We start from the raw sequence: 95441 nt of genomic DNA, 5'->3' as shown, positions 1-95441 counted from the left end.
TCATCGGGAGCATACTCCCACTTACAGCCCACGGACACCGCGTCCGTGGGCTATTTTCATGTGTAGCGAGCGGCCACACCACCACACCCGACCGCTGATAGCTGTCGGTCAGTTCCTGAAAATCTCAATGTTGAGTCGTTCGCCCATACGTTTATGCAGGCTGTTATCGAACCGAATATATCGATGTCCGTTCCGGTACACACCGATCGCGATCTGGCGGTTCGGGTATCGGCCGACCGTCGACCGTCGGTTCGCGACGGGGCGGCTCCGGAGCGGGTGGTGTCCGTCCTGTTCGGGACGGGGATCGAGGAGTGGCGGTGCGGGTGGCAGCGAACGACCGGCGAGCTACCGACCCGAGAGGTGGTCGTTTCCGTGAGCGATCTCACCCGCGGTGCGGCCGCGGTCGCACAGGTGGTACCGGGCCGACGACTCGCGTACACCGCGTTGGGACCGTCCACCGGGATCGACCGGATACTCGACGCCGTTTCGAGGTATTTCGACGAGCGTGAGGACTCGGACCTCCGCGTGCTCGTCGACGACATCGAACCGCTGTTGACGGAGCGCGGGCGCGGCGACGCCGCCGCGCTGGTCGAGGGGCTTCGGGGTCTGACGGGGGACGTCGTGATAGGGTGTTCCTTCACCGACGACACGGGGGCGTCGCTCGCGTCGCTGTTCGATCCGGCCACGGAGGTCGGTATCGTCGAGCATCCGATCCTCGGGGCGGTCGACGGGCTTCGTCAGGAGGACCCGACGACGTTCGGGTACGTGCGCCGGCATTGGGTCGAGGCGCGCGGCGGGATCGAGCGCTGCGAGCGCAACTATCCGCAGTCGAAGCAGATCCACGAGGCGATCGTGGACCCGGAGACGACGCCGCGGACGCTCGGCGCGGCGCTGTCGGGACTGGTCACGCTCGGCGTGCTGGATACGTGGGGCGAGACGGTCGGATCGACCCGGTACGACCTCACCGCGTACAGTCCGACGTGTATGTGGTTGGTCGGTGCAGCCCTCGCGACGGGCGTCGACGGGTCTGGGAGCGGCGACTCGGCGGTCGAGTGACGCCGGTCCCGCCGGTCACTCGTCGCGATCGGGGACGTCGAGCTCGTGGGTGATCACGGTGCCGTCGGGATCGAGGGTCACCGTTCCGAGCGTGGCGGTCTTTCCGGTCTCGAAGCGCTCGGCGATCGAAGCGAGGACGGCTCGTCGGTCGAGTCGCTCCCAGACGGCTTCGGCGACGAGCGACTGGAACTCCTCGGGGTCCGTCCACCCGGCGTCGATGTCTGATGGCACGCCGACGACGAACTCGAACTCCTCTTCGGTGAGTCGGACGCCGACGCCGAACGTGTCTGCGCACATGGTCGCAGTTCGGACCGGAGTTTCAAAGCCTCGTCGGGACGCGGGGCCGTCCCGAAACCGCTAACCGAGAGCGTCCGGAACCGATGCCCGAACCGATGGCTGAGAACCCGAGGTTTCCGCCGATGCTCGGTCTCGCGGTTGCGGTGGGCGGCGTGAGCGCCGGCGCAGTCCTCGTTCGGCTCAGCGACGCCCCGAGTTCGGTCGCCGCCTTCTACCGGGTGCTGTTCACCACGGTACCGCTCCTCCCCGTCGCGGGGTGGCGCTATCGAGCGCAGATAGCCCGCGTCACTCGCCGCGATCTCGGCTTCGCGGCGCTGTCCGGGATCGCGTTGGCGCTCCATTTCGCGGCGTGGTTCGAGAGCCTCGCTTGGACGAGCGTCGCCGCGAGCGTCACGCTCGTTCAGGCGCAGCCGGTGTTCGTCGCCTTGGGGGCGTGGCTCCTGTTGCGCGAACGCGTGACGCGTCGGATGGCCGTCGGAATCGCCGTCGCGGTCGCCGGCATGGCGGCGATGTCGTTCGGCGATCTCCTCGGCGGGGTGTTCGTCGGACGGAGACCGATCTACGGCAACGGGTTGGCGCTGGTCGGCGCCGTGACGGCGGCCGGGTACGTACTCGCCGGGCGGTCGCTCCGTCAGCGGGTCGCGCTCGTCCCCTACGTGGTGATCGTGTACGGCGTCTGTACCGTCTCGCTCCTCGCCATCGTCCTCGCGGAGGGACACGCCCTGACGGGGTATCCGCCCGTCGAGTGGGGAATATTCGTCGGTCTCGCGGTCGGGCCGGGGCTGTTGGGCCACACCGTGATCAACTGGGCGCTCGCGCACCTCGAATCGAGCGTCGTCTCCGTGTCGCTGCTCGGCGAGCCGGTCGGAGCGACGCTCCTCGCGTTCGTCGTCCTCGCGGAGGTTCCCACGCCGTACACGCTCGTCGGCGGGGCCGTCGTTCTCGGCGGGATCGTCCTCACCGCGACGGAGGCCGGAACGTGACCCCCGGGACGACGTTCTCGAACCCGATATTTTCGGATTAACCTTCAAATGCGATCGATGCGATTTCGGCGTATGCATCGGCGTTCCGTCGTGGCGTACGTCGGAGACGGCCCGGACGTGCGGGCGCGCGTGTCACGAGCGGTCGAGACGGCGTGGGCCGGCCCGCGGGCTCCAGAGTGTCGAGCGACCGCTCCGGACGCGCTGCTTGAGGCGAGCGAGGACGCCGATCTGCAGCCGCTGGCTGACGCCTGCGGTATCGTCACGACCACCGAGGCGGCAACGGATGCGTCGGTCGCCGACCGACTCGCGGCGACGCCGGACAGCGTCCCCGTCGTCGTCGTTCTCGAAGCGTCGACCGCCGAGGAGTTTCGCGTCGCGCTTCGAACCGACGCCGACGGCGTCGTTTCCGCTCCGCCGCCGGAGGCGACCGGGGCCAACTCCGACGTCGACCCCCTCGTCGAGCGACTGATCGACGCGGTGGACCCGGGACGGGTCCGGTTCGGATCGGACGACGCCGACCGGCTGCGTGAGGTTCTGCTGGACTCGGGGTCGACGCTGATGAGCACGCGGTCCGACGAGGTCGACACGAAGATCAGTTGGACCATGGAGAACGTCGGCGAACACGCCGAGCTCGATCGGATCGTCTGTTATCTCCGAGACGGGGAGACGTTCGAGCCGACGTACGCTTGGTGTCCCGAGACGTGTGACACCGCACCGCGCCAGATCGACGAATTCCCGGGAGAAGCGCGGCTCTCGACGTTCGAAAACGTGGTTCACTCGTCGGAACCGCCCGAGTCCGCGGACCCCTCTGCGGACGAGAGCGACGCGCCGACCGAGGAGGGCGCCGATCGGCCGGCGACCGTCCACGTTCCGCTCGTCGCCGACTGGAACTTGATCGGCGTGTTGGCCTTCGAAACCGACGCGTGGCGCACGTGGACCGACGAGGAGGTGGCCCTCTACCGAACGTTCGGCGATCTGATCGCGTACACCATCGCGCGAAACGATCGACGGTTGGAGCTCCGCCGACGGACGGAACAGCTCGAACAGTTCGGCTCGGTCGTCTCACACGACCTCAGAAATCCGCTCAACGTGCTCTCCGGGTACCTGGATCTGGTCGAGAACGAGGTCTCGCAGTCGACGTACGAGCCGATGGATCGGGCGGTGACGCGGATGGAGTCGCTCATCGACAACCTCCTCATGTTGGCGAAACGCGGGGACGCGATCGGGGAGACCGAACCGATATCGGTGGCCGGCGTCGCCGAGGAGGCTTGGCAGACGGTTCGCGCGCCCGACGCGACGCTGACGATCGCCGACGACGTCGGTCGGATACGTGCGGACCCGCTCCGGCTTCGGCAGGTGTTCGAGAACCTCTTTCGGAACGCCGTCGACCACGCCGGTCCGAGCGTCGCCATCGAGATCGGGTCCCGGACGGACGAGGCCGGCGACGGGATGTACATCGCCGACGACGGACCGGGAGTCCCGCCGGACGTGTGCGGTTCCCTCTTCGATCCCGGGTTTACGACCGCTGACAGTTCGGGTATCGGACTCGCGATCGTCGACCGGATCGTCGACGCCCACGGCTGGGAAGTCGACGTCCACAACGACGACGGTGCAGTGTTCGAGGTCTCCTTCGAGGCCGAAACGACGGCGACACCGGCCTGAACCCGCCGACTCCGTCAACGTCGCCCCGCGCGCCGAAGCTACGGATCGAACCGGGTCACCGTCCGCCGGTGACGGTCCCGGAACATTCCTTCGAACCCGACTTTCGCGAACGGGCCGGCGGCGTCTCCGAGCGGACCGAACGGGAGCCGATACGCGACGGTGTCGACCAGAAGCGTCTCCTCGCCGTCGGCGTAGAACGCGTGCGTGTGCTCCCACGTCCGGAACGGTCCGCCGACCATCTCGTCGACGAAGCGGGCGTGATCGCCGGGTGCGGCCTCGGCGGCCGGTTCCCGGTGGGTGATCCGGGAGGTCCATCGCTGCCGCGGGCCGACGCCGAACGGCCGTATCGACATCCGTATCTCGGACCCTTCGACGAGCACGTCCGGGTCCGGTTTCCCGTTCGGTCCTTCGACGCCGCCGATCCGAAGGTGCATCCACCGGGGCGTGAGCTCCCGGAGCCCGTCGGTCGTGGAGTGGAACGCCCACACCTCGTCGATGGGGGCCGGCACGCGGGTCGTTCGTCGGTACGTCGGCATACGTCTTTTAGGGGATCAACGGGCAAAAACCCGTCTCCGGCGGCGGTTCGCGGGATCGGTGAGTCCGCGTCCGGGCGACCGAAACCCGCATACGGTCGCGGTGCCATCGGATCGGTAATGGAGCGAGGCGCGATCGACATTGCCGATCTGGCCGGCCCGTTCGACCTCCAAGCGACGGTCGAGAGCGGACAGAGCTACCTCTGGAACCGCGCCGACGGGGGTACCTACGAGGACCTCCACGCCCACGGCGGCGACGCGTGGTACGAGACGGTCGTCGACCCGATACCCGGAGTGAGCGACGAGCGGGTCCCCGTGCGGGTGCGACAGGAAGGGGGCGTCCGCGACGGGACCCTCCGCTGGGAGTCGTCGGGTGACGCCGTTCCCCTCTTGGAACACCTGTTCCGGCTCGACGACGACCTCGACGCGATCCTCGACGCGACCCCGGACCTCCCGCTCCTCGAACGCGCGTACGACGCCTACGAGGGAATGCGGCTCACGCGCGACCCGGTCTTCCCGTGTCTGATCTCCTTCATCTGCTCGGCGCAGATGCGCGTCGCGCGGATTCACGGGATGCAGCGGCGGCTCCGGGAGACGTACGGCGACGCCGTCACGCTCGGCGGCGAGGAGTACCGCGCGTTCCCGACACCGGACCGGCTCGCGTCGCGGACCGAGGCGGAGCTCCGCGACCTCTCCTTGGGATACCGCGCCCCCTACGTCCGGCGGACCGCGGAGATGATCGCGACCGGCGAGGCCCATCCCCGGGAGGCGGCGGACCTCCTCTACGAGGAGGCGCGCGAGTCGCTGACGCGGTTCGTCGGCGTCGGCGACAAGGTCGCGGACTGCGTGCTGTTGTTCTCGCTCGGCTTCCTCGAGGCGGTCCCGCTCGACACATGGATTCGGACGACGATCGAGGAGTACTATCCGGACTGCGAGCGCGGGAACTACACCGACACGTCGCGCGCGATCCGAGAGCGGTTCGGCGGGGAGTTCGCCGGCTACGCCCAGACGTACGTCTTCTACCACCTCCGGGCGGGCGGCGAGTAGCCCGCTGCGAGCCCGTCCGATCCGCCGCCGTCGTTTCGACGACGCGACCTGTCGGCCGAAGTTTCATGCCGGTTCGCGTGGTACGCCCACACGTGATGGACTGCCGAGTCGTCGTCGAGGCCGCGGTTCCGGTGTACGACGTGGAGACCGCCGACGAAGCGGTTCGGATCGCCATCTCGAAGACCGGAGAGATGCTGAATCCGGACCTCAACTACGTCGAGATCGACACCGGAACCCGCACGTCGCCCGGCGGCGAGGACCTCCTGCCGGCGTTCGTCGCGGCCGACGAGGCCCTCGTCGCGCTCGAACTCCAGATCGACGTGTTCAACGTCGACCGCGGGGAGCACGCGAGCCGCGTCGCCCGCAAGGAGATCGGTCAGCGGCTCCGGAACATCCCGTTGGAGGTGTTACACGTCGAGGAGATCGAGGACGACTCCGCGGAGCGGTCGTCGACGGCCCGATCGGAGGGCGGCGACTCGGCGGCCGAGGACGCGCCCGACGACGCCGACGAGCAGAGCGACGCCCGCGACTGACTCCTCGGCCCGACCTCTGCCGGTTCGGCGGCGTCCCCTCGACCGCTCGGTATCGATGTTCCCGTCGGAACGTCTCCCCAAAGGCGGCGTCGGAACGCCTTCCCGAAGGCGGCGTGGCTACTGGGTGGGTAACGATCCGTCGGCAGGCGGCGTCGAAGTTTCAGTCGGCGGTCGGGGCCAGCGGCTCCGACTCGGACTCGTCCATCGGCTCGGTGATTCCTTCGGTCAGCTTAAAAACAGCGGCTTTGTGGTCGGTCTTCGACTTGTGAATCGATGTCGGTTTGACGCCGAGTTCCTCGTAGGCGTCGAGGTCGATGTTCTCGTCCCAGAATTCGCACTGCTTTCGTACTTCCGCGAGGAGGCCGTGAAGGTGGATGAGTTCCTGCTTCTTCATGAGTACCAGTCCTTTGCTACCGGAGGTTTATATTATTATCCTGAGTCACGTTACCATGGGTAGTCCAGCGTCGCCCGTATCCGCCCCGGAGACGGGTCTTTTCGCGTTATCGTTCGGGACAGTTTCGCGGGCTCGCGGCGGACGACCGACCGGTGATCCCGAGCGATCGCGCGCCGATACGCTGCGGGTCGCGCCGCTCCTCACGCGCATTCGGATTAGGCGGGAGCGGCGGCCGGGCTACTGGAACTGTTTGACGGCTTCGAGGTCGCGTTCGGTCCGCATGAACTCGGCCAGTCGCCGCGTCGCGTGACAGTCGGGACAGCTGAAGTTCGAACGGAGGCGCTGCAGGTCGGCGGGGTTGTCCTGCCACTCCTTGTCGCACTCCGGACAGACGAGTCTGACGAACGCATCCACCATGAGACGACGTACGCGCGGCCGGGTTAAAAACGTACGTGGCGGGTGGGCGTCTCGGATGTGGCGGGGTTCGGACCCGGCGCGGGGACGCGGCTCGGACCGGAACGCGGGATCAGGCGGCCAGCCCCTCGCTCGCGTCGAGGAGCTCCTTGTACCGGTTCCGGATGGTGACCTCGGAGATGTCGGCGACCTCCGACACCTGGCTCTGAGTCACCTTCTCGTTCGAGAGGAGCGCGGCCGCGTACACGGCCGAGGCGGCGAGGCCGACGGGGGACTTCCCGCTGGTGATCCCGGCCTCCTTCGCCCCGTTGAGCAGCTCGCGGGCGAGCCGCTGTGTCTCCTCCGAGAGGTCGAGCCGCGAGACGAACCGGGGGACGTAGCTCTCGGGGTCGGCGGGCTGGATCTCCAGTTTGAGCTCGCGGATCACGTATCGGTACGTCCGTGTGAGCTCCATCTTGTCGACCCGCGAGACGGCAGTGAACTCGTCGAGGCTCCGGGGGTTCCCCGCCTGCCGGGCGGCGGCGTACAGCGCCGCCGTCGCGACGCCCTCGATGGAGCGCCCCGGCAGGAGGTCCTCGCTCAGCGCGCGGCGGTAGATGACGGAGGCGGTCTCGCGGACGTTGTCCGGGAGACCGAGGGCGCTGGCCATCCGGTCGATCTCGCCGAGCGCCTGTTTCAGGTTGCGCTCCTTCGAGTCGCGGGTGCGGAACCGCTCGTTCCAGGTGCGCAGCCGCTGCATCCGCTGGCGCTGGCGGCTGGACAGCGACTTGCCGTAGGCGTCCTTGTTCTGCCAGCCGATGTTCGTCGACAGCCCCTTGTCGTGCATCATGTTCGTCGTCGGGGCGCCCACGCGGGACTTGCTGTCGCGCTCGCTGGAGTCGAACGCGCGCCACTCCGGCCCGCGGTCGACCGAGTCCTGTTCGACGACGAGCCCGCAGTCGGTACAGACCGTCTCGCCGTGCTCCGTGTCGCTCACGAGGTTCCCCTCGCACTCCGGACAGGTCGTGGTCCGATCTCCCACCGACTCCGTCCCGTCGGCCGTCGATTCGGTCGACTCCGTGGTTCGGTCTCGCTCCGTTTCGCCGTCGTAGCCGCGTATGTGTGTCTCGGTCATGGTGTTCTCACCGATCGAACTCCCGACAGAAATACTGGCGCCGGGATCGCCGATTCGTTAACCAATAGTAAGTCGCAAGCACATATAAATCTTTGCCTTATCTCACACATGCTGATATTCGAAACCGCCGCTACCGTTCTCGTGTGAGGGTGTGACGGACTCGGTGGTGTTTCGTTCCGATACCGGATCGCCGCGAGAGAATAATCAGAGGCATATAAAGAATGGTGTTCGCTCCGGCGTCGAATCGTTGACGCCGGCGGCCGATTTCGGGGGCGGTGTTCAGGGGTGGCGACGCGCGACGAGCGCGACCGCGATCAGCGCGACGAGCGCGACGGCGGCGCCGAAGCCGGGCGCCTCGTCGCCGCTCTCTCCGTCGCCGCTCGCATCCTCGTCGTTCATTTCGCCGTCGTCGGAGCCGTCCGACATGTCGTCACCGGCGTCCTCGCCGTTCTCGCCGTTCTCGCCGTCCTCGCCGTCCATGTCGGCTCCCGTCTCCTCGCCGCCCTCGACCGTCAGGTCTGCGGCGGACATCACCGGCGCACCCGCGGCCGCGTACGGGCCGTCGTCGGCGCCGTCGCTGCCGGGGAAGTCGTACGCCTCGTTGTCGTTCGTGTCCCGGTGCGCCATCGCGAGCACCGTATCGTCCTCGGTCAGCGGGTCGTCGAGCGCGATCTCCACGTCGGTGTGCGTGCCCGGCGCGAGGTACGCGCTGGTGCCGCGGATCGAGTCGAAGACGGCGCCGTCGGCGAGCGACGAGTCGTGGACCGTCACGAACCCGCCGTCGTGGAGCGTCACTTCGTCGACGACGACGCTCTCGCCGTCGGTATCCTGCGCGCTCGCGTCGGCGAACGCGGTCACCTGCGCGCTCGCGCCTGCCGTCACCGGAGCGTCGTCGCCGGTCAGGAAGGGCGCGTCGACCTCTCCCTCGCTGTCGACGAAGCCGTACGTCTCGTCGCCGTCGGTGTCGCGGTGCGGCATCGCGACCAGCCGTTCCGTGTCCTGTAGCGGCTCGTCGAGCTCGATCGTCACGTTCTCGTGGACGCCGGCCTCTAGGTACGCGCTGGTGCCGCGGACGGAATCGAAGACGGCGCCGCCGCCGATCGAGGCGTCGTGGAGCGTCACGAACCCGTTCTCGCTCAGGTCCACTCGGTCGACCGTGACCGTGGCGCCGTCGGAGTCGCCCGTCTCGAACGCCACGCCGGCGGAGACGGTGACGTTCCCGTCGTCCATCACGATGTCGGACGAGTCGGTCGTGTACGGACCGTCCTCGCTGCCGTCGCTGCCGGGGAAGTCGTACGCCTCGTTGTCGTTCGTGTCCCGGTGGGCCATCGCGAACAGCGCGTCGTCCTCGGCCAGCGGGTCGTCGAGCCGGACGACGACGTCGCGGTGGATCCCCGGTTCGAGGTACGCGCTCGTCCCGCGGATCGAGTCGAAGGTCGCGCCGTCGGCGAGCGACGAGTCGTGCATCGTCACGAACCCGCCCTCCGGCAGGTGGACCTCCTCGACGACGACCGCGCTGCCGCCGGACGACTGCGCGCCGAAGCTCGACCGCGCGTCGTCGTCGAGCTCCACGTCGATGCCGGCCATCACGATCTCGTCGGTTCCGTCGAGGTACGGACCGTCCTCGCTGCCCTCGCTGTCGGGGAAGTCGTACGCCTCGTTGCCGTTCGTGTCCCGGTGCGCCATCGCGAAGACCGTGTCGTCGTTCTGGAGCGGCTCGTCGAGCCGAACGCGAACGTCCTCGTGGACGCCGGCCTCCAGGTACGCGCTGGTGCCGCGGATCGAGTCGAAAACGGCGCCGTCGGCGAGCGACGAGTCGTGGACCGTCACGAACCCGCCGTCGCTCAGTTCGACGCGGTCGACGATCACGTACTCGCCCTCGCCGGGCTGGTCGGTCCCGCTCACGCTCGCGGAGACCGTCAGGTTCGCGTCGTCCATCGCCACCTCGCCGTCGACCGTGTACGGACCGTCGGCCTCGCCGTTCGAGGAGACGAACGCGTACGCGCGGTCGCCGTCGGTGTCGCGGTGCGCCATCGCGTGGAACGTGCCCGTCTCCACCGCGTCGGTGAGTTCGACGGTCACGTTCTCGTGCGTCCCCGGATCGAGGTACGCGCTCGTGCCGACGACGCTCCCGAGGGTGTTCCCGTCGGTCAGCGAGTCGTCGTGGATCGTCACGAACCCGCCGTCGGGAACGCGAACCTCGTCGACGACGACCGTGCTTCCGCCGGACGCGCCGTCGGCGAAGCTCACGCTCGCCGCGTCGGTACCGCTCTGTGCCGCGACCGCGCCAGTCGCGCCGGCCACCGCCGACACGACTACCACGACCGTCATCGCCAATGTGAATGCGCTGTTGCGCATGAGAGAGTCGACCGGCGACATATAAAAAGAGATTTGCCGAACTCCCGCCGGCTTCTCACCCAAATCCGTTCAGAAAGCCGCCCAAAACGGACACTCAAGCGCTCAGATGACAGTTCATGGAACACCAGTGGTACAGTTCGGGAGTGGATATTGCAGATCGGAGGCAGCGATTCAGTATTTAAATAGACGTGAGTGACAGCGACGATCGCGTATAAATGACGAGTGCGGTGGCGCGTGCCTTCGAGCGCCCACCGGGCGCGAGAAGCGCGCGCGAGGGAGTCGCTGGCGGCGACAGCCGCCAGTGACGAGGCTGGGGAGGCGTGAGGTGCTGTGCGGTCGCGGTCGGGTGGGGCTCAAAGGGGCAGCCGCGACGGCTCGCGTGACTCGCTGCGCTCCTCGTCACTCGCGTTGCTCGTTCCTGCGGTGCTTGCGTCGTCAAGCGTCGCCCTCGCGGCTGGGGCTTTGGCGGTGTTCACCGCGTCGTCGACGACGTATAAACAGCCGACAGCAACACCACTCGTTCACTTATAAACAACCACTCTGCCAACTCGATACACGTATTCCCGCTATCGATCACGTCGCACCGATAACGCTCTCGTTCACGGGCATCGCGAGAACCACTCCCACCCCCGCTACGACAGCGGTCTCGATCGAGTCAATCCCAGGTGACCCAGACGAGAAACAGGAGGCCAACGGTCTGGAGGACGTGGAGCGCCATCATCCCGCGCCACGCGATCGGCGGCACCGCCTCGGACGCGAACCACGCGGACAGCGTCGGGTCGAGCAGGTAGATGTACAGCGCGAACGCGTTCTCCCCGAGCAGAAACACGCCGAACATCGCCAGCCCGAGGGCGTGCTTCGAGCGGAACTGTACGTAGTTCCGCCCCCACACCCAGACGAGCGCGAGAAGCAGGGCGACGTTCGCCCCCGCCGAGACTCGCGCCACGTCGAACCAGAGACTCATCGTACACCTGCTATCGGCGGGGTGGGTATAACCGCTTTCCCAAATTCGTTCCGAATACGACCCGCAACGCGGCGGCTGCGGCTCCGACGCTCCGCTCCGTCAGTCGTCATCTGTCTGCTCCATGATCGTTTCGATAGTGTCCCAGTGCTGGCGTGCCCGCGAGGTCGGCAGGTAGACGGCGCCGTACTCGTCGCCGCTGCGCTGGACGACGTCGTTGTCCATCAGTACGTCGAGGTGGTGTCGAACGGTTTTGTAGTCCAGATCGAGATCCTCGGCGAGCTGGTTCGCGTTCCGCGGGCGGTCGTCGAGCGCCCGCAACAGCCGGACGCGGTTCGCTCCGCCCCGCGTTCCGGTTAGCACGTACCAGAGTGCCGCTTCCATCGTACTCAGATCGTCGGCGCGCCACCTAACTCCACCGCTCCCGGAGGGGCTCCCGGGGACTCTCGTTCGCCACGATCGCCCTGTCCCCGCGTCCGGCTACCGGTTCCGGCTCACCGGGAACGCCACCCGGTCCGGGTGCTCGTTGAACCGAGCGAGGACTCGCTCGTACAGCTGGTTTTTGACGCGCTGGCCGCGCCGGCGGCGACGCCGAGGACGATGGCGCCCAGCCCAAGCGGTCGTCTCACGGTCGTCGGTCGCGGCCGATCGGCAAAACGGTTGTGACGCCTACTCGGTCGCGGCTCGCGCCACCGCACCCGCCAGCACCGCGGTCGCCGCGGCGCAGTCCGCCCAGTCGGTCCACTCGCGCGGACTGTGCGAGATCCCGTCGCGCGACGGGGCGAACAGCAGCGAGGAGTCGGTGACGGCCGCCACTCGCATCGCGTCGTGGGCGGCGCCGGAGTGGAGGTCGATCGCGGTCAGGCCCGCAGTCTCGGCCGCGGCGTGTGCCGCGTCGCGGATCCGATCGCTCATCGGGGCCGGCGCCACGTCGAAGGGACGCTCGAAGCGCGTCTCGACGCCGCGCTCGCGTCCGATCCGGGCGAGCGAGTCGCGCGCGGCGTCGACGATCGTCTCCATCGATTCCGTGTTCACGTCCCGCACGTCAACGCCAGCGTCGACGCGACCGGGGACGACGTTGGTCGCGTTCGGCGAGACGGACAGCGAGCCCACCGTGCCGACCGCGGAGTCGCTCGATTTGTCCACGACCTCGTTCGCGGCCGCCTCCACGTCGAGCACGAACTCGCTGGCGGCCGCGAGCGCGTCGGTCCGCTCGCCCATCGCCGTCGCGCCCGCGTGGTTCGCCTCCCCCTCGATCGTCGCCTCGCAGTGGGTGATCCCGGTGATCGTCGTCACGACGCCCGCGTCGGCGCCCGCCTCCTCCAGGACCGTGTCCTGCTCGACGTGGAGCTCGTAGAACGCTTCCCACGACGCCGGATCGATCGCCTCGCCGCCGCGGTAGCCGATCCGCTCTAAGGCCTCGTCGAGCGTCTCACCCGCGTCGTTTTCGAGCGCGAGCGCCTCGTCGGGTTCGGTCACTCCGGTCGCGACGCTCGACCCGAGCAGCCCGTTCCCGAACGTCGCGCCCTCCTCCTCGGTGAAGCTCGCGACGGCGACCGGTCGCGCCGGCTCGACGCCCGCGTCCCGCATCGCGCGCACCGCCTCCAGCGCCGCGTACACGCCGAGCGGGCCGTCGAAGATTCCGCCATTCGGGACGCTGTCGAGGTGGCTCCCGCTCGCGACGGGTGCCGCGTCGGGGTCGGCGGAGTCGGGGACCCACGTCCCGACGAGGTTGCCCACCGCGTCGACGGCGACCTCGAGGCCGGCGTCCTCGAACCGCTCGACCAGTCGGTCCCGCGCCGCCCGGTTCGCCTCGGTCCCGGTCAGGTTCGTCCGCCCGCACTTCTCGGGGTCGTCGTCCGCGATCCGCCCGAACGCCGCGTTCGCCTCCAAGTCCGCGCGAAGGCGGTCGGCGTCGACTGAGAGGTCCATGCCGTGATCGGGGACCGGCGGCTCAAAACGGTTCGTGGTCGGTTCGTGGTCGTGTGAGGCCGCATGGTAACCAAAGACACTTATTTTTCGCCCGAGTCGTCGGAGACGATGTCCCCGATACTGCTACAGGGAGGCGCCGGCGTGCTCTTCCTCCTGTTCGGCCTCCTCATGCTCCTCGTACAGCTCGGCATTATCGTCTGGATCTACTCCGACGCGCAACGCCGGAGCGACCAGCCCGCGTTCCTGTGGGCGCTCGTCGCGTTCCTCGCGCCGCTTTTGGGGCTCGTCCTGTATCTGATCATCGGCCGCAACCAGTACTGAAGTCGGTGCGTCGACGCCGGCGACCGGCGACGACCCTCTTAAACCCCTCTGAGGACCGTCGTCGCCCCGACCGTCTCCGCGACGACCCACGCGACGAACAGGAGGTACGCGATCAGCAGGACGGACGACTCCCGTTCGGTGAGCGACAGGTCCGTCCGGAGCGTGGCGAACAGTAACACGGTCGCCACGGTGAGCACGCCGAGCATCGGGACGGTGGTCGAGAAGTTCACGTCGACGCTCCCGACGATCAACACGCCGACCGGAATGGCGACGAGCAGGTCGAACGTGTTCGACCCCAGCACGTTCCCGAGGCTCGTCCCGCCGCGCCCCTCGCGCGCCGTCCGAACGCTCACGAGAGCGTCCGGGAGGCTCGTCGCCGCCGCGACGATCGTGATCCCGGCGAGGAACTCCGGGACGCCGAGCGCCGCCCCGAGCGACTCGACCGACCCGACCAGCCGCTCGACGGCGACGCCGATGAGGAGCAGGCCGGCGGCGAGCTTCCCCCACTCGCGGCGCGCGTCGACCCCGTCGCGAACCCGGTCGATCGCCGCGTCGTCGACGTCCTGGTACTGGATGAACAGGTAGAGCCCGTACAGCAACAGGGGGATCGCCGCGACGGGGCGGGTCAGCTCCCCCACGATCGGGTCTGTCGAGACGGGGAAGTAGATGACCGCGAGCGAGAAGGTGACGACCAGCGCCGACACCGCGATCATGTAGAACTGCGCCTCCTTGTACACGATCGCGCGGCTGGCCTCGAGGTCGCCGTCGGCGCTGAACCCGGAGAGCCCGGGGATAACGAGGATATTGAAGATCGCGGAGCCGACGAGCGCACCCACGCCCATGTCGAAGACGCCGGTGGCGGCGGTGACGACGACGCTCGCGAACTCCGGGAAGCTCGACCCGACGGCGACGACGATCGACCCCTGCACCACCGCCGGCAGGCCGTAGTACCCCGAGAGCGTCTCCGCGGCCTCCTCCAGCCAGCCGCTCCCGATCCAGATGGCGCCGGTGGCGGCGGCGATCACGACGACGTGGAGGACCGATCCGTCCGCGAAGCTCCAACCAAGCATCGGGCTACCTCACGTGTTTTCCGCCGAGTTCCCACAGTCGGTCGTCGAGCGCGTCGTCGAGCGCGTCGCGCCGGACGCGCCACTCCCAGTTGCCGCCGAGGGTGCCCGGCTCGTTGAACCGCGCCTCGCTCCCGAGGCCGAACAGGTCCTGCACCGTCGTCATCGCCAGCACCGCCTCCGAGGCCCACACCTCGTCGATGATCTCCCACTCGGTCGGGCGGTCGCCGTCGGCGCCGACGTTGTACCGGAAGCACTCGCGCTGGCGCTCCGGGAGGTCCTCGAAGTAGCCGACCCACGTGTCCGTGTCGTGGGTCGACGTGTAGCCGACGACCCCCTCGGGGTAGTGCATCGGCTGGTACTCGTTGCCCTCCGCACACCAGTCGGCGTACTGCGGGACGCGCATCCCGGGGAAGCCGAACTCCGCCATCAGCTCGTCCATCGCCGGCTCCTCGAACCCGAGGTCCTCGGCGATGAAGGGCGCCTGTCCCAGCTCGCGCTCGACGGTCTCGAACAGGTCGCGTCCCGGCCCCTCGCGCCACTCGCCGGCCGCCGGGTCGTCGCGGTCGGCCGGGATCGCCCAGTACTTCACGAACCCGAGGAAGTGGTCGAGCCGCGCCACGTCGGCGAGTTCGAACAGCCGCCGGAACCGGGCGATCCACCAGTCGTAGTCGCGCTCCGCGAGCCGGTCCCAGTCGTAGACGGGGTTTCCCCAGCGCTGGCCGTCATCGCCGGCGTTCGGCGGCACTCCCGCGACCGCCGCGGGACGGTTCCCGTCGTCGAGCCGGAACGCCTCCGGGTTCGCCCACACGTCAGCGGAATCGAGAGCGACGTAGATGGGCACGTCGCCGACGATCGACACGCCCTCCTCGTCGGCGATCGCCCGGAGGTCGCGCCACTGCCGGTCGAACGTCCACTGGAGGAACTCCCGGAACCGGACCTCGGTCGCGTGGCGCTCGCGGGCGTCGGCGAGCGCCTCGGGGTCCCGCGTCCGGAGCGGGTCCGGCCACTCGACCCACGTGTCCTCGCCCCTCGCGTCCGAGAGCGCACGGAACAGCGCGTAGTCATCGAGCCACGGCTCGCGCTCGCGGAAGGCGTCGAACCCGGGGGGCACCTCGCCCGCCTCCACGCTGTCTGCTCCCTCGCCCGTCACCGCCTCGTCGAACCGCTCGAACGCGGCCCGCAACAGCGGCTCCTTGTACTCGCGGACCGCCTCGTAGTCGACCCGGTCTTTCGGGAAGTCGGGGACCGGTTCGAGGTCCGACTCGTCGAGCCAGCCGTCGTCGACGAGCCCGTCGAGGTCGATCAGGAGGGGATTGCCGGCGAACGCGGAGGGCGACTGGTACGGAGACTCCCCGGCGGCGTCCATCGTCGGCCCGAGCGGGCACACCTGCCAGTGGCGCACGTCGGCGTCGCCGAGAAAGGAGAGGAACGCTTCCGCCCCGTCGCCGAGGTCGCCGATGCCGTGTCTCCCCGGGAGCGAGGTGACGTGACAGAACACGCCGCCGGAGCGGTCGAGTCGCATGCGTTTCCCTGTGACCCCCACCAACTCAAGCGTTGCGTCCACGAGGTCTCGGCGGACGGGTCACCGCGCCGCCCGCCTCGCAGACCGACTCACCGCCCGGTCTCATGGACGACCGCCGCGTCGTCGACGCGTATCCGCTCGGTCCCCTCGCCGTCGACGACCACGCAGGGGTCCCCGGTCACGAGGTTCCGGTCGCCGTGGTCGACGCCGACCGCGACGCTCGCCGACTCGGGGGCGAAGTTGAGGACGACGACCAGCGACTCCTCGTCGTCGCTCCGGCGGAACGCCACCACGTCGTCGGGATGTACGTCGCCGCTGGCGACGATCGGTCGCTCCGAGAGGTCGCCGCTGGCGACGTGGTACCCCACCCGGTCGAGGTCGGCGTCGGGTCCGAGCGCGGAGTGCTCGGCGCGGACCGCGAGCAGCCGCTCGTGGCGGTCGCGGACCCCCTCGCGGGCGTGCTCCCACGCGATCGCGTCACGGTGCCCGCGCTGACCGATCTCTTGGCCCGCGTAGATCATCGGGACGCCCGGCAGGGTGACGGTCGCCGCCCCCGCCGCGGCCGCGGCGGCGTCGCCGCACTCCACCCGGTAGCGCGTCTCGTCGTGGTTCTCGATGTACTGGAGGAACTCGGCGTGGTCCGGGAAGCCGATCTCGGCGCGCTGGTCGACCGCGTCCAAGACCGACGCGGCGGGGTCGACTCCCCGGCCGATCTGGCGGAGCTGGAAGTACAGGGTCGCGTCGAAGTGCACGTCGAACATCCCCTCGTGGAAGCCGGGGATGTACGGGATCGTCTCGTCCATCAGCAGGAACTCCCGGTCGATGTCCTTCACCCGGTCGCGGAGCTCCCGCCAGAAGGAGTCGGGGACCGCCCACGCCATGTCGCATCGGAAGCCGTCGACGAGGGGCGCCCACTCGTCGATCACGTCGAGGAGCAACCGCCGGACGTCGAGGTTCGCGTGGTTCAGGTTCGCGATCAGCTCCCAGTCGAAGTACGTGCCCGGCTCGCCCGACTCCTGCCACTCGTAGCGGTCGCGGTACGGGGAGTCCGGGTTCTTGTAGGCGTCTTGGAACCACTCGTGGTCGCGCGCGGTGTGGTTGGCGACGAAGTCGAAGAGCACGCGCATCCCGTGGTCGTGGGCCGTCTCGACGAGCGCCTCGTAGTCGTCGCGGTCGCCGAGGTCGTCGGCCACGTCGAAGAAGTCGGTGATGTTGTAGCCGTGCGGCTTCCCGTCGTGCTGGAGGACCGGCGTGAGCCACAGCGTGTCGACGCCCATCTCGGCGATCGTCGGAATCCGATCCGCGATCGCGTCGAACGTCTCTCCCCGCTCACCGCCGCCGCCGTCGTCGGTTCCGCCACCGTTCCCGTCGGCGAACGTCCGGACGTACACCTCGTAGACGGTCGCGTCGCGCGTCCACGCCGGGGGATCGTTGAGCCGTACCGTCTCGAAGGCGGGACCGGTCGGGCCGCCGACGCGCCCGCCCTTGCCGTCTCTTTGGCCCCCGCTCTCGCCGGTCCGCTCGACCGCGACCGCGTCGGCGACGCTGACGCGCGGCTCCCGCCCGGGCTCCGCGGCGACGGCGACCCCGTGGACGCGCAGGCGGTCCGCGACCGCGGCCGCGGGCACCCGGAGCTCCCGCCCGTCGTCGCTCGTCCGGAGCGCGTCGCGCGGGTTCGTCCGCCCCTCCGCGACCGCGCTCGCGACGTCGCGGTCGTCGACGACGAACGTCACCCGCAGGCCGTCCGCGCCGAGCGAGGAGTGGGGGTTCGGTTTCGGGGTCGCGCGGACGACGATTTCGGGGCCGCCGTCCGCTCCGTCATCACGCTTCACGCTCGCGTCCAGCCGCACGCGCGGCCGCCCCACGCCCTCGTCAGCGCGCGGCTCGGCGTAGTCGATCGGGGCGTCGCCGGCGGTGCGGTCGCGGATCGCCGTCCCGCTTCCCCCCGCGACGTCGACGCCCTCGTAGCTCGACGGGAACGCGCGGACCGTCAGCAGGTGGTCGCCGTCCGGTGCGTCGAGCCCGATCCGGTAGCGGCCGGGAACGTCGGGGGTGAACTCGGTCACCGGGTCGGTCCCGACCGTCGCCTCGCTGTCCGGCGGCGCGTCGACGACGCGCCACGCGTAGGACTCGCTCGGGTCCGGATCTCGCGGCGCGAGCTCCGTGGCCTCGCCCGTTGCGAGGAATCGCGGGGGTCCGGGATGGTGCATGTCACACCCATCGGCGCCCGGGGTCTTCGTTGTTGCTCCTCTGCCGGTCGCCCTCGACCGCGGCGGGGTCGCCACGCTGCCCGTTCCGCGGCGGGGAGCCTCGCAGCGCCGGCTCGAGACGCCCGCGTTCGTCAAGGCTTTCACGACGGGAATCGCAGGGCACCCATGCGACTGCGAACCGCTCTCACAGAACACGAACGTCGGCGCGGCGAGCGCTACCCGGCGGAGCGTCCCACCACGGCCGGCGCGTTCACGGGCGACGACGGTCGACTGGTCCACGTCGGACCGAACGGGACCGTCCACGACTGTTCGTACTCCCTCTCCGGAGTCGGCGGCGCCGACCGGCTCCGCATGGGGATCACGGCCGGGCGGGGCGTCCGCTGGTTCGACGACCTGACCGCGACTCGCCAGCACTACGACGGCGACACGCCGCTCGTCGAGACGGAGTACGACGCCGGGCGGTACACCATCCACCAGTTCGACCTGGTCGTGAGCGACACCCACCTCACCCACGTCGAGCTGCGCGGCGCCCCGCCGGCGGGCGCGGAGCTGGTCGCGGCCTGCGCGTTCTCGCCGGACATGGTCGAGGGGCGCGTCGGCAACCTCGTCCACGAGGGGGCCGGTCCCGAGTCCGGGAGCGTCGTCGAGGTGTACCACCGCACCGAACACGACTTCCTCACCGCCTCCACGGGGCTGTCGGCCGCGCACGGCCAGCGGCTCCGCACCGTCTCCGAACTGCTCGGCGAGAACGGCGAGGGGTTCCCGCACCGCGGCGAGATCGACCAGCGCGAGGACTCCCGGCTCACCCCCGACGTGGTCGTCCGCGCGCCGTTCGAGCGCGCCGGCCGGATCGAACGCGTCACGCTCGCGAGCCGCGCCGTCCTCGACAGGCGGGAGACCCGCGAGACGGTCGACGACGCCAAGGACGCGGTCACGGACGGTCCCGACCGCCAGCGCCGCATCGAGGAGCTGTCGCGGATCGCGACCGCGTACCCCGACGCCGACGACCTCCGCGAGGCCGCCCAGGGCCGCGGTCCGACCATCCCCGACGACGTGCCGCGCCGGTCGGTGGTCGCGAGCGACCTCCGCGCGCTCGACCTGCTCACCGCCGAGTCCGGCGCGCGGATCGCCGCCCCGGAGTTCGACCCCTTCTACTCCACCTCGGGCGGCTACGGCTACACGTGGTTCCGCGACGAGGCGGAGACGTCGCTGGCCCTGCTCGGCGCGAGCGACGAGCTCGGCTTGGACGCCGACGAGGAGCTGCTCGCCACGGCGTCCTTCTTCTGTCGCACGCAGGACGCCGACGGCTCGTGGCCCCACCGCGTGTGGGCCGACTCCGGCAAGGTCGCGCCCGGCTGGGCGAACGCCCGGATCGGGGGCGCGAACGGCACCGCCGGACCGAACGACCAGCTCGACCAGCCGGCGTCGGTCGTCGCCTTCCTCGCGCGGCTCCGCCGGACCGCAGACCTCCCCGCCGAGTGGCGCGACCGCGTCGACGACACCATCACGGACGCGCTCGCGTTTCTCCGCGAGACGACCGAGGACGACGGGCTCCCCCGGCGGTGCCAGAACTGCTGGGAGAACGCGCTCGGCCGGTTCACCCACACCGGCGCGACGTACCTCCGCGCGTTCGCCGCCGCGGCGCGCGCGCCCCTCCCCGCCGACGTGCGGGGCGACGCGGCCGAGGCGGCCGACGCCGCCCTCGCCGGTCTGCACGACCGGTGGAACCCGGGCACGGAGCGGTTCCCGCAGCGCGCGAGCGCGGAGAGCCGCGACGACCGGCCGGACGCCAGCACGTTCGCGCTCGCGAGCGCGGCGACCGAGTACGCGGCGCTGCGCGAGGAACGCGGAGCGACCGGTACCGACGGCGGGTCGGCTCCAGGTGCCGCCTCGGCCGCCGAGGTCGACTTCGACGCCTTCCTCGACCGCCTGACGACGCACGTGTTAACGACGATCGGCGAGCTCCGCCGCGAGACGGCCGACGTGGATGGGCTCGTTCGGTTCACGGGCGACGACTGGCGCACCGCCGAGCAGGGCACCGCGAAGGTGTGGTCGATCGCGACGCTGTGGGGGTCGACGGCGGCGGCCGAGCTGGGCGGGCTCGTCCGCGAGCGCGGCGGTGACGCGAACGAGCTGTTCGGCGCCGCGCGCGACCTCTACGCGCTGTGCGAGCCCGACGGCCCGTTCGTCAACGACGCCGGGCTCATCGCCGAGCAGGCGTTCGACGACGGCGACCTCGACGGCGCGACCCCGATCGCGTGGTCGCACGCCCTCCGGATCGACGCGACGGTGACGCTCGCGAGACACGGGGCGCTCCCGATCCCGCACGACGAGCCGCGGGGGCCGGACGAGGCGCCCCACTGGACGACCGGCCGGAAGTTCGGCGTCGGCACTCCGGCCGACCACGAGGCCGACGACCCGGTGCCGGTCTGGTTCACGCTGACCGAGGGCGCGCTCACCGAGGCGCGGTTCCCCCGGATCGACGTGATGAACGTCCGAACGTTCGACTTCCTCGTCGCCGACCCGGAGACGGGGTACACGGTCCGGACCTTCGACGAGACGAGCCACGTGTCGGTGACGGAGACGGTCAAGCGAACCACGGAGCCGACCGCCGACGACGCGCTCGCGTACACCCAGACGATCCGCGAGACCGGCGACGGCCACGGGCACCGCTGGACGCTCACCGTCGAGTACGCCGTCGACACCGACGGCGACGCGATCCTCGCCGACGTGTCGTTCGAGGGGAGCCGCGAGTACGACGTGTACGCCCTCGTCGACACCACGATCACGAACGTCGGGACGAACGACCGGGGGGACCGCGTCGGCGGCTCCGACGCCCGCGGCGGCTCGGAGGGGTACCACCTGCTCGCGCGCAACGACGACGCCGCCGAGCGCGACCCCGGGAAGCTCGTCGACGACGGGAGCGACTCCTTCGAGGTCGCGCTCGCGCTCGACAGCGCCGACGGCTTCGACTGGGCGAGCGTGCTCGCGGCAGGGAGCGATGCGGCGGACGCGCTGTTCGCCGACGGCGACCGCGGCGAGGGGGCCGAGTCGGCCACCGGTAACGTCGTGCTCGCGGGGCTCGTCGGGAGCGGCACCGAGGTGTCGGACGCGGTCGCGCTCGGGTTCGCCGAGAACGCCGACACCGCGGCCGCCCTCGGCGAGGCGCGCGGTGCCGTCTCCCGCGGCTTCCCGGTCGTTTCAGAGTCGTACGCCGAGACGTGGCGCGAGTGGCTCGCGGGCCGGAAGCTCCCCGCCTCCGTGACCGGCGACGCGGACGTAGAGACGCAGTACCGGTTCGCGCTGATGACGCTGGCGGCCGTCGAGGACAAGCGGCACGACGGCGCCGGGATCGCCAGCCCGTCGGTGCCGTGGGGCGAGACGGAGTACGCGGCCGAGGACCGCGGCTACGGCTACAACTTCGTCTGGTCGCGCGACCTCTATCAGGTGTTCACCGCGCTGATCGAGATCGGCGAGATCGAGCGCGGCGCGGACGCGCTCGCGTACCTCTACAACACCCAGCAGGACGACGACGGGTTCCTCCCGCAGAACACCTACATCGACGGGCGCACGCGGTGGGGCGGCGAACAGATGGACAACATCGCGTTCCCGTCCGTGATGGCGTGGCAGCTGTACGAACGCGGGGTCGGGCCGGCCGACGCGGAGTACACCTACGATCAGGTCCGCCGCTCGCTCGGCTACATCGCCGCCAACGGCCCGGAGACGGCTCAGGAGCGCTGGGAGGAGGAGGCCGGGTTCTCGCCGTCCAGCATCGCGGCCGAGATCGCCGGGCTCGTCTGCGGCGCCGCGCTCGCGGTCGCCGAGGCCGACCGGATCGAGGCGAGCGGGGGCGACGCGACCGCCGGCGAGGCCGGACCGGACGCCGACCCCGACTCGCTCCGCGCCGACGCCCTCGCGTGGCTCGCGCTCGCGGACGACTGGGCGGCCCGCGTCGAGGAGTGGTGCGCGACCTCGACGGGCATCGAGCGGCACGGCGAGACGCCGTACTACGTGCGGGTCACGGCCGACGGCGACCCGGAGGCCGGCCGCCCCCGGACGATCGCCAACGACGGCCCCACCTACGACGAGCGGGAGATCGTCGACGGCGGCTTCCTCGAACTCGTCCGGCTCGGCGTGAAGCCCGCCGACGACACCGTCGTCCGCAACTCCGTCTCCGTGGTCGACGACTCGATCCGCGTCGACACCCCGTACGGTCCGGCGTGGTACCGGTACGTCGGCGACGCGTACGGCGAGATCGCGCGCGGCGACCCTGGCGGCCCCTGGGCCGGGACCGGCGACGGCCGCGGGCGGCTCTGGCCGATCTTCACCGGCGAGCGCGGCGAGTACGAGCTGCGCGCCCGCGCCGACGGTCCAGACGGCTTCGGCGGCACCGACGAGGACGCCCTCGAACCCGACGCCCTCTTGGAGACGATGGCCGGGTTCGGCAACTCCGGGCGGATGCTCCCCGAACAGGTGTGGGACCGCGAGCACCCGACCGGCTACGGCTGGGAGTTCGGTGAGGGTACCGGGGGAGCGACCCCGCTCGCGTGGTCGATGGCCGGGTTCATCCGGCTCGCACACGGGATCGACGCCGGCGAGCCGGTCGAGACGCCGACCGTCGTCCGCGACCGCTACGTCGACCGCGCCCGGTCGGCGGTGCCGGAGCTGACGGCGACCGACGAGTACGTCGACGACGCCCTCGTCGTCAACGGCGAGACCACCGCCGACACCGTCGCGGTGTACACGTCGAACGGCTCCACGCTCGTGACGCCGAAGAACGGCGAGTTCGAACTCCACCTCGACCCGGCGCTCGACGCGAAGACGATCGTCGTCGCCGCCGCGAACACCGGCGAGGCGAAAACCGGCGGCGCGGACGCCGACTCCGACCCGGACGCCGACTCCGACCCGGACGCCGCGCCGACCGCCGCCGACGCTATCCTCGAAGAGTTTGCGGGCGCCGGCACCGCGGTCGAGCGACTTCGAGTGTAGCTGAGGGCGGTGTCTTCGAGGACCGGCGAGCGCTCACCCGAGTGCGGACACGTCGACCTCGACGGTCTTTTCCTCCCCGTTATCCCCGCCGGCGGCGAGTTCGACGCGGTCGACCACGGATTCCCGAACCGCCTCCCGCCACGACTCGACGGCCTCGGTGTGTTGCTTCCGGCGGGTCTCCAAGTCGGTCTCCGGCGCCTCCGCCGCCGTCTCGTCCACTTCCGGGTACGGGGGCACGTCCGAGACGAGGTCGCGGGGATCGACGTGTATCGGGGAGGGGTCGTCGTCTGAGCCCTTCCCCTTCTCAGCGTCTGCTTCCCCCTCGCCCGCCCCGAGGCTGTGCAGACGCGCGCGCATCCGGCCCGAGAAGGGCGGGGTCACGCGGAGCACGACCTCGCGGTCGCTTCGGAGGGTCGCCTCCAGCGCGGTTCCCACGTCGTCCCGGTGGACCGCGATCGACCGGATTCGGTCTGGCCCGCCGGTTCCGGACGGCTCGCCGTCAGTCATCGCCCTTCGACCACTCCGCGTCCGAGAGGGTGCGCTGGACCGCCTCCTCGCCGACCGCGCCGGCGAGGTGCTCGAACCCGGCGCGGACGCCGCGGTCGCCGGCGTTCGCCACCAGCCGAGAGACGATGAACTCCGGCGTCGACTTCCCGACCGTGCCGAACCGCGGCTGGTAGTCGACCCGGAGGTCGAGGTCGTTCGTGAGCCCCTCGGCGAAGATGCCGTCGATCCGGGCTGGCTCCGGAAGCGGGCTCAGGTCGTCCGCGAGGTGGGTGACGTACACGCCGAGCGCGCCGCGGTCGACCGTGAGCGTCACGAGCCCGTTCAGCAGGTCGGCGGCCCGCCCCGGCTCTGTGATCGCCTCGAACTCGTCGACGAGCATCAGGGTCCGACCGTCCGCGACCAGCGGCGGCACGACCGACTTCAGCGTCGACTCCAGCACGCCGGCGTTGAAGGAGGCGTGCCGCCGGTGGAACACGAGCCGGTCGAACGCGCCGATCTCCGCCTCGTCGGCCGGCACCGGAAGCCCCATCGACGCCAGGAGCGCCACCGCGCACAGCGTCTCCAGCAGGGTCGTCTTCCCGCCCGAGTTCGCCCCCGTGAGGACGCTCACGCGGTCGCCGGTCGGCGGGGCGTCGACGCTCGCGACGCCGGGATCGCCCGCGAGCGAGTGGGAGCCGATCGCGTACGACACCGGCTGGACCTCGCCGTCGATGAAGAGGTTGCGGGCGTCCCGCACGGCCACGCCGTCGTCGACGAAGGTCGGCCGAATCAGGTCGAACGCGACCGCGAACCGCGCGAGCGACAGCAGGAACGCGGCGTCGGCGACGGCGGAGATCGCGCGGGCGACGGTGCCGGTCTCGTCTCCTTCCGTGGCGTCGTCTCCATCGCCGTCTCCGTCGCCCTCGCCGCCTCCCTCGCCGTCTCCGTCGCCCTCGCCGCCTCCCTCGCCGTCTCCGTCTCCCTCGCCCTCTCCGTTCTCGCCCCGCATCCCGCCGATCCGCTCGCGGATGTCGGCGGCGACGGTCTCCTCGCGCTCCGCGACCGATTCCTCCAGTTCCGCCACCAGATCGCGGAGCGTGGCGGAGACGAAGTCGGCCGCGTCGAGCGCGTCGTCCGGCGCGACCGATCGCACGGTCGCCGGGTCGACGCCGGTCTCGCGCGCGACGTGATCGATCGTCGCCGCCTCCAGCGCCTCGAAGTCGCGCAGGGAGCCGTCCCGGACGGCGTCGAGCACGTCGAACGCGGAGTTCGCGAGGTCGCGGGCCGCGTCGAGCTGGTCGCGCCGGCGGTCCAGCTCGTCGTCTGCGCCGCTCGCGACCTCGATCTCGCCGTCGCCGCCGGCGCCCGTCGGGTCGATCGCGCCCCGCACGTCGGCGAGGGCGCCGGCGGCGTCGCGCAGGGCCTCCCCGTCCAGCGCTCCGATATCCTCGAAGGGGGCGTCCGTGAGACCGACCTCGCGAAGCGCGACGGCGGTCTCGACGGCCGCCAGATCCGAGCCGTCGGCGCCGTCGTACTCGTCGAACGCCTCGGTCACCCGGTCGCGCTCGCCGTCGTTGAGCGCAGCCCACGCGTCGCGCGCGGCGACCACGTCGTCGAGCCGGGACTCGACCGCGTCCCGGTCGGTAAGGGGCGTCAGCACGCGGATCCGGTCGGCGGCGTGGGCGGTCAGCGCGTGGCTCGCCGCCAGCGCGAGGAGGTCGTCGTACACCGAGCGGGTGTCACCGGTCGCGAGGGCATCCATGCCGGCCTCGCCGTTAGCCCGGCGGAGGATCCGGGTGGCTCGCCCGCGGTGGAGCCCGGCGTCGACGAGCGCTCGGACATCGGCCGCCTCGATCGCCTCGATCGCCCGCTCGGTCCCGAGCGACTCCGTGAGGCGCTCGCTCGTCTTCGGGCCGATCCCCCAGTAGTCCTCCAGTCGCATACGCGGTACTGTCCCCCCGGCGTCTTGGCGTTTTCGTCGGGGCGTCCCGCCCGCAGGGGGACCCCGTCAGCTCACCGCGACTGCCGGTAGATCAGGTTGCGCTGGATGTCGTTGGCGCCCTCGTAGATCACCGGGATGCGCACGTCGCGGTAGACGCGGGCGATCCGGCGGTCGGTGAGGATCGAGCGCCCGCCGTGGAGCTTCATCCCCTTCTCGGCGCAGTCGGTGGCGACCTCGGTCGATTTGGTCTTCGCCAGCGCGGCCCAGTAGCCGGCGTCCTCGTCGTCCGCGACCTTCTCGCAGGCGCGCCAGTTGAGCGCGCGAGCCGACTCGAAGCCGATCCGCATGTCCGAGAGGGTGTGTTGGACCGCCTGAAACTCGTTGACGGTGCGGCCGAAGGCGTTGCGCCCGTGGACGAACTCCTCGGCCTCCTCGATGGCGGCGGCGGCGAGCCCGAGCCCGTGGCCGCCGACGACGACGCGGCCGTGGTTGAAGAAGTCCGCGAGCACGTAGAAGCCGCCGCCCTCGCTGCCGACGACGTTCTCCTCGGGGACGAAGCAGTCCTCGAAGACGATGTGGCCCTGCTTCGAGGCGCGCATCCCCATCTTCTCCGGGATGTGCTCCGCCTCGTAGCCGTCCGAGTCGGTCTCGACGATGAACAGCGTGTAGTTCGAGTAGCGGTCCTCGCCGTCGCCCGTCTTCGCGTAGACGGTGAGCCAGTCGGCCTCGACCGCGTTGCCGACCCAGTACTTCTCGCCGGTGAGCTCGTAGCCGCCCTCGACCTTCTCGGCCGTCGTCGTCATCCCCGCGAGGTCGGAGCCCGTCTCCGGTTCGGAGACGGCGAGTCCCGATATCTGGTCGTTCTCCGCGACCGGCCGGAGGTACTCCTCCGTCTGTTCGTCGGTGCCGTACTGCTCGACCATCTCGCAGCCGAAGCTCGCGAGCTGGAGCGTGAGCGCGATGCCGGCGTCGGCGCGGTAGAACTCCTCCGCGATCGCGAGCACCTGCGCGAGGTCGTACCCCTTCCCGCCGTGCTCCTCGCCGATGTCCTGCGCGACGAGCCCGGCGTCCATCCCCGCCTCCAGCACCTCCCACGGGTACTCGCCCGAGTCGTAGTACGCCTCGGCGTTCGGGGCGATGTACTCGTCGGCGAACTCGCGGGCCTCGGCCTTCACGTCGCGCGCGTGCTCCGGAACGATACCGTCGTCAAGTAGATCCATGCGTCGCGTGCGGACCCCGTAGTCAAAACGTTCGTGGAACAACGGAAAACACCGGGACAGTTTATCTGTCGTCGGGATCTCTCTCTGTCTCGTCGGCGTCCTCACCGCTAGTCGTCGCGTCATCGCCGCTCTCACCGTCAGCCGTCGCTACGTCGCTTTCGCCACCCTCCTCACCGCTGGCGTCGCTATCGTTGTCGCCGTCGGCGCCGCCGTCGACGGGCTCCCCGCCTCCGTTTTCGGCGTGGTCGTTCGACGGTGTCGCTGTCGTCGACTCTGGCGATTCACTCGCCTCGTCTGACTCGGCCGATTCGGTCGAGTCGGCCGTCTCAGTCGGTTCGTCCGGATCAGTTGGCTCTGCCGGCTCGAACCCGGCGGTCTCCAGGTCGGCGTCGCTCCGCGGATCGTGTCCGCGCTCGCGGAGGATCTGCCGCACGGCTTCTCGGTCGATCGTTCCCGACACGGTCCGGGGGAGCTCGTCGACGTACGCGACGGTCTTCGGGATCTTGAACCCCGCAAGCCGCTCGCGCGCGAACGAGACGAGCCGCTCCTCGTCTACGAGCGAGGACACGTCGCTCTCGATCGGTTCGGTATCGTCCGCGGGCTCGCCGTCCGTCTCCTCGTCGTCAGCGTCTCGGTCTCCCGTCTCCTCGTCGGCCGCTTCTCCGTCGCCCGTCTCCTCGTCGGCGGCTTCCCGGTCGTTCGCCCCCTCGTCGGTGCTCTCCCCCTCGTCTGCACCCTCTGTGACCGCAGCGTCGTCTCGCATCCGGTCGCCGACCGCGAGCAGCGCGGAGACGCGCTCGCCCCACACGTCGTCGTCGAGGCCGACCACGGCGGCGTCCTCGACCGGCGGGAACTCCCGAAGCACGTCGACCACCTCGCCGGGCTCGACGTTCTCGCCCCCGGTGACGATCCGGTCGTCGAGCCGGTTGAGCACGTAGAGGAACCCCTCGTCGTCGAAGCGACCCACGTCGCCGGTGTGGAGTCCGTGCGGGCCGAACGACGACCGGTCGAGCGCGGCGGCGGTCGGTCCGTCTCCCCCGCCTTTGCCCTCTCCGTCGTTTCCATCCTCCCCGTCGATGTACCCGGGGGACACCGTCGGGCCGACGACGACGATCTCGCCGGCCGCTCCGGGGTCGACCGGCGTCCCGTCCTCGTCGACGACCGTCACGTCGGTGCCGAACAGCGGTCGACCGACCGTGCCGAGTCGGTCCCTCGTCTGTCGCGGGGTCGCGGTCGCGATCTGGGAGGCCGACTCGGTCATCCCGTAGGTCGGGTACACCGGGATCGAGTAGTCGCGGCAGCGCTCGATCACCTCGTCCGGGGCGGGAGCGCCGCCGAGCAACACCACGCGCAGCGTGTCCGAGAGGGTCCCGCGCCTGTCGAGCATCCGCTGGAGCATCGTCGGGACCAGCGAGATCCCGGTCACGTCGTAGGTGTCGATGTCGTCGGCGGTGCCGCCCGGGTCGAACCCCTCCCGAAGCACGAGCGTCGTCCCGTACAGGGCGGAGCGGTACACCGGGGCGAGCCCGCCCATGTGGTGCAGCGACAGCGAGACGAGCCACCGGTCCCCTTGGTCGACGCCGAGCCGGAACGCGGAGGCGATCGCCGAGTTGTAGACGTTGCCCGCGGTGAGCGGGACTGGCTTGGGTTCGCCCGTCGTCCCGGAGGTGAACAGGACACAGAGGTAATCCGACTCCGCCCACTCCGGGGGATCGACCGGCTCCGGATCGACGCCGTGGACCGCCGTGACGCCCTCGGCGGTCGGGTCGTCGACGGAGAACACCGGGACCTCGCCGTCCACCTCACACTCCCCGACGGCGCCGAGCGCGGCGCCCTCCGTCGGCTCCGCGCACACCACCGCGTCGAGGTCGGCGCGCTCGACGCGCTCGGCGAGCTCTCGCTCCGTGAGCTCCTGTCCCAGCGGGACGAAGGTCGCCCCGATCCGCATCGCCGCGTGGACGAGCCCGACGGTGCCGACGTACGGCGGCGTGAGCACGCCCAGCCGGTCGTCCGCCTCGATCCCGTGCGCGACGAGCCGGCCGGCGGTCTCGGAGACGAGCCGGTCGAGGTCGGTGTAGGTCCACGCCTCGCCGTCTTCGGCCCGGATCAGCGCGGTGTGGTCCGGCGAGGAGACGACGCGGTGTGACAGCCAGTCCCGCATCGTCGTCACCGTGAGCGCGTGCGTCTACTCATCGGTGGGCTGGCGGACCGTCAGCACCGGCACGTCGGAGGTCCGGACGACCCGCTCCGTGACGCTGCCGAGCAGGTAGCGGTCGAGCCCCTTCCGGCCGTGGGTTCCCATCACGATCACGTCGATGGCGTTCTCGTCGACGTAGTCCCGGATCGACTGGTACGCGGTGCCCGTGGCGACCGTCGTCTCGCAGTCGACCCCGGCGTCCGCGGCGGCGTTGGCGACGCGTCGTGTGGCCTCCTTCCCCTCGGATTCGAGCGCCTCGACGACGACGTTGGCGCCCGCTTCGAGCGTCGAATACGCCGCCCCGTCGACGACGTAGAGGGCGTGCAGGCGGGCGTTGTAGTGTTGCGCGAGGTCGATCGCGTGCTCGATCGCGGCGTCCGACGCCGGACTGCCGTCGGTCGGTACGAGGATCTGAGTGTACATCTCGTCGCACGCTACGCTCGGTGTCGATTAAAAACCCGATCACGGCGGCGCGTCAGACGCGCCGACGCGCCGACGCGTCAATCCCCCGATGAGGCTCGCTGATCCCGGTCCTACCGGAACCCCATCGCCTCGATCTGCTCTTGGTATCGGTTGCGGATGGTGACCTCGGTCACCTGCGCGACGTCGGCGACCTCGCGCTGGGTCTTCTTCTCGTTACAGAGGAGCGACGCGGCGTAGATGGCGGCGGCGGCGAATCCGGTGGGGGACTTCCCGGAGAGGAGTCCCTGCTCCGCGGAGACATCGATGATCTCCGTCGCCTTCGACTGGACCTCCTCGCTGAGTTCGAGCGAGGACGCGAACCGCGGAACGAACTGCTTCGGGTCGACCGGCTTTAGCTCCAGTCCGAGCTCCTGGGAGATGTAGCGGTACGTCCGTCCGATCTCCTTTTGCGGGACGCGCGACACGTCGGCGACCTCGTCGAGCGAGCGCGGAATCCCCTCCTGCCGGCAGGCGGCGTAGAGGGCGGCGGTGGAGACGCCCTCGATCGATCGCCCGCGGATCAGGTCCTCGTTGAGCGCGCGGCGGTAGATGACGGAGGCGACCTCGCGTACCGACCGCGGGACGCCCAGCGCGCTGGCCATGCGGTCGATCTCCGAGAGCGCGAACTGGAGGTTGCGTTCGCCCGCGTCCTTGGTCCGAATCCGCTCCTGCCACTTGCGCAGGCGGTGCATCTGCGACCGCTTTTCCGAGGAGAGCGACCGGCCGTAGGCGTCCTTGTCCTTCCAGTCGATCGTCGTCGTCAGCCCTTTGTCGTGCATCGTTTCGGTGATGGGGGCGCCGACGCGCGACTTCGACTGCCGCTCCGAGTGGTTGAACGCGCGCCACTCCGGCCCGCGGTCGATGTTCCGTTCGTCCAGCACCAGGCCACAGTCCTCACAGACGAGTTCTTGGTCGGCGTCGGTGACGATCTCGGTCGAATCGCACTCCGGACAGGAGACCGTTTCTTCGTCCGACTCTCGCTCGGTGTTCCGCTCCTGTTGACGCTGGCGGCTCGGACGTTCCATTATAAGGTTTCTGGTTACTCCCGCATTTAAACCTTTGTCCGAACGCGGAGATCGCTCCCGACAGGGTGATCTGTGGAACTGCGATTAAACGGGCTTACGGGCCCTGTACGGCGCACCCGTGATTTGTCCGTCCTTCCGCTGCAGCGCGGAAGTCGCCTCGGTATACCCCCGGAACGAACACGAACCGCGACCGCCCGTATATTACTATCGGACATTCAACAAAGCTTTTGTATTACCAATGCATATAGCGAAACATGAGCACGACGCAGTCCGACGGGATCGAAGCGACGCTCGACGGCTGTCGCCCGGCCGAGATCGACCCCATCGTCGTCGACGCCGCCGACCTCGAAAGCACCGCGCCCGAACACCTCCGCGACCTCAAAGCCGAGTTCTCCGCCCGCGGCTACCAGCCTGCGACCCTCTCCGTCGCGGCCTGCTTCGACTGCGGCGACGCCCTCTCCACCCAGCGCGAGGCGGACCGACTCCGCGAGTTCGTCCGCGCCGCGTCGTTCCTCGGCGCCGGCCGAATCGAGGTCCACCTCGGCGAGGTCGCCGACCGGGACGCGACCGAGCCGGCGCTGTCGGCGCTCGCCGAGCGCGCGCGCCGCGAGGGCGTCGAACTCGTCCGCGTCGACGACGGCTCGGCCGCCGCCTGATCGGATGGCCTCGAAGCGCTCGCTCGCGACCAAGCTCGGTGTCGTCGCCGGCTTCGACGCCCCTAGCGCCGCGCTCGAACAGTACCCGACGCCCCCCGATCTGGCGGCGCACGTCGTCCACCTCGCCGACCTCCACGGCGATGTCGACGGCCGGACCGTCCTCGATCTGGGCACCGGGACCGGGATGCTCGCGCTGGCGGCCGCCCTCCGCGGCCCCGCGCGGGTGCTCGGGATCGAACTCGACCGCGGCGCGCTCTCGACGGCGACCGAAAACGAGCGCCGGATCGCCGCGAGCGCGCCCGTCCACTGGCTCCAAGGCGACGCGACGCGGCTCCCGCTCGACGTGCCCGACCCCGTGACCGTCGTGATGAACCCGCCGTTCGGCGCGCAGGACGGGAACCGGAACGCCGACCGCGGGTTCCTCGCGGCCGCGAGCCGCGTCGCCGCCGTCTCCTACTCGGTCCACAACGCCGGCAGTCACGAGTTCGTCGAGGCGTTCGCGGCCGACAACGGCGGCGAGGTCACCCACGCGTTCGCCGCCGACTTCGCGATCGAGGCGCAGTTCGACCACCACACCGACGCCGCCCGTGAGATCGACACCGAAGTGTACCGGATCGAGTGGGCCTGACGGTCCGGTCTCGCAGTCGCGGCTGCGCTTCTCGCTCGGGTGATTTTAACTAAATACTCGGTACGTGACTCGTCTCGGCCCGATTCCGGTCAATACAGCAGAAGAAATAATAGTGTAGGATTTCTACCATATTATATGGATGGACGCGGTTCTGATGAAAAAGGGACGTTTGCCCCAATTTATCCAAGTGAGATACCGTATCTCCCAGATAACGCACGACGATGGGTTGCTATCTTCCTGTTGGTGGCATTTATTAGTGGGTTTACCGTCTCATCCTTGATCTGGATTATTGGCCTCTTCTGAATCACTCGGGCCATTCAGTTCGCACTCTTCATCGACCAGCTGTTTCAGACAAGAATATGTCTGAAGAAGAGTATTTCAACGCAGGCGGCAGAGCAAAAAATATCAGCACTATATTTATACCGCTTCACAGACTTCCTTCTAGTATGAGTCTTGAAGAGACAGTTGACTACCTCGCTGAAGAACTTGACCTTGAGCGGAGTGAACACGTCCGTGAAGTCGGTCAGTCGGTCGCCGAGCTTCGCGACTGATCAAAACATTTCTCTGAAGTCTCGTTCGACAAGTCCTTCGTCCAGATACGTGATGAACTCTTGTCTCGTTGGTCCTTGGCGATCGAGCAGATCGTCCCGTTCTGCACGTTGGAGGACTGCCTGAGCGAAGTCGGTACAGTGGGACTCGTGCTGCCCAGCGTACTCTGAGAGGGCTTCTCGCCAGTGCATATCCAGCTCGAACTCGAAGAAGGGGATCCAAACAGCACCGCGTCGCCTTACTGCCGCCCCTCGTACGTCTCCCGCTCCGCGATCCGCACCCGCGTCTTCCCCCGCACCGCGAACACGGCGTCGCTCTTCCGGACGAACGTGACTCCCCGCAGCGTCACCGACTCGTTCGCCGCCGGAAGGGAGCCGACTTCGCTCTCCCCGTCGCCCTCGACGCGCAGTTCGAACCCGTCCTCGACGGCGGCGACCGTGACGTTCCGGCCGTCGATCCGCGGCTCGGCCCGCGCCGGCTCGCTCGTGAACAGCGTCGAGCGCGTCTCGTTCCGCACCGCGTCGACCCGGTAGGTCGGGCCGCCGTTCGTCGCAACCCAGCCGGTGCGCTGGACCCAGACGGTCTCGCGCCAGCCCGTCCCGCCCACGTCGACCGCGCGGTACCCCCAGAAGGCGAGGTTCCCCTTCGAGACCGCGGTGGTCCAGATCTCCCGGTCGGCGTTCGCCACGATCACCCCGGAGGTGTTGACGCTCGTCGACCGCCCGAACGCCTCCACGTCGACGACGCTCACCGCCCGATTCTCGACGTTCTCGGCGTACGTCACCCGATACCCGTCGACCTCGATCGGGTCGCCCGGGAGCTCGTCGTCGTCGACCGCGACGAGGTTCGGGGCGATCCCCGGCCCGGCCACGACCGCCAGCGCCGAGACGAGCAGCAGCAGGCCGACCGCCGCGGGCGTCGCGGACCGAACGCCCTCCCTGACCGTCTCCGGTTCCGGGACGGCTAGCTCCGGCCTAATCGGCTGGTCGCGCCCGGCGACCGCGAGCGCGACGATCGCCGCGAGGACCGCGAGGAGGCCGAGGCCGACCGCGCGGTACAGCTCGTACCGTTCGTTTCCGAGGTGCCAGTAGACGGCCCAGAGCCGGCGGGACGCCCCGAACAGCAGGACCGCGCCGAACGCGGCCAGCGCGGCCGTCCGCGAGTCCGGATCGATCCACTCGATCGGCTTCCCTCGGTGTCTCTGTCGGCGTCTCCGCCGGACCAACCACACCGCGGCGAGGACCCCCCCGATCAGCCCGACCGCGTGTCCCTGTATCGCGATGTTCGCCCAGCTCGGCGTCCCGTACGAGCCGCTCGCCTCGGAGACGACGACCGGGTTCCGGAGCGTCTCGTAGGCCACGTTCACCAGCGTCGCTCCGGTGAGCGCGGCGATCGTTTTGACCGGGTAAAAGACGAGCGCGAACCCCCACAGCGCGAACACCACGCCCGAGAAGCCGATCACCGGCCCGAGCGCGAACAGCGACGAGAGGACGCCGAACGACAGCATCGCCCCCGGAACGACGACGAACGCCCGGAGGAAGGGGTTCGCGGCGAGCGAGTCGCGGGAGAGCGACTCGATCGACGGCAGCGACCCGACGGACGGCAACGCGGACCGCACCGTTCCGGTCTCCTCGTCGACGTCGCGGCCGCCCGGGAAGTGCCCGTAGGCGTACTCGGCGAGCGTGCCGGCGACGAGCGTCGACAGGAGGTTCCCCGTGATGTGGCCCCGTCCGGAGTGTGCGAGTCCGGACCAGAGCATTCCCTCGGGGTAGAAGTACGACCACGACCGGAACGGGATCACGACGGGTCGGTCCGGATTCTCCAGCCCGCTCTGTACGAACAGGTACACCGCGACGACCGCGGCGATCGCGACGAGCGTCCCCCACGGGACGCCGAGGAGAAAGCGGGAGCGAAGCGCCCGCGTCCACGCTCCTCCCGGGCGGTCGGCTCGATACACGACGGCGAGAGCGCCGGCGACGAGAACGCCGCCGGCGGCGAGGTGGGCGGCGTCGGACGAAAGCGCCTCCGCGACCATGTGGGTGAGGGAGCGGCCGAGCGCTTAAGAGTTCGCGGGTCGGTCCCGATCTGAGACTGTGCCGATCGCGGTCGCGTCGGTCGCGAGGAGGTCCGGAATCCGGCGGTGTCGCCGGCTCAGATCTTGCTTTCGGCGTCGTCGGCCAGCTCCTTCATCCGCTTGCCCACGCGACCGGCGGGGGAGAACTCGTCTTCGCTCATCGCGTTCGCGAGGGCGTTGCCGAGGACGAACACGGCGTGTTTGTGTTCGCTCTTCGATTTGTGGACGTGAGAGGGATCGACGTCCAGCTCGTCGTACGGGTCGAAAAGCGAGCCGTCCACGGTCTCGTGGTTGCGGAAGTGCTCCATGATCGTCACCATCTGCTCGTGGAGTTCGAGGAGCTCGTCTTTGTGCATGTCCCTTGATACGGGTCGTATACCCTTTAAGCGTTGTTGAGGGGTATACGCACGGTTCTGTAGCGTTTCGACTCACGCCCACCAACACACAGCGGGAACGAATCGGTGACGACGCGGGGATGACAGCGGAACGATGCGTGGACGGTGCGGGGATGACAGCGGAACGATGCGTGGACGGTACGGGGACGACAGCGGAACGATGCGTGGGCGGTACGGGGACGAAGCAGGCCGGAAAACGACGATCGGAACAGGCGTCGGACGGGAAGACCAGAACCGGCCGGGACAAAGCGGAGCGGCGCGCTCCCTCAGAAGACGTACTCGTCTTCGTGGCCCATCATGCCCTCGTCTTCGAACCCGCCGGAGTCCTCCTCGTCTCGCGGACCGCTCGTCTTGAACGCCTTTATCCCCGTCGACAGGAGCTCTTCGACCGCCTCCTCGCGGTTGAGGAACTCCCCCTGCTCGACCATCTGAGCGATCTGCATCTCCAGATGCTCCGGCACGGTTATCTCTACTTGTGGCATTTCCTGCACGGGAGTAATGGGAATGGGTATATAAATGTGGCGTCGATGCTACGGATATTAGAAACCGATTTCGGGCAGTTTTGGAATTTGAGTTCTAAAACACCGAATATCTATTTTTGATATCGGAGTTTGTGAATATTCCCCAACATATCTATCCGATGCTTCGGGCGCGCCCGTCGCCGCTTCCGCGAGAACGACATCCATAGGTGACGCGGGGCCGTACGGGCGACCATGACCGAAGCCGGCGCATCCGACGCCGCAGGCCCCGCAGACACTGCGGACCCCGACGCGGTCGAGGACCTTACGGACCTCTACCGCGAGTACGGAGACGATCGACTCCCGCCGGGACAGCGCGAGACCGACCGCTTCCCGGTGCTCTCGAAGAGCGGGACGCCCTCGTGGGACCCGGAGACGTTCGAGTTCGAGGTCTGGGGCGCGGTTGAAGACCCGCTCACGTACTCCCTCTCCGCGTTTCGCGACCTCCTGTCGGTGACCCAGCGCCAGGACTTCCATTGCGTGACCGGCTGGAGCAAGTTCGACTGCGCGTTCACCGGGGTCGAGTTCGGCGAAATCGTCGAGCGCGCGGGCGTCCGCGACGACGCCGACCACGTCCTGTTCCACGCGCTCGACGGCTACACGACCAACCTCTCGCTGGAGGAGTGCACCCGCAAGGGCGTGCTGTTCGCCTACGGGTTCGACGGCGACGATCTCCCCGCCGACCACGGCGGTCCGATCCGGGTCGTCACGCCTCACAAGTACGCCTACAAGGGGGCCAAGTGGGTCTCCGGTGTCGAGTTCCTCACGGAGAAGGAGCTCGGCTACTGGGAGAAGCGCGGCTACAGCGACACCGCGAACCCGTGGAACGAGGAACGCTACAGCTGAACCGCGCCCACATCCTCGTTCGCGGATTCCCCGGGATAGTCAGGATAAAGGGTCCCCGGTCCCGACCCGAAACCAATGGAACGGGCGCGTTCGTCCCCGGCCTCGACCCTCGTTAGTCGCACGACCGGGATCGACGCACCCGCGTTCGCGGCCGCGTTCGACTCCCTCCCGGCGCCGCGAACGACGTGGAACGCCCCCGACGACGCGCTCGTGCTCGCCAGCGACGCGGCCGCGACGCTGACCGCCAGTGGCCCGGACCGGTTCGCGGAGATCCGGGCAGGTGCCGACGACCTGTTCGACTCCGGCGACGTCCACGCCGGGACCGAGGCCGCCCGCCCCCGGCTGTTCGGCGGGTTCGCCTTCCACGAGGGGGGCTGCGACGGCGACCCGTGGGGGCCGTTCCCGGAGGCGCGGTTCGTCCTCCCGCGCGTGCAGGTCACGTTCGCTGACAACGGCGCGTGGCTCACGGTGAACGCGGTCGGCGACGACGTCGATCCGAGCGCGGTCGAGGAACGGCTCGCCGAGGAACGCGACCGGATCGCGGGGCTCGCGGAGGCATCGGCAGCGGATCGCCCGCCGCGGCCCGGGATCGCGGGGACCCGCCGGACGACGAGCCGGGAGGCGTGGCGCGAGAGCGTGGAGGCCGCCGTCGGTCGGATCCGCGGCGGCGACCTCCGGAAGGTGGTGCTCGCGCAGGCGCTGGAGGCGGATCTCGCCGCGGAGTTCCCGCGGGCGGCGACGCTGGACCGGCTCGCGGAGAAGTACCCGGACTGCCACCGCTACTACTTCGAGCCCGACGCCGGCGGGAGCGCCTTCTTCGGCGCGACGCCGGAGCGGCTGGTCGCGTTGCGCGGCCGCACCGTCGAGACCGACGCGCTCGCGGGGACGACCGGCCGCGGGGAGACGCCGGCCGAAGACGAGTGGCTCGCGCGGGAGCTGCTCGACGACGCCAAGAACGTCCACGAACACGAGCTCGTCGCCGACACCGTCCGCGAGCAGCTGGAGCCGTTCGCGGCCTCCATCTCCGCGAGCGCGCGTCGCGTCCGGCGGCTCGCCACGGTCCAACACCTCCACACTCCGATCACGGCCGAGCTGAACGCGGACCGCCACGTCCTCGACCTCGTCGAGGCGCTCCACCCCACTCCCGCGGTCGGGGGGCTTCCCCCGGACCGCGCGCTCGAAACGATCCACGACACGGAGCCGTTCGACCGCGGCTGGTACGCCGCGCCGGTCGGGTGGATCGACGCCGCCGGCAACGGCGCGTTCGCGGTCGCGATCCGGTCCGCGGTGACGACGCCCCGCCGCGCCACCCTCTTCGCCGGCGTCGGTCTGGTCGCCGACTCCGACCCCGACCGCGAGTGGGACGAGGTCCAGCTCAAGTACCGGCCGATCCTCGACGAGCTTGAAGGCGGGGACTGACGGGTCGATTTCGGCCGCGGCGCCGAGCACCGCCGCCCCTCACTGGAACATCTTCAGCGGCTCCGCCTGCGAGCTCTCCTCGGTCGCCTCCTGCATCCGCTTCGCGAACGCCTGCTTCGCGTTCCGGATCTCGGTCGCCTGATCGACGAGCCCCTCGGTGGGCGTCTCGGTTCCGGCGATCGGGTCGATACCGTCGAGGATGAGGACCCGCGCCGCCTCCGGGTCGGGGAACTGCGGGTCCGACTCGACGACGAGCCCGACCGCGTCGCGGTCGCGCTCCAGCGACTCCGCCAGCATCGCCCCGGTCGGCCCCGAGACGAGCCCCGACTCCGGCGGCTCCTCGACCTCGGCGCGCGAGAGCGCCCCGCCGCCGTTCCCGGTCGCGACGCCGTACAGGTCGGGCGGCGCCTCGTCCTTCTCGCGGCCGAGTCCGGAGAGGAACACGGGGAACGCACCGTTTTCCGAGAACCAGCTGTCGAGACAGCCGGCGACCTCGGTCGCGGCGCCGGGGTTCACCGGCACGTCGCTGCGGAGCGCGACGAGGTCGCGTTCCTGGTCGACGTACAGCCGCACCGGCGTCGTCAGCGAGGGGTCCGACTCGTGATAGACGGCCACCCGCGGGAGCCCGTCGCACTGGACGTTCGCGTAGTGGACCATGTCGTGGGCCTCGATCAGGTGATCCGTCGCGATCTTGCCGACGAGCCCGACGCCAGGGAACCCCTCGACCAGCGTCGGCTCGTCCAGCGACACCTCGTTGTCGAGCACGGAGATGCGTGCCATAGGCTCGCGTACTCCCGCCGTCGACCTAAAGGTGGGGCGGAACCCGCGGACGCCGTCGCGTCTGTGCGGCCAGAAGTGTGCCGGAACACTACATTTTTCACGGCCGATCTCGTACTGGTTGGCATGAGCACCGATCGGGTCGACGCCGAAAGCAAGGTGTCGGGGAATCAAGCGAACATCCCGGCCCGGATTCGCCGGGAACTAGACATCGACGACGGCGATCAACTCCGCTGGCATCTCGAAGACGACGGAACCGTCCGCGTCCACGTCGTCCAACGGCGATCGGGGACCTTCAGCGACTTCGACGGATACGAGGGGGCGGAGGCGACGGACGTAACGGCGGACCACGACATGTGGGGCGTCGACGCCGAGTGAATGCCCCGCGCGCTCATCGACACCACGGTTCTCTTCGCGGCGGCCTATCGACGCGATAGCTCCCACGACATCGCACTTCCAATTCTCCGCGGGGTCGACGACGGATCCCTGCCGGAAGCGGTGATCCTCGACTACGTGCTCGCGGAAACGCTCAACGGCCTCACGACGCACGCTGGCCACGACGCGGCCGTCGATCTCCTCGATCGGATCGAGGAGAACACCCGGTTCTACGTCGAATCTCTCACGGCGGACGCGATTGCTGCCGCGAAAGCACTCTTCAGACGGCACGAGACGCTCTCGTTCGTCGACGCGTGTCTCGCCGTGTACATGCAGACGGAAGGGCTCGACTACCTCTACGCCCTCGACGACGATTTCGATACGGTCTCGGATGTCTATCGGCTCGACACGGCTGTGGACCCGTACGACCCGAACTGAAGCAGGAACGCTATCGCCCCGCCCCCGCCCCCGTCCCGGTCCCGAAACCGACTAACCGCCCGGCGCGCAAGGACGGTCATGAATCCCCTCGACCGCTACGAGGCCCTCGTCGACGACGTCGACGCGTTCCGCGCGGCCTGCGACCGCCCCCTCCCGTCGGTCGTCCGCGTGAACGAGATGGCGGCCTCGCCGGTCCGCGTTCGAGAGGCCTTCGACGAGGAGGGCGTGGCCTACGAGCCCGTCGACTGGCACGACGGTCTTTTTCGGCTCCCGGACGGCAACCCCGGCAGAAACTGGCCGTACGTCCACGGCTGGACCCACGGGCAGGAGGAGGTATCGGTGCTCCCCGGGCTCGCGCTCGACCCGCAGCCGGGCGAGCGCGTCTGGGACGCCTGCGCGGCGCCCGGCAGCAAGACCACCCAGATCGCGGACGCGATGGACGACGAGGGGACGGTCGTCGCCAACGACAACAACCTCGGGCGGCTCTCCGCGCTCCGGCACAACGCCGAGCGCCTCGGGATCACGAACGCGATCGTCACGAACCAGGACGCGCGAAACTTCTCGACGAAGCCGCTCGCGTTCGACGAGTTCGATCGCGCCCTCGTCGACGCGCCCTGCTCGTGCGAGGGCACCTGCCGCAAGAACCCGGACGTGCTCGATCAGTGGACCCTCGATCACGTCCACGCGGTCGCCGGGATCCAGAAGGGGGTCTTGGCGCGCGCGGTGCAGGCGACCCGTCCCGGCGGGACCGTCGTCTACTCCACCTGCACGTTCGCGCCCGAGGAGAACGAGGCGGTGCTCGACCACGTCTTGGAGGCGGAGGACTGCGAGATCGTCGCGTTCGACCTCCCGCTCGACACGGTCCCCGGCGTCACGGAGTGGGACGGCGAGACGTTCGACGAGTCGGTGACGCGCGCGCACCGCATCTATCCGCACCACAACGACACGGGCGGGTTCTTCTGCGCGAAGCTACGCGTGGGCGGGACCGAGACCACGGGGGTCGGAGCGTGACCGACGACGCCCCCACCAACGACGGCCCCACCAACGACGGCCAGCAGTTCGACCGGCTCCCCGCGACCCCCGCCGACCGCGAGGTCGAGGGTCGCGCGAGCCGGCGGGAGGTACTCGACTGGTGGGAGGAGCGGTTCGGGATCGACCCGAGCGTCTTCGAGGGGTACAGCTTCTGGGAGAAGGGCGCGGGGAAGGTCTGGATCTTCAACGGCGAGGCGACCGACCCCAGCGCGGTGGAGGCGATCGGGATGACGTTCCTCCGGACGCGACAGGAGCACTGGAAGCCGACGACTCGGGCGGCCACCCGGTTCGGCCACCTCGCGACGAAGAACGCGATCGAACTCGCCCCCGAGCAGGCGTCCCGGTTCGTCGCCGGCGAAGACCAAGATCTCCCCGAGTGGGACGGCGACTGGGGGTACCTGATCGCGACTCACGAGGTCGCCGGCGAGCAGGCACCGATCGGCGTGGGGCTGTACCTCTACGACGAGTTGCGCTCGGTGGTGCCGAAGGGAAGCCGGGCGAACCTGCCGGTCGTGGAGTGAGGGATCGGGGCGGCGAATCGCTCGCTCGTTTATAAATAGTCGATAGCGAATCGGCTGTGAAGATTTTCGGCTTGTTGAAATTCTCAGAAGTTGACATTTTTTGTCCCGAATCGCTCAGTACAGGAACGGTAGTGAGTGATAGCGGGAGTACGTGAATCACTGTGGCGGATCGGTTATTTATAAGTGAACGAGTGGTGTCGCCGGCGGCTGTTTATACGTCGTCGACAACGCGGTGAAGGCCTCCAAAGCCCCAGCCGTGAGGACGGCGCACGCTCGCTGCGCTCCTCACTCAGTCGCTATCGCTCCCTCGTTGCGGTGCTTCCGTCGCCTGCGCCGTCCTCACGGCTGCCCCTTTGAGTCCCACCCGCCCGCAACCGCACGGCCTCACCCCTCCCCAGCCTCGTCACCGGACTGCGTCCGGTTGCAAGCGAGAGCTTCGCTCTCGCCCTGTCGCTGGCGCCGCGGCGCCAGCGACTCCCTCGCGCGTGCACCATCGCGCCCTCCGGGCGCTCGGCGGCACGCGCCACCACCTCGGTCATTTATAAGCGATCGTCGGCATCTCGCCCGTGGCTTAAATACCGCGTCGCTGCCAGCGGTCTGCGCTACCTGTCTTGGTCTCTCGCGCCTACTCCCCCTTCTCCCGCAGCGTCCCGCCGCCGAGCCCCTCCCACTCCATCCGGAATCCGAGCCGCGAGAGCGCGGCGCTGGCGTCGTCGACGCCGTGTTCGTCGAGGATCGACTCGGCCGCCGAGAGCGACATCCCGGCTTCCAGCTCCTCGCCGACCGACTCCAGGACCGCGGGCCGCACGAGGGTCCGACCGACCCGCTCGTGGTCGGGAAACGACTTGTCCTCGATCGCCTCGACGCTCACGCCGTGCGCGTCTGCGAGGTCGTCGAGCCCGATCGCGTCCGCGTCCGGCGAGAGAGCGTTGGGGAGGTCTGCGGCCGCGTCGGCGACGAACTCCGCCTCGTACTCGCGGAGCACGTCGACGACCCCCTTCACGCGGACGGTCCCGGAGTACGTGACGACGCGGTGGTCGCGGGCGGCGATCGCCTCGCCGACGCCGAGGCTCTCGTCGACGGCGACCAGCAGATCCACGTCCTCCACGTCCGCGAGCTGTGAGAGCTTCTTCGCGACGTACTCGGGGGTCCAAAAGCCCATGACCTCGAAGAACAGCCGGAAGTCGGCGTGGTCGTAGTCGAACGCGAAGTCGGGGATCATCACCCGGTTTCCGGTTTCGAGCGGCTCCGGCTCGCGGACGAGGGTCCAGTCGAGGTCGAGCCCGCGGAACCGCCCGGCGAAGTCGGCCTCGACCCCGCTGTCGAAGTCGGGCTCGGCGACCGGCTCGACGCCCGGAACCGTCACGTCGCCGTCGGAGAGGCGCATGGTGCGCTCACGCCCGCGGTCGTCGATGGTCGCCGAAAGCTCCCACTCGGCCGACTCCGCGACGGTCCGGAGCAGCCGCGCGAACGCGGTCCCGTAGCGCCGTGTGCGCGAGAACAGCGCGTCCGGCCCGGTGACGACCAGCTCCCGGCCCTCGGGGGTCTTTTCGAGCTCGTACATCAGCCGCAGCCGCTTGACCGCGGAGACGAGCCGCTTCGGGTCGTTCGATCGCACCCGGACCTCGGTGGCGTCGAAGAGGGCGGTCTGGGCCAGCGAGAGGTCGTACTGTTCGAGGAGCGAGTCCGGGTCCCACCGCACGTCGGCGTCGACGAGGACCTCGTTGACGTCGCGGTCGGCGTACAGCGACGCCTCCACGCCTTCGGACCCGATGCCGAGCGCGTCGGCGGCGCGGTCGATCGCGGTCTCGCGCTCGGCCTCGCTCGCGACGCCCACCGCCTCCGCCGCTTCGAAGGCGGCCCGCCGGACGCGACGCGGCGGGACCGGCGCCCGCGTCTCGAAGACGCACTCGCGCTCGACGAGCGCCGCGAGCCCGCGGACGAGTTTGAAGTCACCGCCGGAGTCGGCGGCGTCGGCCTCCAGCGCCGCCAACGCGTCGTCGAGGTCGCCGCGGCGCTCCCCGACGTGGGACTCGAAGGTCCCGAGCACCCGCGCCGCGAGGGGGCGGTGCTCGCGGGTCGCGAAGCGCGGGCGGTAGCCGCCGCCGGCCCGCGAGACGCGCAGGAGGTCCTTACGTAGCACGCTCCCGTGGTACGGTCCGGCCGACGTAAAACGGGCGGATCCGGTCGGCGGTCCAGTCGACGAACGCGAGAGCGTTCGAGAGTGACGTTCGGTGACGAATCAGTCGTCCGCGCGGCCGGTTTCCGGCGTGAAGGTGACGCCGTCGATCTCGATCTCGTCCGGAACGCGACTGGTGTCGTGCGCGCCGACCGGCGGGACGTTCACCGCAGCGGCGTCGGACGCATCGAGGTCCGTGTCCCCGCCGATGGCGGCCATCTCGCCGTCCGCGTCGCGGGCGTCCTGATCGATGCGCATCGAGCAGAACTCCGCGCCGCACATCGAACAGAACCGCGCCTCCTTGTAGTTGTCTCCGGGGAGCGTCTGGTCGTGGTAGGACCGCGCGCGCTCGGGGTCGAGCGCGAGGTCGAACTGCCGGGACCAGTCGAACTCGTAGCGCGCCTCCGAGAGGGCGTCGTCCCAGTCGCGCGCCCCCGGACGCCCGGTGGCGACATCGGCGGCGTGGGCCGCGATCCGGTACGCCGCGAGGCCGTCCCGCACGTCCTCCGCGTCGGGGAGGCCGAGGTGTTCTTTCGGCGTGACGTAGCAGAGCATCGCCGCGCCCGCCCGCGCCGCCTCGGTCGCGCCGATCGCGCTCGTGACGTGGTCGTATCCGGGGGCGATATCGGTCACGAGCGGACCGAGCACGTAGAACGGCGCGCCGTCGCACACCTCTTGTTGCCGGTCGACGTTGTCAGCGATCTCGTCTATCGGGACGTGACCGGGACCCTCGACCATCACCTGCACGCCGTGATCCCACGCGACGCGAGTGAGCTCTCCGAGGGTGTCGAGCTCGGCGAACTGCGCCTCGTCGCTCGCGTCGGCGAGGCAGCCGGGACGGAGGCCGTCACCGAGCGATATCGTCACGTCGTGTTCCGCGAGGATCACACATATCTCCTCGAACTTCGCGTACAGCGGGTTCTGCGTCCCGTTCTCCTCGATCCACCGTGCGAGGATCGAGCCGCCGCGCGAGACGATCCCGGTGGTGCGACCGTCGGTCAGCGGCAGGTGCTCCAGCAGCACGCCCGCGTGGATCGTCATGTAGTCGACGCCCTGTTCGGCCTGCTTCTCGATCACGTCGAGCAGCAGTTCGTGGGTGATGTCGGCCGGGTCGCCCGCTCGCTTGACGGCCTCGTAAATCGGAACCGTCCCCACCGGAACCGGCGAGTACGCGACGTTCGCCTCGCGGGTCTCGTCCAGGCGCTCGCCCGTCGAGAGGTCCATGACGGTGTCGGCGCCGTAGTGGACCGCCGCGTGAAGCTTTTCGAGCTCCTCGGTTCGGTCGCTCGTCGTCTCGCTGTTGCCGATGTTGGCGTTGACTTTCGTCGAGAACTCCCTGCCGATGATCATCGGATCCAGCGAGTCGTGGGCGTGGTTGTTCGGGATCACCGCCTGCCCGTCGGCGACCTGCCGACGAACGAACTCCGGCTCGCGGTTCTCGCGCTCCGCCACGCGCTCCATCGCGGGCGTGATCTCTCCGTCTCGTGCCCGCCGGATCTGTGTCGCCGTCATTGATTACTAAGTCATACCACTAGTTAATATACTCTGGGGTAGCCGGTTCCGGCGTCTCCGATCGGCGCGCGGGTGCGACACGCTTAACCCCGAAACCCGTCGATCGAAGGGTAATGAGTACCGACGCGGCAGGTGACGGGGCTCCCGGAGAGGAGTCCGACGCCGACACCGAAACCGAGGCGTTCGTCCGGACCTGCGAGCACCTCGTCGACCGGATCCTCGCGGGCGAGATCGACCGCGACGACCTGGAGTCCGCCAAGCTCGACGCCTGCTCGGAGTTCTCCTCGCCGAAGGTCCCGAAGAACACCGAGATCTTGGACCACGCGCCCACGGAGGCCCGCGACGACGTGATCGAGGTCGTCCGCCGGAAGCCGGTTCGGACCGCCTCCGGCGTCTCGCCGGTCGCGATCATGACCTCGCCGAAGCTGTGCCCGCACGGGAAGTGCCTCTACTGTCCCGGCGGGCCGGCCTCGGAGTTCTCCTCCGCGCAGTCGTACACGGGCCACGAGCCCGCCGCGGCCCGGGGCGAGCAGAACGACTACGACCCGTACGGGCAGGTCACCCTCCGGCTCGAACAGCTCCGGAAGATCGGCCACCCGGTCGACAAGGTGGAGCTCATCCTGATGGGCGGGACGATGACCGCGCGCTCGCACGACTACCAAGAGTGGTTCGTGAAGCGCGCCGTACAGGCGATGAACGACTACGACCTCGACGAGAAGCCGGAGCCGGCCGAGGGGGAGTCGTTCGCGCCCGCTCCCGAGGAGACCGAGTTCGAGTACCTCGAAGACGTGATCGCCGAGAACGAGACCAACGAGATCCGCAACATCGGCACCACCTTCGAGACGAAGCCGGACTGGTGCGATCCGGAACAGATCGACCGCATGCTCGATCTCGGCGGCACCAAGGTCGAGGTCGGCGTCCAGACCACCTACGAGCGGATCAACCGCGAGATGCACCGCGGGCACGGCAACGAGGCCTCCCGCAACGCTAACCGCCGGCTGCGCGACGCCGCGTTCAAGGTCGGCTTCCACATGATGCCGGGCCAGCCGGGAATGACGCGGGAGATGTGTATCGAGGACTTCCGCCAGCTGTTCGAGAACCCCGACTGGCGTCCGGACTACCTGAAGATCTACCCGACCCTCGTCGTCGAGGGGACTCGGGTGTACGACCGGTGGCGCCAAGACTCGTTCGAGCCGCTCTCGAACGAGGAGGCGGCCGACGTGGTCGCCGAGGCGATGGACCAGATCCCGAAGTACACGCGTCTCCAGCGCGTCCAGCGCGACATCCCGGCCGACTTCATCGAGGGCGGCGTCTGGAAGTCGAACCTCCGACAGCTCGCGGACCGGCGAGCCGAGGAGAAGGGGATCACCCAACGCGACATCCGCGCCCGCGAGGTCGGTCACAACGACGCCGATCCGGACCCCGACGACGTGGAACTCGACGTGATGACCTACGAGGCCGGCGGCGGGACGGAGCAGTTCATCTCCTTCGAGGACCCCGTCCGCGACCTGCTCGTCGGGTTCTGTCGCCTGCGGTTCCCCTCCTTCGCGCCCGACCAGCCCGGCGCGCCCGGCACCGAGGACGACGCGATCCGGCGCGAGCTGGAGGACGCCGCGCTGATCCGCGAGCTCCACGTGTACGGCAGCGAGGTCGCCATCGGCGGCGACGGCGACTGGCAGCATCAGGGGTACGGGACGAAGCTCCTCGAACGCGCCGAGGAGTTGGCCCGCGACGCCGGCTACCGCAAACTGGCGATCATCTCGGGCATCGGCGCCCGCGAGTACTACCGGACCAAGCTCGGCTACCACCAAGACGGGCCGTACGTGTCGAAGCGGCTGTAGCCAGGGCCGACCGCTCCGTCTCGCTCACCCCCTGGCCCCGAAACGACACGCCGCTTTCCGGGCCGGCTGTTCCTCCCCGCAACACTAAGGTATTACGACGTGTATTACCGCGCATGAGCAAGTCGACGCGGATCACGGAGAAGGGGCAGGCGACGATCCCGAAATCCCTCCGGGAGAAGTACGACTTGGCGCCCGGCGACGAGGTGATCTGGTTGGACACCGACGAGGGGATCGTCGTCAAAAAGCGCACGCGTACCGGCGGCCGGGGAATGCTCGTTCCCGACGACACCTCCCGAGAAGAGCGCGAAGCGGTCGCCGAGGAGCTGGCGCAGCGCGTCCGCGATCGCCGCGACCGCAACTACGAAGAGGCCTGACGTGTCGGTGTACACCGCCGACGCGGTCTCGCTTCTCTCCTACCTCGTCGACGCGCTTCCACGCACCGCTGACCGGATCTTCGCCGAGGCGGAGGCCGGAGAGACGATCGTTCACGCCCCGAGTACGGCGATCGCGGAAGTGTTGTACGCCGTCTCCCGAGACAAAGACGTCCGAGGCCTCACCCTCACCGGGACGCCGGACGACGCCCGTCAGGCGCTGGTCGGTAACGGACCGGTCACGATCGCATCGGTCGACGAAGCCGAACTGGCCGAGTACGCTCAGATCGTCGGCGAACTGAGTATTCACGACGCTCTGATCGTCGCGAGCCACCGCTCGCGCGAGACGGACGCGATCATCACGAGCGACGGCGTCATCGCCGATGCCGGCTACGAGACCGTCTGGAACTGAGATCGGCCTCGCGGTACCGGGCGAACGACACGCCTTTTTCCGGGCCGCGAGTCTCTGTCGTGTATGGACCAGAAGCGGGAGCTGTCGAGCATCGACCTCGGCGCGCTCGTCACCGAGCTCAATCGGTACGAGGGCGCGAAGGTCGACAAGGCGTACCTCTACGACGACGACCTGCTCCGGCTGAAGCTCCGCGACTTCGACCGCGGGCGGGTCGAACTCATGATCGAGGTGGGAGACATCAAACGCGCCCACGTCGCGGACCCCGACAACGTCGCGGACGCCCCCGGTCGGCCGCCGAACTTCGCGAAGATGCTCCGAAATCGGCTGTCCGGCGCCGACTTCGCGGGCGTCGAGCAGTACGAGTTCGACCGCATCCTCACCTTCGAGTTCGAGCGCGAGGACCAGAACACGACGCTCGTCGCCGAGCTGTTCGGACAGGGGAATATCGCCGCGCTCGACGAGACCGGCGAGGTCGTCGGGTCGCTGTCGACGGTCCGACTCAAGTCCCGGACGGTCGCGCCCGGCGCGCAGTACGAGTACCCCGCCTCGCGGCTCAACCCCCTCGACGTGAGCCTCGGCGGGTTCGAACGCCACATGCGCGAGTCCGACAGCGACGTGGTGCGGACCCTCGCCACGCAGCTCAACCTCGGCGGGCTCTACGCCGAGGAGGTGTGTACCCGCGCGGCTGTCGAAAAGGAGACTCCCATCGACGAGGCCACAGACGACCAGCTCCGCGCGCTCCACGATGCGCTCTCCCGGATCGGCGAGCGGCTCCGCTCCGGCGACATCGACCCGCGCGTCTACGAGGAGGAACTGTCCGACGACGAGACGGACGACCGCGACCCCCGCGTCGTCGACGTCACGCCCTTCCCGCTCACGGAACACGAGGGGCTCCCGAGCGTCGGCTTCGACTCCTTCAACGCCGCCGTCGACGAGTACTTCTACCGGCTCGAAGGCGAGGAGACCGACGCGGGGGAGGCCCCCGCGGACGCGAGCGCCTCGCGGCCCGACTTCGAGGAGGAGATCGCCAAACAGGAGCGGATCATCGAACAGCAGAAGGGGGCGATCGAGGGGTTCGAGGAGCAGGCCGAGGCTGAGCGCGAGCGCGCGGAGCTGCTGTACGCCCGGTACGACCTCGTCGACGAGGTGCTCTCGACGGTGCAGGAGGCCCGCGAGAACGAGGTCCCGTGGGACGAGATCGGGGAGACCCTCGACGCCGGCGCCGAGCGGGGGATTCCGGCGGCGGAGGCCGTCGTCGACATCGACGGCGGCGAGGGGACTGTGACCGTCGAACTCGGCGACGACGGTGAGAGCGACGACGGGGGGACGACCCGCGTCGAACTCGACGCGAGCGCGGGCGTGGAGGTCAACGCCGACCGCCTCTACCAAGAGGCCAAGCGGATCGAGGGGAAGAAGGAGGGCGCGATGGAGGCGATCGAGTCGACCCGGCAAGATCTTGAGGCGGTCAGAGAGCGGAAGGCCGAGTGGGAGGCGAAAGCGGCGGCGGACGAGGGCGACGAGGCCGGAGCCGACGGCGAGGACGGCGGCGACGACGAAGACGAGGAGTACGAGACCGACTGGCTCTCGCGCTCCTCGATCCCGATCCGGAGTCCCGACGACTGGTTCGAGCGGTTCCGCTGGTTCCGCACCTCGACGGGGTACCTCGTCATCGGCGGGCGCAACGCCGACCAGAACGAGGAGCTGGTGAAAAAGTACATGGGCAAACACGACCGGTTCTTCCACACGCAGGCGCACGGGGGGCCGGTGACGCTCCTGAAGGCGGCGGGTCCCTCGGAGTCGGCCGATCCGGTCGACTTCTCGGAGGAAACGCTGCGGGAGGCCGCGCAGTTCGCCGTCTCCTACTCCTCGGACTGGAAGGACGGGCGCGGCGCGGGCGACGCGTACATGGTCGAGCCCGATCAGGTGTCGAAGACGCCCGAGAGCGGCGAGTACATCGAGAAGGGCAGCTTCGTGATCCGCGGCGACCGCACCTACTTCGAGGACGTGCCCTGCCGGATCGCGGTGGGCGTCCAGTGCGAGCCCGTCACGCGCGCCATCGGCGGGCCGCCCTCGGCGATCGTCGACCGCGCGGCGACGAGCGTCACGGTGGAGCCGGGGATGTACGCGCAGAACGACGCCGCGATGATGGTGTACCGCGAGCTGAAAGGGCGGTTCAAGGACACCTCGTTCGTGCGGAAGGTGGCGAGCGCGGACCAGCTACAGGAGTTCCTGCCGCCGGGCGGCTCCGATATCGTGGACTGAGCCGCTTCCGGTCTGAGGCCTGACCCGACTCTCGCCTCCGTATTTACACTCGTAACGCTGTTTTCGCTCCGAACATTCATAACGCATCACACGCAATACCTACGCGCGATGTCCATCGACCGCGAAACGTTCGAAACCGCGAGCGAAGACGATCTTGCCGAACTCTCGGCCCCGCAGCGGGTCCTCGGATTTCTCGCCGCACACGGCGATCGCGCGTTCGAGGCGCGCGAGATAGCCTCGCGGGTCGATCTCGACGACGGGACGGTCAGTACGGCGCTCTCACGGCTGAAGGACCGTGGGCTCGTCGAACACAAGGCCACGTACTGGGCGGTGAGCGACGACGAAGAGCGGCTCCGCGACTATGACGGGTACGAGCGCGCGACCGCGCTGTTCAACGATCGGCTCGGCGAGGAAGACCGAGACGCTTGGCACGAGCACGCGCCTGACGAGCCGCACCCGACCGAAGCGACGGACGAGAGCCAGTGACGGACGCGAACGCGCCGATTTTCGAGCGTGGCGATGTCGTGTACGGTGCTGACCCGTTCAAATCCGACGCGAGCGCGCGACCGTGGCTGATCCTCTCGAACCACGAGGGGCGTCCGTTCCACGGCGACCAGTACATCGCGCTCACGCTGACGACGCGGTCGTGGATGGACGGACTCATCGAGGTACCGCCCGACGGATGGGCCAAGGGCGGGACGCCGGAGGAAAGCCGGGTCATCCCCTGGGGCGTTCAGTCGATCGGCAGAGACGACCTCGACTTCTGGCAGGGGCGTCCCTGCGACGAAATCGTCGCGGAGGCCGCCGCCGCACTGATCGACGAGATCCGGTGAGCGCACTCCGAACTGCGAGGTCGACCCCGCCGACCGACCCCCGCCCGGAGCGCGACCCTTTCAAGCCTCCGCCCCCGACTCCGCCCATGAGCTTCGAGGCGCTACCGGACGGCTGGCGGGTGTGGAACGAGGAGCCGAGCGGCCGAGCGATCCTCGTGTACCGCCCGGACGTCTTCGGCGGCGACGATCTCCCGTCGGAGTGTCTCCCGACCATCTACCTGACGAACGGCGCGCGCAACGCCCGGCCCGGAGCGGGCCAGTACGCGACCGACGAGTGGCACGTCGTCCTCTTCTTGGAGCCCGAGATCGAGGCCGTCTCGGAGACGCGTGAGAGCCGCGAGGCCGGCGCGGCCGCCGCCGTCGACGCGGCGGAGCGGTTCGCCGCCGGCGACGTGGACTACCGGGCCGCCTACCAGGTGCCCCGCGAGGCGTACTTCGAGCGATTGGACGAGTACGTCGGCAGGGAGTAGGCGGTCGTCGTGGGGGGAACAACGCGGTCGTCGTGGGGGGAACAACGCGGTCGTCGTGGGGGGAACAACGCGGTCGTCGCGTCGGGGAATCTGCCAACCTTGATCCACTCCTGTGCATATATTCAGAGTATAAACGAGCTATTGTGCCACGAACACGAGGGTTTTTACCGACTCACGCCCCACCGACGAGTATATGCAAGCCGGTGGGGACAACACCGCTGACGAGCCGCGAGAGAAGTGCGGCGTCGTCGGCGTCTCGCTCGCTGACCGCGAGGCCGCGCGACCGCTGTACTACGCGCTGTACGCGCTCCAACACCGGGGACAGGAGTCCGCGGGGATCGTCACGCACGACGGGTTCCAACAGCACAGCCACGTCGAGCGCGGGCTCGTCGGCGACGCGTTCGACGAGGGCGATCTGGAGTCGCTGTCGGGCGGCACCGGTATCGGCCACGTCCGGTACCCGACCGCCGGCAGCCTCGATAAGAGCTGCGCGCAGCCGTTCTCGGTCTCGTTCAAGTCCGGGTCGCTCGGGCTCTCGCACAACGGGAACCTCGTCAACGCCGACGAGGTGCGCGAGGAGCTCGCGGCGGCGGGCCACGCGTTCACCTCCGACGGCGACACCGAGGTGATCGCCCACGACCTCGCGCGCAACCTCCTCGAAGAGGACCTCGTGCGGGCGGTCAAACACACGATGAACCGCATCCACGGCTCCTACTCGCTGGCGATCACCCACGACGACACCGTGTTGGGCGTGCGCGACCCCCTCGGGAACCGCCCGTTATGTCTCGGGAAGATCGACGGCGGGTACGTGCTCGCAAGCGAATCGGCCGCGATCGACACCCTCGACGGGGAGCTGATCCGAGACGTGCGCCCGGGCGAACTGGTCGTCTTAGACCCCGACGGAAGCGGCTACGACACGTATCAGCTGGTCGAGAGCGAGTCGACCGCCCACTGCTTTTTCGAACACGTCTACTTCGCCCGTCCCGACTCCGTGATCGACGAGAGCCTCGTCTACGAGGTGCGCCGGAAGCTCGGCCGGAAGCTCTGGGAGGAGTCCGGCGTCGAGTCGGACGTGGTGATGCCGGTTCCGGACTCCGGGCGGGCCTTCGCGTCCGGCTACGCCGACGCGGCCGGCGAGACGACCGCGGACGGGGAGCTCCGACCGGAGGGCGACGGCGGCATCGAGTTCGCCGAGGGGCTGATGAAGAACCGCTACGTCGGCCGGACGTTCATCATGCCGACCCAGGACGAGCGGGAGCGCGCGGTCCGGCTGAAGCTCAACCCGATCAAGTCGACCGTCGAAGGCAAGTCGGTCACGATCATCGACGACTCGATCGTCCGGGGGACCACGTCGACCCAGCTCGTCGAGCTGGTGCGCGAGGCGGGCGCCGAGGAGGTCCACCTCCGGATCGGCGCGCCGGCGATCGTCGCCCCCTGCTACTTCGGGATCGACATGGCGACCCGCGAGGAGCTTATCGCCGCCGACGCGTCCACGGAGGAGATCCGCGAGGAGGTGGGCGCCGACTCGCTGTCGTACCTCTCGATCGACGCCGTCGCCGACGCGCTCGGCGAGAGCCGCGCGGACCTCTGTCTGGGGTGTGTCACCGGCGAGTACCCGTTCGACGTGGAGGGCGAGGAGACGGACCGCGACGTCGAGGGGGCCGCCCCCGGAGCGACCCCGGCCGACGATTGATCGGGCGGCGGGCGGCCTCCACTCCCCCGAGCCGGTCGTTTTCCGGCGCCGCGTATCGGGAGCTTAAATACGCGCACGACGGGAGATGGGGGTATGAGATCCAACGCCGACGAGACGACGATGAGTCGCCGCGGGCTGTTCAGGGTCGGCGCCGCGGGCGCCGCCGTCGCGACCGGCCTCGCAGCCGGCTCCGGCGGGGCGGCCGCCCAGTACGACGGTTTCTTGGACAATGTCGACAACTACGACGGCACCCACGATTACACCGGGCAGGACGAGGTCACGGTGGAGGTCGGCGCGGTCGACGGCCTCAAGTTCGGCCCGGCCGCGATCCTGATCGACCCCGGAACGACGGTCGTCTGGGAGTGGACCGGCGAGGGCGGCGACCACAACGTCGTCGCCAACGACGGGACGTTCGAGAGCGGCGATCCCATCGGCGAGGCGGGGAACACCTTCGAGCACACCTTCGACGACGCCGAGGAGGGCGACACGTTCAACTACGTCTGCGTCCCCCACGAGGCGGTCGGGATGAAGGGCGCGGTCGCGGTGGGATCGGTCGACGACGACCTCGTAACGCCCGGCGGAGACGGCGGAGACGGGGGGGACGGCGGAGACGGCGGAGACGGGGGGGACGGCGGAGACGGCGGAGACGGCGGAGACGGGGGGTCGGGCGGAAACGCGACCGACGGCGGGTCCGGCGGCCGCGACCTCACCGCCAGCGACATCGGCGCGCTCGCGCTCGGCTTCGGCTTCGCCGGCGCGCTGCTCGTGCCGCTGTTCTACGCGGCCCACAAGATGGCGAACGAGGAGTAGCGCGATCGTTCACCCGGGCGCCGATGGTCCGCGTCAGAAGACGTGATACAGCATGAGGTAGACGCCGATCCCCATCGTGAAGGAGACCAGCCAGAGGGCCGCGGCGGCGAACCCGACCTGCGCGTGTCGGGTGTGATACAGCTCCTCGTACGGCCGGGTGGCGGCGAGCAGGAGCGCGTAGAAGACGAACGGGACGCAGGCGATCGCGAGCAGGATGTGGACCGCGAGGAACGGGAGGTAGACGTACGTGTAGACGGTCTCCGGACCGGGGAACTCGACGGTCCCGACGAGGATCAGCCGGTAGAGGTAGCTACCGAGGAACGCGACGAACAGCCCGAATGACGAGAGCATGAGCGCCCTGTGGCGGCCGACGTTCCCCCGAGCGATCGCCCGCCAGCCGAGCAGGATGGTGGCGATTGCGGCCAGAGAGATTGCGGCGTTCAGGTGCGGGAGCGCGGCGAGGACGGCGTCGCTCGCGCGCGGAAGCACGCCGCTCGGAATCGCGCCGCCGACGGCGCCGAACACGAGCGCGAGCGCGGCGGCGGACAGGAGGGCGGTCAGCAACGGGACGTTCTCGCGGGCCCACTCGGACATGGGCGATCGGACGGTCGCCACTCCCAAACGCGTGCCGGTTCCGGTGGGCCGCTTCCGACGGGGTCGGTTCCGGCGGGTCGTTCGTTGTGTGTCCTCTCGATCGGTGCCAACCTCCGACACGGTCCCGGCGAATGGAAGGGCTTTTAATTAGGGGAAGGGTACGTGAAGACGCGACAGAACACCGCGAGCGTGGGTAGCCAAGCCAGGCCAACGGCGCAGCGTTGAGGGCGCTGTCCTGTAGAGGTCCGCCGGTTCAAATCCGGTCCCACGCATCGCACGGGGTACACCCCCACGATGCACGGTGTTGTCTCTACGACAGCACCCACGCATAATTCCTTTCGAACGTTACGCGCTGAGTGACGACTACGATCAGCTTCCTTCCCGGCGACAACTGACGGCGAGTCCCACATCAAAGCCCCACCCTCCACGAGCGAACTCGTCGCGGTGAGCGAAGTAGGGTGGGGTCGGTTACACTGCCGTGGTCGTGAACACCTCCAAAGCCCCAGCCGTGAGGGCGGCGCACGCTCGCTGCGCTCCTCGCTCAGTCGCTTCCGCTCCTTCGTTGTGGTGCTTACGTCGCCTGCGCCGCCCTCACGGCTGCCCCTTTGAGTCCCACCCGACCGCAACCGCACAGCATCTCACGCCTCCCCAGCCTCGTCGCCGGCGGCTCCGCCGCCAGCGACTCCCTCGCGCGTGCGACTCGCAGCCTGACGGCTGCTCGTCGGCACGCGCCACCGCCTCGTTCGCTTAAACATCGTGTCGCGATCGCCGGTCTCTAACCCTCATTCCCACGGTCGATCAGCGCTCGCGCGAACTGCCACCCTTTTAGTCGCGCGCCGTCGGAGTGAGGCGTAATGAGTACGGACGCGACCCCCGAGTACGACTACGAGGAGCTGGGGCTCGTCGCCGGCCTGGAGATCCACCAGCAGCTCGATACGGCGACGAAGCTGTTCTGTGACTCCCCGACCGTCGAGCGCGACCCGGACGAGGCCGACCGCGAGATCACCCGCCGGCTCCACCCGACGAAGAGCGAGCTCGGCGAGCTCGACGACGCCGCGATGGAGGAGAGCCGCGTCGACCGCGAGTTCACCTACCTCGCGTACGACACCACCTGCCTCGTCGAGGAGGACGACGAGCCGCCCCGCCGCGTCGACGACGAGGCCCTCTCCGTGGCCCTGCAGATCGCCAACCTGCTCGACATCTCCGTCGTCGATCAGGCCCACGTCATGCGGAAGCTCGTCATCGACGGCTCGAACACCTCCGGGTTCCAGCGCTCGATCCTGCTGGGCCAAGAGGGCGAGATCGAGACGAGCGAGGGGCGCGTGTCGATCGCGGATCTCATGCTCGAAGAGGAGTCGGCGAAGCGCGTCGAGGAGACCGACGGGGGCGTCGTCTACTCGCTCGACCGACTCGGCGTCCCCCTCGTCGAGATCGGGACGGGGCCGGACATCCGGAGCCCCGAGGGTGCCCGCGAGGCCGCCGCGCGCATCGGGATGCTGCTGCGGTCGACCGGCGCGGTCAAGCGCGGGCTCGGCACCATCCGGCAGGACGTGAACGTCTCCGTCGCCGACGGCGCCCGCGTCGAGGTGAAGGGCGTGCAGGACCTGCAGGGGATCGAGGACATCGTCCGCGGCGAGGTCGGGCGGCAGGCCGAACTGCTCGGCATCCGCGACGAGCTCCGCGACCGCGACGCGAGCGTCGGCGACGTGCGCGACGTGACCGACACTTTCGCTGACACCGAGTCGGGCGTGATCCGCGGCGCGCTCGACGCCGGTGGGAAGGTCACCGCGGTCCCGCTGTTCGGCTTCGACGGGCTCGTCGGCCGCGAGATCCAGCCGGATCGGCGGCTCGGCACGGAGCTCTCGGACCACGCGAAGCGCCACGGGGCGGGCGGCATCTTCCACACCGACGAGCTGCCGGCGTACGGCGTGACCGAGGCGGAGGTCGACGCCCTCCGCGACGCGGTCGGCGCCGGCGACGAGGACGCGGTCGCCATCGTCGCGGCCGACCCCGAGACCGCCGACCTCGCGATCGAGGCGGCCGCCGAGCGCGCCGAGACCGCCGTCGAGGGCGTCCCCGAGGAGACCCGCGGCGCGAACGACGACGGGACCACCCGCTACCTCCGGCCCCTGCCGGGCGCGGCGCGGATGTATCCCGAGACGGACGTGCCGCCGGTCGAGCCGGACCCCTCCGACGTGGAGCGGCCGGAGCTGCTCGACGAGAAGGCCGAGCGGTACGCCGAGGCGTTTGGGCTCGACGCCGGCCTCGCCGAGCAGGTCGCGTTCGGCCAGCGGTTCCCCCTGTTCGAAACCGCGGTCGACCGGGATGTCGACCCCACCTTCGCCGCCTCGACGCTGGAGTCGACGACGACGGAGATTCGCCGGGAAGGGGCGCCCGTCGAGAACCTCACCGACGAGAAGTTCCTCGACCTGTTCGACCTCGTCGAGGACGGCGACCTCGCGAAGGAGGGGGTCCCGGAGGTGCTGACGACGCTCGCCGAGAATCCCGAGTTGTCGGCGGCCGAGGCCGTCGAAGAGGCCGGGCTTTCGGGCGTGAGCGAGGACGAGGTCCGGGAGGCGGTGGTCGAGGTCGTCGAGCGCAACGCCGACCAGATCGACGAAGAGGGGATGGGCGCCTTCTCCGGGCTGATGGGCGAGGCCATGGGCGCGCTTCGCGGAAAGGCCGACGGCGAGGTCGTCTCCGACGTGCTGCGCGAGGAGATCGGGAAGCGGTCGTAAGACGCGTGGTGGGGTTGTTTATGAGTGATTGATAACGCCGGGTCTGGCGTGTTGCGCGCTTTTGTGGTTTGTTTATAAACGGTCGCTGCTGGCGTCGCGGTGACTACTTCCAAAGCCCCAGTCGCGAGGGCGGCGCAGGCGACGCAAGCACTGGAGGAAGCGAGCAACGCGAGCGACTGAAGCGCACAGCGAGCGTGCGCCGCCCTCGCGACTGCCTCTTTGAGTCCCACCCCGCACAGCACCGCCCCGCACCTCACACCTCCCCAACCTCGGCGGACGCCCGGCGCGGGCGGAGCCGCGCCGGACCGCCGCCTCCCTCGCGCGTGCACCTCGCGCCCGGTGGGCGCTCGGTGGCACGCGCCTCCGCAGTCGGCTTATAAGTGGCCGTCGCAACTCCGATTCTGCTCAAAAATGCCGCCTTTGCCCCAGCGAGACCGTCTGTTCCTCAGTCGGTCAGCTCCTCGATCAGCGTGTCGAGATCGTACGTCGCCGGCGCGCGCGGCTCGTCGCGCAGGGTCGAGATCGTGAACGTCGAGTTCGTGCGCTCGACCTCCGGGATCGCCTCGAAGTCGCTGATGAGGCGCTCGACGGTGTCCGACGAGGAGAGCCGCGCGAGGACGACGAAGTCGGTCTCGCCCATCGTGAAGAACGCCTCCGTCACGCCCTCCACCGCGAGCAGCTCGTCCGCGAACTCCTCGTAGGGGCCCTCGTAGTCCGCAAGTACCTCGACGATCACGGTGACGCCGAGCCCGAGCGCCTCGTGGTCGAGGTCGTACAGGTCGTTCTCGATCACGCCGTCCTCCCGGAGGTTGTTCAGCCGGTAGTGGATCGTCGACACCGGAATGTCCGTCTCCTCGTGGAGCCGCTCGGGACTCCCGGTGCCGAGGTCCGAGATCGCCTTCAACAACCGCACGTCGCGCTCGTCCATACGTCCCGTTCGCGTGATGGTCTGTTATATATTACGACAGATATACTTGGAGTAGAGTGCAAGATCGACGGTCGTTTTGGAACCGAATCGCATCAGATTCGTATGTGTGATTGTTCATTCCAGATACCGACCAATCCGGGAGAATAGTTTAACTATCTCTGCCGATTTCGAATAGATAGTCAATGAATCTGCGGACCCTCATTTCCACTCCCGAATCGATCGTCGCCGCGTTCGTTCTCCTCGCGACGCTGTGGGGTACCTCCTTCGTCGCTATCGAGGCCGGACTGCACTACTTCCCGCCGCTTCTGTTCGCCGGCGTGCGCTACGCCGTCGCCGGCGCCATCGTGTTGGGCGTCGCCGCGGTCATGTCCGGCAGGACGGTCCCTCGGGGCCGCGACGAGTGGCTCGGCGTCGCGGTCGCCGGCGCCTTCGTGATCGCCGCGTACCACGGGCTGCTGTACGTGGCCGAGCTCCACATCACGGGTGCGGTCGCCGCCGTGATCGTGAGCCTCGCGCCGGTGTTGACCGCCACGTTCGCCGCCCTTCTCCTCCCGAACGAGCGGCTCGGCCCCTTCGAGATCGGGGGGTTCGCGCTCGGGATCCTCGGCGTGATCGTGATCGCCGACCCGATGGAGGCCGGGCTCGGTAGCGCTGCCCTGCTCGGCGTCGGGCTCGCGTTCGCCGGCGCGGTCTCCTTCTCGCTCGGCGCGGTGCTGCTCCGCCCGCTTCGCACCGACCTCCCGATCGCCGCGCTACAGGGGTGGGCGATGGTCTCCGGCGCCGGGGTGCTGTTCGTCGGCGCCGCCCTGCTCGGCGAGTCGCCCGCGGCGATCGTCTGGAACGCCACGTCGATCGCGTCGCTCTCGTACCTCACGCTGCTGTCGGGCGTCGTCGCGTTCCTGATCTACTTCGCGCTGCTCGACGAGGTCGGCCCGGCTCAGCTCCACCTCGTCGGCTACGCGGAGCCCGTCGTCGCCGCGGTCGGGAGTTGGGCGCTGCTCGGCAGCCTGATCGACGCGGAGGCGATCGTCGGCTTCGTCGCGATCCTCGCGGGCTTCGTCGTCCTCGAACGCCACGAGATCGCCGCGTACGTCGGCGTCGAGGACGCGCTGCGCGCGCGCTGACGACGGGGGTCGACGGCCGGTTCCGTCGCTCTACCCGCCGATGTCCTCCGTCAGCCCGGCCCGGAGATCCCGGCCGAAGTAGTGACCGAGCAGCGCCAGCACCAGCCCCAGTCCGCCGCCGACGGCGAGCAGCGGGAGGCCCCACTGCTGGAGGTAATCAACCCCGATCGGAAGAAAGCCGACCCCGAGGACGCTGGTCACCGCGGTGCCCGCGCCCGCCGCGGCCCCGGCGAGTCCGGTCTCCGCGTACCTCCGCGTCGAGAAGATCAGCCCCACGAGAAACGCGGCGAGGAACACGCCGGCGGCGGAGCCGATCGTCCCGCCGATGAGCGGGATCGCCCCGCCGGCGAACACCCCGATCCCGACGGCGACGAGCGCGATCGCGAACGACTTCGCGGAGAACCAGCGCCCGTCCATTCCGACGCGACCGCCTCCGGATTTGCCTCCGCCCGCACCCGTCCGGGCGACGCCCTCGGTTTCTGCCGTGGCGTCCGCCGTCGAGCCGTCGTCGCCCTCGCCGTCCGCGAGATCGTCGTCGAGGAGGTCGTCAAGGTCGTCCATCGGATCGCCGTCGGACGCCTCCCGCTCCTTGGAGGGTTGCATACCCGAGCGTTCGCCCGTGAGACCTTGTGTCTTGTGGCGAGGTCGGATCGTCGCTTCCATCGCCGAACTCGCCGAGTCCGCCGCAGCTCCGTGCGGTTCGGTAACGCTCGCCGTTTCACCGGAAACCCGGTGTCCCGGTGTCTTCGGAGGTCCCGGCTCGGCGAGGAGGAAGGCGTTCCGGTCGCCGACCCGGAACGGCTTTGCGCGTCCGCGCCGACCCCGACGACATGGACACGCGCCGCGCGCTGCTCGACGCCCTCGGCGACGGCCCGGTCTCCGGCCCCGCGCTCGCAGACGACCTCGGCGTGTCGCGGACGGCGGTCTGGAAGGCGGTCGAGTCCCTCCGCGAGGAGGGGTTCGCTGTCGGCTCGACCTCCGAGGGATACGTCGCGCCCGAGGACCCCGGCTACTCCGCCGCCGGTATCGAGTTCGGGCTCGATGCCCCCTACGAGATCGAGTACCACGATCAACTCCCGTCGACCAACGACCGCGCCCGCGAGCTGGCGGCCGAGGGGGCCGACGGCGTCGCGGTCGTCGCCGACGAGCAGACCGGCGGCCGAGGCCGGCTCGATCGGCAGTGGACCGCGCCCAGCGGGGGCGTCTGGCTCTCGCTCGTACTGCGACCGGATGCGGCGCCTGCCCGCGCGCCGCTTTTCACCCTCGCCGCCGCGGTCGCGATCGCCGACGCCTGCCGGGAGGCGGGCGTCGACGCCCACATCAAGTGGCCGAACGACGTGCTCGTGGGCGGTCTCGGAACCGAATCGGATGGCGACGCCGATGGCGGCGCGTCCGACGCGCCCGGCGCCTCGGACGCCCCCGGCGGTCGCGGCGGCCGCAAGCTCGCGGGAATTCTCACGGAAATGGAGGGTGAGGCCGACCGGGTCTCGTGGCTCGTCGCGGGGATCGGCGTCAACGCCAACGTCGACCCCGATTTGCTCCCGGCGGACGCGACCTCCCTGCAGGACGAACTCGGCGCGCCCGTCGACAGGCGCCGGTTCGCCGCGGTCCTCCTCGAACGGTTCGCGGCGCTCGCGGGGACGCCGGACCGGATGGATCGGATCTTGCCGGCGTGGCGCGAGCGCGCGAGCACCCTCGGCCGTCGGGTCCGCGTCGACACCCCGAACGGCCCGGTGACGGGCACCGCGGTCGACGTGGAGCCGCCGGGCGCGCTCGTGATCGAGACGGACGACGGGACCCGCAGAGTCCACGCCGGCGACTGCGAGCACCTGCGCGACGCTGACGACTGAGCGTCGATGGTCCCGAACCGTGAGCGACCGCAAAAACGTCGACTTCCGGCTAGCTCCGCCCGGCCGCTTCCGGCTCCCCGTCGGCCGGGGTCTCGCTTTCGGCCGGGGTCTCGCTTTCGACGGCCGCGTCCCCCGGAACGTCGCCGTCCAGCCGCACCGTCAGCACGGGGACGCTCGACCCCCGAACCACCTTCTCGGCGACGCTCCCGAGGAGGAGGCGGTCGATCCCGCCCCGGCCGTGCGTCCCCATCACGATCAGGTCACAGTCGTTGCCCTCGGCGTACCGGATGATCTCCTTGCTCGGAGAGCCCTCCGCGACCGCCGTCTCGATGTCGAGATCGGTCTCGGCCGCGAGCGACTCGACCTCCGCGACCGCCTCGTTCGCGTCGTCCCGCAGGAGGTCGCCGACCCCCTCCCACGAGCTCTCCATCGGCATCCCCGCGTAGCTCGCCGTGTCGACCACGTACAGCGCGTGAACGTCCGCGCCGTGGACCGACGCGAGGTCGAGGGCGTGCGCGACCGCCCGCTTCCCCTCGGCCGAGCCGTCGGTCGGAACGAGGACCCGATCGTACAGAGTCATATGTTCACATGTATCAGGGCACCGCCGACACATAACTCTTTGCGAGCTTTGCCGGTTCTTTCCGCGGCGAAGCCGTCGAGATCCGGACGAGGGGCGCGTTTAAGGCCTCGCGTGCCGATATCCGTCCATGACATCCGAAATTCACCTCTCGCGCGTCGAAGACGAGTTCCGCGGGAGCTCCTACCCGGCCGCCCGCGAGGAGCTCGGTGAGCCCGGGCAGTCGGACGGCGACGCCTGACAGTCCGACGGCGGTCTCTCCCCCCCGTCACCCGTACGCACGGCACGGCGCGTCTCGCATCGCTTTTTACCGTGGATCGCGCACTGGTGGTAATGAGTTACCGGATCGGCCTCGTCGGCAAGCCCTCCGTGGGGAAGTCGACGTTTTTCAACGCCGCGACCATGAACGACGTGCCCGAGGGCGCGTACCCGTTCACCACGATCGACCCGACCGTCGGCGAGGCGTACGTCCGCGTCGACTGCGCCGCCCCCGAGTTCGACGAGTCCTGCACGCCGAACGTCGGCGTCTGCCGCGAGGGCACCCGCTTCGTGCCCGTCAAGATGGTCGACGTCGCCGGCCTCGTCCCCGGCGCCCACGAGGGGCGCGGGCTCGGCAACCAGTTCCTCACCGACCTCAACGAGACCGACGTGTTGATCCACGTCGTCGACTTCTCGGGCAAGACCGACATCGAGGGCGAGGCCACCGAGGGCCACGACCCGCGCGAGGACATCGACTTCCTCGAGGAGGAGCTCGACGCGTGGTACCTCGACGTGCTGGAGAAGGGGCTCGAGAAGTTCGAGACGCGCTACCACGGCGCGGACGCCGCGATCGAGGCGGAGCTCGCCGACCAGATGTCCGCGTTCGGGATCGACAAGGACCGGATGAAGCAGGTGATCCTCGCGGAGGGGCTCGAAATCGACCCCGAGACGTGGGACGACGCGGACGAGGCCGACCTCGCCCGCGAGATCCGCAAGCGCACGAAGCCGATGGTCGTCGCCGCCAACAAGATGGACACCCCCGAGGCGCAGGCGAACTGGGAGACGATCACGAGCGACCCCGACTACGACCACCTCTCTTTCGTCCCGGCGAGCGCTCACGCGGAGAAGGCCCTGAAGAACGCCGACGACGCCGGCGTCGTCGACTACACCCCCGGTGCGAGCGAGTTCGAAATCGTGGGCGACGTCTCCGGCGAGCAGGAGGCTGGTCTCGATCAGATCGGCGAGTTCGTCGCCGAGTACGACGGGACCGGCGTTCAGGGCGCGCTCGAAGCCGCCGTCTTCGACGTGCTCGGCTGTATCGCCGTCTTCCCCGGCTCCGCGAACGGGAGCAAAGACGAGAAGGGCGTCTTCCGCGACTGCTTCATCCTCCCCGGGGGGTCGACGACCGAGGACTTCGCGTTCCACATCCACTCGGACATCGGCGAGGGGCTCCTCCACGGCACCGACTGCCGGAGCGGTCGGCAGGTGGGGGCCGACCACGAGCTCTCCCACCGCGACGTGATCGAACTGGTCTCGACGAAACAGGCCGCGCCGTAGGCCAGTCGGCGGCGTCACTCACCTACCGCCGGTCAGCCACCGCCGCCGTCGACGCTCGGAACTTCTTCCGCCGATCCGACCGGCGTCGCTCCATCGGGGAGGTCCGCGAGCCCGAGTCGGTCGAGCAACCGGGCCGTCGGTCTCCCCTCCCGGTCCCAGCCGCGGTACGCGTAGTACCGGTCGAGGAGTTCCTCGAAGGCGTCGGGATCGAGGGCGTCGTCGCCTTTTCGGCCTCCCCCGCCCCCTCCGTCGGTGTCCCGCGTCAGCGCTTCCGGGAGGCCGTCGTCCCCGCGGTCGAACCCCTCTCTGCAGTTGAACAGGCGGGTGAGCGTCCACGCGCGCTCGCCGAGAAGCCGGAGGTCTCGCGGGTCGCGCTCGTCGCCGAGGGCGGCGAGCCACTCGGCGGCCGCCTCCGGACCGAAGCTCTCGGCGAGGAAGTCGTCGCCGACGAGACACCACAGCGCGGCCCGCCGGTCCTGCTCGTCGGCGACGACCGCGGCGCGCTCGGCGGGGCTCCATCCCGGATCGGCAACCGCCTCGGTTTCGACCGGCCGGGCGCGGCGGTGACAGCCGCCGCGGTCGCCGGTCGCGAAGGCCAGCGCCATCGTCGCCGCGCCGCGCGGGTCGTAGGAGGCCAGTTCCATCCCCTTCACCGTCGGGACGAGGTCGGCCCCGCCGAACCGCTCCGCGGCGGCCGCCACCCCGTCAGCGAGCGCGTCGCCGAGGGGCGTCGATCGGGCCGCGATCTCCTCGATCAGCGCCCGCGCGGCCGCCTCGTCGCCGAAGGAGAGCCCGCGGTCGACGCCGTGGTCCGCGGGATCGATCAGCCCCGCGTCGCTCGCGCGGACCGCCCACGCCACCGCGTTGCCGGCGGAGATCACGTCGATCCCGAGCCGGTCGCAGACCCCGCCGAGGGCCGCGACCGCATCGAAGTCATCGATTCCGAGCCCCGCGCCGAGCGCGATGGGGGTGCCGCCGCGCGGGACGGTGGCGTCGGTGGTGGTGGGAGCGTCGTCGGGGTCGATGTCGTCCGTCGCGCCGTCTCCGTCGCCCGCCGGCACCCGGAATCCGCCCGGAACCGGGTCGTCGGGACGCTCGCGCCCGGTCGCCCGTTCGCCGGCCCGCTCGACACCGAGTTCGTCGGCGCCATCGAAGCTGCGGGACTGCCACCCCCGCGTCGGGAGCACGCCGGTCTCGTCGCCGAACGCGACCGTTTCGAGGGTGTCGCCCGCGGCGAGCCACCGTCCGGCGTCGCTGTCGGCGAACGCGGCCTCGTCGCGCTCGCGGAGGTCCCGGAGCGCGGCCGGGACCGTCGGTGCCGGGTCGCGGGCGACGACCGCCTTGAGCCCCTTCGCGCCCATCACCGCGCCCGCGCCGCCCCGTCCCGCGTGGTGGTCGCCGCCGTCGGAGGCGATCGTCGCGTACCGGACCCCCGCCTCGCCCGCCGGGCCGACGCAGGCGACGGCGTCGTCCGGGAACCGCGCGTCGGTCTCGGCCGCGTCGAGTCCACGGAGGTCCCCCGCGGACTCGATCGTCGCCTCGCCGCCGGCGAGCGAGAGGGTCACCGGCCCGTCGGCCGCGCCCTCGATCACGACGCCGAGGTGGTCGCCGAGCGAGCCGGCGAGCCGGGCCGCGAACGACCCGCCGCCGTAGGAGTCGAGGAACGCCCCCGTGAGCGGAGATTTCGTCACCGCCGCGTAGCGCGGCTCGCCGGGGAGGAATCCGGTCAGTGGGCCGACGACGAATGCGAGGCGATTCGCCGGCGACGCCGGGTCGACGCCGGATTTCATCTCGTAGAGGTACCGCGCGCCGAGCCCCTTTCCGCCGACGTAGCGCGCGAGCCACGCCTCGGGGACCGGCTCGCTGCGCACGCGCTCCGCGGAGAGGTCGACGCGGAGCATTCGGTCGGGGACGGTCATCGTGAGCCACCTCGCGGGCGGACGGGATTAAACCACACGCCGGGCGGGGGTGAGGGCGGGATCGGTCGGGGCGAGCCGAACCCGTCCCGACCGACGGCTTTTCGCCCGCGGGCGACCACGGGTTCGGACATGAACGACGTCGTCGACGCCCTCGACGCGGCCGCGGGGACGACCTGTCTCGTCGGCGCCGGCGGGAAGAAGACCACCCTCTACGCGCTCGCCGGGCGGCTCGACCGGGCGGTGCTCACCGCGACGGTCCGGATACCGATCTTCGACCGCGAGGTCGCCGCGGTGCGCGTCACGGCGGAGCCCGCGGCCGCGCTCACCGAGATCGCGGCGCGCGGCGGAGCCGAGTCGGAGGGGGACGCCGAACCGACGGAGGACCCCGAGCCGTTCCCGCTCGGGCTGGTCCCGGAGCGCGAGCGCGACGACCGGTACCGCGGGTACGACCCCGCCGCCGTCGACGATATCGGAGCCGCGCACGACGGGCCGGTGCTCGTGAAGGCCGACGGCGCGCGGACGCGCCTGCTCAAGGCCCCGAACGAGCGCGAGCCGCAGGTCCCCGCGGGCGCGGACCGCGTGGTTCCGGTTGCGAGCGTCGGCGCGGTCGGAGAGCCGCTGACGGCGGAGACGGTCCACCGGCCCGAGCGCGTCGCGGCGATCACGGACGCCGCGGTCGGCGACGAGATCACCCCGGAATTGATCGGTCGCGTCCTCGCGCACGAGCGGGGCGGTTTGAAAGGAGTCCCGGAGGGGGCGACCGCTATCCCGCTCGTCAACGCCGTCGACGACGCGGACGACGAGGCGGCGGCGCGGCAGATCGCTCGGGTCGTCCACGAGCGCGCGGACGTGCCGCGGGTCGTCCTCGCGCGGATGATCGAGGGGGAGATCGTGGACGCGGTGAAGTGAGAGCGGCCGTCCTCCCAAACACACTTATAAGGATGTTCCGCGCCTATCCGGTTTCATGGAACGTACCGTGACGGTGGTGCCGGAGGCTGGCCTGCACGCGCGGCCGGCCTCGAAGCTGGTGCAGACGGCGAACCGGTTCGACGCGGACGTGTCGATCGGTCGCGCGGACGACGGCGACGACGGGCTCGTCCGCGCCGACAGCATGCTCTCGGTGAGCGGGCTGAACGTCGGGCACGGCGAGTCGGTCCGCGTCGTCGCGGAGGGACCCGAGGCGGCCGACGCGCTGGAGGCGGTCTGTGACCTGTTGACGGCGGAGATCGAGGGATCCGAAGCCGGAGACGCCGACGGCGGTGACCCGACGTGAGGACGTTCACCGGGGTCGGGAGCACGCCCCTGTCTGGCGTCGGCACGGCGCGCTGGTACCGTCCCGAGGCCGACCTGACGCTTCCCGACCGTCCCGACCCCTCCGGCGTCGACCCGGACGCCGAGCTGGCGCGGTTCGAGAGTGCTCGCGACGCGGCCCGCGAGGCGCTCCGACTCGCCCGCGACCGGGCGGCCGAGCGCGTCGGCGAGGAGGAGGCGGCGGTGTTCGAGGCCCACGAGCAGTTCCTCGACGACCCGGAGCTCGTCGGCGATGTCGAGGACGCGATCGCCGACGGGACGCCGGCCGAACACGCCGTGAGCGACCGGTTCGCGGCCGCGATCGAGCGGTTCGAGGCGCTCGACGGTCAGATGGCCGAGCGCGCCGACGACCTGCGGGACGTGCGGGACCGACTGCTCCGAGTCCTGCTCGATGCCGGAGCCGACGCCGACGACGGCACCGCCCTCGCCGACCTCGGCGGCCTTCCGGCGGGGACGGTGCTGCTGGCCGAGCGGCTCACCCCGAGCGACACCGCGGAACTGGACCCGGACGCGGTCGCCGGGATCGCGACCGTCGAGGGCGGGCGGACGGCTCACGCGGCGATCATCGCGCGGTCGCTGTCGATCCCGGCGGTCGTCGGGGTCGGCGAGCCGCTTCGCGAGATCGATGACGGAGCCGAACTGCTCGTCGACGGGACCGACGGCCGGGTCGTCGTCGATCCCGACGCGGAGGCCCGCGCGGCGGCCGGGGGCGACGCGGCGTCGGCCGTGCCCGATCGCGTCTCTACCGCCGACGGCCGACGGATCGAGGTGGCCGCGAACGTCGGGAGCGAGGCGGAGATCGGCCCCACGACCGAGCGCGGCGCGGACGGGATCGGGCTGTTCCGGACGGAGTTCCTCTTCTACGACCGCGAGGCGCCGCCGAGCGAGGACGAGCAGTACGAGGCCGTGACGGCCGCGCTGTCCGCGTTCCCCGACGACCGGGTCGTCGTTCGAACCCTCGACGTCGGCGGCGACAAGCGGGTGCCGTACCTCGACTTGCCGAACGAGACGAATCCGTTCCTCGGGCGGCGGGGAGTCCGACTCTCGCTCGACGAGCACCGCGATCTGTTCGAAACGCAGCTCCGGGCGCTGTTGCGCGCGGCCGCGAGCGAACACGGTGACGGGCTCGCGGTGATGTTCCCGCTCGTCTCCCGGATCGAGGAGGTCGAGGCCGCGGTCTCGGCGGTCGAGTCGGTCGCCGCTGACCTCGCCGCGGCGGGAGTCGAGCACGCGGTCCCCGAGCTGGGCGCGATGATCGAGACGCCGGCCGCGGTCTTCCTCGCGGACCGGCTCGCGGACCGGCTCGACTTCCTGAGCGTCGGGACGAACGACCTCACGCAGTACGTGATGGCGGCCGACCGCGAGAACGACGGGGTCGCCGACTACCACGATCCGCTCCACCCGGCGGCGTTGCGCGCGATCGACCGCACCGCGTCGGCCGCGGCGGGGACCGACGCGTGGGTCGGGATGTGCGGCGAGATGGCGGGCGACCCGGCGCTCGCGGAGCTGCTCGTCGGGCTCGGGCTCGACGAGCTCAGCATGAGCGCCGTGACCGTGCCGGCGGTGAAAGAGCGGATCACCGAGATCGACTCGGCGGACGCGAGGGAGCTCGCCGACGAGGCGCTCGCCTGCGAGACGCGGGCCGAGGTGCGGGAGCTGCTCGACCTCGACGCGGCAGACGCGGCGTGAGCGACCGCGGGAGTCGCCCGCCCTACAGCTTCTCCATCCCACGCGCCGCCTCGGCCTGCTCGCGGACCGAGTCGAGCGTGGCGGACGGGTCGGTGGCGGCGACGGCCGCGTTCACTGCCCCCTCCAACACGGGCGCGTCCGCGATGACGGCCTCCGCGTCGCTCAGTTCGACGGCGACGTCGGCGTTCATCACCGCGCTGCCCAGATCGACGAGGACGACGACCCCGTCGCCGTCGGCGGCGGCGTCGATGGCGTCCTCGATCGCGTCCGGAACGGTGCCGATCCCGCCTTTTCCGTCCCCGCCGACGGGCTCGATGCGCGTGTCGCCGGCCATCTCGGCGGCGACCTCAGCGATCCCCTCCGCCGCCCGCTCGCCGTGAGAGACGACGACGAGTCCGACCATCAGTCGTCCTCCGCGGTCGGGTCGTCGCCGTCGGGCGCGTCCGCCGCGTCGCCGTCGGGCGCGTCCGCGCCGTCGGCCGCCTCGTCCGGAATCGTCGGCGAGGTCGCGTCCACGTCGGGGATATCGGCGTCGAGGCGGTCGGCGGCGGTCGCGAGCACCTCTTCGAGGATGTACAGCGCGCTCGTCGCGCCGGGGTCCTGATGCCCCACCGACCGCCAGCCGAGGTAGGAGGCGCGGCCCTTCTTCGCCCGGATCGGGACCGTGAACGCGACGCCGCGCTCGGCCGCGTCGACCGCCTTCGCAAGCGCTTCGAGCGGCGGGAGGTCGTCCGTCTCGACCGACTTCTTGAACGTGTGAACCGCCGGGGTGAGCGCGTCGACCATCGTCTGGTCGCCCACTCGGGCGTCGCCGCGGTCCTCGACCTTCTCCAAGTAGGTCTCGGCGAACGCGACCGCGCTCTCGGCGGTGACCCCGTCGGCGAGCTCGGCGCTCGCGAACACGAGCGACCCGCCGAACAGGGGGCCGGAGGCCCCGCCGACCTCGGCCATGAGCGTCTTGCCGACCGTCTTACAGACCGTCTCGGGGTCCGGATCGTCGAGGTCGCGGGCGGCCTCGGCCGCCGCGGCCCACCCACGGGCCATGTTGCCGCCGTGGTCCGCGTCGCCGATGGCGGAGTCCAGCTCGGTGAGGTGGTCGCGCTCCCTCTCGATGCGGTCCGCGACCGCCTCGACGGCCGCGACGACGGCGGCGCCGTCGGCCGCCGCGTCCACGCTCGATTCGTTCTCACCCGGCTCGTCACCGCTCATTGGGTCCGGGCGAGCGCGGGGGTGTCGGCCGGTGCGCCGAGCAGCTCCTTCAGCTCGTCGTCGACGGCGCAGACGGTGATCGACGCCCCCGCCATGTCGAGCGAGGTCATGTAGTCGCCGACCCACGCGTCCCACGTCTCCAGGTCGCGTTCGCCGAGCAGCTCCTGAAGCCGGCGGTTGACGACGAACAGCTCCATCTGCGGGGTTCCGCCCATCCCGTTGACGACCGTGAGCACCTCCTGTCCGGGATCGAGATCGAGGTCGTCGAGGACGGCCTCCGTCAGCGCGTCGGTGATCTCGTCGGCGCTCATCAGCCCCGTGCGCTCGGTGCCCGGCTCGCCGTGAATCCCGATCCCCAGCTCGATCTCGTCGTCGCCCAGATCGAAGGTCGGCTCGCCCTTCTCGGGGGTGACGCACGAGGTGAGTGCGGTGCCCATCGTGCCGACGCTGTCGATCACCTTCTCAGCGACGCGCTTGACCTCCGACAGGTCGGCGCCCTGCGCGGCCTTCGCACCCGCGGCCTTGTGGACGAGGATCGTCCCGCAGACGCCGCGGCGGCCGGAGGTGTACAGCGAGTCCTCGACGGCGACGTCGTCGTTCACCACGACGCTCTCCACCTCGACGCCCTCCATCTCGGCGAGTTCGATGGCGGTCTCGAAGTTCATCACGTCGCCCTCGTAGTTCTTGATGATCGCGAGGACGCCGTCGCCGGCGTCGCAGGCCCCGATCAGCTCCTCGAACTCGTCGGCGGTCGGCGAGGAGAACACGTCGCCCGCGGCCGCCCCGTCGAGCATGCCGTCGCCGATGTACCCCGCGTGGGTCGGCTCGTGGCCGCTGCCGCCGCCCGTCACGAGCGCGACCTTCCCCTCCACCGGCGCGTCGTCCCGGACGATCACCTGCGTGTCCGGGAGCCGGCGGAGCCGGTCCGGATACGTCGCGGTCATGCCGTCGAGCATCTCGTCGACGATGTCGTCCGGGTCGTTGATCAGTTTCTTCATAACCAACGTCAATGACACTCGCTGCGCCATTAAAGATAGTGGCGCCGAGACGAGGTCTCGCCCGCACCGGTCCGCGACGCGCGTGTCCGCTGCGACGGGTGACGCGATTGCCCGTGACGGGTGACGCGATTGCCCGTGACGGGTGACGCGATCGTCCGGCCTCACCGAGCAACCCTCGCCTCGTTGCGGTCGTTTAAGGCCTCCGAGCGACACGGTCGAGTATGAGCGAACAGCAGCCGCGGTCAGAGGACGGGACCTCCCGAGGTCGCGACGGCGCGGACCGGTTCGCGGGCGAGAAGGGCAAGGAGCTGCGGAGCAGAGACGTGACGGAGGGGGCGGACAAGGCCCCGCACCGCGCGATGTTCCGGGCGATGGGGTTCGACGACGAGGATCTCTCGTCGCCCATCATCGGCGTGCCGAACCCGGCGGCCGACATCACGCCGTGTAACGTCCACCTCGACGACGTGGCGGACGCCGCGATCAACGGGATCGACGGGGCGGGCGGGATGCCGATCGAGTTCGGGACGATCACCATCTCCGACGCCATCTCGATGGGGACCGAGGGGATGAAGGCGAGCCTCATCTCCCGCGAGGTGATCGCCGACTCCGTGGAACTCGTCTCCTTCGGCGAGCGGATGGACGCGCTGGTGACGGTCGCCGGCTGCGACAAGAACCTCCCCGGCATGCTGATGGCGTCGATCCGCACCGACCTCCCCTCGGTGTTCCTCTACGGCGGCTCGATCATGCCCGGCCAACACGAGGGCCGCGACGTGACCATCGAGCAGGTGTTCGAGGGCGTCGGCGCCTACGCCGAGGGCGACATGAGCGGCGACGAGCTCGACGATCTGGAGCGCAACGCCTGCCCCGGCGCCGGCTCCTGCGGCGGGATGTTCACCGCCAACACGATGGCCTCCATCTCCGAGGCGCTCGGGATGGCGCCGCTCGGCTCCGCCTCCGCGCCCGCAGAGGACCCGGAGCGCTACGAGGTCGCCGAGCGCGCCGGCGCGCTCGCCTTGGACTGCGTCGAGAACGACCGCCGCCCCTCCGACATCCTCTCGCGGGAGTCGTTCGAGAACGCTATCGCGCTCCAGACCGCGATGGGCGGGTCGACGAACGCGGTCCTCCACCTGCTCGCGCTGGCCGCCGAGGCCGACGTCGATCTGGCGATCGAGGACTTCGACGAGATCTCGCGGCGCACGCCGAAGATCGCGGACCTCCAGCCCGGCGGAAACAGCGTCATGAACGACCTCCACGAGGTCGGCGGCGTGCCGGTCGTCCTCCGCCGCCTGCTCGAAGCGGATCTGCTCCACGGCGACGCGATGACCGTCACCGGACGCACCCTCGCCGAGGAACTGGCGGCGATGGAGGAGCGCGGCGCGCTCCCCGACGACGACGAGATCGAGGCCGACTTCCTCTACGACGTCGACGACCCCAAGGAGGCGGAGGGCGCAATCAAGATCCTCAACGGTAACCTCGCGCCCAACGGCTCGGTGCTGAAGGTGACCGGCGACGACGAGTTCTACCACGAGGGTCCGGCGCGGACCTTCGAGAACGAGGAGGACGCGATGGAGTACGTCCAGTCGGGCGCGATCGACTCCGGCGACGTGATCGTGATCCGCAACGAGGGGCCGACCGGCGGCCCGGGGATGCGCGAGATGCTCGGCGTCACCGCCGCCGTCGTCGGCGCGGGCCACGAGGACGACGTGGCGCTGCTCACCGACGGCCGCTTCTCCGGCGCGACCCGCGGCCCGATGATCGGCCACGTCGCGCCCGAGGCGGCCGACGGCGGCCCGATCGGGCTCATCGAGGACGGCGATCGGGTCACCGTCGACATCCCGGAGCGCGACCTCGGCGTCGAGCTGAGCGAGGCGGAACTGGCCGAGCGCCGCGAGGAGTGGGAGGCGCCGGAACCGCAGTACGAGGGCGGCATCCTCGCGAAGTACGCCCGTGACTTCGTCGGCGCGTCCGACGGCGCCGTGACGAACCCGCGACTGACCTGCGACCTGTGAGGCGGCGGACGGCCGTCTCCGAGCGTTCCTAAGCGATCTTCGAGCCGTTCTTCGTTTTCTCTGCGTCCCTACTCCCCGGCCGTCCCCCCGTCGGTGTGGGCCGTCCGGACGGACTCGGCGCGCCAGACGTTGCTCCGGCGGCCGGCGCGCGACAGCTCCATCTTGACCACCGAGCCCACCGGGAGGTCCGCGACGCGGTCGCGCGCGTCCTCGTCGGCGTACTCGACGACGTGGTACGTCTCGTTGCGCGGATGTGCACGTACCGTGGTGCAATCGTGATCGTTCTGCTCGGAAATGACGGTGTATGCGTTGTATTCCGACATCTTACTCCGTTATTCTTGGACATACTACTTCAATACTCCGTATATTCTCTACAGTCGTCGGTCAGGTGGTAATAGGGATATAAGGTGTTCGAAAGCCGAAACATGGCGGCGGCGCGTCACTCGTGTGACTCCCTCGTCTGTACTCCGGTGGCTCACCGAACGACCGTCACGGGCGACGCGGAGCCCCGAACGATCTTCTCGGCGATGTTGCCGACGAGCAGTCGGTCCGCGAGGCTCCCGCTGTGGCTGCCGATGACGACGACGTCGAACCCCTCGCTCGCGTCGACGACGGCCCGCGCCGGGTGGCCGGCCATCACCTCCGTGGCGATCTCGATCCCGCTCTCGGCGGCGATCTCGCAGGCGTGCTCGAGGAGGTCGTTCGCCTGCTCCGCCGCCGCCTCCTCGGTGTCGTCGGCGAGCGCGAGCCCGGCCGCGCTACCCATCATCGAGGAGGGCTGGCCCACCACGTGGAGCACGACGATCTCCGCGTCCGGGTGCGCCTCCAGCGCGAACCGGAGCGCTCGCTCTGCCATCTTCGACTCGTCCATCGGTACCAGCACGCGGGATATCATGGTCGACCTACATCCGACGCACAGATAGTGATGTGTTCTCATGGATCAATGGTGAACACACACAGCGCCGCGACAGACCAGCACGCATATCTCCGCGGACCCCGCACCGGGAGGCATGGAACCCAGCCGGTCGGACGACGACCCCGTCGGCGTGGCGCTGTTCGTCGACGGGCCGAACGTGTTGCGTGAGGAGTTCGACGTCGACCTCGACGACGTGCGGGTCGCGGCCGAGGCGGAGGGCCAGCTCGTCACGACGCGACTCTACCTCGACGAGCACGCGACGCCGGGGCTGATTCAGGCCGCGGAGGCCCGCGGCTTCGAGGTCGTCGTCACGAGCGGCGACGTCGACGTGAAGCTCGCGGTCGACGCCGCGCGCTTCGCGGCCGAGGGCCGGATGTCGACGCTCGCGATCGCCTCGCGGGACACCGACTTCAAGCCGGTGGTCGAGACCGCGAACGGCTACGGAATCCGGACGCTCGCGATCGCGCCCGGCGAGTTCGGGCGGTCCGACGCGCTCCGCAACGCCACGACCGACTCGGTGACGCTCGACGGCAGCGAAGACGACGGGGACGACGAGAACGACGGGGACGGGGAGTCGTAACCGGTGACGGAGTGGCTCGTCGGTCGCTCACCGATCGCGCTCGTCGCGAGCCGTTCGACGCGCCGCGACCCGCCCGAGGAGGAGCGCGCCGAACCCTCCGGTCGCGGCGGCGAGACCGCCGAATCCGACGGCGGTCGGGAGGACGCCCACCCGCGCTACCGCGGCGTCGGCGCCGACCCGGAACCAGCCGAGGTTCGGGACGGCGAACAGCGCCTTGGCGGTGATCCACTCCTCGCGGACGATCGGGGCGATCCCGGCGCTCTGGTCGTACTCGCCGTTGGCGTCGCCGTAGGTGACGTACCCGTCGTAGGGAGCGGGACAGGCCGTGATCGTCAAGCAGTCCCCCTTTAGCAGCGCTGGGTCGGCCCGATCGGTCCAGTCCTCGCCGGCGGTCACCGGGAAGGCGATCCGGTGCATTATCGGTCGCTGGCCGTCGCTCGGCGGACTGAACACGATCACGTCGCCGGCGCTCCCGAACGTGGTCGGCGCGCCGGACTCCGTCGCGCCGACGAGTCCGCCCCACGGGAACCGGTCCGTCGAGGTGACGACGACGAGGTCGCCGCGCTCGACCTCCGGGGCCATGCTCCCGCTCTCGACGGCGACGAACGGGGGCCACGCGCCCGCGACCGCGGCGACGACGACCGCGACCAGCAGGACCGCGGCGGCGGGAGCGAGCAGGCCGGCGTAGTTCCGCGTCACGTACGTCACCGGGGGTGGAAACGGCTTGAGGTTGTCGCCGGTGGCAGTGGGACGGCGGCGTCGCGATCTCCCCGAGAGGTGCTCCGATGGCAAGACCTTAGGTCCGGCCGGGAGAGGGTTTCGGCATGTCAGACCGACGCACTCCCCTCCACGAGACCCACGAGGAACGCGGCGCGACGTTCACCGACTTCGGCGGGTGGCAGATGCCCGTCGAGTTCGACTCGATCAGCGAGGAGCACGCGGCGGTCCGCGACTCGCTCGGCGTCTTCGACGTGTCGCACATGGGTGAGATCGAGGTGTCGGGGCCGGACGCGACGACGCTGATGAACCGGCTCACGACCAACGACGTGACGGCGCTCGACCCGGGCGACTCCCAGTACGCCGCGATCACGAACGCGGACGGCGTCATGCTCGACGACACGGTCGTCTACCGGCTCCCGGACGGGATCGAGGCGGGCGACGGCGCCGCCGCGCTCGCCGGCCTCGACCCCGATCTCGACGCCGGGACCGGGGATCCCGCCTACCTCTTCGTCCCCAACGCGGGGCACGACGAACAGATGTACGACCGGTGGGTCGATTACCGAGACGGCGAGGGTCTCGACGCCGAGGTCGCGAACGCCACCGACGGCTGGGCCATGCTCGCGGTGCAGGGGCCGGACGCGGCCGACGCCCTCGACGCCGCGACCCCGACCGACCGGGTCGTCGGCCGCTCGAAGTTCGAGGCGGCGGTCGCCGCGGTCGAGGGGGTCGACGGCTGGGTCGCCCGGACCGGTTACACCGGCGAGGACGGCTTCGAGGTGATGTGCCCGGCCGGCGACGTCGAGGCCGTCTGGGGGGCGTTCGTCGACGCCCCGCACGACGCCCAGCCCTGCGGGCTCGGCGCGCGCGACACCCTCCGCACGGAGATAGGGTACCTCCTCTCCGGACAGGACTTCGACCCCGAGACCGAGCCGCGGAGCCCCTACGAGGCCCGGATCGGCTTCGTCGTGAAGCTCGACACGGAGTTCGTCGGGCGCGACGCCCTCGAAGCCCAGACGGAGGAGGGCGTCGACGAGAAGTTCGTCGGAGTCCGGCTGCTCGAACGCGGCGTCCCCCGCAACGGCTACGCCGTCACCGACGGCGACCTCACCCGGGTCGGCCAGCTGACCTCCGGCACGATGAGCCCCACGCTCGACGAGCCGATCGGGTTGGGGTACCTCCACGAGCGCTATACGGAGCCGGGCACCGAGGTGAGCGTCGTCGTGCGCGGCGACGAGAAGCGCGCCGAGGTCGTCGTTCCGCCGTTCCTCGACCGGTAGGCGTTTCGGTTACTGCCCCTCCTCGCCGGTCACGCCTCCCCCTCGACCGCCTCCGCGTGCACGCTGCGGATCACCATGTACAGGTGCCAGTGGTCGACGCCGAGGCGCTCGGCGAGCCCTCGCACCGCGTCGAGGAACCGGTCGTACGCCTCGACCGTCATCGGCTCCGGGTAGGCGTCGTGGAGGGGGGCGCCGGCGTCCCCGGCGTCCCCGGCGTCGCCCTCGTCGGTCAGCGCGGCGACGACCGCCCACTCGCGCTCGCCGCCGACCAGGTACTCGTCGGGGGCGAGGAACCACAGCAGCGCGGATGCGACCGCCACGTCGACGCCCGGAATCTCCGTGAGTGCGTCGAGCGCCCGGTGGTGCGAGGGGTCGGGGTCCTCGCCGGCGGCCGCGGCGTCCGCTCCGTCCAGCGCGTCGATCGCGTCCCACAGCGCGGCGCGTAGCTCTCGGGGCTCCGCGTCGGACACCGCCGCCTCGACCGCCCGCCGCTCCTCGTGATCGATGTCGGCCACGGCCCGCCGGAAGTACCACCGGACGACCCACTCCACGTCCCGCTTGCCGTACTCGCCGGCCCGGAACGCGTCCGAAAGCGACTCGATCGCCTCCGCCTCGACCGGGTAGAAGGGGGCCGACTCCCGGTACGCCTCGACGAGGTCGGCGGCGCGGTCCTCGATGTCGGCGATCGAGTAGTCCTCGATGTCGGCGACGGTGCGGTCCATGTCCGCTCGAACGCCCCCGGCCGACAAAACCGTTCGGCGACCGCCCGCGTCGGCAGCCGCTCGCGTCGCCTCCCGGCGAGAACCACCGACACACTCATGCGAGTGGATCACAGATCGTGACATATGATCGCACGTCAGGGTGAGGGCCATGTCGACTGAGGGCGACGAACCGGTGAAGACCATCTGCCCGTACTGCGGCGTCGGCTGCGGGATCACGGTGAACCAGGGCGACGACCCCGGCGACGTGAACTTCATGCCGTGGGGGGAGGCGCCAGTCAACGAGGGACGGGTGTGTATCAAGGGCGGCGCGGCGACGCAGGTCGTCGACCACGAGGACCGACTCACGGAGCCGCTGATAAAAGAAAACGGGGAATTCCGCGAGGCGACGTGGGAGGAGGCCTACTCGCGGATCGTCTCGGAGATGGAGGGGATTCGCGACGAGCACGGCCCCGACGCGATGGGATTCTTCGGCTCCTCGAAGACGATGAACGAGGAGAACTACCTCCTCCAGAAGATCGCGCGCCGGTACGGCACGAACAACGTCGACAACTGCACCCGGATGTGCCACGCCTCGACGGTGTGGGCGCTCCGGACGAGCCTCGGCGCGGGCGCGATGACGAACAGCATGGTCGACTTGGAGGAGTCGGCCGACGTGCTCTGGATACAGGGCGCGAACCCCGGCGAGCAGCACCCGATCGCCAACAGCCAGTACTTCCGGCAGGCCGTACTGGAGGGCGCGACCGTCATCCAGGTCGATCCCCACGCCAACAAGACCACTCGGTCGTTCGAGATCGACGAGACCGAGCGGCACATGCACCTCCAGCTCAATCCAGGCGCCGACATTCCCCTGCTCAACGTCGTCCTGAAGACGATCCTCGAACGCCACGAGGAAGAGCCCGACGCGGGCTGGATCGACGAGGGGTTCATCGAGGAGCGCACCGAGGGGTTCGACCACCTGACGGAGACGCTCGAAGACTTCGACAAGGCGGCGGCCGCGGAGGAGGCCGGCGTCCCCCTCGAAGACATCGAGCTCGCCGCCGAGAAGTACGCGATGGCGAACAACGCCGCCATCTTCACCGGGATGGGGATGAGCCAGCACACCTGCGGCGTCGACAACGTTCAAAACGAGATCAACCTCGCGCTGATCACGGGGAACCTCGGGAAGCCCGGCACCGGCGTCAACCCCCTCCGCGGGCAGAACAACGTCCAGGGGACCAGCGACGTGGGCGCGATGCCGAACGTCCTCCCCGGCTACCAGCTCGTCGACGACGACGAGGCGCGCGAGAGCGTCGAGGACGTGTGGGGGTTCGAGGTCCCCGACGAGCCCGGCCTCACCAACGTGGAGATCTCCCACGAGGCGGGGCGCTCGGTGAAGGGGCTGTACGTGATGGGCGAGAACCCCGTGATGAGCGAGCCCGACGGCAACGAGGTCGAGAAGCGCCTGCGGTCGCTCGAGTTCATGGTCGCACAGGACATCTTCATGACCGAGACCGCGGAGCTCGCGGACGTGGTCCTCCCGGCGACGACGTGGGCGGAGCGCGGCGGCACCGTCACCAACACCGACCGGCGGGTCCAGCGCATGCGCGGCGCCGAGACGGTCCACGAAAACACGAGACACGACCTCGAGATCCTGATGGAGGTCGGGAGTCGCCTGTTCGGCGAAGCGGAGTTCCGCTTCGACGACGTGGAGGCCGTCTTCGAGGAGCTGCGCGAGGTGTGTCCGATCTACCACGGGATGACCTACGACGCGCTCGGCGAGACCGGGCTCCAGTGGCCCTGCTACGAGGAGGGCGACGAGGGCGACCAGTACCTCTACGCCGACTCGTTCGACACCGAGAACGGGTTCGGGCAGATCGAGGGCGTCCGCCACCAGCCGCCCGCCGAGGTGCCCGACGAGGAGTACCCGCTGATCCTCACGACCGCCCGGCTCGAAGAGCACTACAACACGGGGACGATGAGCCGGCGGTCGCCGACGCTCTCGCGGCAGCACCCGGAGAACTTCGTCGACGTACACCCGAACGACGCCGAAGCGTACGGGATCGAGGACGGAGAGATGGTGACGCTCCGGTCCAGACGCGGGGAGATCGAGGTGAAAGCGCAGGTGACCGAGGACATCAAGGAGGGCGTCGTCTGGACGACCCCGCACTTCGCGGCCGCCTCCGCGAACCGCCTCACGAACGACGTCCTCGACGAGCGGGCGAATATCCCCGAGTACAAGGCCGCGGCGGCGGACATCGCGGTCACCGTCGGCGACGGCGGCGAGCGCGTCGACGGCGGCGATCCCGAAACGGATTCGGAGCCGGGCGACGCGGAGCCGGCCGACGACTGAGCGCTCGCCGTCTCGCGACCGGTTTTTTACCGGGCGAGAACGCCTCCAAGATTGATTACCGTCCCAACGGAAGGCTTCGGTATGGTGTCCGCAGATCCGGCGGTCGACGGAGCCGACGCAGTCGACGCACCGGAGTCCGACCTCGCCGTCGCGCGCGCCGCGACGCCTCGCCCCATCGAGGACGTCGCGGCCGACCTCGGGCTGACCCCGGACGAGATCGAACCCCGCGGCGAGGGGATCGCGAAGCTCACGCAGTCGGCGGTTCGCTCGGCGACCGCGGGCGAGCCCGACGGGACGACCGTCCTCGTCACGGGGATGACCCCGACGCCGAAAGGCGAGGGCAAGACCGTGACCTCGGTGGGGCTCGGGCAGGCGCTCTCGGGACTGGGAGAGTCCGCGGCGGTCGCGGTCCGTGAGCCCTCGCTCGGCCCCGTCTTCGGGGTCAAGGGCGGCGCCGCGGGCGGCGGGTACTCGCAGGTGCTCCCGATGGAGGCGATCAACCTCCACTTCACCGGCGACATCCACGCGCTCACGGCTGCGCACAACCTGCTCGCCGCGGCGCTCGACAACCACCTCCACCGGGGCAACGACGCGGAGGTCGACGTGCGCCGCGTCGACTGGCCCCGCGCGCTCGACGTGAACGACCGCGCGCTCCGCGAGACCGTCGTGGGGCTCGGCGGCCCCGCGAGCGCGGTTCCGAGGGAAGACGAGTTCGTCATCACCGCCGCCTCGGAGCTGATGGCCGTCCTCGGGCTCGCCGAGGACCTGTCGGACCTCAAGGCCCGGATCGGGCGGATCGTGCTCGCCGAGGACGCCGACGGTGACCCGGTCACGCCGGACGACCTCGGCGTCACGGGGGCCGCGGCGGCGCTCCTGCGCGACGCCTTCCGCCCGAACCTCGTCCAGACGGTCGAGGGCGTCCCGGCGCTGGTCCACGGCGGCCCGTTCGCCAACATCGCGCACGGGACCAACACGCTCGTGGCCGACCGCGTCGGCGCGTCGCTGGCCGACTACCTCGTCACCGAGGCCGGCTTCGGCGCGGACCTCGGTGCCGAGAAGTTCGCGCACATCGTCGCCCGCGAGGGGATCGTCCCGGACGTGGCGGTGGTCGTCGCGACGGTCCGCGGCGCGAAGCGACACGGGCTGGAGCTGTGGCCGACCGACTTCGACGCGCTGGCGGAGACGGACCCCGGGGCGGTGCGAGCCGGCGTCGACAACGTGATACGCCACGTCGAGGTCGTGGAATCGTTCGGAATTCCCGCGGTCGTCGCGGTCAACGTCTTCGCGGACGACGCGGAGTCGGAGCTCGCGGCCCTGGAGTCGACGCTGGCCGACGCCGACGTTCCGGTCGCGCGCTCGACCGCCTACCGCGACGGCGGCGAGGGGGCGATGACGCTCGCGGAGCTGGTCCGCGAGCGCGCCGGGACCGGCGAGTTCGCGCCGCTGTACGACCTCGACGCGCCGATCCGCGAGAAGATCGAAACCGTCGCCCGCGAGGTGTACGGCGCCGACGGCGTGGAGTACGTCGAGGGCGCCGACGAGGACATCGACCGCGTCGAGGCGTGGGGGTACGGCGACCTCCCGGTCTGCCTCTCGAAGACGCCGTACGCCTTCGCCGACGACCCCTCTCTCACGGGCGTGCCGGAGGGGTGGACGCTCACCGTCCGCGAGGCCTCGCCGTCGGCGGGCGCCGGGTTCGTCGTCGTCAAGACCGCGGACGTGATGACGATGCCGGGGCTCCCCGCCGAGCCGGCCGCGGAGGACATCGACGTGGACGCCGACGGGAACGTGAACGGGCTGTTCTGAGGCCTCCGAGGCGGTCCCTTCCCGCGGTTCGGCTACTCGTCGAGCGCCCGTTTCTCCTTCGCGACGACCTCGACGCCCGTGATCCCGGTGTCCGGATACCCGCCGTCGGCGTCCTTCTCCGCGGCCTTCACCATGTCCCAGACCACGTTGAGGCCGGTGGTCACCCCCTCTAACGCCTCCATCTCGCAGCCGGTCTTCCCGGTCGTTTCGACGGCGACCGTCAGCTCGATCCGGTCGTCGCCGACCGCGAACTCGGTGTCGACGTTCGTGATCGGGATCTGGTGGCACATCGGGATCGTCTCCCAGGTGTGTTTGACGGCCTGCACCGCGCCCACTCGCGCGGTCGCGAGCACGTCGCCCTTCCCGACCCCGTCGGCCTCGACCGCCGCGATCGTGGAGGGCGTCAGCCGGATCTCGCCGCGTGCGACCGCTCGGCGGCTCGTGTCGGGTTTGTCGCCCACGTCGACCATCCTGACCTCGCCGGACGCGTCGGTGTGGGTCAGGTCGTCGGTGTCGGCTCCCTCGTCGGCGGAGTCGTCAGCGCGCTCGTCACTCATCACGCATCGCCTCGGGAAGCCGGTCGGGTAAGTCCGTCGCCACGAGGCCGTCCCCCAGATGCTCGGCCGCCGCGTCGCCGGCCAGCCCGTTGACGTAGCTCCCGACCGCGGCGGCGTGGAACGGATCGGTCACGGCGGCGAGCGCACCCACCGCGCCCGCGAGCACGTCGCCGGTCCCGCCGACGGTCATCCCCGGGTTGCCCGTCCGGTTCAGTCGGACCGCGTCGCCGTCCGTGACCACGTCCGTCGCGCCCTTCACGAGCAGGGTGTGCCCGATCTCGTCGGCGAACGATCGCGCGAGCGCCGCGCGCTCGTCGGGGTCGTCGGCGGTCTCGCCGCCCATTCCGACCAGTTCGCCCTGATGCGGCGTACAGATCAGTTCGGCGTCCGCGTCGATCTCGGGGACGACCCGCAGCGCGTCGGCGTCGACGACGGCGCGCCCGTCGTACCGCGACAGGAACCGCCGGACGAACTCGCGGACGCCTTCACCGTCGCCGAGTCCCGGCCCGAGCACGACTACGTCGTTGCCGGCGGCAAGCTCCAGCGCGCGGTCGACGTGGGCGGGGCCGATCCGGTCGCCCGGGAGCCCGCGGACGATCAGGTCGGCGGAGTACCCCTGCACGGTCCGCGCGACCGTCTCCGGACAGGCGACGCGCACGAGGTCGGCGCCGGTCCGGAGCGCCGACCGGGCCGAAAGCGAGGGCGCGCCGGTGTACGGACCACCCCCGATCACCAGCACCTCGCCGTTCTCGCCCTTGTGCGAGTCTGGATCGCGCGCGATCCCGAGCAGGTCGCCGGGACCGGTGAACCGCTCCGCGGCCGCCGGGATACCGATGTCAGCGACGGTCACGTCCGCGTCGAGCGCCGCCAGCCCGGGCTTCTCGTCGTGGAAGGTGACGACGCGGTCGGCGTCGACCGCGACCGGATCGGCGGCGCCGTTCCCAGTCGTTTCGCCCGCGTCGTCGCCGCTCCCAGTCGGCTCACCGGCGTCGGCGTCGATCCCGGTGGGCACGTCGACGGCGACGACCGCGGCGTCGCTTTCGTTCGCCAGCCGCACCGCGGTGCGCTCCGGCTCCCGGAGCGCGCCGGTGATTCCGCTCCCTAGCATCGCGTCGACGATCACGTCCGGATCGTCGAGCGCGGGGAGATCGTGGGCGTCGGCGACCGTCTCGGTCGGGATCTCCGCGGCGCCGAGGGCGGCCCAGTTCTCGCGGGCGATTTCGGTCCGGATCGACTCGGGGCGCCCGAGCAGGCGCACGGTCACGTCGTACGCCGAGAGGAACCGCGCCGCGACGAACGCGTCCCCGCCGTTGTTCCCGCGCCCACAGAGCAGCTCGACGCCCGCGCCCGGGTCCGCGATCGACCGGACCTCGCGGGCGACCGCGTTGCCGGACGACTCCATCAGCTGCTTCCGCGGGACGCCGAGGGCGGCGGCGTTGGCGTCGACCGCCGCCATCCGATCGGTGGTGAGCATGGGCGGAGATTCGCGCGCCGGGGGGGTTAATGATGTGGCTCCGGGGCGGTGGGCCGTCCGGGGTTCTGGGACCGCTGCGGTCGGGAAATGAAAATGTTGATGCCCGTCCGAGGGAAATCCGCGACGTAACAACCGTGGCACAGTCTGGACACGCCGACGGCGCTGCGGGTCGATCCGATCGCGACGGCGGTACGGCGGCGGCCCGAGACACGACGCCTCCTCCGGCCGCGATGGCGCTTCCGGCCGCGATGGCGCTTCCGGCCGCGGATGCGGTTCGCGACGGATCGGCGCAGTCGCCCGACTCCGGTGAGTCCTCCGGTGGCGGCGCGCGACAGACGACGCGGAGACCGCAAGCCCTCGCATGAACATCGGATTCTTCACTGACAGCTACTTTCCCGGCATCGACGGGGTGACGTACACGATCCGCGCGTGGCGGGACCGGCTCGAAGACCGCGGCCACGACGTGTACGTCGTCTACCCGGCGAGCAGCCACGACCCCGACGACCGCGAGATCCCCGTGCCGTCGCTGCCGAACCCCTTCTACCGCCAGTACCGCGTTCCGCTGTACCGACGCCTCTCGACGCTTCCCGATCTGGACGTGGTCCACTGCCACGGGCCGGCCTCCACCGGCCTGATGGGCCGCCGCTACGCGAAGAAGCGCGGCGTGACATCCGTGTACACCCACCACACTCCCGTGGAGGAATACTTCGTCCAGGGGCTGAAACTGGAGTCGCTGGCCGGGATCGCCGGCCGGGCGTACGTGGCCTACGAGAACCGGTTCCTCCGGTCGTTCGACTGCGTCACCGCGTCCACCTCGCGGATACGACGGACCGTGACGCCGCGGAAGCTCCCGGTGGGCATCGAGACCGACACGTTCCGGCCGGTGACGGACTCGAAGTTCGAGAGGGACGAGCCGACGGTGGGCTACAGCGGTCGGATGACCCGGAAGAAGCACGTCGACGAGATCCTCCGGCTCGCCGACCGGCGACCCGACATGCGGTTCGAGCTGGTGGGCGAAGGGCCGGTCCGCGACGACCTCGAAGCGGGCGCCCCGGAGAACGTCCGGTTCCGCGACTTCCTCCCGCGCGAGGACCTCCCGGCGTTCTACTCCGCGCTCGACGCCTTCGTCACCGCCTCCACCTGCGACACGCTCGGTCTCTCGACGCTGGAGGCGAACGCCTGCGGGACCCCGGTCGCCGCCGCCGACGTGCCCCCGTTCGATCGCACCATCGGACCGGACAACGGCGCCCGGTTCGCGCACGGCGACCTCGACGAGATGGAGTACGCCGTCGTCGACTGCCTCGACGGCGACAGGCCGACCCGCGCGGCGGTCGAGGAGTTCTCCGTCGAGCGAACGATCGACGACTTGGAGGAGATATACGGGGTGTCGTAGATGGGCGCCGACAACGTCGACGTCTTCCAGCGGCTGGTGTTCAGCGTGCCGCCGCTCTCGCGGCAGCTCCCCGCGATGGCGGTCCTCGGGGTCGTCTACAGCGTCGTCGCGTTCGCCGCCTTCTCGGAGTTCACGCCGCTGTCCCCGGAGCCGTCGACGCTCCTTCCGGTCGCGGTCCTGCTCTTCCTGCTTCCGTTCCTGTTCGCGGGGGAGCTGTTCCACCGCGTCCTCCCGCGGTACCCCCGGACGTGGAGCTTCTTTTTGGCTCTGTTCAACCAGTTCGTGTTGTTCGTCTACATGCTGGTCCTCTCGGGGGCCGACAACGTGGGGAACGCCTGGAGCATCGTCTGGCTCCTCTTTATCACGGTCTACCTGATCAACATCCTCGCGCTCGTCGTCTCGACGGGAATCGACCGCTACAAGCGCATCCTCGCCGTCTCTCTCGCGGAGCCGGCGGCGCTCATCGCCGCCTTCTACGCGTTCGCCGGCGGCGACCTCGGATTCACGACGTACCGACACGTGTTCGCGTTCGCCTCGCTGCTCATCGCGGCGGCGTTCCTCGTGTTGGTGCTCTGGATCGTGGACTACCTCATCAGGAGCAACACCGACGTCTCCGCGTTCGAGCTCACCTCCGGCATCCTGCGAAACGACCGCGCCTCCCTCGATCTGGGCGTCGAGGCCGAGCCCGCCGTCGAGACGCTCGCGATCGACAACGGCGACCGGCTGACGCTCGCCGCCCCCTGGGTCCACCCCGGCCCGCTCGGCGGGTTCGGCGGGGGCCAGCTGAGCGGGAACGTCATCGACGCCCTGAACGACGGCGAGGGAGGCGAAAGCGGGTTCTTCCTGCACGTCCCCTGCACGCACAAGGAGGACCTCTCGAACCCGGACGACGCCGAGACGATCCTCGACGCCGTCGCCGATCCCGAGCGCGTCGACCGCGCGTCGCGGCTGGTGAGCCACGACTACGGCGAGATCGAGTTTTACGGCCGGCGGATCGGCGACAAGCAGGTGATCTTCCTCCACGGCGAGGGGATCGACGACTACGACACGGGCGTGTTCATGGGCGACGTCGACGAGTCGGATGTGCTGCTCGTGGACCTCCACAAACACGACCTCCAGAACGGGCCGGAGAAGGAGGTGCTGTACGGCTCCTCGGAGGCGGACCGGTTGAAACGCCACTTCGACGACTTCCGCGACCGGCTCGCCGAGGCGCCCCTCCACGACTACGCGGCGGGCTTCGCGGTCCGCCGCGCGGATCAGGACGTGGCGGCGCTCGTCGAGTCGGTCGACGGACAGGGGGTCCTGCTGATGGGGATCGACACCAACGGGGTCACGCCCGACGTACGGGAGCTGGCGGCCGACTACCGCGAGGAGTTCGACGAGATGCTCATCTTCTCGACGGACACCCACGCCTCTATCCACGAGCTCGCGAACACGACGCGGTCGGACACCGACGCCCTGCGCGAGGCGATCGAGCGCGCCGACGACGACGTGGCCCCCGCGACGATCGGCCTGACCAGCCAGCGGACCCGCCCGCTCAAGCTCCTGAAAAACGACTACAACGGGCTCGTCTTCAGCGTTAACATCCTGATCCGGCTGACGATCATCGCGCTCGTGGTGCTGTACGCGCTGCTCGTCATCTGGCTGTTCTTCTGATCGAGTGTGGCTTTCCGCTCCGAATACGGTCAGCACATGGAACTCACGGAGGGCATGGACCGCTCATAGAGCGGGGAGTGCGTGAATCCGACGTCCGTAACGATGGTGCTACTCACCGACACCCCCGATAAGTATATCACGAAAGTTTGTTAATAGATATCACGTCACGTCCAACGGCGTGGCGATTGATATCATGCACGGAATACAGGACGGAGTCGCGGTCGTCACTGGCGGCGGGTCGGGAATCGGTCGACAGTCGTCGCTTCGGTTCGCCGAGGCGGGAGCGAAGGTTGTTGTCGCCGATATCGACGAGGACGGCGGCCACGAGACGATCGAGATGATCGAGAGTGACGGCGGTGAAGCGACGTTCGTCAGGACAGACGTCACCGACTCCGACGATGTAGCCGCGATGGTACAGACGGCGCTCGACGAGTATGGCGGGCTGGACTTCGCACACAACAACGCTGGCATCGCGGATGAGGGTGCCCATCTCGCCGACTACGACGAGGCGGAGTGGGATCGGATGATCGACGTGAACCTGAAGGGGGTCTGGCGGTGTCTGAAAGCCGAGATACCGGAGATGATCGAACGCGGTGGGGGGGCCGTTGTCAACACCTCCTCGGCCGCCGGCGTGAGCGCGAACGGGAGCGCACACTACGCCGCCAGTAAACACGGCGTTATCGGACTCACCCGACGGGCGATGGTTGACTACGCCGAAGACGGAATCCGCTTCAACGCCGTCTGTCCGGGCGTCATCGACACGCCGATGGTCCAACAGGCGGGCGAGGACAACGCTGAGGAGTTGGACCGCATCACTGCGGGTATCCCCGCAGGACGTCTCGGTGACCCCCGGGAGGTGACATCCTCCTCGCCGTAAACGGCGAGGCTTCCCGTACCGCAGGTGGGATATTTGCTGGTCTACGACACGACTTGTTCTCTCGTGTGAAACGTCCCGCTCTCGCGGTCGAACAAGTGTGTCGATGGCTGTGCCACACAGCCGTTACTCCTATCCTCACCGTGAGGACTCGGAGTTATCTTCTGTCGCATGTTCTCCGCTCCGTTACAATCTGCGTTGGCTACCAACCCGCACGACGAGCAGACGTACAGGCCACGTTCGACACGGTTCGATTTTGTATCGTCACCGCACTTGGAACACGTCTTCGAGGTGTTCCACTCGTTCTCTTTCAGCACCTCAACACCGCGCATCTCGCCTTTGTATTCGAGGTACTGGTAGAGACGATCGAACGCCCACGAGTGCAGTTTCTTGTTACCGGTCTTGCCCCAGTCTGACTCACGCACGTCTTCGGGCCAACTCACCGCGAGCGTACCGACACCGCGTTTGACACACTCCGTGATGATGGCGTCCGTCAGCGTGTGGTAGTAGTGTGTCTCACGTTCGGAGAGTTTCCGACGCGCCCACATCGACTGCTCTGACGGGCCACTCTCTCCCTCGGTGTCGTACTCAGTTCTGGTGAAGTAGTGTTTGTCTTCTTTGAGCGAGTTCCCGGGGTACAACACGTATTCGTCGGGAAACGCGACCGTGGCGATGTTTGTGATGCCGAGGTCGATCCCTGCCACGCCGTCGCCAGCCGAATCCGCTGTTTCGAGTTCGACTTTACAGACGAAGTGAAGTTCCCATTTCTCACCAGTCCAGACGGCACGAACATTCTGTACGCTGTTGACCGCCGAGAGGTCAACGTCTGGTCGAGTCTGGTACTCGCAGAGCAGGAAATCTGAGAAGTGTTCTTTCAGATTTGAGCCTTTCGAGAGTCGGACGCGGTTGTTCTCAGGATCGTGTTTGAACCCGTCTTCTTTGAACGTCACCGTACTCTTGGGTCGGGTGTCGCCGTGTTTGCGGTAGCCGGGGGGATTCGCCTCACTGGAGTTGTGTCGCAGATCGAACCATGACTGGAAGGCGTCAGAAAGTTCTTCAATGACTTTCTGACTGGATTGTGCGTTCAAGTCTTTCCAGCACGACTGGTTCTTCATATACGATTTCAGCACACCACCGTTCGGGATTTCGCCGGTTGCATCCCAGATGCGATCGGCTGTCCATCGTGCGATGTTCCAGATTTTCGAGGCGGAGTCTCCGAGCGAATCAAGACCATCGCACACCTGTTGGTGGTTCTGGATGGAACCAACGTAGGTGCGTGTGGCCTTAATCGCCATACATAGCCTATGTAGACAAACTCACTTAATGGTGTGGATGAGCGTGGAATATCCGACCTACCGTCTGTGGTGGATTGTGTCAGCGTTGTCGGATTCACTCCCGGCGTAAACGCCGGGATTCTCTCCTCGTAGAAAGATAGCTGACACCGTCGTCTGGCTCTGTTCCGAGGACGCTTCGTACGTAATGGGACAACCGATAATTATCGACGGTGGGTTGCTCACCCAGTAACAGCGGACGTTTGAGCAGTGTGAGCGTTCAGCTGCCGACGAGGATTAACGGGATCGTCGTACCCGTTCGCTGGTCGCGCGGCGCATGACGGTCCCGACGATTTGGTTTCTTCGAGTCCCCGACTGTCTCCCACGCGTGGTGATTCGCTTCCGACCGATCCGAGACGCCCTCGCCGCCGCTACCGAACCGTGCGGACGCCGAGCACCGACGCCGACGCTCCGCCGATCGCCACCGGCATCCAGTAGACGCCGCCGCGGAACACGAGCACGGCGGCGGTGACCGCCGACGCCGGGACGCCGGTCGTCGGGACGAGGAGGGCGACGAACGCCGCCTCGATCCCGCCCAGCCCGCCGGGGAGTGGGGTCGCGCCCGCGACGTACGCCAGCGGGACGGCGAAAAGCGGGATCACCGGCGAGACCTGATGGCCGACGGCGGCGAACGCGACCGTGAGCGCGGCCGCCTGAAACAGCCAGCCGGAGAGCGAGAGCCCGACCGCGGCGGCAAGCCGTCCGGGGCTCGTCCCGACGCGCTCGATGTCCTCGAAGAAGTTCCGTAGCCGGTTGGCGATCCCGGCCTCGACGGTGTCGGCGTCGAACCGGTCCACCCGCCCGGCAAGCCCGCCGACCGCGCTCGGGAGGCGGTCGACGACGACCCGCCGGTACCGCCAGCCGAGGCCGATTCCCGTGACGATCGCCGCGATCAGCGCGACGGCGACCGCGACGGCGACTTCGAGGCGCTCGCCGACCGCGGCGGTCGTCGCGTAGTAGCCGACGCCGAGGAGCACGATCGAGATGGACGGGACGACGTTGAGCACGTCGACGCTGGCGATCCCGACGAGCCCCGTCTCGTAGCGCGACCCGGAGACCCGCGAGATGAGCGCGGCCGCCACCGGCTCGCCGCCCGCCTGCCCGAACGGGGTGACGTTGTTGGCGAAGACCGCCCCGGAGTAGACGAGGAAAGACGTGGTGACCGGGAGATCGACGTCGAGCGAGCCGAGCACGGTTCGGAGCATGAGGCTCCACGCGACCAGCCAGCAGAGCGCGAGCCCGAACGTCGCCGCGACCAACGCTCGGTCCGCCGAACGCAGCGTCTCGATCACCCGGTCCGCTCCGACGACGACGAAGAGGACGGCGAGGACCGCGAGCGCCGCGATCCCGCCGACGACGAGTCCCCGCCGCTGGCTCCCGTCCATGGGGAGTATGACGCGCTGGCGGACTTGAAACGTCTGATCGGTTCCCGCTCGGCGCGCGCGCCTGACACCGCCCAGACGGAGGAGCAGAGATTGCCGCACATCCGGCGTTTCAAGCGGAGAGGGGCGGAATTCGCCTTCCGAGACGGCACCAACAAGAATACAACCGTCGGCGGGGTACGGTGGCGTACTCATGGACGATCAGCGGTTCCTCGAATCGGAGTGGGACTACTGTCTGGTGTTGGACGCGTGCCGCTACGACGTGTTCGAGGACGTGTACGACGAGTACCTCGACGGCGACTTACAGAAGCGTCGGAGCGTCGGATCGTCGACGCCGGAGTGGGCCTCCCGGACGTTCACCGGCGACCACGACATCGCGTACTTCTCGGGGAATCCCTTCATCAACGACCTGGGAATCCCGCTGAACGAGCTGAAGTGGGGCGCGAGCTGCGACTACGAGTGGACCGCCTCCGACCACATCAGCGACATCCACGACGTCTGGAAGACCGGGTGGGACGACGACCTCGGCACCGTTCCGCCGGAGGGGATCGCGGGGGCGTACCGCAACAACCTCGACGCCGTCGAGCGCGCCGACCGGACCGTCCTTCACTACATGCAGCCGCACGCCCCGTACCTCTCTCGCGGGAAGGGCCAGAAGCTCAAGCAGATCCAGAAGGGGATCAAACGGCAGGAAGAGGAGGCGGTCGAGGGCGGCGACGCCACCAACGACGGCGGGCTCCTCTCGTCGCTCAGCGACTCGGTCCGGCCGAAGATCGAGAGCCGGCTCGACGACAGCGAGTTCGCCCAGAAGGCGGGACTGTGGCTGGAGCTCGACCCCACGGACCTCGTGAAAGACGGCACCCGCGTGACCGCGCTCAAGCTCTACGAGGAGAACCTCCGGATCGCCCTGGAGTCCGTCGCCGAGTTCGTCGAGGAGCTGGACGGCACGGTGGTCGTCACCGCCGACCACGGCGAGGCGTTCGGCGAGGAGGGCGTGTGGGAACACCACATCGAGACGCACATCCCGCCGCTGATGGAGGTCCCGTGGCTGGAAGTGGAGTGATCGTCACCGCTCCGAACCGCGACTCCACGACGATCCCGCGGTGAGTTCGCGATGAAGGTCAGCCACTACTTCGAGTTCGAAGATCACGTCACCGGCGGCATCCGGGAGTCGGTCGTTCACCAGCGGAAGATGCTCGACCGCGAGGAGATCGCATACACGACCGAGCCGACGCTCGACGCCGACGTGCTCCACTGCAACCTAATGGGGCCGCGCTCGGTCTGGTACGCCAAGCGTGCGAGCGATCGCGGGATCCCCGTGGTCGCGCACACTCACGTCACCGCGGAGGACTTCGGCAACAGCTTCCGGTTCACCAACGCGCTCGCGAAACCCCTCAAGCCCTATCTCAGCCGGGCGTACGGGCTCGCGGACGCGCTGGTCTGTCCCTCCGAGTACAACCGCGGCGTGATCGAGGGGTACACCGACGCGCCGACGACCGTCATCTCGAACGGCGTCGACCGCGAGAAACTCGCCGGCTTCGAGTCGCTGGAGGCCGAGTACCGCGAGCGCTACGACCTCGACCCGCCGACCGTCTTCCTCGTCGGCCACGTCATAAAGCGAAAGGGGTTGGCGACGTTCGTCGATCTGGCCCGCGAACTGCCCGAGGTCGACTTCGCGTGGTTCGGCCCGCTCGACCTCTCCCTGAAGGGGCGCGAGACCACGCGACTCATCGAGGAGTCACCGGACAACTGCACGTTCACCGGCTTCGTCGACGACATCCGGGGCGCGTTCGCCGCCGGCGACGTGTTCCTGTTCCCGACCCACGAGGAGAACGAGGGGATCGCGCTGTTGGAAGCGATGACCGCCGGGAAGGCCGTGGTCGTCCGTGACATCGAGACGTTCTCGTGGCTCGACGACGGCGAGGACTGTCTGAAGGTCGATCCCGCCGCCGCGGGCGACGAGACCGAGGCGTTCGCCGACGCGATCCGCCGCCTGTCCGACCCCGCGATCCGGGAGCGACTGGGGTCGAACGCGGCGGCGCGCAGCGAGTCGTTCTCGCTCGACGCGATCGCAGATCGGTACCGGTCGCTGTACGAGTCGCTGTGAACGACCCCACCCTATTTGCTGACGTGGATTTCACCGCGATAATCGGTGTTTGTGCAATAATTTTGCTTCTGTGATGGTTATCGGAGAGTGATTGCGGCCATTTCTATCGGGAATTGCCCCACATAGAGGCGAATCAGTGAACGTTTTCAGAAGCATTCGCAACCCACAACCTCGGAGAATAGAATTGATGCGTGCCTTCTGTTCGATTCGTCTGTTCTGAATCGAAATCGAGACTGATCTCTCTTGTCAGCTTTGCGCTGGTAACGCTTCCGGAATATCCCAGACGTCGAGTTCTCCGTCCGGCAAAACGTACACCTTGAGGTGGATTTCAGTTTCGTCCGTTCGGACGCTCGACGGCTTCGGCGGCCTCGATTTCGTCTGTTTTCTCGACTTCGACGAACAGCTCTCGGTATGCGTCGGGCTCAAAGAGGTTGTTTCGGTCGAACAGTTCGCGGGCGGCGTCGGTCAGCTGAAAGAACCGGTACGGTTGGCCCCGTTCGAGTCCTTCACGATCTCGTTCGATGGCCTCGATCAGTCCCACTTCCTCCAGCCGGATGAGGTGGTCGGTGATCGTCGACGCGGCGACGCTCGGATTGTAGTATTCGAGTTCCTTCTTCGAGGGCGCGCCTTTCGGATGACCGACGATTGTCCCGATGATATTCGCACGGGTCGTGTCGTCGAGGACACTCAACGCTGCGATCGGATCGAGGCCGGCCGAGTTCTCGGCTGGCGTGAGCGGGGTGGCGTCAGGCCGGGACATTGTGTATAGGTGTTTGTCCCCCGGTCGGATAACCATTTCGGTGAAGCTCGAAGTGGTGTCCAGAGTGCTTGCGTATTCCACTTCCGGTCGTATTTCCGTACCGTTAGGTGGCGATGGTGAATGATGCCCAGTATGACCAACGACGACGCAACCCGTGTAGTGATCGACAAATTAGGTGACCAGCCGGGCGAGACGCTCACACCCGAACGGGTCGAGGCGATCCAGACTGCGATGCACGAGGACCTCGGACGATTCATCAACAACACGTCCTATTTCGTTCTCGGTTCCTACGGTGAGGAGGAGCGGCCACGATTGGAAGCTGTTCGCGACCAACTCGCGAGCGATGCCGCAGCCTCGAACTCCGATGACGGGGTCGACGCGTTCCTGATGGACGATATTCTGGATGTCTCGGAGTTCTTCACGTCGAAATTCAAACTGCTGGTCAGCTACGCGAATCATCTCGTGGGGGTGTACGAACACTCCCACGGCGGGCACGCGTGGGAAGCAGGCTATATCGATCAGCCGACCTACCGGGACCAGACGCGAGCGTTTTACCGGATCTACGAGACTGAGGAGGAACAGTACGCGGCCTACGACGGGATGTTCGCACACTATCTCCTCTCGATGGAGCGTGTGGACCGTGCGTACACGTGGACGACGCCCGAGGAACTTCGTGATTGTGTGGCAGACGCCTACGCGCCCGGTTGATAGCGATTCAACCCAAAACTGGTCTATCCTCCGAAACTGTGTCCCTGATTTTTGGAAGATTTTGTATAGCGTTATACGGTTTGTACGTCCCTCTGCACTGATGTTGCGAAGATGGGCCTATGATGCACAGGTTTCGAGGCTAAGTCATCTGAAAGAAGTGGCCGAGCGGGTCTCGAAATGCGTTTCTGAGAGACCTATCGCGTAGCGTTCACAAATCCGATAGAAAATCGCCGGTTAGGCCAGCGCCGCCGCTCACGATCGAGCAAGCTCAGAGGAGACGAGAAATTAGTCGGGTGGATCGAGACCGTAGTTCTTCTTGGCAAATGTCAGGAACGAGTTCGAAGAGACCGCCGGCTGGTCGCCGACCTCACCGTGGAGTTCCAACTGCACGAGGATATCCACGAGTCGCCAGCAGTTGTACAACACGCAGGCGAACGCGAAGTTGAAGTACCGGAACCGGTGGTCGGGCGACTGTGTCTCCGCGAGGAACGTCTTCAGCTTCTTAAACCCGTTTTCAATGCCCCACCGGCGTTTGTATCGGACCATCAGTCGCCCAATCTGGTGTTTCATCTCCCGGTCGTCCGAAGGATTGACGTCCACCCACGGAAGGTTCGTCTCGAACGGCACCGTCGGTGCTTCAACCCGCGCTGGCTCCACGATCTCCTCTTCCTCATGCACCTCATCAAGGAAATTTCCCAGCGGTGAGTTGCCGTCGCGGTCCTCTGAGAGCGGCGTTGTCTCGCCAATATCTTCGAACTCCTCGATGAGTTCCTGCCGAATCGTCACGTCATTCTCATCGTCATCTTCGTCTTCACGTTCCCACTCGCGCTTTGGGAGGTAAACTGCCTTTCGTGCTGGCCCGTCGTCCAGACGCTTTTGCTTGACCACGTCGAAGTCTCTGTTCTCGCTGGCGAGCTTGGCAATCTGGTGTTCGTGGTCGCTGCTGGAGCGCACAACGCCCGGATTCAGGTAGTGAACGTCGTGCTTCTCGCAGGCGTCTTTCACGCCATCGTTGGCGAACTCGCGGTCCATCATCACGAGGTCCAGATCGGGGACAATATCTGTTGCACCATCAAGTAGATCGTCTACGAGATCTGCTCGCTTCCGGCCGCGTTCAACTGGGACGGCATCGAGTATGAGCGGGACGTCATGACCGACGAGTTTGATAACTGCCCACTGGAAGAACGGCCCGTCGTCACCTTTGTACCCAAGAATCCACGGTTCCTGATTCTGTCCGCTCCGATCTCGGGTGATCTCTCCATCCCACGGGTTGCCTTTCGTGATGTCGATGGCTGCCATCTGCTTGCGGCCCATCTTGTCCTTGGATTTCGCCTGCTTAACGAGTGTCCGGCTAGTCTCCCGGAGCATTGTCCGGATACGTCCGACGCCGAGATCCTTTGTCTGGAGCCGGTGGGAGTCGCCAGACGGCGTCTTCGTTCGGGTAGAGTCGGCGGCAAAGGACTGTGCGCCGTCGTTCGGGTGCATATCAGTCCGCATCCCGAGGTATGACTGCTGTTCCCAGAATGCGCCTTCGGGAATACTTGCGTTTCCGCTGCGGTCAAGGTGGAAACAGTCCTCGACGATGGGTTTCGCACCCTTCCAAACCTCGCGGGCCTTCTCACGAGCGAGCGTATCCTTGCTTTTCGAACGTGTGACTGTATCCGTCGGCTGGTTGGGTAGAAACGAGGGTTCGGGCGCAGGAATGTCGTGGTATCGAGCGATATCCACGACGACCTCAGCGGCATCCCGAACGGCGTCGCGGACATCTTCGAGACGGCCGTTCCATGCCCGCCAGAGTGTGGACTGATTAGGGATGCCGTCGAAGCCGAGCTGCGTGCTGAGAAACGGCTTCTGTTTGAGATATCTCCAGAGAGCTGTTGCACCTTTCCAGCCCTTCATGCAGCGGAGCACATGCGCTCGGAAGACAGCTTCCCAAGGTTTCGGGTCGCCCTGTTCGTGGTCGAGAGTGTCGTAGAATCGGAGGTAGCAGGCAGGTATTTCGGCGACAAGATCTTCTAGCGTAACAGAGCGATCGTGTCGGACCTGTTGCTCGCGCGGGTAGGTTGTCAGAACGCCGTCAACCATTTCGCGGAACGTCATGTCGAAGGATCGTGCTTCGACAAGCGCGCCAGAATCCGTGGTGTAAAGTCCGTCTACGTCGTAATCTTTCGGTGTAGATTCATAGCCCGCGCTGTCAAGACGCCTCCGTGGCCCGAGGCGCTCCCACCGTGACCCCGTTGGGGCCTGCCCTGCGCGTGCTGTCACTAGTCAAGAATCACACGTCTTCGTATATAAACATCCAGAATTAGTAGGAAACGGCTCTGTTGAAATTCTATTCTTCCGCCATATTTTCACCTGAAACAGCTGGTCGATGAAACCTGCTTATTGAATCCGGTCACAGAGTACCTGTTCGTTTTGGAATTCTATTTCTCCCGAAAGTACTTATTCTCAACCACTGTGTCCTAAATTAGTGAAAAGACGCTCATTCTTACTCGGATCTACAGGGATTGTAGGTTTATCCGGGTGTCTCGGAATGCAAGGTGGAAATGAAAGTGGGAATATTCGTCCTGAAGGGAACCCTACCGACGCTCCTAATGAGTTCGTCTGTGAAAACAGCGAGTTCAATAGACATCCTAAGCCGTATGATTCAGACAATCTCAGGTGGGGCGATACAGACGAAGAGTCACTCCGTGTAGATGGACTCTCGTTCAATTATGGGGAAACTGCTGAGATCAGTCTACATGCCAACGAACGAGGTACCAGCGACTCATTTAACTTCGAGATATATACCGAGAACGGGTGGCGCGATGTACGGGGAGTAGTAGGCGACAGTAAGATTGGCTATACTGATGAACTTGTCAATGGTGGCTTCACATGGGAGCTCGAATTGACTGAAGAGGGAATCAGCTCCGCAAGTAATGATACAATTCCCGTACGTGTTTACCCCGAGGTCTCGACAGCCGGCACAGCGTGAGCCCGTGACATAACCTCATTATTGCTGACGACTCGACGAAGTTCTTCGTATGGA

General features: G+C 68.9%; 86 protein-coding genes, 1 tRNA gene and 2 pseudogenes. 45 read left to right on the top strand and 44 right to left on the bottom strand.

The genetic code is table 11. The annotated features are described in order from the left end of the window. Positions 1-183: 183 nt before the first annotated feature. Positions 184-1056, top strand: a complete 873-nt coding sequence (locus tag ESO89_RS08595; protein WP_241686170.1) for a DUF7504 family protein — start codon at positions 184-186, stop codon at positions 1054-1056. Positions 1057-1071: 15 nt separating this feature from the next. On the opposite strand, the gene ESO89_RS08590 is transcribed toward ESO89_RS08595, so the two are convergent. Next, the gene (locus ESO89_RS08590; protein ID WP_128905122.1) at positions 1072-1353 is read right to left on the bottom strand and encodes a hypothetical protein; all 282 of its coding nucleotides are present in this window, start codon (positions 1351-1353) and stop codon (positions 1072-1074) included. Between the two features lie 95 nt (positions 1354-1448). Between ESO89_RS08590 and ESO89_RS08585 the strand changes: the two genes are divergently transcribed. Together ESO89_RS08585 and ESO89_RS08580 are read left to right on the top strand one after the other, a co-directional pair. Then, positions 1449-2336 (top strand): DMT family transporter, encoded by an 888-nt coding sequence (locus ESO89_RS08585; protein WP_128905121.1) that lies wholly within the window; start codon positions 1449-1451, stop codon positions 2334-2336. A 72-nt stretch (positions 2337-2408) separates the two neighbouring features. Continuing rightward, the gene (locus ESO89_RS08580; protein WP_128905120.1) at positions 2409-3998 is read left to right on the top strand and encodes a sensor histidine kinase; all 1590 of its coding nucleotides are present in this window, start codon (positions 2409-2411) and stop codon (positions 3996-3998) included. 38 nt (positions 3999-4036) lie between these two features. On the opposite strand, the gene ESO89_RS08575 is transcribed toward ESO89_RS08580, so the two are convergent. Continuing rightward, a complete protein-coding gene (locus ESO89_RS08575; protein ID WP_128905119.1) occupies positions 4037-4534 on the bottom strand; it encodes an SRPBCC family protein in 498 nt (165 codons plus the stop codon). Positions 4535-4651: 117 nt separating this feature from the next. Here ESO89_RS08575 and ESO89_RS08570 point away from each other — a divergent pair, with 117 nt between their 5' ends. Then, positions 4652-5578 (top strand): DNA-3-methyladenine glycosylase family protein, encoded by a 927-nt coding sequence (locus ESO89_RS08570; protein WP_128905118.1) that lies wholly within the window; start codon positions 4652-4654, stop codon positions 5576-5578. Positions 5579-5673: 95 nt separating this feature from the next. After that, a complete protein-coding gene (locus ESO89_RS08565) occupies positions 5674-6111 on the top strand; it encodes a DUF555 domain-containing protein (protein ID WP_128905117.1) in 438 nt (145 codons plus the stop codon). A 160-nt stretch (positions 6112-6271) separates the two neighbouring features. Here ESO89_RS08565 and ESO89_RS08560 read toward each other — a convergent pair whose 3' ends face one another. The 8 genes and pseudogenes from ESO89_RS08560 to ESO89_RS08525 all read right to left on the bottom strand — a co-directional run bounded on the left by ESO89_RS08560 (position 6272) and on the right by ESO89_RS08525 (position 13284). Beyond that, on the bottom strand, positions 6272-6505 hold the full coding sequence (locus ESO89_RS08560) for a UPF0058 family protein (protein WP_015910243.1): 234 nt from the start codon (positions 6503-6505) through the stop codon (positions 6272-6274). Between the two features lie 237 nt (positions 6506-6742). Next, complete coding sequence (locus ESO89_RS08555; RefSeq protein ID WP_128905116.1) at positions 6743-6922, bottom strand: DUF7836 family putative zinc-binding protein; 180 nt, start codon at positions 6920-6922, stop codon at positions 6743-6745. A gap of 109 nt (positions 6923-7031) precedes the next feature. Then, positions 7032-8033 (bottom strand): transcription initiation factor IIB, encoded by a 1002-nt coding sequence (locus ESO89_RS08550; protein WP_128905115.1) that lies wholly within the window; start codon positions 8031-8033, stop codon positions 7032-7034. A 279-nt stretch (positions 8034-8312) separates the two neighbouring features. Then, a complete protein-coding gene (locus tag ESO89_RS19495; protein ID WP_206731740.1) occupies positions 8313-10364 on the bottom strand; it encodes a DUF7282 domain-containing protein in 2052 nt (683 codons plus the stop codon). Between the two features lie 682 nt (positions 10365-11046). After that, positions 11047-11355, bottom strand: coding sequence for a hypothetical protein (locus tag ESO89_RS08540; protein WP_128905113.1), 309 nt, complete (start codon positions 11353-11355; stop codon positions 11047-11049). A 99-nt stretch (positions 11356-11454) separates the two neighbouring features. Beyond that, complete coding sequence (locus tag ESO89_RS08535; RefSeq protein WP_128905112.1) at positions 11455-11736, bottom strand: winged helix-turn-helix domain-containing protein; 282 nt, start codon at positions 11734-11736, stop codon at positions 11455-11457. A 96-nt stretch (positions 11737-11832) separates the two neighbouring features. Further along, positions 11833-11934 (bottom strand): annotated as a pseudogene (locus tag ESO89_RS08530) (mechanosensitive ion channel family protein); the annotation flags it as partial. Positions 11935-12021: 87 nt separating this feature from the next. Next, positions 12022-13284, bottom strand: a complete 1263-nt coding sequence (locus tag ESO89_RS08525) for a Zn-dependent hydrolase (RefSeq protein WP_128905111.1) — start codon at positions 13282-13284, stop codon at positions 12022-12024. Between the two features lie 108 nt (positions 13285-13392). Between ESO89_RS08525 and ESO89_RS08520 the strand changes: the two genes are divergently transcribed. Continuing rightward, positions 13393-13605, top strand: a complete 213-nt coding sequence (locus tag ESO89_RS08520; protein ID WP_128905110.1) for a PLDc N-terminal domain-containing protein — start codon at positions 13393-13395, stop codon at positions 13603-13605. Positions 13606-13643: 38 nt separating this feature from the next. On the opposite strand, the gene ESO89_RS08515 is transcribed toward ESO89_RS08520, so the two are convergent. From ESO89_RS08515 to malA, 3 genes are all read right to left on the bottom strand, one after another. After that, positions 13644-14675, bottom strand: coding sequence for a sodium:calcium antiporter (locus ESO89_RS08515; protein WP_128905109.1), 1032 nt, complete (start codon positions 14673-14675; stop codon positions 13644-13646). Between the two features lie 4 nt (positions 14676-14679). Further along, complete coding sequence (gene malQ / locus ESO89_RS08510) at positions 14680-16197, bottom strand: 4-alpha-glucanotransferase (protein ID WP_128905108.1); 1518 nt, start codon at positions 16195-16197, stop codon at positions 14680-14682. 89 nt (positions 16198-16286) lie between these two features. Continuing rightward, positions 16287-18407 (bottom strand): alpha-amylase MalA, encoded by a 2121-nt coding sequence (malA, locus tag ESO89_RS08505; protein WP_128905107.1) that lies wholly within the window; start codon positions 18405-18407, stop codon positions 16287-16289. Between the two features lie 165 nt (positions 18408-18572). On the opposite strand from malA, the gene ESO89_RS08500 reads away from it, so the two are divergent. After that, positions 18573-23396: a glycoside hydrolase family 15 protein gene (locus ESO89_RS08500; RefSeq protein WP_128905106.1), complete on the top strand. Its 4824-nt coding sequence runs from the start codon at positions 18573-18575 to the stop codon at positions 23394-23396. A 33-nt stretch (positions 23397-23429) separates the two neighbouring features. Here ESO89_RS08500 and ESO89_RS08495 read toward each other — a convergent pair whose 3' ends face one another. From ESO89_RS08495 to ESO89_RS08470, 6 genes are all read right to left on the bottom strand, one after another. Next, a complete protein-coding gene (locus ESO89_RS08495; RefSeq protein ID WP_128905105.1) occupies positions 23430-23903 on the bottom strand; it encodes a hypothetical protein in 474 nt (157 codons plus the stop codon). Then, complete coding sequence (locus tag ESO89_RS08490) at positions 23896-25824, bottom strand: MutS-related protein (protein ID WP_128905104.1); 1929 nt, start codon at positions 25822-25824, stop codon at positions 23896-23898. The genes ESO89_RS08495 and ESO89_RS08490 overlap by 8 nt, the downstream gene beginning before the upstream one ends. 71 nt (positions 25825-25895) lie before the next feature. Next, the gene (locus ESO89_RS08485; RefSeq protein WP_128905103.1) at positions 25896-27044 is read right to left on the bottom strand and encodes an acyl-CoA dehydrogenase family protein; all 1149 of its coding nucleotides are present in this window, start codon (positions 27042-27044) and stop codon (positions 25896-25898) included. Between the two features lie 61 nt (positions 27045-27105). Beyond that, positions 27106-29205 (bottom strand): AMP-binding protein, encoded by a 2100-nt coding sequence (locus tag ESO89_RS08480; protein WP_128905102.1) that lies wholly within the window; start codon positions 29203-29205, stop codon positions 27106-27108. A gap of 24 nt (positions 29206-29229) precedes the next feature. Further along, positions 29230-29664 (bottom strand): universal stress protein, encoded by a 435-nt coding sequence (locus ESO89_RS08475; protein ID WP_128905101.1) that lies wholly within the window; start codon positions 29662-29664, stop codon positions 29230-29232. A 110-nt stretch (positions 29665-29774) separates the two neighbouring features. Then, on the bottom strand, positions 29775-30728 hold the full coding sequence (locus ESO89_RS08470; protein ID WP_128905100.1) for a transcription initiation factor IIB: 954 nt from the start codon (positions 30726-30728) through the stop codon (positions 29775-29777). Positions 30729-30982: 254 nt separating this feature from the next. Here ESO89_RS08470 and ESO89_RS08465 point away from each other — a divergent pair, with 254 nt between their 5' ends. Together ESO89_RS08465 and ESO89_RS08460 are read left to right on the top strand one after the other, a co-directional pair. Then, the gene (locus ESO89_RS08465; protein WP_128905099.1) at positions 30983-31384 is read left to right on the top strand and encodes an apurinic/apyrimidinic endonuclease family protein; all 402 of its coding nucleotides are present in this window, start codon (positions 30983-30985) and stop codon (positions 31382-31384) included. 4 nt (positions 31385-31388) lie between these two features. Next, positions 31389-32012, top strand: a complete 624-nt coding sequence (locus ESO89_RS08460; RefSeq protein WP_128905098.1) for an METTL5 family protein — start codon at positions 31389-31391, stop codon at positions 32010-32012. A gap of 551 nt (positions 32013-32563) precedes the next feature. On the opposite strand, the pseudogene ESO89_RS19380 reads toward ESO89_RS08460, so the two are convergent. From ESO89_RS19380 to ESO89_RS08435, 4 genes and pseudogenes are all read right to left on the bottom strand, one after another. Continuing rightward, positions 32564-32773 (bottom strand): annotated as a pseudogene (locus tag ESO89_RS19380) (hypothetical protein); the annotation flags it as partial. 26 nt (positions 32774-32799) lie between these two features. Continuing rightward, positions 32800-34596 carry a rhomboid family intramembrane serine protease gene (locus ESO89_RS08445; RefSeq protein ID WP_128905096.1) on the bottom strand — a complete coding sequence of 599 codons (1797 nt, stop codon included), beginning with the start codon at positions 34594-34596 and terminating at the stop codon, positions 32800-32802. A 116-nt stretch (positions 34597-34712) separates the two neighbouring features. Beyond that, positions 34713-34991: a UPF0058 family protein gene (locus tag ESO89_RS08440; protein ID WP_128905095.1), complete on the bottom strand. Its 279-nt coding sequence runs from the start codon at positions 34989-34991 to the stop codon at positions 34713-34715. A gap of 305 nt (positions 34992-35296) precedes the next feature. After that, positions 35297-35512, bottom strand: coding sequence for a DUF7120 family protein (locus tag ESO89_RS08435; RefSeq protein ID WP_015910219.1), 216 nt, complete (start codon positions 35510-35512; stop codon positions 35297-35299). Positions 35513-35743: 231 nt separating this feature from the next. Here ESO89_RS08435 and ESO89_RS08430 point away from each other — a divergent pair, with 231 nt between their 5' ends. Then, a complete protein-coding gene (locus ESO89_RS08430; protein ID WP_128905094.1) occupies positions 35744-36394 on the top strand; it encodes a molybdopterin-dependent oxidoreductase in 651 nt (216 codons plus the stop codon). A gap of 75 nt (positions 36395-36469) precedes the next feature. Further along, positions 36470-37813, top strand: coding sequence for an isochorismate synthase (locus ESO89_RS08425; RefSeq protein ID WP_128905093.1), 1344 nt, complete (start codon positions 36470-36472; stop codon positions 37811-37813). Between the two features lie 39 nt (positions 37814-37852). Here ESO89_RS08425 and ESO89_RS08420 read toward each other — a convergent pair whose 3' ends face one another. Further along, on the bottom strand, positions 37853-38593 hold the full coding sequence (locus ESO89_RS08420) for a proteasome assembly chaperone family protein (protein WP_128905092.1): 741 nt from the start codon (positions 38591-38593) through the stop codon (positions 37853-37855). A 123-nt stretch (positions 38594-38716) separates the two neighbouring features. On the opposite strand from ESO89_RS08420, the gene ESO89_RS08415 reads away from it, so the two are divergent. From ESO89_RS08415 to ESO89_RS08400, 4 genes are all read left to right on the top strand, one after another. Beyond that, entirely contained in the window at positions 38717-38968 is a 252-nt protein-coding gene (locus tag ESO89_RS08415) for an AbrB/MazE/SpoVT family DNA-binding domain-containing protein (RefSeq protein WP_128905091.1), read from the top strand. After that, the gene (locus tag ESO89_RS08410; RefSeq protein WP_128905090.1) at positions 38969-39403 is read left to right on the top strand and encodes a PIN domain-containing protein; all 435 of its coding nucleotides are present in this window, start codon (positions 38969-38971) and stop codon (positions 39401-39403) included. A 78-nt stretch (positions 39404-39481) separates the two neighbouring features. Further along, entirely contained in the window at positions 39482-40414 is a 933-nt protein-coding gene (locus ESO89_RS08405; protein ID WP_128905089.1) for an RsmB/NOP family class I SAM-dependent RNA methyltransferase, read from the top strand. Continuing rightward, a complete protein-coding gene (locus ESO89_RS08400) occupies positions 40411-40956 on the top strand; it encodes a DUF7122 family protein (RefSeq protein WP_128905088.1) in 546 nt (181 codons plus the stop codon). Before ESO89_RS08405 ends, ESO89_RS08400 begins: the two co-directional genes overlap by 4 nt. Before the next feature lie 625 nt (positions 40957-41581). On the opposite strand, the gene ESO89_RS08395 is transcribed toward ESO89_RS08400, so the two are convergent. Next, positions 41582-43099 carry a DUF790 family protein gene (locus ESO89_RS08395; protein WP_128905087.1) on the bottom strand — a complete coding sequence of 506 codons (1518 nt, stop codon included), beginning with the start codon at positions 43097-43099 and terminating at the stop codon, positions 41582-41584. Between the two features lie 99 nt (positions 43100-43198). After that, a complete protein-coding gene (thiC, locus tag ESO89_RS08390) occupies positions 43199-44647 on the bottom strand; it encodes a phosphomethylpyrimidine synthase ThiC (protein WP_128905086.1) in 1449 nt (482 codons plus the stop codon). 113 nt (positions 44648-44760) lie between these two features. Between thiC and ESO89_RS08385 the strand changes: the two genes are divergently transcribed. From ESO89_RS08385 to ESO89_RS08345, 9 genes are all read left to right on the top strand, one after another. Then, positions 44761-46488 (top strand): tRNA uridine(34) 5-carboxymethylaminomethyl modification radical SAM/GNAT enzyme Elp3, encoded by a 1728-nt coding sequence (locus tag ESO89_RS08385; protein WP_128905085.1) that lies wholly within the window; start codon positions 44761-44763, stop codon positions 46486-46488. Positions 46489-46601: 113 nt separating this feature from the next. Continuing rightward, the gene (locus ESO89_RS08380) at positions 46602-46862 is read left to right on the top strand and encodes an AbrB/MazE/SpoVT family DNA-binding domain-containing protein (protein WP_128905084.1); all 261 of its coding nucleotides are present in this window, start codon (positions 46602-46604) and stop codon (positions 46860-46862) included. Between the two features lies 1 nt (position 46863). Continuing rightward, entirely contained in the window at positions 46864-47271 is a 408-nt protein-coding gene (locus tag ESO89_RS08375) for a type II toxin-antitoxin system VapC family toxin (protein ID WP_128905083.1), read from the top strand. A 63-nt stretch (positions 47272-47334) separates the two neighbouring features. Further along, positions 47335-49533 (top strand): ribosome rescue protein RqcH, encoded by a 2199-nt coding sequence (gene rqcH / locus ESO89_RS08370; RefSeq protein WP_128905082.1) that lies wholly within the window; start codon positions 47335-47337, stop codon positions 49531-49533. Between the two features lie 108 nt (positions 49534-49641). Next, positions 49642-50019 carry a MarR family transcriptional regulator gene (locus ESO89_RS08365; RefSeq protein WP_128905081.1) on the top strand — a complete coding sequence of 126 codons (378 nt, stop codon included), beginning with the start codon at positions 49642-49644 and terminating at the stop codon, positions 50017-50019. Then, positions 50016-50366 (top strand): type II toxin-antitoxin system PemK/MazF family toxin, encoded by a 351-nt coding sequence (locus ESO89_RS08360; protein ID WP_128905080.1) that lies wholly within the window; start codon positions 50016-50018, stop codon positions 50364-50366. Before ESO89_RS08365 ends, ESO89_RS08360 begins: the two co-directional genes overlap by 4 nt. 86 nt (positions 50367-50452) lie before the next feature. Further along, the gene (locus tag ESO89_RS08355; RefSeq protein ID WP_128905079.1) at positions 50453-50836 is read left to right on the top strand and encodes a DUF5820 family protein; all 384 of its coding nucleotides are present in this window, start codon (positions 50453-50455) and stop codon (positions 50834-50836) included. Between the two features lie 193 nt (positions 50837-51029). Next, on the top strand, positions 51030-52529 hold the full coding sequence (purF, locus tag ESO89_RS08350; RefSeq protein WP_128905078.1) for an amidophosphoribosyltransferase: 1500 nt from the start codon (positions 51030-51032) through the stop codon (positions 52527-52529). A gap of 93 nt (positions 52530-52622) precedes the next feature. Further along, complete coding sequence (locus ESO89_RS08345; RefSeq protein WP_128905077.1) at positions 52623-53339, top strand: halocyanin domain-containing protein; 717 nt, start codon at positions 52623-52625, stop codon at positions 53337-53339. 33 nt (positions 53340-53372) lie between these two features. On the opposite strand, the gene ESO89_RS08340 is transcribed toward ESO89_RS08345, so the two are convergent. After that, positions 53373-53933 (bottom strand): DUF420 domain-containing protein, encoded by a 561-nt coding sequence (locus ESO89_RS08340; protein WP_128905076.1) that lies wholly within the window; start codon positions 53931-53933, stop codon positions 53373-53375. A 187-nt stretch (positions 53934-54120) separates the two neighbouring features. On the opposite strand from ESO89_RS08340, the gene ESO89_RS08335 reads away from it, so the two are divergent. Both ESO89_RS08335 and gatE read left to right on the top strand, forming a co-directional pair. Then, positions 54121-54205, top strand: a tRNA-Leu gene (locus ESO89_RS08335). Positions 54206-54787: 582 nt separating this feature from the next. Then, positions 54788-56671 (top strand): Glu-tRNA(Gln) amidotransferase subunit GatE, encoded by a 1884-nt coding sequence (gatE, locus tag ESO89_RS08330; RefSeq protein WP_128905075.1) that lies wholly within the window; start codon positions 54788-54790, stop codon positions 56669-56671. Positions 56672-57116: 445 nt separating this feature from the next. Here the strand turns inward: gatE and ESO89_RS08325 are convergent, their stop codons facing one another. Further along, positions 57117-57599 carry an Lrp/AsnC family transcriptional regulator gene (locus ESO89_RS08325; RefSeq protein WP_128905074.1) on the bottom strand — a complete coding sequence of 161 codons (483 nt, stop codon included), beginning with the start codon at positions 57597-57599 and terminating at the stop codon, positions 57117-57119. A 182-nt stretch (positions 57600-57781) separates the two neighbouring features. On the opposite strand from ESO89_RS08325, the gene ESO89_RS08320 reads away from it, so the two are divergent. Beyond that, positions 57782-58723 (top strand): DMT family transporter, encoded by a 942-nt coding sequence (locus ESO89_RS08320; protein WP_128905073.1) that lies wholly within the window; start codon positions 57782-57784, stop codon positions 58721-58723. Positions 58724-58753: 30 nt separating this feature from the next. On the opposite strand, the gene ESO89_RS08315 is transcribed toward ESO89_RS08320, so the two are convergent. Further along, positions 58754-59326, bottom strand: a complete 573-nt coding sequence (locus tag ESO89_RS08315) for a hypothetical protein (protein WP_128905072.1) — start codon at positions 59324-59326, stop codon at positions 58754-58756. Between the two features lie 227 nt (positions 59327-59553). Between ESO89_RS08315 and ESO89_RS08310 the strand changes: the two genes are divergently transcribed. Then, entirely contained in the window at positions 59554-60573 is a 1020-nt protein-coding gene (locus tag ESO89_RS08310) for a biotin--[acetyl-CoA-carboxylase] ligase (protein WP_128905071.1), read from the top strand. A gap of 49 nt (positions 60574-60622) precedes the next feature. On the opposite strand, the gene ESO89_RS08305 is transcribed toward ESO89_RS08310, so the two are convergent. After that, positions 60623-61153, bottom strand: coding sequence for a universal stress protein (locus tag ESO89_RS08305; protein ID WP_128905070.1), 531 nt, complete (start codon positions 61151-61153; stop codon positions 60623-60625). A gap of 330 nt (positions 61154-61483) precedes the next feature. On the opposite strand from ESO89_RS08305, the gene ESO89_RS08300 reads away from it, so the two are divergent. Then, positions 61484-62686, top strand: coding sequence for a redox-regulated ATPase YchF (locus ESO89_RS08300; RefSeq protein WP_128905069.1), 1203 nt, complete (start codon positions 61484-61486; stop codon positions 62684-62686). 32 nt (positions 62687-62718) lie between these two features. Here ESO89_RS08300 and ESO89_RS08295 read toward each other — a convergent pair whose 3' ends face one another. Beyond that, complete coding sequence (locus tag ESO89_RS08295) at positions 62719-64605, bottom strand: aldehyde ferredoxin oxidoreductase family protein (protein ID WP_128905068.1); 1887 nt, start codon at positions 64603-64605, stop codon at positions 62719-62721. 129 nt (positions 64606-64734) lie between these two features. Between ESO89_RS08295 and yqeC the strand changes: the two genes are divergently transcribed. From yqeC to ptsP, 3 genes are read left to right on the top strand one after another with little or no spacing between them, the layout of a single operon-like run. Beyond that, positions 64735-65514, top strand: a complete 780-nt coding sequence (gene yqeC / locus ESO89_RS08290) for a selenium cofactor biosynthesis protein YqeC (RefSeq protein WP_128905067.1) — start codon at positions 64735-64737, stop codon at positions 65512-65514. A 55-nt stretch (positions 65515-65569) separates the two neighbouring features. Then, positions 65570-65878 (top strand): HPr family phosphocarrier protein, encoded by a 309-nt coding sequence (locus ESO89_RS08285; RefSeq protein WP_128905066.1) that lies wholly within the window; start codon positions 65570-65572, stop codon positions 65876-65878. Then, positions 65875-67605: a phosphoenolpyruvate--protein phosphotransferase gene (gene ptsP, locus ESO89_RS08280; protein ID WP_128905065.1), complete on the top strand. Its 1731-nt coding sequence runs from the start codon at positions 65875-65877 to the stop codon at positions 67603-67605. The genes ESO89_RS08285 and ptsP overlap by 4 nt, the downstream gene beginning before the upstream one ends. A gap of 22 nt (positions 67606-67627) precedes the next feature. Here the strand turns inward: ptsP and dhaM are convergent, their stop codons facing one another. Genes dhaM through dhaK form a run of 3 tightly spaced genes read right to left on the bottom strand, consistent with a single transcriptional unit; the run spans position 67628 to position 69812 of the window. Next, complete coding sequence (gene dhaM / locus ESO89_RS08275; protein ID WP_128905064.1) at positions 67628-68008, bottom strand: dihydroxyacetone kinase phosphoryl donor subunit DhaM; 381 nt, start codon at positions 68006-68008, stop codon at positions 67628-67630. Continuing rightward, on the bottom strand, positions 68008-68814 hold the full coding sequence (dhaL, locus tag ESO89_RS08270) for a dihydroxyacetone kinase subunit DhaL (protein ID WP_128905063.1): 807 nt from the start codon (positions 68812-68814) through the stop codon (positions 68008-68010). The genes dhaM and dhaL overlap by 1 nt, the downstream gene beginning before the upstream one ends. Next, a complete protein-coding gene (dhaK, locus tag ESO89_RS08265; protein ID WP_128905062.1) occupies positions 68811-69812 on the bottom strand; it encodes a dihydroxyacetone kinase subunit DhaK in 1002 nt (333 codons plus the stop codon). The genes dhaL and dhaK overlap by 4 nt, the downstream gene beginning before the upstream one ends. A gap of 221 nt (positions 69813-70033) precedes the next feature. Here dhaK and ilvD point away from each other — a divergent pair, with 221 nt between their 5' ends. Then, entirely contained in the window at positions 70034-71821 is a 1788-nt protein-coding gene (gene ilvD, locus ESO89_RS08260) for a dihydroxy-acid dehydratase (RefSeq protein ID WP_128905061.1), read from the top strand. A 68-nt stretch (positions 71822-71889) separates the two neighbouring features. On the opposite strand, the gene ESO89_RS08255 is transcribed toward ilvD, so the two are convergent. After that, on the bottom strand, positions 71890-72144 hold the full coding sequence (locus tag ESO89_RS08255) for a hypothetical protein (RefSeq protein WP_128905060.1): 255 nt from the start codon (positions 72142-72144) through the stop codon (positions 71890-71892). A gap of 152 nt (positions 72145-72296) precedes the next feature. Beyond that, a complete protein-coding gene (locus ESO89_RS08250; protein WP_128905059.1) occupies positions 72297-72716 on the bottom strand; it encodes a universal stress protein in 420 nt (139 codons plus the stop codon). A gap of 115 nt (positions 72717-72831) precedes the next feature. Here ESO89_RS08250 and ESO89_RS08245 point away from each other — a divergent pair, with 115 nt between their 5' ends. After that, the gene (locus ESO89_RS08245) at positions 72832-73317 is read left to right on the top strand and encodes an NYN domain-containing protein (protein ID WP_128905058.1); all 486 of its coding nucleotides are present in this window, start codon (positions 72832-72834) and stop codon (positions 73315-73317) included. 27 nt (positions 73318-73344) lie between these two features. Here ESO89_RS08245 and ESO89_RS08240 read toward each other — a convergent pair whose 3' ends face one another. After that, the gene (locus ESO89_RS08240) at positions 73345-74016 is read right to left on the bottom strand and encodes a S26 family signal peptidase (protein ID WP_128905057.1); all 672 of its coding nucleotides are present in this window, start codon (positions 74014-74016) and stop codon (positions 73345-73347) included. Positions 74017-74141: 125 nt separating this feature from the next. Between ESO89_RS08240 and ESO89_RS08235 the strand changes: the two genes are divergently transcribed. Next, the gene (locus tag ESO89_RS08235; protein WP_128905056.1) at positions 74142-75314 is read left to right on the top strand and encodes a glycine cleavage system aminomethyltransferase GcvT; all 1173 of its coding nucleotides are present in this window, start codon (positions 74142-74144) and stop codon (positions 75312-75314) included. A 29-nt stretch (positions 75315-75343) separates the two neighbouring features. Here ESO89_RS08235 and ESO89_RS08230 read toward each other — a convergent pair whose 3' ends face one another. Next, the gene (locus ESO89_RS08230) at positions 75344-76036 is read right to left on the bottom strand and encodes a hypothetical protein (protein WP_128905055.1); all 693 of its coding nucleotides are present in this window, start codon (positions 76034-76036) and stop codon (positions 75344-75346) included. Positions 76037-76184: 148 nt separating this feature from the next. Between ESO89_RS08230 and fdhF the strand changes: the two genes are divergently transcribed. Beyond that, positions 76185-78365, top strand: a complete 2181-nt coding sequence (gene fdhF, locus ESO89_RS08225; RefSeq protein WP_128905054.1) for a formate dehydrogenase subunit alpha — start codon at positions 76185-76187, stop codon at positions 78363-78365. Positions 78366-78446: 81 nt separating this feature from the next. After that, a complete protein-coding gene (locus ESO89_RS08220) occupies positions 78447-80171 on the top strand; it encodes a formate--tetrahydrofolate ligase (protein ID WP_128905053.1) in 1725 nt (574 codons plus the stop codon). Positions 80172-80203: 32 nt separating this feature from the next. Here the strand turns inward: ESO89_RS08220 and moaC are convergent, their stop codons facing one another. Both moaC and ESO89_RS08210 read right to left on the bottom strand, forming a co-directional pair. After that, positions 80204-80728 (bottom strand): cyclic pyranopterin monophosphate synthase MoaC, encoded by a 525-nt coding sequence (gene moaC / locus ESO89_RS08215; RefSeq protein WP_128905052.1) that lies wholly within the window; start codon positions 80726-80728, stop codon positions 80204-80206. Further along, entirely contained in the window at positions 80721-82202 is a 1482-nt protein-coding gene (locus ESO89_RS08210; RefSeq protein WP_128905051.1) for an NAD(P)H-hydrate dehydratase, read from the bottom strand. Before ESO89_RS08210 ends, moaC begins: the two co-directional genes overlap by 8 nt. 361 nt (positions 82203-82563) lie before the next feature. Between ESO89_RS08210 and ESO89_RS08205 the strand changes: the two genes are divergently transcribed. The 3 genes from ESO89_RS08205 (at position 82564) to ESO89_RS08195 (ending at position 86128) form a co-directional block, all read left to right on the top strand. Continuing rightward, entirely contained in the window at positions 82564-83595 is a 1032-nt protein-coding gene (locus ESO89_RS08205) for a glycosyltransferase (RefSeq protein WP_128905050.1), read from the top strand. Beyond that, positions 83596-85251: a DUF2070 family protein gene (locus tag ESO89_RS08200; RefSeq protein WP_128905049.1), complete on the top strand. Its 1656-nt coding sequence runs from the start codon at positions 83596-83598 to the stop codon at positions 85249-85251. It begins immediately after the preceding gene. 178 nt (positions 85252-85429) lie between these two features. Beyond that, positions 85430-86128, top strand: a complete 699-nt coding sequence (locus ESO89_RS08195) for an SDR family NAD(P)-dependent oxidoreductase (RefSeq protein ID WP_241686169.1) — start codon at positions 85430-85432, stop codon at positions 86126-86128. A 41-nt stretch (positions 86129-86169) separates the two neighbouring features. Here ESO89_RS08195 and ESO89_RS08190 read toward each other — a convergent pair whose 3' ends face one another. Next, positions 86170-87420, bottom strand: coding sequence for an RNA-guided endonuclease InsQ/TnpB family protein (locus ESO89_RS08190; RefSeq protein ID WP_128905048.1), 1251 nt, complete (start codon positions 87418-87420; stop codon positions 86170-86172). Between the two features lie 136 nt (positions 87421-87556). Here ESO89_RS08190 and ESO89_RS19195 point away from each other — a divergent pair, with 136 nt between their 5' ends. Then, positions 87557-87649 carry a hypothetical protein gene (locus ESO89_RS19195; protein ID WP_277750261.1) on the top strand — a complete coding sequence of 31 codons (93 nt, stop codon included), beginning with the start codon at positions 87557-87559 and terminating at the stop codon, positions 87647-87649. Between the two features lie 178 nt (positions 87650-87827). Here the strand turns inward: ESO89_RS19195 and ESO89_RS08180 are convergent, their stop codons facing one another. Beyond that, positions 87828-88841, bottom strand: coding sequence for a lysylphosphatidylglycerol synthase transmembrane domain-containing protein (locus ESO89_RS08180; protein ID WP_128905047.1), 1014 nt, complete (start codon positions 88839-88841; stop codon positions 87828-87830). Positions 88842-89031: 190 nt separating this feature from the next. Between ESO89_RS08180 and ESO89_RS08175 the strand changes: the two genes are divergently transcribed. Both ESO89_RS08175 and ESO89_RS08170 read left to right on the top strand, forming a co-directional pair. Beyond that, the gene (locus ESO89_RS08175) at positions 89032-89901 is read left to right on the top strand and encodes a hypothetical protein (RefSeq protein ID WP_128905046.1); all 870 of its coding nucleotides are present in this window, start codon (positions 89032-89034) and stop codon (positions 89899-89901) included. Positions 89902-89952: 51 nt separating this feature from the next. Further along, entirely contained in the window at positions 89953-90945 is a 993-nt protein-coding gene (locus ESO89_RS08170) for a glycosyltransferase family 4 protein (RefSeq protein ID WP_128905045.1), read from the top strand. A gap of 328 nt (positions 90946-91273) precedes the next feature. Here ESO89_RS08170 and ESO89_RS08165 read toward each other — a convergent pair whose 3' ends face one another. Then, positions 91274-91705, bottom strand: coding sequence for a helix-turn-helix domain-containing protein (locus ESO89_RS08165; RefSeq protein WP_128905044.1), 432 nt, complete (start codon positions 91703-91705; stop codon positions 91274-91276). Between the two features lie 132 nt (positions 91706-91837). Here ESO89_RS08165 and ESO89_RS08160 point away from each other — a divergent pair, with 132 nt between their 5' ends. After that, positions 91838-92413 carry a hypothetical protein gene (locus ESO89_RS08160; protein WP_128905043.1) on the top strand — a complete coding sequence of 192 codons (576 nt, stop codon included), beginning with the start codon at positions 91838-91840 and terminating at the stop codon, positions 92411-92413. 285 nt (positions 92414-92698) lie between these two features. On the opposite strand, the gene ESO89_RS08155 is transcribed toward ESO89_RS08160, so the two are convergent. Then, complete coding sequence (locus ESO89_RS08155; protein WP_128905042.1) at positions 92699-94513, bottom strand: transposase; 1815 nt, start codon at positions 94511-94513, stop codon at positions 92699-92701. A 433-nt stretch (positions 94514-94946) separates the two neighbouring features. Between ESO89_RS08155 and ESO89_RS08150 the strand changes: the two genes are divergently transcribed. Continuing rightward, positions 94947-95387: a hypothetical protein gene (locus ESO89_RS08150; RefSeq protein ID WP_128905041.1), complete on the top strand. Its 441-nt coding sequence runs from the start codon at positions 94947-94949 to the stop codon at positions 95385-95387. Positions 95388-95441 lie beyond the last annotated feature (54 nt).

Source organism: Halorubrum amylolyticum (genome assembly GCF_004114995.1).
Lineage (GTDB): Archaea > Halobacteriota > Halobacteria > Halobacteriales > Haloferacaceae > Halorubrum > Halorubrum amylolyticum.
Note: the sequence above shows the minus strand (reverse complement) of the source record. Positions and strands in the feature narration are given on the sequence as shown.

Excerpts from the sequence above, each read along its gene's own strand:
- ESO89_RS08595 (WP_241686170.1), top strand. The coding sequence starts at position 184 with ATGTCCGTTCCGGTACACACCGATCGCGATCTGGCGGTTCGGGTATCG.
- ESO89_RS08590 (WP_128905122.1), bottom strand. The coding sequence starts at position 1,353 with ATGTGCGCAGACACGTTCGGCGTCGGCGTCCGACTCACCGAAGAGGAG.
- ESO89_RS08585 (WP_128905121.1), top strand. The coding sequence starts at position 1,449 with ATGGCTGAGAACCCGAGGTTTCCGCCGATGCTCGGTCTCGCGGTTGCG.
- ESO89_RS08580 (WP_128905120.1), top strand. The coding sequence starts at position 2,409 with ATGCATCGGCGTTCCGTCGTGGCGTACGTCGGAGACGGCCCGGACGTG.
- ESO89_RS08575 (WP_128905119.1), bottom strand. The coding sequence starts at position 4,534 with ATGCCGACGTACCGACGAACGACCCGCGTGCCGGCCCCCATCGACGAG.
- ESO89_RS08570 (WP_128905118.1), top strand. The coding sequence starts at position 4,652 with ATGGAGCGAGGCGCGATCGACATTGCCGATCTGGCCGGCCCGTTCGAC.
- ESO89_RS08565 (WP_128905117.1), top strand. The coding sequence starts at position 5,674 with ATGGACTGCCGAGTCGTCGTCGAGGCCGCGGTTCCGGTGTACGACGTG.
- ESO89_RS08560 (WP_015910243.1), bottom strand. The coding sequence starts at position 6,505 with ATGAAGAAGCAGGAACTCATCCACCTTCACGGCCTCCTCGCGGAAGTA.
- ESO89_RS08555 (WP_128905116.1), bottom strand. The coding sequence starts at position 6,922 with ATGGTGGATGCGTTCGTCAGACTCGTCTGTCCGGAGTGCGACAAGGAG.
- ESO89_RS08550 (WP_128905115.1), bottom strand. The coding sequence starts at position 8,033 with ATGACCGAGACACACATACGCGGCTACGACGGCGAAACGGAGCGAGAC.
- ESO89_RS19495 (WP_206731740.1), bottom strand. The coding sequence starts at position 10,364 with ATGACGGTCGTGGTAGTCGTGTCGGCGGTGGCCGGCGCGACTGGCGCG.
- ESO89_RS08540 (WP_128905113.1), bottom strand. The coding sequence starts at position 11,355 with ATGAGTCTCTGGTTCGACGTGGCGCGAGTCTCGGCGGGGGCGAACGTC.
- ESO89_RS08535 (WP_128905112.1), bottom strand. The coding sequence starts at position 11,736 with ATGGAAGCGGCACTCTGGTACGTGCTAACCGGAACGCGGGGCGGAGCG.
- ESO89_RS08525 (WP_128905111.1), bottom strand. The coding sequence starts at position 13,284 with ATGGACCTCTCAGTCGACGCCGACCGCCTTCGCGCGGACTTGGAGGCG.
- ESO89_RS08520 (WP_128905110.1), top strand. The coding sequence starts at position 13,393 with ATGTCCCCGATACTGCTACAGGGAGGCGCCGGCGTGCTCTTCCTCCTG.
- ESO89_RS08515 (WP_128905109.1), bottom strand. The coding sequence starts at position 14,675 with ATGCTTGGTTGGAGCTTCGCGGACGGATCGGTCCTCCACGTCGTCGTG.
- malQ (WP_128905108.1), bottom strand. The coding sequence starts at position 16,197 with ATGCGACTCGACCGCTCCGGCGGCGTGTTCTGTCACGTCACCTCGCTC.
- malA (WP_128905107.1), bottom strand. The coding sequence starts at position 18,407 with ATGCACCATCCCGGACCCCCGCGATTCCTCGCAACGGGCGAGGCCACG.
- ESO89_RS08500 (WP_128905106.1), top strand. The coding sequence starts at position 18,573 with ATGCGACTGCGAACCGCTCTCACAGAACACGAACGTCGGCGCGGCGAG.
- ESO89_RS08495 (WP_128905105.1), bottom strand. The coding sequence starts at position 23,903 with ATGACTGACGGCGAGCCGTCCGGAACCGGCGGGCCAGACCGAATCCGG.
- ESO89_RS08490 (WP_128905104.1), bottom strand. The coding sequence starts at position 25,824 with ATGCGACTGGAGGACTACTGGGGGATCGGCCCGAAGACGAGCGAGCGC.
- ESO89_RS08485 (WP_128905103.1), bottom strand. The coding sequence starts at position 27,044 with ATGGATCTACTTGACGACGGTATCGTTCCGGAGCACGCGCGCGACGTG.
- ESO89_RS08480 (WP_128905102.1), bottom strand. The coding sequence starts at position 29,205 with ATGCGGGACTGGCTGTCACACCGCGTCGTCTCCTCGCCGGACCACACC.
- ESO89_RS08475 (WP_128905101.1), bottom strand. The coding sequence starts at position 29,664 with ATGTACACTCAGATCCTCGTACCGACCGACGGCAGTCCGGCGTCGGAC.
- ESO89_RS08470 (WP_128905100.1), bottom strand. The coding sequence starts at position 30,728 with ATGGAACGTCCGAGCCGCCAGCGTCAACAGGAGCGGAACACCGAGCGA.
- ESO89_RS08465 (WP_128905099.1), top strand. The coding sequence starts at position 30,983 with ATGAGCACGACGCAGTCCGACGGGATCGAAGCGACGCTCGACGGCTGT.
- ESO89_RS08460 (WP_128905098.1), top strand. The coding sequence starts at position 31,389 with ATGGCCTCGAAGCGCTCGCTCGCGACCAAGCTCGGTGTCGTCGCCGGC.
- ESO89_RS08445 (WP_128905096.1), bottom strand. The coding sequence starts at position 34,596 with ATGGTCGCGGAGGCGCTTTCGTCCGACGCCGCCCACCTCGCCGCCGGC.
- ESO89_RS08440 (WP_128905095.1), bottom strand. The coding sequence starts at position 34,991 with ATGCACAAAGACGAGCTCCTCGAACTCCACGAGCAGATGGTGACGATC.
- ESO89_RS08435 (WP_015910219.1), bottom strand. The coding sequence starts at position 35,512 with ATGCCACAAGTAGAGATAACCGTGCCGGAGCATCTGGAGATGCAGATC.
- ESO89_RS08430 (WP_128905094.1), top strand. The coding sequence starts at position 35,744 with ATGACCGAAGCCGGCGCATCCGACGCCGCAGGCCCCGCAGACACTGCG.
- ESO89_RS08425 (WP_128905093.1), top strand. The coding sequence starts at position 36,470 with ATGGAACGGGCGCGTTCGTCCCCGGCCTCGACCCTCGTTAGTCGCACG.
- ESO89_RS08420 (WP_128905092.1), bottom strand. The coding sequence starts at position 38,593 with ATGGCACGCATCTCCGTGCTCGACAACGAGGTGTCGCTGGACGAGCCG.
- ESO89_RS08415 (WP_128905091.1), top strand. The coding sequence starts at position 38,717 with ATGAGCACCGATCGGGTCGACGCCGAAAGCAAGGTGTCGGGGAATCAA.
- ESO89_RS08410 (WP_128905090.1), top strand. The coding sequence starts at position 38,969 with ATGCCCCGCGCGCTCATCGACACCACGGTTCTCTTCGCGGCGGCCTAT.
- ESO89_RS08405 (WP_128905089.1), top strand. The coding sequence starts at position 39,482 with ATGAATCCCCTCGACCGCTACGAGGCCCTCGTCGACGACGTCGACGCG.
- thiC (WP_128905086.1), bottom strand. The coding sequence starts at position 44,647 with ATGACGGCGACACAGATCCGGCGGGCACGAGACGGAGAGATCACGCCC.
- ESO89_RS08385 (WP_128905085.1), top strand. The coding sequence starts at position 44,761 with ATGAGTACCGACGCGGCAGGTGACGGGGCTCCCGGAGAGGAGTCCGAC.
- ESO89_RS08380 (WP_128905084.1), top strand. The coding sequence starts at position 46,602 with ATGAGCAAGTCGACGCGGATCACGGAGAAGGGGCAGGCGACGATCCCG.
- rqcH (WP_128905082.1), top strand. The coding sequence starts at position 47,335 with ATGGACCAGAAGCGGGAGCTGTCGAGCATCGACCTCGGCGCGCTCGTC.
- ESO89_RS08365 (WP_128905081.1), top strand. The coding sequence starts at position 49,642 with ATGTCCATCGACCGCGAAACGTTCGAAACCGCGAGCGAAGACGATCTT.
- ESO89_RS08355 (WP_128905079.1), top strand. The coding sequence starts at position 50,453 with ATGAGCTTCGAGGCGCTACCGGACGGCTGGCGGGTGTGGAACGAGGAG.
- purF (WP_128905078.1), top strand. The coding sequence starts at position 51,030 with ATGCAAGCCGGTGGGGACAACACCGCTGACGAGCCGCGAGAGAAGTGC.
- ESO89_RS08345 (WP_128905077.1), top strand. The coding sequence starts at position 52,623 with ATGAGATCCAACGCCGACGAGACGACGATGAGTCGCCGCGGGCTGTTC.
- ESO89_RS08340 (WP_128905076.1), bottom strand. The coding sequence starts at position 53,933 with ATGTCCGAGTGGGCCCGCGAGAACGTCCCGTTGCTGACCGCCCTCCTG.
- gatE (WP_128905075.1), top strand. The coding sequence starts at position 54,788 with ATGAGTACGGACGCGACCCCCGAGTACGACTACGAGGAGCTGGGGCTC.
- ESO89_RS08325 (WP_128905074.1), bottom strand. The coding sequence starts at position 57,599 with ATGGACGAGCGCGACGTGCGGTTGTTGAAGGCGATCTCGGACCTCGGC.
- ESO89_RS08320 (WP_128905073.1), top strand. The coding sequence starts at position 57,782 with ATGAATCTGCGGACCCTCATTTCCACTCCCGAATCGATCGTCGCCGCG.
- ESO89_RS08315 (WP_128905072.1), bottom strand. The coding sequence starts at position 59,326 with ATGCAACCCTCCAAGGAGCGGGAGGCGTCCGACGGCGATCCGATGGAC.
- ESO89_RS08310 (WP_128905071.1), top strand. The coding sequence starts at position 59,554 with ATGGACACGCGCCGCGCGCTGCTCGACGCCCTCGGCGACGGCCCGGTC.
- ESO89_RS08305 (WP_128905070.1), bottom strand. The coding sequence starts at position 61,153 with ATGACTCTGTACGATCGGGTCCTCGTTCCGACCGACGGCTCGGCCGAG.
- ESO89_RS08300 (WP_128905069.1), top strand. The coding sequence starts at position 61,484 with ATGAGTTACCGGATCGGCCTCGTCGGCAAGCCCTCCGTGGGGAAGTCG.
- ESO89_RS08295 (WP_128905068.1), bottom strand. The coding sequence starts at position 64,605 with ATGACCGTCCCCGACCGAATGCTCCGCGTCGACCTCTCCGCGGAGCGC.
- yqeC (WP_128905067.1), top strand. The coding sequence starts at position 64,735 with ATGAACGACGTCGTCGACGCCCTCGACGCGGCCGCGGGGACGACCTGT.
- ESO89_RS08285 (WP_128905066.1), top strand. The coding sequence starts at position 65,570 with ATGGAACGTACCGTGACGGTGGTGCCGGAGGCTGGCCTGCACGCGCGG.
- dhaM (WP_128905064.1), bottom strand. The coding sequence starts at position 68,008 with ATGGTCGGACTCGTCGTCGTCTCTCACGGCGAGCGGGCGGCGGAGGGG.
- dhaL (WP_128905063.1), bottom strand. The coding sequence starts at position 68,814 with ATGAGCGGTGACGAGCCGGGTGAGAACGAATCGAGCGTGGACGCGGCG.
- dhaK (WP_128905062.1), bottom strand. The coding sequence starts at position 69,812 with ATGAAGAAACTGATCAACGACCCGGACGACATCGTCGACGAGATGCTC.
- ilvD (WP_128905061.1), top strand. The coding sequence starts at position 70,034 with ATGAGCGAACAGCAGCCGCGGTCAGAGGACGGGACCTCCCGAGGTCGC.
- ESO89_RS08255 (WP_128905060.1), bottom strand. The coding sequence starts at position 72,144 with ATGTCGGAATACAACGCATACACCGTCATTTCCGAGCAGAACGATCAC.
- ESO89_RS08250 (WP_128905059.1), bottom strand. The coding sequence starts at position 72,716 with ATGATATCCCGCGTGCTGGTACCGATGGACGAGTCGAAGATGGCAGAG.
- ESO89_RS08245 (WP_128905058.1), top strand. The coding sequence starts at position 72,832 with ATGGAACCCAGCCGGTCGGACGACGACCCCGTCGGCGTGGCGCTGTTC.
- ESO89_RS08235 (WP_128905056.1), top strand. The coding sequence starts at position 74,142 with ATGTCAGACCGACGCACTCCCCTCCACGAGACCCACGAGGAACGCGGC.
- ESO89_RS08230 (WP_128905055.1), bottom strand. The coding sequence starts at position 76,036 with ATGGACCGCACCGTCGCCGACATCGAGGACTACTCGATCGCCGACATC.
- fdhF (WP_128905054.1), top strand. The coding sequence starts at position 76,185 with ATGTCGACTGAGGGCGACGAACCGGTGAAGACCATCTGCCCGTACTGC.
- ESO89_RS08220 (WP_128905053.1), top strand. The coding sequence starts at position 78,447 with ATGGTGTCCGCAGATCCGGCGGTCGACGGAGCCGACGCAGTCGACGCA.
- moaC (WP_128905052.1), bottom strand. The coding sequence starts at position 80,728 with ATGAGTGACGAGCGCGCTGACGACTCCGCCGACGAGGGAGCCGACACC.
- ESO89_RS08210 (WP_128905051.1), bottom strand. The coding sequence starts at position 82,202 with ATGCTCACCACCGATCGGATGGCGGCGGTCGACGCCAACGCCGCCGCC.
- ESO89_RS08205 (WP_128905050.1), top strand. The coding sequence starts at position 82,564 with ATGAACATCGGATTCTTCACTGACAGCTACTTTCCCGGCATCGACGGG.
- ESO89_RS08200 (WP_128905049.1), top strand. The coding sequence starts at position 83,596 with ATGGGCGCCGACAACGTCGACGTCTTCCAGCGGCTGGTGTTCAGCGTG.
- ESO89_RS08190 (WP_128905048.1), bottom strand. The coding sequence starts at position 87,420 with ATGGCGATTAAGGCCACACGCACCTACGTTGGTTCCATCCAGAACCAC.
- ESO89_RS08180 (WP_128905047.1), bottom strand. The coding sequence starts at position 88,841 with ATGGACGGGAGCCAGCGGCGGGGACTCGTCGTCGGCGGGATCGCGGCG.
- ESO89_RS08175 (WP_128905046.1), top strand. The coding sequence starts at position 89,032 with ATGGACGATCAGCGGTTCCTCGAATCGGAGTGGGACTACTGTCTGGTG.
- ESO89_RS08170 (WP_128905045.1), top strand. The coding sequence starts at position 89,953 with ATGAAGGTCAGCCACTACTTCGAGTTCGAAGATCACGTCACCGGCGGC.
- ESO89_RS08165 (WP_128905044.1), bottom strand. The coding sequence starts at position 91,705 with ATGTCCCGGCCTGACGCCACCCCGCTCACGCCAGCCGAGAACTCGGCC.
- ESO89_RS08160 (WP_128905043.1), top strand. The coding sequence starts at position 91,838 with ATGACCAACGACGACGCAACCCGTGTAGTGATCGACAAATTAGGTGAC.
- ESO89_RS08155 (WP_128905042.1), bottom strand. The coding sequence starts at position 94,513 with ATGACGTTCCGCGAAATGGTTGACGGCGTTCTGACAACCTACCCGCGC.
- ESO89_RS08150 (WP_128905041.1), top strand. The coding sequence starts at position 94,947 with ATGCAAGGTGGAAATGAAAGTGGGAATATTCGTCCTGAAGGGAACCCT.